Below are 115,026 nucleotides of genomic sequence, written 5' to 3'. Positions count from 1 at the left end.
ACTGCCGTTGGTGCGGCCTACGGTCTCCTCGCTGTCCAGGGCCCGACGGCGAATAGGAGCCGCACCACTGCGGCGGCTGTTCGAGATCCTCGCCGGGCCCGTCGCCCACCTCGGGCAGCCCGGTTCGTTCTATCGAGGGCTTCGGACCGTGGCCGTGGACGGCACCTTGCTGCACGTGCCCGACGAGAAGGCGCTCACCTGGCGCTATCCCAAGCGAGCGGGCGAAACCATGGAGTTCGGCTACCCGCTGCTGCGACTCGTAGTCCTGGTCGAGTGCGGCACCCGTGCCGTGCTGGCTGCTGCTTTCGGCCCCGAGAGCGACGGCGAACTCACCTACACGACACGCCTGTTGAAAGCACTGGACCGCTCGATGCTCCTGCTGGCCGACGCCGGCTTCGACGCCAACGAGTTCGCCCGGGACGTCCAGGCCACCGGAGCCCAGTTCCTGGTGCGCTCCTCCGCCCGCCGCATCCCCACCCCCTTCCGGCACCTGGGCGACGGCTCCTACCTCGCCCGGATCGGCTACGGAGTCCTGCCCGTCCTGCTGAGCGTCCGCGTCATCGAGGCGTCCGTCACCGCAACCCTGGCCGACGGCACCGTCCGCACCCAGCAGTGGCGCCTGCTCACCAGCCTCCTCGACCCGGCCGCCCACCCAGCCGCCGCTCTCGTGGATCTCTACCACGAGCGGTGGCAGTCGGAGACGACGTATTTCTCGATCAAGGCGACCATGCTGGACGGCCGTGTCCTGCGCTCCCGCAGTCTGACCGGCCTTGACCAAGAGGTCTACGCCCTGCTCACCACCTACCAGGCCCTGATCCGCGCCGCCGCCGACACCGCCTGCACCCGGCCCGGCCTGGACATGGACCGCATCAGCTTCACCGTCCTGCAAACCACCGCCGGCGACACCGTCACCACCGCGACCGGAATCCTGCCCCCGGCCGGACCCGCCGACCTCGTCGGCACCATCGGCAGGGCCGCCCTCGAGTCCCTGCACCCCGCCCGCCACCGACACCGCGTCAAGGCCCGCACCCGCAAGAACCCCACCAGCAAGTACGGACCGAACGCCGGACAACACCCCACGACCAGCCAGAACTACACCATCCACACCGTCATCACGTGCTTCGAGCACGGACTTGCGAACCGCTCACGGAAGTAAACGCAACGGTGTTGGTGTGTGCGTCGTTCACGGTCCTGTTCCCGCCCCGGGTCCTGCGCGGTCGCGGCGCTCGCCTCGGGTGGCTGCGGAACAGAGCAGAACAAGCCGCTCTTCCGAAGAGGCGTTTGATGCTGCTGTAACACCACACTGACAGAGAGCCTGCTGGTACGGGGCATGATGTGCCCGGCGGATATACGCCGTGGCCGTTTCCCGCCACGGCGGTGTGTGCGGCGTTGTGCGATCACCACTCCGGGGAGGGTCCGAGGATGCTGGCGGCGATAGGTCTCGACGAGAGACAGGAAGCGGCCTACCGCACACTGGTCGCGGCGGGCGCGGCGGAGCTCTCCGATCTCGCGCGCCGGCTGGCGCTCCCCGAGGCGGACACCGAGCGTGCCCTGCGCCGGCTGGAGCAGCAGGGGCTGGTGGCGCAGTCCTCGTCGCGGGCGGGCCGCTGGGTCGCGGCGCCGCCCGGGGTGGCGCTGGGTGCGCTGCTGACGCAGCAGCGGCACGAGCTGGAGCGGGCGGAGCTGGCGTCGGCGCTGCTGGCCGAGGAGTACCGGGCGGAGGCGGGTGTGCCCGCGGTGCACGACCTGGTGGAGGTGGTGACGGGTGCGAGTGCCGTGGCCCATCGCTTCCACCAGCTGCAGCTGGGCGCCACCTCGGAGGTCTGCGCGCTGGTCACGGGCAAGCCGGTCGCGGTCACCGGGATGGAGAACGAGTCCGAGGAACGGGCGACGCTGCGCGGGGTGTCCTACCGGGTGGTCGTCGAGCGGGACGTGTTGTCGCTGCCGTCCGGGATCGTCGAGCTGTCGGCGGCGCTGAGCCGCGACGAGCAGTGCCGGGTGATCGACCGGGTGCCGACGAAGCTGGTGGTCGCCGACGCGTCCCTGGCCCTGGTGCCGCTGACCGGCCGGGGGGCGGAGCCCTCCGCGCTGGTCGTCCACGCCAGTGGGCTGCTGGAGTCGCTGATGGGACTCTTCGAGGCCGTGTGGCGGGATTCGATGCCGCTGCGGCTGGGCGGGAACGGCATCCGGGAGGAGGACGGTCCGGGGCCGGATCCGACCGATCTGGAGATCCTTTCACTGCTGCTGGCGGGGCTGACCGACGCGAGCGTGGCGAAACAGCTGGAGCTGGGGCTGCGGACGGTACAGCGGCGGGTGAAGGGGCTGATGGAACTGACGGGCGTCTCGACCCGGCTGCAGCTGGGCTGGCATGCGTACGAACGCGGCTGGGTGGCCCGGGCCCCGCGCTGACCCGCCCCCCTTTCCCGGCCCTTGACCGTCGGCGCCCCTTGACCCGGCTCCGGGCCGTCCCCCGCCCGGCGTCGGCGGGCGGGACCGGGCGCGGTCCGGCAGGCTGGTCGAATGAGTGTGTGGCAGCTCGTTGCCGTCGGGGCGGTGATGCTGCTCGGCCTGGTCGGCGTACTGGTGCCGGGCGTCCCGGGCCAGGCGATCGTCTGGGCGGCGGTGCTGTGGTGGGCGTTGACGGACACGTCGCCGGTCGCCTGGGGCGTGCTGATCGGCGCGACCTGCCTGCTGCTGCTGAACCAGGCGCTGAAGGCGCTGCTGCCCTCGCGCCGACCGCGTGAGACGGGGGCCCCTGCCAAGACGTTGATGCTGGGCGGCATCGCCGCGATCGCCGGCTTCTTCGTGGTCCCGGTGGTGGGCGGGATCCTGGGCTACGTGGGCGCGATCTACGGCGCCGAGCGGCTGCGGCTGGGCAGCCGCGGGGCGGGCTGGACCTCGTTGAAGTCGGTGATGCGGGCGACCGGCTACTCCGTGCTCCTGGAGCTCTTCTGCTGCCTGCTGGTGGCGGGGTCCTGGCTGGGCGCCGTGATCTGGGGCTGACGGAGGGCTGCCGGACCGGCCCCGGGCGCGTGGCTCACCGCCCCACCGGGTCCGTGACGCCACCGGCATCCGCGAGCTCCAGATGGCGGGCGGCGTACGAGCGCCAGGGCCGCAGGCGGTCGGCGCCCGGCGTCCCGTACGGATCCACGTCGGGATCCCCCAGCGCCCGCATCCGGATCAGCGCGGCGGTCCGCGGTCCGATCCCGGGCAGCCTCAGCAGTGCCTGCTCCGCCTCGTCCCGGTCGGCCCCGGCGTCCAGCCTCACCGTGCCGTCGGCCAGTGCGCCCGCCAGCCCCCGCAGTACGGGATCGTCGGCGCCGGCCAGCACGCCCGGCTCCGGAAAGACATGGGTGAGCCCGCCGCACGGCACGTCCAGGACCTTCCCGTACCGCTCCACCAGCCCGGCGGCGGCCTCCCTGCCCACCAGAGCGCGTACGGCGCACTCCTCCGGGTCCGCCGCGCCCGGCGAACGCAGCCCGGGGGTCGCCGCGACCAGTGGTGCCAGGTGCGGGTCCGCGCCCAGCGCCTCGTCGACGGCGTACGGGTCGGCGTCCAGATCGAGGAGGCGGCGCAGGCGCTGCACGGCGGTCGTCAGGTCGCGCAGGTCCGTGAGGTCGATCCGGGCCTCCAGCCACGGCCCCGGGGAGGCCTCGTCGACGGAGACGACGCCCGTGCCGTAGGGCAGCCGCAGGGTCCGCCGGTAGGTACGGGCCCCTGGGACGCCAAGGGTCTCCTCGGTCCGGGCCACCGTCTCGGCCGCGAGGAGGTCGAATACCTCACGGGCGGCGTACGGGCCCCGGTGGGCGAGCCGGAGCGGAATCCCTGCCCTGCGCCCTTCGCGCACCCCGGCTCCCAGGCCCGTCGCGGCCTCGGCGCGCAGGGCGCTGGGTGTGCGGGCGTAGATCTGCCGGATCGTGTCATTGAACTGGCGCACACTGGCGAATCCGGACGCGAAGGCGATCTCGGTTACCGGCAGGTCCGTGGTCTGCAGCAGGACCCGCGCGGTGTGGGAACGCTGGGCGCGCGCGAGGGCGACCGGTCCGGCGCCCAGCTCCGCGGTGAGCTGGCGCTGCACCTGGCGGGCGCTGTAGCCGAGCCGGCCGGCCAGGCCCGGGACGCCTTCGCGGTCGACGACACCGTCGCCGATCATCCGCATGGCCCGTCCGACGACATCGGCGCGGATGTTCCAGTCGGCGGAGCCGGGCACGGCGTCCGGGCGGCAGCGTCTGCACGCCCGGAAGCCGTTGCCCTGCGCCGCCGCCGCGGTGGGGTAGAACCGCACGTTCTTCCGTTTGGGGGTGACGGCGGGGCAGCTCGGCCGGCAGTAGATGCCGGTGGTCGCGACGGCGAAGAAGAACTCTCCGTCGAAGCGCGCGTCGCGGCTGCTCACCGCCTCGTACCTGGTCCGTTCGTCCGTCACAGGTCCAGTGTGCGCCACCCCCAGGGCCCGCACTCGCGGTTTTCGGACGTGGAGTCCGGGCCCTGGTGCGGCTGCCGCGCCCGGTTGCGGCTACCGCGTCCGGCCCTGCTTGATCGCCATGGCCGCCCGTCCCTCCGTGCTCCTGCGCTTCCATTCGCGCAGGGTCTCCGAGCGCAGCCGGGCATCGGTCTTCGCCGCGATGCGGTGGTTCTCCCGGAGCAGTTTGCGATAGCTGTCCAGGCGCCGCTCGGGCAGTGTCCCGTCCTCGACGGCTTCGAGGACGGCGCATCCGGGCTCCGCCTCGTGGGCACAGTCGTGGAACCGGCACTGCCGCGCCAGGTCCTCGATCTCGGAGAAGACCTGGCCGACGCCCGCCTCCGCGTCCCAGAGGCCGACCCCGCGCAGTCCGGGGGTGTCGATCAGCGTGCCGCCGCCGGGCAGCACGAGGAGGTTGCGCGTCGTGGTGGTGTGCCGGCCCTTGCCGTCCACGTCACGCGCGGCCCGCACGTCCATCACGTCCTCGCCGAGCAGGGTGTTGGCGAGGGTCGACTTGCCCGCGCCGGACAGCCCGAGCAGCACGCTCGTACCGCCCGAGACGATGGCGGCGAACACATCGGTCCCCTCTCCGGTGGCGGAGCTGACGGGCAGCACCTGCACCCCGGGGGCGATGCGTCCGATGTCGTCGACCAGATGGGACAGCGTGGTCACGTCGGGGACCAGATCGGCCTTGGTGAGCAGGACGAGCGGGTGTGCCTCGTACCTGTCGGCCTGCGAACCGTCGCCGAGCAGCGCGGCCCCGGCGGTGCTGGACATGGCCAGCGCGAGGAAGCGCTCCAGGCGCCCGAGGTCCAGCTCGACGGCGAGCGAGACGCAGATGACGACGTGATCGATGTTGGTGGCGAGCACCTGCCCCTCGGAGCGCTGCGAGGACGTCGAGCGTACGAAGGCGGTGCGCCGGGGTAGGAGCGTACGGACGAACTGCGGGTCGCCGTCGGGATCGACGGCCACCCAGTCGCCAGTGCAGACGATCCGCATCGGATCGCGCGGCACGACGAACGCGGTGTCCGCCCTGAGGGTGCCGTCCGGGGTGACCACGTCGCACTGCCCGCGGTCCACCCGCACCACGCGGCCGGGCAGGAGACCCTGCTCGGCGTACGGGGCGAAGGCGGCAGCCCAGTCGTCGTCCCAGCCGTACGGGGCCAGCGGGTGCGACGAGGAGGTACGAAGAATGGGGAAAGACAAGGGAAACCCTTCACAAGGGTGGCCCCGGCAACGCGCGTTCGAGCGCGCGGAAGGAAAGTCGGATTCAGCCGGCGGCCACAGGGGTGGGAACGATGTTCTTCGTGTGGGCAGCGCCCATCGCAACGACAGTCATCAATGTCCTCACCTCCTGGTTCCTCGAACTCCGCCCACCCTAGCCCGGGGTCGCCCGGCAGCGTCAACAGGTTTTCCGCACGTGACTGTACTCCCGTGGTTTTCGCCGTGGTTGGTGGGAGTTATCCCTCGATCAGGTGATACGCATACACATCGGCCGGTCTCGGACCGTTAGTGTGCCGGACATGACCTCACCCCAGACCGCCACCGGCACGTTCACGCAGGCCCGGTTGGGCACCCAGATCCTCCTCGGCTGGAGCGGCGAGAACCACGCGACCGGGCGTGACGTCGCTTTCCTCCTCACCTACGCGCTCGGCGACGGGCAGGACGGTCCGGAGGCCGGCGAGCGGGCGATGCGCGCGGCTCTCGAACGCAGCGGGCTGCGGGTGGGCGGCGAGACGCTGGACGCCACGGAGAGGCCCAACCTTCCGGTGAAGCTCCTCATCCAGGCCGGCCAGGCCGTCCTGACGATGCCGCACTTCAAGGCGCAGTACACCGTCCCGCGCGAGTGGCTCGCGGTGGCACAGGCCGAGGGCCGGGTGCACGGCATGTTCGCCACGCGTCCGTGGCCGGCGGCCGTTCCCGGGCAGCCCGTCAGCGAGGAACTGCTGCGGTCCTTCGTGGGCGACCCGGAGGTCATCGGCACCGCAGCCCACTGCCTCCTGCCGGTACGTAGCCTGGCCTGACCACCCCGCGCCACGCGTGACGACGCCCACCACCCCCGTGGAGTGGTGGGCATCGTCGTACACGGGGCCGTGCGGGCGGTCCGGGACCGCCCGCACATGACCGTGGTGTCAGTTGTTGCCCAGGCCGTTGCCCGAGATCACCGGGATGTCGTTCAGGATGTGCGACAGCGGCTCGTCACCCTTGGCCTGGGTGGAGTTGTCCGCGCACTGCTGGTTCTGCGGGTTGGACAGGACGTTGACGTCCTGGACCGCGACCGCGGCGAGGACGCCGACGAGCGCACCCGCGTTGGCCTTCGCGGGCAGGCCGACGCAGAGCTTGTTCAGCGAGCCCTGGACCAGGCTGAGCTGCGGGCTCTGGTCGCCGAGCGTGGCGCTGTTGCCGTACTCCGACTCGGCGCCGTTGCCGTTGATCGTCGTCGTGCCGTGGTCGTTGCCGATCGCCATCGCCGCGGGAGCCGCGGCGGCGGACAGACCGAGCAGGGACACAGCCACAGTCGCGCCGGCCATCATCTTCTTCATCACGCTTCACCTTTCGGAGCGTCCCGTTGTGGAACGTACTGACTAACCCCAAGCGGATGATTCAGTTCCGCTACTGCACTCAAACGGGTTCAATCCGGTGCGGGGTCGACGCCGCCGCCCCTCAGGCGTCCGCCGTACGCGCCGCCGGGACGAAGGCACTCCCCGCGTCGCGTACGGGGCCTTCGGAGACCGGGTGTTGCGGGTGTGGTGCGACCTCACGCCGGGACGTCTCGTGCCGGGACGCCTCGCACCATTCGGCGAGCAGCCTGTCGTAGACGGGCGTGGCACCTTCCGGCCGTCGGTCGTGGCCGGGCGCGTGGTGACTGTCGTACTGGTCCATGAGGGCCACCTACCCGACGGGGCGGCCCGCGTCGGCCGCGACCGGGGCAACCGGCCTAATTCACGCACTATCGGGCTACCCGCCCTGAGGACCGGTGGCGGCCCCGGGACCCGGGCAGACCGGAGGGGCCGGTCCGTCCGGGCTTCCGAAGAACGGCTGCCGCGCGGACGGACCGGCCCCTCAGATCATCAACCGCGGAGAGGCGGGGCGGGAGTTGTCGACGGTCAGCGGTTGCCCGCACCGTTGCCCGAGAGGATCGGGATGTCGTCCAGGATGTGCGACAGCGCCTCGTCACCCTTGGCCTGGGTGGAGTTCTCGGTGCACTGCTGGTTCTGCGGCGAGGACAGGATGTTGACGTCCTGGACCGCGATCGGGATGAACCCGATGAGCGAACCGATGTTGGCCTTGGCCGGGAGCGCGATGCAGGGCTTGTTGAACGATCCCTGGATGAGCCCGATCTGCGGGCTCATGTCGCCGTGTGTGCTGCTGTTGCCGTACGACTGCACGGCGCCGTTGCCGTTGACGGACGTGGTGCCCTGGTCGTTGCCGATCGCCATGGCCGAGGGGGCCGCAGCGGCGGAAACGCCGACGACGGAGGCAGCGACTGCCGCCGACGCCAGAATCTTCTTCATCATGGAACTAGCCCTTCTGGTTTCTCTGTTGCCCGCCTGTCCGGAGCATTCTGAACAACTCGCTCCGGCGGGTCAGGTTGCGCCATTTCACTCGAACGGTGATTTCTCGTCCGGGTCACCGCGGAATTACGCGGACATGCGCAACGGGAATGGTGTGCGTCGGGGAGGAACGCGTCCGAGGACGGCTCAGCCGCCGAGCGGCAGCCCGCCCATGAGCGGGCCCGCCTTCCGGGCCACCCCGGTCGCCCCGTCCGCCGGCTTGCCGACCGTGCCGTCCTCCTGGACCGCTCCGACGGTCTCGCCGACCGCGTCCACCGCAGGGCCCACCACCTGGTCCGCGACCTGCGGTGTGGTCGAGGTGAGCTCGTTCACGCCACTGGTGAGGCTGAAGTGAGGGGCCGTGGCGGTGGTAACGGCGAAGGCGGGAGCGGCCGTTCCGAGAGCGGCCACGGAACCGACGACGAGGGCGGCAGTCTTCGCATACTTCACTTTCGGGTTCCCTTCTGGAGCGGCGTCTGTTTCGGTCGCTTCCTCGCACCGCACAAGTCTTCTTTACCTGTGACTTCCGCCGCTTTCGTCCGGGATAACGAGCGGGCCGCGGACGGGCAACTGCGCACGGCGTGATTTCTCGGTACGCACGGGAAGGCCCCGGAACGCGGAAGTGCGTTCCGGGGCCTTCCCCTGACGAGCCACCGGGGCCCGTCGGGGAACACCTCAGTGGTTGATGCAGGTGTTGCCGAACGCCGGGTTGAGCAGACCGATGACGTTCACGGTGTTGCCGCAGACGTTGACCGGGATGTGGATCGGAACCTGTACGACGTTGCCGGACAGGACGCCCGGGGAGTGGGCGGCGACGGCCCCGGCGCCGGAGTCGGCCATGGCCGGCGCGGCGGCACCCAGCGCCATGAGGGTTCCGGCGGCGACGGCGGCAACCTTGGTGTACTTCACTTTCGTCCCTTTCTGCAGCGGAGCCCTGAGCGGTCACGTCTCTCGTGCCGCCCGAGCGCTGTGGAGAATGCGCTCGTGGCTCCGGTTCCGTAATCCGTAACGATTGGCGGGCGGCATCGAAACTCTATGGAAGAAGTTTCCTGAAAAACCCCCCGAATGACTCAGGTCCGGGCCGCACGATGGAGGAATGTCGGCGGCCCGGACCAGTCCTTGGGGCTTGATCAGCGGTTGCCGGCACCGTTGCCGGAGAGCACCGGGATGTCGGAAAGGATGTGCGACAGCGCCTCGTCACCCTTGGCCTGGGTCGAGTTGTCGGTGCACTGCTGGTTCTGCGGGCTGGAGAGGACGTTGATGTCCTGGACCGCGATCGGGATGAACCCGATGAGCGAACCGACGTTGGCCTTGAGCGGCAGGCCGACACAGGGCTTGTTGAGTGAGCCCTGGACCAGGCTGAGCTGCGGGCTCTGGTCACCCTTGGTGACGCTGTTGCCGTACTCCGACTCGGCACCGTTGCCGTTGATCGACGTCGTGCCCGTGTCGTCGCCGATCGCCATGGCGGTCGTCGCCGAGAGACCGAGGATGGAGGCGGCGACGGCACCCGTAGCCAGAACCTTCTTGATCACGATTAACCCTTCTCGTACCGATTGCCCCGCGGCGGAGCACCCTGATCAACTCGGCACCGGGCGTTTGGTTCTGTCCGTTCACCCGAATGCCAGCACTCCCGCGACGACGCGAACACGCGTACGTAACTCTTCCGGGTGGTTACAGAATTTCCACCGGCCTTCAAGTTTCCCACGCAAGTGCGTCGTCGTTATGGAGTCGTCCGCGTACATGGAACGACTTTCCATCAGGGCCACCGCCCACGCGAATTTCCGGAGAAGGGCTAGTAATGCGACAGGTTCTGAATAAAAGCATGATCGTCATGGCGGCGGCATCGGGCATCCTGGGTGTGGCCGGCGGTTACGCCCACGCCGACGCCTCGGCCGACGGCGTTGCCGCCAACTCGCCCGGCGTCGGTTCGGGCAACGCCGTGCAGGTCCCGGTTCACGTGCCGGTCAACCTCTGCGGCAACACCGTCAATGTGATCGCCCTGCTGAACCCGGCCTTCGGCAACACCTGCGCGAACGTCGACTCCGGCAAGGGCCATCACGGCGGCGGTTCCGGTGCGAGCGCGGAGGGCGCCGCCACCGGCTCGCCTGGCGTACTGTCGGGCAACCTGGCCCAGGTGCCCCTCGACATCCCGGTGAACGCCTGCGGTAACGGCGTCGACGTCGTCGGTGCGCTGAACCCGGCCTTCGGCAACACCTGCGTCAACGACAGCGACGGCGGGCACCACCACCCGCCGGTCGAGCCCCCGGTCGTGGAGCCGCCCGTCGTGGAGCCGCCCGCCGTCGAGCCGCCCGTCGACGAGCCCCCGGCCGAGGAGCCGCCGACGGCCAAGCCTCCGGTCGACGAGCCCCCGGTGGACGTCCCGCCGGGCAACCCCGGCCCGAACACCCCCGACACGCAGCTGGCCCAGACCGGTGCGGGGGAGATCGGTCTGGCCGCCGGCGCGAGCGCGGCTCTGCTGCTCGGCGGCGCAGTGCTGATGCGCCGTACCCGCGGTTCGCGCAACTAGTCGCGGTACATACGGAGAGGGCCGCCCGGCAGCACCTGAAGCTGCCGGGCGGCCCTCCCTTCGCGTACTGGGCGCGGGACAGGCCCGCGGTCCAGGTACGCCGCGATCGTGGCCGTCTCCGCCGCGTCCAGCCGGCGCATCGGCGGGCTCATCACGTTCGTCGCGATGACGCCGCGCAGCATCAGGGCCGTCGTGAAGGCGCCCAGGCCCGCCGCGGTGGCGACGCCGTGCCCGGGACGGCCGCGCCGACGATGTCGAACGGGTCCACGAGCCGGTCCTGTTCGGACTTCGCGGCGGCCCAGTCGCCCTGTACGGCGGCCTCGTGCAGCCGTACGTAGCCGTGCGGGTCGACGTTGCCCAGGCCGGGCACCGAACCGCCGGCCCCGCTCAGCATCATCGCGTCGACGACCAGCTCATGGCCGGTGAGTACGGCGAACCCCGGGATTTCGCGGGCGCCGATGACCAGCCGGCGGAACGAACCGTCGTCCCCGCTGGAGTCCTTGACCCCGGCAAGCACGCCGTCCGCGGCGAGCGGCAGGAGCAGTTCCGGGTCGAGCTTGGTGTGGACGCAGACCGTCGTACGCGAGGACCGGGACGTCGACGGCGTCGGCGATGTCCCGGAAGTGGCGGTCGAGTTCGGTGGCGTGGGTGCGCGTGCAGAAGGGTGCGGTGACCACCACCGCGTCGGCACGGAGGGCTGCCGCGGCGCGGCCCCGCTCGATGGCACGGTTGGTGGTGGTCTCGATGGCTCCGACCAGCACCGGCACCTGGCCGCCCGACGCGGCGGTGATCACCTTGACCTCGTCCTGCTGACTTGGTGTCAGGTAGGCGGTCCCGCCGGAACTGCCGAGAGCGAAGAGGCCGCTGACATCCCCGTCGCGTAGGTGGCCGAAGACGCGCTCCAGGGAGGGGCGCGGCATTCCTTCGGGAGGAGCCCCAGGAGGTCCTGGCCCCGGTAGAGGATCTCGCCGCTGACCTCGGCGTCGCGGGCGAGGAGGCCCATGACGGCGAGGCTGGTGACGGACTTGCCGCAGCCGGACTTGCCGACCAGGCCGGGCGTCTCGTCCTCGTGGACGGTGAAGTTCAGCGAGTCGACGACGGGGATGTCGCCGCAGCGGTCGGGGAAACGGATCGCCAGGTCGCGTACGACGAGGCAGAAGGCGCACGCGCTGACACTGCTGGCCTCGCCGGCCTTCGTCTACCCGGTCTTCGCCGTGGACGACAACCTGCTGCTGCTCGGCTGTCTGCTGTTCCTGCTGCAGGCCACCAGCTTCGGCATCTCCGGGCTGCTGCCGCGGTACGTCGGCGGCCACTTCCCGACCGAGAGCCGCGGCGCCGCGCTGGGCTTCACGTACAACGTGGGGGCGCTCGGCGGCGCCGTCGCTCCGGTCCTCGGCGCCCATCTGGCGTCCGGCATGGACCTGGGGCAGGCGCCGGCGGTGCTGACCTTCGCGGGGACGGTGATCGTGGTCGTGCTCGTCGGCTTCGACGTGCCGGCCCGGCTGAACCGGCTGACGGACCCGGACGGCCCCCGGGACCATCTGGCCGCGCCGTCCGATTCGGCCGGCACCGGGACCTCATTGCGGAAGGACCGGGTGGGCCAGGACCTGCCTGAGGCCAACGCCCGGAACCGGGACGACGGAGGGGGTGCGTACCCGGGTACGCACCCCCTCCGTCGTCCCGCACGCCGTTCGAGGCCGTCAGGGACACGAGCGCGTCAGGGATAGAAGTGCGTCAGCGACTCCGCGACACAGGCCGGCTTCCGCGAACCTTCGAGCTCCAAGGTGAACGCCCGGGTCATCTGCACCCCGCCCCGCGCGACCTCCGTGACCCCGGTGACGGCCGCGTGCAGGCGTACGCGGCTGCCGACGGGGACGGGTGCCGGGTATCTGACCCGGTTGACCCCGTAGTTGAGCGCGCGTCCCACGCCGCTGACCTGGAGCAGTTCGCCGAACATCGGGATGCCCCAGCTCAGGACCATGTAGCCGTGGGCGATGGTGCGCCCGTACGGGCCGTCCGCGGCGCGTACGACGTCGGTGTGGATCCACTGGTGGTCCCCGGAGACGTACGCGTACGTGTCGATGAGCTCCTGGGTGATCTCCTTCCAGTCGGAGTGCCCGAGGTCGCGTCCGCCGAGGGCGAGGATCTCCGGGATGCCGTGCACGGTCAGGGGCATGGGGCGGTGCTCCGTTCTGCTCGCGGGCGGGGTCAGGCGGTGACGGGGGCGGCGCGCGGGGCGGTGACCGGCTCGGCGGCCTGCTCGTCGTGGTTGGGGCGCTTGAGCAGCAGGAGCATGCAGCCCAGGGTGAGCACCACCTGGAAGACGGCGTACGCGATGACGGCGGTGATCGAGCCCGTCCGGTTGAGCAGGAACTGGCCGATGATCGGGGTCGTCCCGCCGAGCAGGGTGCCGCACAGCTGGTAGCAGAGCGAGATGCCGGTGTAGCGCAGACGGGCGGGGAAGCGGCTGGCGAGCATGCCGGCGAGGGCCGCGTAGTAGAGGCAGTGCGGGATGGTGGCGACGGCGACGCCGAGCATCGCGAGGCCGTAGTCCCCGGTGCTGATGAGGATGAACATCAGCGGCATCAGGATCAGCTCGGGCACGAGCATCACGGTCACCGCGCGGGACCAGCTCTTCATCCGGGTGGCGATGACGGCGCCGAAGGGCTGGACGAGGACCTGGGTGATGTTGGCGACGAGGATGATCGTCAGGAACGAGCTGCGGTCGAAGTCGAGTGACGTGGTGGCCCAGGACAGGGCGAACGTCGACTTGAAGTACGTCGCCGACAGGCCGATCGTGCAGGCGCCGATACCGAGGACGATCAGCATGGGGTGGCTGCGCAGGACCTCGGTCAGCGGGAGCTTGACGACTTCCTTCTTCTCGATGAGCTTGGCCATGGCCGGGGACTCGGAGACCTTCAGCCGGACCAGGAGCCCCACGATGACGAGGGCGGCGGAGGCGAGGAAGGGCACCCGCCAGCCCCAGGAGACGAAGGCCTCGTCGGGCAGCTGGCTGATGGCGAGGAAGCTCAGGGTGGAGAGGGTGTTGCCGACGGGTGAGCCCTGCTGGGCGAACGCCCCGTACAGCACTGACTTGCCCTTGGGGGCGTGCTCGGAGGCGATCAGGACGGAGCCGCCCCACTCCCCGCCGAGGCCGATGCCCTGGATCATGCGGATGCAGACCAGCAGGATCGGGGCCGCGATGCCGATGGAGGCGTAGCCCGGGAGCAGGCCGATCGCGGTGGTGGAGATGCCCATCATCAGCAGTGTGATGACGAGGGTCTTCTTGCGTCCGAGACGGTCGCCGTAGTGGCCGAAGACGATGCCGCCGATCGGGCGGGCGAGGAAGCCGACCCAGAAGGTGGCGAAGGCGACCAGGGTGCCTATGGGGCCTTCGAGTTCGGGGAAGAAGACCTTGTCGAAGACGAGCGCTGCCGCGGTTCCGTAGATGTAGAAGTCGAACCACTCGATGGTGGAGCCGATGAAGGCTCCGAACCCCGCGCGGTTGGCGGCTCTCGTCTTCTCGCGTGCGGTTGCGGTGGACGCACTCATGGGTGGCTCCCGGAAACATGGTTGATCAAGCGGATGAGGGCATGGCGGACCGAGGCGTCGTCCGAGACGCGCGGGGTCACACTGAGGAAGGGGACGGAACAGAGGGGGACGGAACAGAGGGGGACGGGGTGTGAGGCGGGGAGGGTCAGGCGGTGACGCGCTCGAAGACCGCGGCGAGGCCCTGGCCCCCGCCGATGCACATGGTCTCCAGGCCGTAGCGGACCTCGCTGCGGTGCATCTCGCGGCTGAGCGTGGCGAGGATGCGGGCACCGGTCGCGCCGACGGGGTGGCCGAGCGAGACCCCGGATCCGTTGACGTTGATCCGCTGCTCGTGGTCCTTCTCGCCCAGGCCCAGTTCCCGGGTGCAGGCCAGGACCTGGGCGGCGAAGGCCTCGTTGATCTCGATCAGGTCGAGGTCGGCGAGGGTGAGCCCGGCCCGGCCGAGAGCCGCGTGGGTGGCGGGTACGGGGCCGAGGCCCATGGTGGCGGCGGGGACGCCGGCCCGGGCGAAGGAGACGAGCCGGACGAGCGGGGTGAGTCCGAGCCGTTCCGCGGTGGCGGCGCTGGTGACGAGGCAGGCGGCGGCCGCGTCGTTCTGACCGCTGGCGTTGCCCGCGGTGACGGTCGCCTCCGGGTCGGACTTGCCCATGATGGGGCGCAGCGCGGCGAGTTGCTCGGCGGTCGTGTCGGGACGGGGGTGCTCGTCGGCGGTGACGACCGTCTCGCCCTTGCGCGTACGTACGGTGACCGGGACGGTCTCCGCCGCGTAGCGCCCCTCCTGCGCGGCGCGGGCGGCGCGGGCCTGCGAGCGCAGGGCCAGGGCGTCCTGGTCGGCGCGGCTGACGGAGTAGGCGCGGCGCAGGTTCTCCGCGGTCTCGATCATGCCGCCGGGTACGGGGTGGTTGACGCCGCCCGCGGTGACCCGGCCACGGGCCAGCGAGTCGTGGAGCTGGAGGCCGGGGCCCTTGATGCCCCACCGGCCGTCGTGCGTGTAGTAGGGGGCGGCGCTCATGACGTCGACGCCTCCCGCGATGACGACGTCACTGAATCCGGCCCGGATCTGCATGGCGGCGTCGAGGACGGCCTGGAGGCCGGAGCCGCAGCGCCGGTCGATCTGGATGCCGGTGACGGAGTCGGGGAGTCCGGCGTCCAGGGCGGCGACACGGCCGATGGCCGGGGCCTCGGAGGTGGGGTAGGCGTGGCCGAGGATCACCTCGTCGACCCGGTCGGGGTCGATTCCCGTGCGGGCGACGACCTCGGCGATGACGCGTGCGGCGAGCGCGGCGGGCGTCTGCTGGGCGAAGGCTCCGCCGAAACGCCCGATGGGGGTGCGCAGCGGTTCGCAGATGACGACATCGATCTGGTCGGGCACGGCGGGACACCTTTCGGCGGTTCGGGTGTGTGGGGTGACCTTCGCACTCGATGACTGAGTCGGTCCAATATCGAGTTCACCGGTCTTCAAGACGCTGTGCGTCTCAATCAGGCTCCGGGGGTGGGCAGGGCCTCCTCGGCGACCGCGAGCACCGCGCGGAGGGCCGGGGACGGGTTGTCCGTACGCCAGGCCAGCGCGGCCTGCCGCCGGATGGGCGGGCCCGCGAGGGGCCGGTAGACCAGCCCGTTCTGCTGGATGTGGCGGACGGAGGAGACGGTGAGAGTGACGCCGACGCCGGCGGCGACGAGGGCCAGGATCGTGTACGAGTCGGGGGCCTCCTGCACCACGCGCGGATTGAATCCGGTGGCCTCGCAGGCGTCCACCATCGCGTCGCGCACGGTGGATCCGGCGTTGGCGGGGAAGGAGACGAAGGGTTCGTCGGCGAGGATCCCGATCGGAATGCTCTCCAGCGTGGCCAGCCGGTGGTCGGAGGGCAGCGCGCACAGCAGTTCCTCCTCGTCGATCACCCGGTGGGCCACGCCCGGCTGGGTCACGGGGAGCCGGACGAACCCCAGGTCGAGGGAGCCGTCGGCGACCCGGGACAGGGCGACGTTGGCGTACGTCTGCCCCTTCATGACCAGCTCCAGGGCGGGGTGCGCCGCCCGGACGGCCCGGGTCAGCTGGGGCAGCGTCTCGTGGCTGGAGGCACCGGCGAAGCCGATCGTGACCCGGCCGTACTCCCCGCGTCCGGCGGCCTTGGCGGCCCGTACCGCCGTGTCGAGGTCCTCCAGGACCGTCCGTACGGGGTCGAGGAAGGACTCGCCCGCGCTCGTGAGCCGCACCGAGCGGGTGTTGCGTTCGAAGAGCTGGACGCCGAGCTCCTTCTCCAGCTGCCTGATCTGCTGGCTGAGCGGCGGCTGGGCCATCTGCAGCCGCTTGGCGGCACGGCCGAAGTGCAGTTCCTCGGCCACAGCGGTGAACGCGGCCAGATGACGCAGCTCCATACGACTGTCCATTCATTAATCAGCGGTCTGGATGAGACCTTAATTTGGTATTGGACAGCAATCAATAGCCGCTGACACGGTGGTGCGGACCAGCACACACCTCGCCGAGGAGCACCGTGGAACGGACGGATACGGCCGACGGGCCCAGCAAAGTCATGTCGATGAAGGAGGCCGTCGCGGCGTTCGTGCACGACGGCGCCACCGTCAGCCTGGAGGGCTTCACCCATCTCGTCCCGACCGCCGCCGGGCACGAGATCATCCGCCAGGGGCGCCGGGACCTCACGGTCGTCCGGATGACGGCGGACATCGTGGTGGACCAGATGCTCGCCGCGGGCTGCGTCTCGCGGCTGGTCTCCTCCTTCGTGGGCAACTCCTCCGCCGGTTCGCTCGGTGAGCTCCGGCGCAGGATCGAGCGCGCGGACCCTGAGCCGCTCGCCTTCGAGGAGTACAGCCACTACGGGATGGTCTGCCGCTACCTCGCCGGTTCGCAGCGGCTGCCGTTCTATCCGCTGCGCAGCTACGGCGGCAGCGATCTGCCGTCCGTCAACAGCGCCCTGCGCAAGGTGACGTCGCCCTATCCGGGCCCGGACGGCGGGCCGGAGCAGATCTACGTCGTACCGCCGGTGAACCCGGATGTGACGATCATCCACGCACAGCGGGCCGACCGCCGGGGCAACACCCAGATCTGGGGGCTCACGGGCATCCAGGCGGAGGCGGTGTACGCCGCGGACAAGGCGATCGTCGTCGTGGAGGAGATCGTCGGGGACGAGGTGGTCCGCTCGGACCCCAACCGCACGCTCGTCCCCTCCCACGCCGTCGACGCCGTCGTGGTGTGCCCGCGCGGCGCGCACCCGTCCTTCGCGCAGGGCTACTACGACCGCGACAACGACTTCTACCGGGCCTGGTCGCACATCAGCAAGGACCCGGAGCGGCTGCGGGCGTGGCTGGCGGAGTGGGTGTACGGAACGGCCGACCACGCCGAGTACGTCGCCCGGCAGGGCGAGGAGTTCTGGGCGGGCCTCGCGGTCGGCGAGGCGCTGAGCGAGCCGGTGAACTACGGACGGCGGCTGTGAGCGCGGGCCGCGAGGCCACGGACCCCGGAATCACCGACCACGACAAGGAGCGGGCCATGACGACCACCACCACCACGGACCGGCCGGACACCGTCACGTCCTCGGAGCTGCTGTCCGTCGTCGCCTCCCGGGAACTGGCCGCGCGCCGCACGGTGTTCGCCGGGATCGGGCTGCCGACGCTCGCCACCGAGCTGGCCCATCTGACGGTCGCCCCGCAGATCGAGGTGGTGTACGAGTCCGGGGTCTGCGGCGCGCACCCCTCGCACCTGCCGGAGACCATCGCCGACGCCGTGCTCATCTCGGGCGCGGAGGCCGTGCTGTCCATGCCGGCGCTGTTCGGCTGTGTGCTGCAGGGCGGCCACATCGACGTGGGCTTCCTGGGCGCCGCGCAGATCGACCGGTGGGGCAGTCTGAACACCTCCGTGATCGGCGACTGGGAGAGCCCTCAGGTGCGGCTGCCCGGATCGGGCGGCGGTATCGAGGTGATGGCCAACTCCCGTGAGGTCTTCGTGGTGATGCGCCGTCACAATCCGCGCTCCTTCCCGGAGTCGCTGGACTTCTGCACGACTCCGGGCCCGGACCGCGCGCTCGCGGAGGGCATCCGGCCGCTGGGTGCCGGCGTCACCCGGGTCATCACGGAGCTGGGCATCCTGGCCCGCGCGGGCGTCGGCGAGGAGCTGCGGCTGATCGCCGTGCACCCGGGTGTGACGGTCGAGCAGGTCCGGGAGGCGACCGGCTGGGAGCTGAAGGTGTCGGACGAGGTCGGGACGGTACCGCCGCCGACCGATGCGGAGATGCGGCTCCTGCGGGAGGACGTCGACCCCGGTCGCGTCTATCTTCGCTGAGGACACTCCACCGATCCCGGAGAGCACTCCGCCGATCCCCACCCCCGAGAGGACCGTAACTGCCATGCGTATCAGGATCGTCGGCGCCGGAGCCATGGGCCGCGGTATCGCCCAGTGGGCGGCGGCCGGCGGACACACCGTCGAGCTGTGCGACGTCCGGCCGGAGGCGGTGACAGCGGCCGTCGGCTTCGTACGGTCCATGCTGGAGCGCGCGGTGGACAAGGGGCGGATGTCCGCCGGGGACCGGGACGCGGCCCTGGAGCGGCTGGTCCCGCTGGAGGACCCGTGGGCGCCGGGCCCGGACGTCGAGCTGGTCGTCGAGGCCGTGCGGGAGGACCTGGACACCAAGGCGGAGGTGTTCGGGAAGCTGGAGCAGGCGCTGCCGGCCTCCGCCGTCTTCGCGACCAACACCTCGTCCCTGTCGGTGACCGCGATCGCGGCCACGCTGGCGGACCCGTCGCGGCTGGCGGGGCTGCACTTCTTCAACCCCGTACCGCTGATGAGGATCGTCGAGGTCGTGCCGGGTGCCGCGACGCGTCCGGAGATCCCGCCGGCCCTCACCGCGCTGGTCGAGAGCTGCGGCCACCGCGCGGTCACCGTCGCCGACACCCCGGGCTTCCTGGTCAACCACGCCGGACGCGGTCTGGTGACCGAGGCGCTGGCCCTGCTGGAGGAGTCGGTGACCGACCCCGCCGGCATCGACCGCATCGCCCGGGACGTGCTGGGGCTGCGGATGGGCCCGTTCGAGCTGATGGACCTCACCGGGCTCGACGTGACGGCGGCGGTGATCGATTCCATCTGGCAGGGCTTCCGCCACGAGGACCGGCTCCGTCCCTCGTACCTGACCCCGAACCGGGTGACCGCGGGACTGCACGGGCGCAAGACCGGGCGGGGCTGGTTCGCGTACGGCGCCGGGGCCCCGTCACCGGCGGCCGAGCCTCCGGTGACCGGTGACGCGGACCGGCCGCTGTTCGTGGCCGGCCCCGAGGTCTCCGGCTCCGCCGCGCTCCGCGAGGTCCTCGCCGCCGCGGGGGCCTCCGTCGAGACCGGCGCCGAGCCATCGGCCGGCGCGATCGTGCTGGTGCCGGTCTGGGGGACCACCGTGGCTTCGGCCGTGGCCTCGCTGGGGCTGCCCGCCGGGCGCACCTTCGGTGTGGACCCGCTGCCCGCGGCGGGGCGCCGCCGGGTGCTCGCGGTGACACCCGCCGCCGACCCGGCCGCCGCGCGGGACGCACGCGCGGTGCTGGCCCGCGCGGCGGACGGCGAGGAGCCGTACGCCGTGTCCGTGGTCCGGGACACGGCGGGCTCGGTGGCACAGCGGCTGCTCTCCTCGGTGGTGTCGGTCGCCGCGTCGATCGCGGAGCGCTCGCTCGCCGCCCCGGCGGACATCGACCTGGCGGTGACGACCGGGCTCGGCTACCCGGTGGGGCCGCTGGCCTGGGGTGACCGGATCGGCGCCGCCCGGATGCTGGAGCTGCAGCGGTCCCTGCACGCCACGACCGGCGACCCGCGCCACCGCCCGACCCGCTGGCTGATGGAACGGGCCCAGCTGGGCCTGGAGCTGACGGACCCGGGCACCTCGCCGGAGGCGTGCGTGGACCCGGGCACCTCGCCGGACGCCCGCGTGGGCCTGTGAGACAGGGTGCGGCGGGCGGCCCTGACCGCTGCCCGCCGCACCCGCACGGATGACCGTTCCGTACAAGACGGCGTGGGGCCGCCCGCTTAGGTTCGGACCATGACTCCACGACTCGACGCGATCTCCGTCACCACCGCCGACCTGGCCGTTTCGCTAGCCTTCTACCGCCGGCTCGGGCTCGACATCCCGGCCGGCGCCGAATCCGCACCCCATGTCGAGGTGACCCTCCCGGGCGGGCAGCGGCTGCTGTGGGACACCGAGGACGTCGTCCGCTCCTTCGACCCCGGCTGGACCCCTGCGGCGAAGGGCGGCGAGCGGCTCGGCCTCGCGTTCCTCTGCGACGGCCCGGCGGAGGTCGACTCGGTGTACGCGGAGCTGACCGCGGCCGGTCACGAGGGCCACCTCGAACCCTGGGACGCCGTCTGGGGGCAGCGTTACGCGGTCGTCCTGGACCCCGACGGCTGCGCGGTGTCGCTCTTCGCGCCGAGCGCACCCGGCACACCGGACGCACCGGACGCCTCCTGACCCAGTCCGGCCAGATAGCCGCCGAGGGTCGTACCGGTCAGGTTCCGCACCTCACGGGCCAGGTGGGCCTGGTCGGTGCAGCCCGCGGCGTGCGCGGCCTCGGCGTAGGGCGTCCCGGCCCGTACGAGGGCCAGGGCCCGCTGCAGCCGCAGGATCCTGGCCAGCGTCCTGGGCCCGTAGCCGAACGCGGCCAGCGAGCGGCGGTGCAGCTGGCGGGTACCGAGACCGGCGGCACGGGCGGTGGCGGCGACGGAGTGTCCCCGCTCCAGCCGGCCGGCGACGGACACCATGAGCGGGTCCGGCGGTTCCGTGCCGGCCGCCCTGCTCAGGACGACACCCTCCAGCGCGGCGGCCGGGTCGTCGGCCTCCGCCATCCGCTCGGTGAGCCTGCGGACCTCCGCGCCCCGCCAGAGCGTGTCGAGGGTGACCCGCCGGTCGCGGAGTTCGTACGCCGGTACGCCGAGGAGTGCGGGCGCCGTGCCGGGGGCGAACCTGATGCCCGCGCAGAGCCCGTCGCCGGTGTCCGCCACCTGGACGGCGTGGGTGTCCGGTCCCGCGACGAGCAGCCGGCCGGCCGCCCAGACCAGGTCCATACAGCCGTCGGGCAGCACCGGCCGCCCGGGGCCGCGTGGCCCGTGCCAGGTCCAGGCGAGCGCACCGCTCCACGCGGTCGCCCGCTCGGTGTACCGCCCGCTCATGACCGCGAGGCCGGGGAGCGTCGCACAGCTACCGGCCTTCCTGGTCCCCGGTGGTCCTCCCGGATATCCCGAGGTCCTTGGCGTCCTTCGCGTCCCGCGCGTCCTTCGTGTCCCGGGAGTCCTTCGTGTTCTTCGTGTTCTGGCCCGCGTGCAGCCGGGACTTCACGTCGTCCGGGGGCAGGAAACGCGACCAGCGCTCCGGGAATTCGGACGGCATGCAGATGTCCTCCTCGTCGTCCGCGTAGGCGTCCCAGTGCGCGGTCTGGGCCCGGGCGACGAGTTCCGCGGCCTGCGCCGCGCGCACCCGCTCCGTGGCCGCTCGCGCCGCGGCCGTGGCCAGGGACGGCCACACATGGTCGATCGCGGCGTTCACCGCGGCACCGACGAGCACGGCGAAAGCGGAGATACCTATCCAGAGCAGGACAGCGATGGGCGCGGCCAACGAACCGTAGATCGTGGGACCTTCGACCGTGCTGGTGAGGTAGATCCGGAGCAGGAAGCTGCCCATCACCCACATCGCGAGTGCCACGAGCGCCCCGGGGACGTCCTCCAGCCACGGCGAACGGACGGGCACGGACACGTGGTAGAGCGTCGTCAGGAACGCGATGGACAGCAGTATGACCAACGGCCAGTACAGGACGGCGAGTACCTCGGTGCCCCACGGGACGAACTCCACCACCCGGTCGGGACCGACCACCAGCAGCGGCAGCACCACCGCCCCCAGCAGCAGCGCGACCACGTACAGCAGGAAGGCGACCAGCCGGGTCTTGACGATGCCGCGGTGTCCGTCGAGCCCGTACATCACGGTGATGGTGTCGATGAAGACGTTCACCGCGCGGGACCCCGACCAGAGGGCGATCGCGAAGCCGATGGAGATGACGTCGGGGCGCGCCCCGTTGGTGACGTCGTCCATCAGCGGACGGGCGATGTCGTTGACGCCCCGCTCGGACAGCACCGTCTGCACGGCGCCCAGGATGTTGCGCTCGATGGAGGCGACCGTGGTGGTGGCCGTCCAGTCGTCGACGTAGCCGAGCAGACCGATCAGGCCGAGCAGCAGCGGGGGCAGGGACAGCAGCGTGAAGAACGCCGCCTCGGCCGCGAGGCCCAGGATGCGGTACTCGATGCACGAGTTGACCGTGTCCTTGAGCAACTGCCACGCCATCTGGCGCTTGGACACGTTGCGGTAGAGGACTCGAGCCCGGTGGAGCCGACCCGGTGGGCGCTCGGGTGTTTCTTTTGCTGCCTGCACCTCCTTACCGTATCGGCATGGCAGCAACCACCCACACAGTGACCAACCAGGTCCCGCCGCTGGTCGGCTATGACGTCTTCGCCGCCGACCGCGCCCTGTCGGAGGCCGTCGAACGGCATCTGGAGCCCGGAATCCTCACCGAGGCGCGCGGGGAACTCGGGGCGCTCGGCCTCTCCGCGGGCTCCGCGCAGGCCCAGACGTGGGGTGCGCAGGCGAACGAGAACCCGCCGAAGCTGCGTACCCACGACCGGTACGGGAACCGCATCGACGAAGTCGAGTTCCATCCGGCCTGGCACCGGCTGCTGGGGCACGCGGTCTCGGCGGGTCTGACCGACGCCTGGGGCAGGCCGGGCGGGCATGTCCGGCGGGCGGCAGGTTTCCTGGTCTGGACGCAGGCCGAGGCGGGCCACGGCTGCCCGCTGTCGATGACCCACGCGGCCGTCCCGGCCCTGCGGACCGATCCGGCGCTGGCCGCCGAATGGGAGCCGCTGCTGACCTCGCACGTGTACGAGGAAGGGCTACGGCCCGCCGCGGGGAAGGCCGGTGTGCTCTTCGGGATGGGCATGACGGAGAAGCAGGGCGGCACCGATGTGCGTGCCAACACCACCCGGGCCGAGGCGCTCGCCGCCGACGGGGAGTATCTGCTCACCGGCCACAAGTGGTTCTGCTCGGCACCCATGTCCGACGGGTTCCTGGTGCTGGCCCAGGCACCGGGCGGGCTGAGCTGCTTCCTCGTCCCGCGTGTCCTGCCCGACGGCGCCCGTAACGTGTTCGCGGTCCAGCGGCTCAAGGACAAGCTGGGCAACAGGTCCAACGCCTCCGCCGAGGTCGAGTTCGACGGGACCTGGGCCCGCCGGGTCGGCGAGGAGGGGCGCGGGGTGCGCACCATCATCGAGATGGTTGCGGCGACCCGGCTGGACTGCGTGGTCGGTTCGGCGGCCCTGATGCGGCAGGCGGTGGCGCAGGCGATCCATCACACCGCGTACCGCAGCGCGTTCGGCGGGCTGCTGATCGAGAAGCCGCTGATGCGCAACGTGCTGGCCGATCTGGCCCTGGAGTCGGAGGCGGCGACGACGCTCGCGCTGCGGCTGGCCGCCGCCTACGACGCGGACACGGAGGCGGAGCGCGCCTTCCTGCGGATCGCGGTCCCGACCGCCAAGTACTGGGTGACGAAGCGGTGCGGCGCGGTGGTCGGCGAGGCCCTGGAGTGCCTCGGCGGCAACGGGTACGTGGAGGAGTCCGGGATGCCCCGGCTGCTGCGCGAGGCCCCGCTCAACTCGATCTGGGAGGGCTCGGGCAACGTACAGGCGCTCGATGTGCTGCGGGCCCTGCAGCGTGAGCCGCAGGCGCTCGACGCCTTCCTGCGGGAGGTGGGGAAGGCGCGCGGTGCCGATCACCGGCTCGACGCGGCGATCAAGGACCTGCTGACCGAGCTGGCGGATCTGGACGCGGTCGAGGCGCGGGCCCGGCGGCTGGTGGAGCGGATGGCGCTCGTGCTGCAGGGCTCGCTGCTGCTGCGCTGGGCGCCGCCCGAGGTGGCGGACGCGTTCTGCGCCTCACGGCTGGGCGGGGACTGGGGTTCCGCCTTCGGGACGCTGCCGCACAGCCTGGACCTGGCCTCGGTCGTGGAGCGGGCGCGGGCCCAGGAGCGGTAGTCCGCCGGCGGGGAAACGACGGAGGGTGGTGCTGCGCCGACACGGCACCACCCTCCACGCTTCTGCACCACCGCGCGGCGGGGTCGAGGACTCCGCGTACGGCGTCCGGACATCCTCGTACGGTCCGCGCCCCGCCACCAGAGTTGCAAAGGGTTGCAACCATTGTGTGGAGTGCCGGGTAGCGGGACCCTCGGCACGGGAGGATGGGTCTCCGGGTGCGGTGCCCCGTTCCGGATCGGGCCCACGTTCCATTGGGGGAATCCGTCATGGAAACAAACCCCGTCGCGGCGCCGCGACCGGCGGCCGGACCGTATGCGGCGGTGACGACGCGCCTGGTCCACCGGGCCCGGGAGGCCAGGCTCGCGGGTGAGCGCGCGGCGGCCGGACCGCGCGCGGAGATCGACGCGTCCTGGGACCGGGTGCTGCGCAGCGGTGTCGATCCCGAGCGGTCGGCGGAGGGCAGGCTGCTGGGGACGGACGAGATCGAGCACCGGCGCAGGAGCACGCCCCTCGGCGAGGTGATGCCGCTGCTGCGGGACGGGCTGGCCGGCATCGCGGACACGGTGCAGCAGATCATGGTCGTCACCGACGACGAGGGCCGGGTGCTGTGGCGCCAGGGCAACACGGCCGTGATGCACCGGGCCAAGGACATCCGTCTGGAGGAAGGTGCCGCCTGGGCGGAGTCGGCGACGGGCACCAACGCCATCGGTACCGCGCTCGCCATCCGTGCCCCCATCCAGGTCCACTCGGCCGAGCACTTCGTCCGCACCCTGCACAGCTGGACCTGCGCGGCGGCGCCGGTGCGCGATCCGCGCGACGGCCGGCTGATGGGCGTCCTCGACATGAGCGGTCCGGCGTCCACCTTCCATCCCACGACGCTGGCCCTGGTCGGCTCGGTCGCCGCGCTCGCGGAGAGCGAGCTGCGGAACCGGCACCTGAGGGCGATCGAGCGGCTGAGGTCGGTGGCGGCCCCGATCCTGTGCCGGCTGGGCGGCCGGGCCCTGGCGGTGGACCGCCACGGCTGGCCGGCCGCGGTCAGCGGGATGCCGCCCGTGGACCGGCTGCCGCTGCCGAAGGCGATGCGGCCGGGCCGGGTGTGGCTGGCGTCGCTCGGGATGTGCCGGGTGGAACCGTTGCCGGGCGGCTGGCTGGTGCAGGTCGCGGACGGCTCACCGGACGGGCCGCCCCGGCGGGTGGTGCTCGACCTGAGCCGCGAGCGGAGGCTCACCGTCCATGTGGCGGGGCCGGTGGGTACCGTCTCGCGGCAGCTGTCGCCGCGTCACGCGGAGCTGCTGTACGCGCTGGCCCTGCACCGGGAGGGGCGGACCGCGGCGGAGCTGGCCCAGGACCTCTTCGGCGACCCGACCAGGACGGTGACGGTGCGGGCCGAGATCTCGCGGATACGGCGCCATCTCGCGGAGGTGCTCGCGCACCGCCCGTACCGCTTCGGCGAGGACGTGGAGGTGGAGGTGATCCACCCGGAGCTGCCGGCCGACCTGCTGCCCCGCTCGACGGCTCCGGTGGTGGTCAGGACACGTACGTCGGTGGGCCCGGCCTGAGCCCGCCCGGATTGGGCGGCGGGCGGGCGGCATGATTTTCTGGCGCCATGAGCAACCCCCTGCACCCCTCCGGTCCCCCGTGTCCGACCGCTCCGGCCTCCCCCGCGCCCGCCTGTGCCGCCGCCGGGGACCTCGTCCCCGGGGCTCCCGCTTCCGGGGCTCCCACCTCCGAGGTGACGATCTGGTCCCTGGAGCAGACGTCGCCCGCCGATCTGCGCGCCGCGGCCGCTCCCCCGGCCGGGGTGCGGATCGTACGGTCCGGGACGCCGCTGCCCGAGTTCAGCCGGTTCCTCTACACCGCGGTCGGCGGCGACGTCAGCTGGACCGACCGGCTGGGCCTGACGTACACCCAGTGGCAGGAGATCCTGGAGCGGCCGGGCGGCGAGACCTGGGTGGCGTACGAGCACGGGACGCCCGCCGGATTCATCGAGCTCGACTCGCAGGAGGGCGGCGTGGTCGAGATCGCCTACTTCGGGCTGATCCCGGCCTTCCGCGGCCGCCGGATCGGCGGCCATCTGCTGTCGTACGGAGTGGCGCGCGCCTGGGACCTCGCCGAGCGCCATCCCGCGCGGATGCCCACCGAGCGGGTGTGGGTGCACACCTGCTCCGACGACGGCCCGCACGCCATGGACAACTACCTGCGCCGCGGTTTCCGGCTCTTCGACACGCGCACCGAGCGGGAGCCGGACACGGTCCACCCGGGCCCCTGGCCCGGTGCCTACGGCGAGTCCTCATACTGACGGAAGCGCCTCGTCGGCGGTCCGGATGTGGCGGACACCACAGCGTCTCACATTTCGGGACCATCTCGTCCACATAATGGATCGTGGTGGACTGGCCCAAGATTCGCGTGACACGCTTCCGTCATGTCTGGAACTGGAATTGCCTTGGTGAGTCGGCGGCACGTCGACCTCGGCCGCATGTCCAGCGCCATCTGTCCGGCCCGCCGATAGTCCCCGGCACCGCCGAGAAACCAGATCTCCCGTACCACCCTGCGCACCGCCGCGCCTCACGCGAGTGTGCAGTTCAAAGCCGCCCTCCTGCAGTCCCGAAGGACGTATTTGCCATGGCCGCCAACCCTGAACAGCCTGCTACCGCCACGCCCCGCCGTAAGGCCGGCCGGCACCGTGGCGAAGGTCAGTGGGCCATGGGTCACTTCACCCCTCTCAACGGGAACGAGCAGTTCAAGAAGGACGACGACAGTCTCAACGTGCGGACACGCATCGAGACGATCTACTCCAAGCGCGGCTTCGACTCCATCGACCCGAACGACCTGCGCGGCCGTATGCGCTGGTGGGGCCTCTACACGCAGCGCCGGGCCGGTATCGACGGCGGCAAGACCGCGGTGCTGGAGCCCGAGGAGCTCGAGGACTCGTACTTCATGCTGCGGGTGCGGATCGACGGCGGAAGGCTGACGACCGCGCAGCTGCGGGTGATCGGTGAGATCTCCGAGCAGTACGCGCGGGGTACCGCCGACATCACCGACCGGCAGAACGTCCAGATGCACTGGATCCGCATCGAGGACGTGCCGGCGATCTGGGAGAAGCTGGAGGCCGTCGGGCTCTCCACGACCGAGGCGTGCGGCGACTGCCCGCGTGTGATCATCGGTTCGCCCGTGGCGGGCATCGCCGCGGACGAGATCATCGACGGCACGCCGGCGGTGGACGAGATCCACGAGCGGTACATCGGCAGCCCGGAGTTCTCCAACCTGCCGCGCAAGTTCAAGACGGCGATCTCGGGCTCCCCCGTCCAGGACGTGGTGCACGAGATCAACGACATCGCCTTCGTGGGCGTCGACCACCCCGAGCACGGCCCCGGTTTCGACGTCTGGGTCGGCGGCGGTCTGTCCACGAACCCGCGGCTGGCCGAACGCCTGGGCACCTGGGTCCCGCTGGACGAGGTCCCCGACGTGTGGGCCGGAGTGGTCGGCATCTTCCGCGACTACGGCTACCGCAGGCTCCGTACCCGCGCCCGTCTGAAGTTCCTGATGGCCGACTGGGGTCCCGCCAAGTTCCGCCAGGTGCTGGAGGACGAGTACCTCAAGCGCCCGCTGCTGGACGGCCCCGCCCCCGCCGAGCCCTCCTCCCGCTGGCGTGACCACATCGGCGTCCACGAGCAGCAGGACGGCCGCTTCTACGTCGGCTTCGCACCGCGCGTCGGCCGGGTGGACGGCTCCACCCTGGCCAAGATCGCGGAGCTGGCCGAGGCGCACGGCTCGGGCCGGGTACGCACCACCGTCGAGCAGAAGATGATCATCCTCGACGTGGAGCCGGACCAGGTCGAGTCCCTGTCCGCCGGTCTGGAGGCCCTGGACTTCCAGGTGAAGCCGTCCACGTTCCGACGCGGCACGATGGCCTGCACCGGCATCGAGTTCTGCAAGCTGGCGATCGTCGAGACGAAGGCGCGCGGAGCCGCGCTGATCGACGAACTGGAGCGCCGCCTGCCGGACTTCGAGGAACCGCTCACCATCAACATCAACGGCTGCCCCAACGCCTGCGCCCGCATCCAGACCGCGGACATCGGTCTCAAGGGGCAGCTGATGCTGGACGCCGAGGGCAACCAGGTCGAGGGCTACCAGGTGCACCTCGGCGGTGCGCTCGGTCTGGAGGCCGGCTTCGGCCGCAAGGTCCGCGGCCTGAAGGTCACCTCGGCCGAACTCCCCGACTACGTCGAGCGGGTGCTCGGCCGGTTCCAGGAGGAGCGCGAGGACGACGAGCGCTTCGCCACCTGGGCGGCCCGCGCCAGCGCGGAGTCCCTGTCATGAGCGGGCGGGCCGCGCCGTTCTACTGCCCGTACTGCGGCGACGAGGACCTGCGCCCGCACGAGGCCGGGCACGGCGCCTGGGAATGTGCTTCCTGCAACCGCGCGTTCCAGCTGAAGTTCCTGGGCCTGCTGGCCCACGGACTCCGGCGCGACGACGTGGAAGGCGAGGGGACATGACGGACACGCTGCAGGCGGACGGGCTCACCGACGAGGCCCTGAGGGAGCTGGCCGAGCGGGCGGGGCACGAGCTGGAGGACGCCTCCGCGCTCGACATCCTGAAGTGGGCGACCGACACCTTCGGCCCGAAGTTCTGTGTCACCTCCTCGATGGAGGACGCGGTCGTCGCGCACCTCGCCGCCCGTGTCGCCCCGGGGGTGGACGTGGTGTTCCTCGACACCGGCTACCACTTCGAGGAGACGATCGGCACCCGGGACGCGGTGGACGCGGTGATGGACGTCAACGTCATCACGCTGACCCCGCGCCGGACGGTGGCCGAACAGGACGCCGAGCACGGGCCGAAGCTGCACGACCGCGACCCCGACCTGTGCTGTGCGCTGCGCAAGGTCAAGCCGCTGGAGGAGGGCCTGACCGCGTACGGCGCCTGGGCGACCGGCCTGCGCCGCGACGAGTCCCGGACCCGGGCGAACACCCCGGTGGTCGGCTGGGACGAGACGCGCCGCAAGGTCAAGGTCTCCCCGATCGCCCGCTGGACCCAGGACGACGTGGACGCGTACGTCGCCGAACACGGCGTACTGACCAACCCGCTGCTGATGGACGGTTACACCTCCGTCGGCTGCGCGCCCTGCACCCGTCGGGTGCTGGAGGGCGAGGACGCACGGGCCGGACGCTGGGCCGGGCGCGGGAAGACCGAATGCGGACTGCACGGCTGATGACGACTGATCAGGAGATATCGATGAGCGTGACGGAGACGGGAGCAACCGTCTGGCTCACCGGTCTGCCGAGCGCGGGCAAGACCACCATCGCCTACGAACTGGCGGGCCGGCTGCGTGGCGAGGGCCACCGCGTCGAGGTCCTGGACGGTGACGAGATCCGGGAGTTCCTCTCCGCGGGCCTCGGCTTCTCCCGCGAGGACCGGCACACCAACGTGGCCCGGATCGGCTTCGTCGCCGGGCTGCTGGCCGCCAACGGCGTGAAGGTCCTCGTGCCGGTCATCGCGCCGTACGCCGACAGCCGTGACGCGGTGCGCAAGCGGCATCTGGCCGAGGGCACCGCGTATCTGGAGGTGCATGTCGCGACTCCCGTCGAGGTGTGTTCCGTACGCGATGTGAAGGGGCTGTACGCCAAGCAGGCGGCGGGCGAGATCAGTGGTCTCACCGGGGTCGACGACCCCTACGAGGCACCCGAGTCGCCGGATCTGCGGATCGAATCGCACCAGCAGACCGTGCAGGAGTCCGCAGCGGCGCTCAACGCGCTGCTCATCGAGAGGGGCCTGGCGTGAGCACCGTCGCCACCGTGCCGGAAGGCACCGTCCACCCGTACGCGCTCAGCCACCTCGACTCCCTGGAGTCCGAGGCGGTGCACATCTTCCGTGAGGTCGCGGGAGAGTTCGAACGGCCGGTGATCCTTTTCTCCGGCGGCAAGGACTCGATCCTGATGCTGCACCTGGCGCTGAAGGCGTTCGCGCCGGCGCCGATACCCTTCACGCTGCTGCACGTCGACACCGGGCACAACTTCCCCGAGGTCCTCGAATACCGCGACCGGACGGTGAAGGAGCACGGGCTGCGCCTGCACGTCGCCTCCGTCCAGGAGTACATCGACGCGGGCAAGCTCCGCGAGCGCCCCGACGGCACCCGCAACCCGCTGCAGACGGTCCCGCTCACCGAGGCCATCCAGCAGCACCGCTTCGACGCCGTGTTCGGCGGCGGACGTCGCGACGAGGAGAAGGCGCGGGCCAAGGAGCGCGTCTTCTCGCTGCGCGACGAGTTCTCCCAGTGGGACCCCCGCCGCCAGCGCCCCGAGCTGTGGCAGCTCTACAACGGCCGGCACGCCCCGGGCGAACACGTCCGCGTCTTCCCGATCTCCAACTGGACCGAGCTGGACGTCTGGCAGTACATCGAGCGCGAGGGCATCAAGCTCCCGGAGATCTACTTCGCCCACGAGCGCGAGGTCTTCAACCGCTCCGGCATGTGGCTCACCGCGGGCGAATGGGGCGGCCCCAAGGACCACGAGAAGGTCGAGACCCGCCAGGTCCGCTACCGCACGGTCGGTGACATGTCCTGCACCGGTGCCGTCGACTCCGACGCCACCACGCTGGACGACGTGATCACCGAGATCGCCGCCTCCCGGCTCACCGAGCGGGGCGCCACCCGGGCCGACGACAAGATGTCCGAGGCCGCGATGGAAGACCGCAAGCGCGAGGGGTACTTCTAAGATGACCACCACTGTCGAGCAGCTGTCCACCACCACCCTGCTGCGGTTCGCCACGGCCGGGTCGGTCGACGACGGCAAGTCCACCCTCGTCGGGCGTCTCCTGCACGACTCCAAGTCGGTCCTCACCGACCAGCTGGAAGCCGTCGCGCTGGCCTCCGCCAACCGTGGCCAGGAGGCGCCGGACCTGGCGCTGCTGACCGACGGGCTGCGGGCCGAGCGCGAGCAGGGCATCACCATCGACGTGGCCTACCGCTACTTCGCCACGCCCCGCCGCCGGTTCATCCTGGCCGACACCCCGGGCCATGTGCAGTACACCCGGAACATGGTCACCGGCGCCTCCACCGCCGAGCTCGCCGTCGTCCTGGTCGACGCCCGCAACGGCGTCGTCGAGCAGACCCGCAGGCACGCCGCCGTGGCCGCGCTCCTGCGCGTCCCGCACGTCGTGCTCGCCGTGAACAAGATGGACCTCGTGGAGTACGCGGAGCCCGTCTTCGCCAGGATCGCCGAGGAGTTCACCGCGTACGCCGCCTCTCTGGGCGTCCCCGAGATCACCGCGATCCCCATCTCGGCGCTGGTCGGCGACAACGTCGTGGAGCCGTCCGAGCACATGGACTGGTACGGCGGCCCGACGGTGCTGGAGCACCTGGAGTCCGTGCCGGTCAGCCACGACCTGACCGAGTGCCCGGCGCGCTTCCCCATCCAGTACGTGATCCGCCCGCAGACCACCGAGCACCCCGACTACCGGGGTTACGCCGGGCAGATCGCCTCCGGCGTGCTGCGGGTCGGCGAGAACGTCACGGTGCTGCCCTCGGGCCGTACGTCGACGATCGCCGGGATCGACTCGCTGGGTGAGAGCGTCGGCATCGCCTGGGCACCGCAGTCCGTGACGCTGCGACTCGCCGACGACCTGGACATCTCGCGCGGTGACCTGATCGCGCCCGCCGCCGACGCCCCGGACACCACCCGGGACGTCGAGGCGACCGTCTGCCACGTCGCCGACCGGCCGCTCACCGTGGGCCAGCGGGTGCTGCTCAAGCACACCACCCGCACGGTCAAGGCGATCGTCAAGGACATCCCCTCGCGGCTCACGCTGGACGACCTGTCCCAGCACCCCGCGCCGGGGCAGCTCGTCGCCAACGACATCGGCCGCGTCGTGGTCCGTACCGCCGAGCCGCTCGCGCTCGACGCCTACGCGGCCTCCCGGGGCACCGGTTCGTTCCTGCTGATCGACCCGGCCGACGGGACGACCCTGACGGCCGGCATGGCGGGCGCCTCGTTCGCCGCCGTCACGGCCGAGGACACCACGGCCGCCGGCACGGCCGCAGAGGACGCGGAGTGGGACTTCTGATGGGTATCGACTTCTTCTCGACCTTCGCGAAAGAGGGCGGCCGTGTCGGCAGCGGCGCCCTCGGCAGCGGCCAGGGCGGGGTCGGGCGATGTGCGTGATGACGTACGCGCACTGCCTGCGCGCCCGCTCGCACCAACCGCACCACCAGTTGAGACGAAGACCTGCCGACCACCCGGCCGCGCCCCCTGGCTTCAGAGGGACGTGAGCACCGGGCCACCGAGAGGAAAGCCTCCCGTGTCTGCCCCCCGTACCACCGTTCGCCGCAGCATCGCCGCTGCCGCCGCTCTGCCGTTGCTCGCCGTGGCGCTCACCGCCTGCGGCTACGGCTCCGAGGCGAAGGACGACGACGCCAAGACGTCGAACGTCTCCGCCGGCGGAAAGAAGCTCTCGGCGGACAGCGTGAAGATCGGTTACTTCCCGAACCTCACGCACGCCACCGCCCTGGTCGGTATCCAGGAAGGCCTCATCGCCAAGGAACTGGGCGGAACCACGGTCAAGCCCTCGACGTTCAACGCCGGGCCCTCCGAGATCGAGGCGCTCAACGCGGGATCGATCGACATCGGCTTCATCGGCCCCTCCCCCTCGATCAACGGCTTCACCAAGTCCCAGGGCAAGAACCTGCGGATCATCAGCGGTTCGGCGTCCGGCGGAGTGAAGCTGGTCGTCAACCCGAAGAAGATCAAGACTCTGGACGACCTCAAGGGCAAGAAGATCGCCACCCCGCAGCTGGGCAACACCCAGGACGTGGCGTTCCTCAACTGGATCTCCGAGAAGGGCTGGAAGGTCGACGCCCAGAGCGGCAAGGGCGACGTCTCCGTGGTCCGCTCCGACAACAAGGTGACGCCGGACGCCTACAAGTCGGGTTCCCTGGACGGCGCCTGGGTCCCGGAGCCGACCGCGTCCAAGCTGGTCGCCGAGGGCGGGAAGGTCCTGCTCGACGAGTCGACGCTGTGGCCCGCCGACAAGTTCGTGATCACGAACATCATCGTGTCGCAGAAGTTCCTCTCCGAGCACCCGGACGTCGTCGAGGCGGTCCTGCGCGGCACGGTGAACACCAACAAGTGGATCAACGCCAACCCTGACGAGGCGAAGGCGTCGGCCAACGCCGCGCTCAAGGAGCTGAGCGGCAAGGAGCTGCCCGCCGAGGTCCTCGACCCGGCGTGGGAGTCCATCCAGATCACCGATGACCCGCTGGCCGCGACGCTCCAGTCGCAGGCGGACCACGCGGTCAAGGCCGGTCTCCTGGAGAAGCCCGACCTCAACGGCATCTACGACCTGAAGCCGCTGAACAAGATCCTCAAGGCCGAGGGCCGGCCCGAGGTCGCCGACGCCTCTCTCGGCGTCAAGTAACCCACCCGGTCCGTAATCGGATTCCCAGGATTCCCAGGAGGTGACGACCATGGCGACCAACACGCTCGCCAAGGCCGAGGACCGTACCGTGGTCGAGCACGCCGCTCGCATCACACACGTATCCAAGTCCTTCGCCGGACCCACGGGGCAGCAGCTCGTCCTGGACGACATCACGCTCGATGTCGCTCCGGGCGAGTTCGTCACCCTCCTGGGAGCTTCCGGGTGCGGTAAGTCGACGCTGCTCAACCTGGTGGCCGGACTCGACCGCCCGACCGCGGGGTCCATCGAGACCCCCGGCGGGCGGCCGGCCCTGATGTTCCAGGAGCACGCCCTGTTCCCGTGGCTGACCGCGGGCAAGAACATCGAACTGGCCCTGCGGCTGCGCGGGGTACCCAAGTCGGACCGCCGTACGGAGGCGGAGCGGCTGCTCGAACTCGTGCGCCTGGGCGGGTCGTACGGGAAGCGGGTGCACGAGCTCTCGGGCGGCATGCGGCAGCGGGTGGCGATGGCCCGTGCGCTCGCCCAGGACAGCCAGCTGCTGCTGATGGACGAGCCGTTCGCGGCGCTCGACGCCATCACCCGCGATGTGCTGCACGACGAGCTGACCCGGATCTGGCGCGAGACGAACGCCTCGGTCCTCTTCGTCACCCACAACGTGCGCGAGGCGGTGCGGCTCGCGCAGCGCGTCATCCTGCTCTCGTCGCGGCCCGGCCGGATCGCCCGGGAGTGGAAGGTCGACATCGAGCAGCCGCGCCGCATCGAGGACACCGCCGTGGCGGAGCTGTCCGTCGAGATCACAGAACAACTGCGTGGGGAGATCCGCCGTCATGGCCAGCACTGACACCAAGTCCGACGATCTGGCCGGGCTGGAAGCCGGGCTGGACGCGCTGGACGCCGTCCAGGTGCGGCGGACCCCGGCCCGTGAGGTCCTGCTGAACAAGGTCCTGCCGCCGATCGTGGCGGTGGTCCTGGTCGTCCTGGTCTGGCAGGTGCTGGTCTGGGCGAAGGTCACCGAGGACTACAAGCTGCCGCCGCCCTCCGCGGTGTGGAACAGCGTCGCCGACATGTGGGCGCAGGGGACGCTGCTGGAGGTCGTCTGGACCAGTGTGTCGCGTGGTCTGCTCGGCTTCCTGATGGCCGTCGCCATCGGCACCCCGCTGGGTCTGCTGGTGGCGCGGGTGAAGCTGGTCCGCGCGGCGATCGGCCCGATCCTGTCCGGGCTGCAGTCCCTGCCGTCGGTGGCCTGGGTGGCGCCGGCCGTGATCTGGCTGGGGCTCAACGACTCGATGATGTACGCGGTGATCCTGCTGGGCGCCGTCCCGTCCGTGGCCAACGGACTGGTCTCCGGTGTCGACCAGGTGCCGCCGCTGTTCCTGCGGGCGGGCCGCACGCTCGGTGCGACCGGGCTCCGCGGGACCTGGCACATCGTCCTGCCTGCCGCTCTGCCGGGTTATCTGGCGGGTCTCAAGCAGGGCTGGGCGTTCTCCTGGCGCTCGCTGATGGCCGCGGAGATCATCGCGTCCTCGCCCGATCTGGGGCTGGGACTCGGCCAGTTGCTGGAGAACGGCCGGAACAACTTCGACATGCCGGGGATCTTCCTGGCGATCCTGCTCATCCTGTTCGTCGGTATCGCGATCGACCTGCTGATCTTCAGTCCGCTGGAGCGGCGGGTGCTGCGCGGTCGCGGTCTCCTGGTCAAGAGCTGAGTCGCCATGTCCGCTCCCGTCCTCCTCGTCATCGCCCACGGCAGCCGCGATCCGCGGCACGCGTCGACCGTGCACGCGCTCACCGCGCGGGTGCGGTCGCTGCGGCCCGGGCTGCGCGTGGAAACGGGCTTCCTGGAGTTCAACGCCCCTTCCGTGCCCAGGCTGCTGGAACGCCTGGCCGCGGAGGGGGTGGGTGAGGTCGTCGCGCTCCCCCTGTTGCTGACCCGGGCCTTCCACGCCAAGTCCGACATCCCGTCGGTTCTGCGGGAGGCCCGGACCCGGCTGCCGAGGCTGGCCGTCCGGCAGGCCGAGGTGCTGGGCCCGTCGCCGCTGTTGAACGCGGCGCTGGAGCAGCGGCTGTACGAGGCCGGGGTCACCCCCGGCGACAAGGGCTCGACCGGGCTGGTCCTGGCATCGGCGGGCTCCACGGACCCGGAGGCGATCGCAGTGATCGCTGAAATCGCGCGGGAGCTGCGGCACACCGGTTGGTGCGCCGTGCGGCCTGCGTTCGCCTCCGCATCTCTTCCCCGCACCGCCGATGTGGTGCGGGCCCTGCGGGCCGACGGCGTACGGCGGGTGGCGGTGGCCCCGTACGTCATCGCGCCCGGGAGGCTGCCCGACCGGATCGCCGAGGGCGCGGCGGAGGCCGATGTGCTGTCCGGCGTCCTGGGCCCGTCCCCGTACCTCGCCCGGCTGCTGCTGGACCGGTACGACGAGGCGCGCGTCCCGGCGGCCGGGCTGCGGTCGCTCAGCGCGTGACGGGCGGCCGGCCCGTGTCGAGCCGGCCCGTGCGGGTGCGCTTCAGCTCGAAGAAGTCGCTGTGGCCGGCCAGGACGCGGAAACTGTCGAAGAGCAGTGCCGCCTCCTCCCCGCGCGGGGAGGAGTTGAGGACCGGACCGAACCACACGGTGCCGTCGACGTGGATCGTGGGCGTGCCGACGTAGGAGTCCGCCGCGGGGTCCTTGCCCCGGTCGTGGCTGCGGCGCACCGCGCCGTCGTACGTCTCCGAGTGCGCGGCCGCGGCGAGGTCCGCGGGCAGTCCCAGTTCGGCCAGGGACTCGGCGGTGACGGTGTCGTAGTCCTCGTCGCCCTGCTGGTGGATGCGGGTGCCCAGGGCGGTGTAGAAGTCGCGGAGGATGCCGGGCCCGTGCTCCTGTGCCGCAGCGGCGGCGACGCGTACCGGACCGATCGACTTGTCGACCAGCTCGCGGTACCAGGCGGGGAGTTCGTTGCCCTCGTTGTGCAGGAACAGGCTCATGACGTGGAAGCGGAGCTCGATGTCGCGCAGCCGCTCGACCTCCAGCATCCAGCGGGAGGCGATCCAGGCGAACGGGCAGGCGGGGTCGAAGTAGAAGTCGACGGCCGTCCTGCTCGCCGCGGGGGCTTCGTGGGTGCTCATGGCAGGAGCCTAGGGATCCGCCCGCCTGCTCTTCTGGTCCAATCACCCGCTGCTCGGGCGGGCCATTCCGGAACCCTCGGGGGAAGGGGGTGAGGCGTACACGGCAACGGGCCGCGCTCGGGGAGCGCGGCCCGTCGGGGGTGAGCCGGGTCGTGGCGTGGTGCCCTGCCTCCGGAGTGTCCGGAGGTCTGTCCGGGGTTTAGAAGACGCTGACGCCGTAGGCGTTCAGCGCCTCGACGACGGGCTGGAAGAACGTGGTACCGCCGGAGGAGCAGTTGCCGCTGCCGCCCGAGGTGAGGCCCAGCGCCGTGCTGCCGGCGAAGAGCGAGCCGCCGCTGTCGCCGGGCTCGGCGCAGACGTTGGTCTGGATCATGCCGTAGACGACGTCGCCGCCGCCGTAGTTCACCGTCGCGTTGAGACCGGTGACGGTCCCGCTGTGCACGCCGGTGGTGGAGCCGCTGCGCTTCACGGCCTGGCCCACCGAGGGGTTGGCGGCCGAGGTGATGTCCTGGTAGCTGCCGTTGTAGAGGTAGACCCGGCCGTCCGCGTTGGCGGAGTTGGAGTGCCGGATGAGCCCGTAGTCATTGGTGGGGAAGCTGGTTCCGGCACGCGAACCGAGGGACGAGGTCTGCCCCGAGTTGGTGTACCAGGTGCTGCTGATCTCGGTGCAGTGACCGGCGGTCAGCACGTAGTACGTGCTGCCGCTGCGGACGTTGAAGCCGAGGGAACAGCGGCCGCCGCCGCTGGCGTAGATGGCCTGGCCGCCGGCGATCAGCTTGTTGAAGGTGCCCGGGGTGTGCTTGAGGTCGATCTTCGCACCGGAGTCGGTGACCGACTTCTTGATGGTGGCGATCTCGGTGGCGGAGACCGTGCTGTCGACGGTCACGACGACCTTGCCGGTGCTCGCCTCGGTGTACCAGGCGGTACCGGCGATGTCGGCGCCGCGCACGGCGGAGCTGGCGTCGGCGAGTTCGGCCTTCGTCACCGTGGTGTCCGGCACGGCCTGGGCGACCGCGGTCGGGGCCGCAAGCGCGACGGCGGTGACCAGACCGGAGGTCACGGCGATGAGCCGTGCACGTCTGGAGATGGAGCCGAGGGGGGCGAGGCGCTTGAAGGTCACAGGATCCTCCGTCGATGGGGGGAATCACGGTCCGCTGGGTAGGCGGGCCGGGGGCGTACGGCTGTCCGCAACCAGTGGGTTCTGGTCGTGGACCTGCCAACCGCACCCCCGAATCCTTGACTTCACTTGATCCGGTGGCAAGGTCGGCTTCCGGACCGCGGCGGAGAGCGGACAGTGGACTCCGATACGCGACCGGGTGAGCTCCGAACACCGGTGTCCGCTCACCGAACAAACACCGGCGGCGAATTGCAGCAAACCGCGAAGGGCGGCCGGGACCTCGGGTCATAGCGCCGGGCGTCGCTATCACACACACCGCCACCGCCCGGGAACCGGCCGCGCACGGCCCGGACCGGGCCCCGTGGGAGCGCGCCCATTCCGCCGACTTCCCGCTGAATTGCCCGGGCCCACCGGATGGCCGGAATCCGTCCTTCCGGCGAGAACCGGCCTGTTAGGGGGCCCGGATCGGCCCGGATCAGACCGGGTCCGCGCTCTTGCGCACGCGCCGGGGCATGTGCAACGCCCCGACGCGCCCCCGCACAGGGGCCTCCGGCCGTATACGGGCCCAGGCGTGCACCCGTTCGCCGACGTCTTTCAGACCTCGGCGAACGGGTCGTCGATGAACGGCGTCCCCTGGTGGAAGTAGAGCAGCCAGCCGCTCCCGGTCAGCCGCCAGAGCGAACTGCGGTGGGAGCGCAGCCCCTTGGACTCCGTGTCGAAGGTGAGGTGGACCAGGTCGGCGGCGAGCCGCTCCCCCCGCATCCGGAACGCGGTCAGCGGGCCCGGCCGCGGCGCGTCGGCGGCGGTGAGCGCGCCGATGATGGCGTCCCGGTCCCAGATCCGGCCACTGGTGCCGATCTCGCGGAAGTCGGGGTGGAGCATCGTGGCCAGCAGGTCCGCCGAGGCCCGTACCACCGGGTCGAGGAGCCGGAGCTCCGCCTCGATGGCTGCCGCCACGGCGGGCGAGGGCTCAGTCACGCGTCATCTCCACAAGTTCGGCCACGGTGTTCCAGTTACGGGAGGTCCCCACGAGGCCGCGGTTGAGGGCGGGCCGCGCGAGGGCCTCGGCCAGTTTGGAGCGGCCGAGTCCGTCGGGGGCGTACAGATAGAGGGCACGGTCACCGAGCCGGAATTCCTCGGGCCGGAAGGCGGCGGCGTCGACCGGCGCGAAGCGGCCGGCGTCGACGGGCCCGTCGAAGAAGGTGACGTGCAGTTGCCTGCCCTCGAGTTCGGCGGCCGGGAACGGGCACGCGTCGGCCAGTGCCGCGAGGTACCCTCCCGTGCGGACCAGACAGTCGACGGGGAATCCGAACCGGTCCTCGACGGCCCGTTCCAGCTCGGCGGCCAGGGAGTTCTCGTCACCCGACGCGCTGCCGAACACGGCGTTCCCGCTCTGCAGGTACGTGGCGACGCCTTCGTACCCCAGCTCACCCAGCAGCGTCCGGAGTTCCGCCATGGGGACTTTTCGGTGGCCGCCGACGTTGATCCCGCGCAGCAGCGCCGCATACCTCGTACTCATGCCCCCACCCTAGGACGGTCTTCCCGCGGTCCTGACCGCCGCGCCCCGTGGGGGAGGGCGCGGCGGCCTGCGCACCTGCTACTCGACGATCTTGAGGAGCTTGTTCGCCGTGCCCTCGGTCGCGTTGGAGATCGCGTCCGGGGTGGCCCCGTCCGTGAGCGCCGTGGCGACCTCGTTTGGCGTGGCGTCCGGGTGCCCGCCGAGGTAGACGGCGGCGGCACCGACGACGTGCGGGGTCGCCATGGACGTACCGGAGATGGTGTTCGTGCCGTCGTCGCTGTCGTTCCAGGTCGACGTGATGTCCGAGCCCGGGGCGTAGATGTCCACGACCGAGCCGTAGTTGGAGAACGACGACTGCTCGTCGTCCTCCGTGGACGAGGCGACCGTGATGGCGTCGGGGACGCGGGAGGGCGAGCCCTCGCCGGCGTCGCTCGACTCGTTGCCCGCGGCCACCGCGAAGGTGACACCGGAGGCGATCGCCTTCTCGACCGCGGCGTCGAGGGCCGGGTCGGCGCCCCCGCCCAGGCTCATGTTGGCGACGGACGGGCCCTCGTGGTTGGCGGTGACCCAGTCGATGCCCGCGACGACCTGCTCGGTGGTGCCCGAGCCCGAGTCGTCCAGGACACGGACGGCCACGATCTTCGCCTGCTTGGCGACACCGTGGGCCGCACCGGCGATGGTCCCGGCCACGTGGGTGCCGTGTCCGTTGCCGTCGTCTGCGTCGTCGTCGTTGTCCACGGCGTCGAAGCCCGAGGTGGCCCGGCCCTCGAAGTCGGTGTGGGTGACGCGGACACCGGTGTCGATCACGTACGCGGTGACACCGTCGCCCGCCGCGTCCGGGTAGGTGTACGCACTGTCACCCGCGGTCTCGGTCTGGTCGATCCGGTCCAGACCCCAGGACGGCGGGTTCTCCTGGGTGGCGCTGATGTGGAACTTCTTGTTCTGGACGACCTTGGAGACGGCCGGGTCGGCCGCGAGCCGCTTGGCCTCGGTCTCCGAAAGCCCGCTGGCGGAGAAGCCGTTGATGGCGGAGCTGTAGTTCCGCTTGAGCTTGCCGCCGTACTCCTTGGCCAGTTCGGCCTTGTCCGTCTTACCGTCCAGCATCACGATGTAGCTGCCGGAGACGGCCGTGGCCGCGTCGGCGCCGTAGACGGTGCCCATGGCGGGAGCCGGGGCGGCTCCGGCGAGCGAGGTGTTGAGCAGGGTGACACCGGCCGCGGCCGCCACTGCGGTTATCGCGGCGGTCAGCTTGATCCGGCGTGCGCGCTTGTGAATTGCCATGAAGAGGGATCTCCTCGTCATTCTTTGTGGGGGGATTGACTCCCGGCCGGAAATTCTCCGGGGGTTGACTCGAAACCCTGCTCGATTGACGCGCCCAGATCAAGACCTTCATGTACCCGTCACGCAGTCACCAGGTTCCCTCCATAAGAAACCGAACCACTCCCGATCAAGTCGGACAGGCCCTCGCAACGTGCGGTACATGTAAGGGGCTTGTACCGATGGGGCGGCGACCGGGCCGGCCGGCCGGACCCGCGGCGCCGCCGGCCGTGCGGTCCTCAGGCCGGCAGTTCGGCCTCGACGAGGTCGGCCGCGCGCTGCGTGCCGCCCTCTCCCGCCATCCGCTCCCGCAGCCGCTCCAGCCGGGCGGCGACCTCCGGGTCGTCCACCAGGGCGAGGACCGCGGCACGCAGGGACGCCGCGTCGGCCTCCTCCTTCGGCAGGTGCCTGGCCACACCGAGCGCCTGGAGCGTGTCCGCGTTGCCGAACTGGTCCACGGCCTGCGGAACGGCGACCATCGGGGTGCCGGTGGCGAGCCCTTCCTGACTGCCGCCCGCGCCCGCGTGGGTGATGAAGGCGTCCGCCTGCTTCAGCACGGACAGCTGGGGCACCCAGGAGTGCACCTCGACATTGGCCGGTACGTCCCCGAGCTCGGACGGGTCGACGTGAGCGCCGATCTGGAGCACCATGTGCCAGCCGGGCAGGTCACCGAACGCCCCGACGCACTCGCGGTAGAAGCCGGGTTCGTTGGTGAACGACGATCCGAGCGAGACCAGGAGCACCTTCCCGGCGTCCGCCGGGCGCTTCCACTCCCCCTGGTCGGCGCGCTCGCCCTGGCAGGCGCCGACGAAGGTGTAGACGCTCCTGTCCACCCGGTCGGCGTTCGGCTGGAGTGCCTCGGGGATCAGGACGAGGGCCCTGCGCGGGCGGGCGACGAAGTCGTCCGGGGGCACGTCGCCCAGGCCGTTGTCCGTGAGCCATTCCTCGAAGCGGGCGTAGTACGCCCGGCCCCGCTCGGTCTGCTTGAGCTCGGCGGTGGCCGGCTCGCCGACCTCCTCCTCGTACCCCTCCCACGGGACGAGGTTGGGCCACAGCGAGACGGCGGGGACGCCCCAGCGGTGCGCGAGCACGCGGGCAGGGTAGGAGGTGATGTCGTGCAGGACGAGGTCGGGCTCGTCACCCTCGAAGGCTTTCGCGAGCCGGGGCAGGGCCTGGATCGCGTCGGCGAGGAACGGCTCGATGTTGTCGATGAGTTCGGTTCCCCAGTCCTCCGGGTTGTCCTCGGTGGGCAGCACGGAGGTGTAGATCACCGGCTCGGCACCGGCGGCGGCGACCCTCTCGGCGAAGGAGGCCGGGATCGCGTAACTGACGCGGTGTCCACGGGCGACGAGCTCCCGGATCACTTCGAGGCTCGGGTTCACGTGCCCGTGGGCGGCGATGGAGAACATGGCGACATGGGCGCGCGGGGTGGCTGTCATCCCGCCACCGTAAGCGAGACGAGACGTCTCGTGCAATCTATTTGGCCTGCCTGCTCAGCGCTGGTAGCGGGCCAGCACCCGGTTCCCGTCGTCCACCAGGCGTTTTCTCAGCTCCTCGGTGCCGATCGCCCCGCTGTAGTACTCCTGGAGCGCGGGCGTGGCGACCTTGTCCTTCCATTCGGGATATCCGCGGACCGACTGCGCCGGCGCGGGACGCAGGTCGCGGGCGAGCGCGGTGCCGGTCGCCCAGCCGTTCTCCGCGGTGTGCAGCGCCGGGTCGGCCAGCGCCGCCGTGCCGGTCGGCAGCATCCAGTCGCCGCGGGCCAGGCGCACCATGTTCGCCGGACGCAGCAGGAAGTCGATGAACCGCACCGCCTCCTCCTTGTGCGGGCTGTCCTCGGCGACCGAGAGGGTCTGCGGGCTCACCCCCTGGGCGAGTCCGTCGCTGCCGGCCGGTGCGGGCAGGACTGTCCATCCGAAGCCCTCGGGGGCCTGTTCCACGACCTGCTGGCGGTAGGAGAAGCCGAGCGGGACCATCGCGTACCTGCCGCCGAAGAAGCCGGGCAGGGTGTCCGATCCGCTCATGCCCAGGGCGGTGCGGGCAGCGCTTCGGTCGGAGTTGACCTGGTCGCGGACGGTGCCGGGCATGACCCCGTCGCCCTCGTCGAAGCGGATGGTCACCTTGCCGTCGGCGTCGCGGTGGAAGAGCCGGCCGCCGGCGGAGAGGCCCAGGTTGAGGGTGACCGAGACCGGTTCCTTGAGCGGCCAGGCCACTCCGGATCTCCCCTCACCCGTCAGTTCCTCGGTCACACGGCGGAATTCCCGCCAGGTCCACGGCTCCTCGGGGGTCGGCACGCGCACGCCGGACTCCTCGATGATCTCGGTGTTGGCGATCAGCACCCGGGGTTCCTGGAGGAACGGAACACCGTAGATCCCGTCGCCGAAGGTGGTGGTCCGCCAGGACTGCTGCGGGATGTCCTGCGTGAGCCGGTCCGGCAGGAGGGTGCGCAGGTCCGCGAGGTAGCCGCCGTACGCGAAGTCCGCGAGGTCGTCGGAGGCGTCGTGGATGACGTCGGGGGCCTCGCCGCCTTCGAAGGAGGTGAGCAGCTGGTCGTGGACGTTGTCCCAGCTGCCCTGGACGTAGTCCACCTGGATGCCGGGGTGGGTGGCGTTCCACTCCTTCACCAGCTGCTTGTTGGCGTCGACGGACTCCTTCTGCCAGGCCAGCGACTGGAAGCTGAGCCGGATGGTGCCGTCGGCGTCCCTGCCGTCCTCCCCGCCGCCCGAGCAGCCGGTGAGCAGCAGGGCCAGCACGGTGGCGGCGGTGACGGCGGCGCGGAACGCGGGCCGGCGCATCAGTGCTTCACCGCCCCGGCGGTGAGACCGCCCGTGATGCGTTTCTGGATGACCGCGAAGAGGACGAGCGAGGGAAGCGTGGCGAGGAACGCGGCGGCGGCGAGCGGTCCGAGGTCGGCCACGCCCTCCGCGCCGAGGAAGTGGGTGAGTACGACCGGCAAGGTCTGCTTCTCCGGTGTCTTGAGCAGGACGAGTGCGAAGAAGAACTCGTTCCATGCGGTGATGAACGCGAAGAGTGCGGTGGCGACGATCCCGGGGGCGAGCAGAGGTGCGGTGACCGAGACGAGGATCCGCACCTTCCCGGCCCCGTCGACCGCCGCCGCCTCCTCCAGCTCCGGCGGCACGGCCCGCACGTATCCGGCGAGCATCCACAGGGCGAACGGCAGCGACCACACCACGTAGACCATGACCAGCCCCCACAGGGAGTTGATCAGGTGGAGGTTCTTGAGGACCAGGAAGAGCGGGATGATCACCAGGACGAAGGGGAACGCCTGGCTGACCACGACCCAGCCGGTCGTGGCCGTGGACAGCCTGCCGCGGTGACGGGCCGTCACATAGGCCATGGGGGTGGCGATGACGACGGCTATCACCGCCGCGCACAGTGCGGCGGTGAGTGAGTTGGCGGCGGCCCTGAGCAGCGGCTGCTCGTCGAAGGCCTGCCTGAAGTTGTCGAGGGTCGGCTGGTCGGGGATCCAGGTGGGGTGCAGTGATCCCAGCTCGCGGGCGGGCTTGAAGGCGGTGGAGATCAGCCACAGGAACGGGAACGCCAGGAAGACGAGGTAGCACAGCAGCGCGGCGTACTGTCCCGCGCGCGCGGATCCTCCGGTACGCGGACTCATGCGTCGTCGCCTCCCCTGAGCCGGCCGACCAGGTAGAAGGCGAGGATCACGGAGATCACCGCGACCATCACACAGCCCATCGCGGCGGCGTAGCCGAACTGTCCGTAGCGGAACGCCTCTTCGTAGGCGAAGAGCATGGGCAGTCTGGTGCGGCCGCCCGGCCCTCCGCCGGTCAGGACGTAGACCAGGGCGAAGGAGTTGAAGTTCCAGATGAAGTTGAGCGCGCTGATGGCCAGTGCCACGGGTCTGATGGCGGGCCAGGTGACGGTACGGAAGCGGCGCCAGGCCCCGGCGCCGTCGAGGGCCGCCGCCTCGTGGAGTTCCTGCGGGGTGTTCTGCAGTCCGGCGAGGAGCGCCACGGTGGTCTGCGGCATGCCGGCCCAGATGCCCACGACGATCACGGCGGGCAGGGCGGTGGCGAGGCCGGTCAGCCAGTCCCGCCCGTCACCGAGTCCGAGGTCGCGGATCGTCTCGTTGAGGATGCCCGCGTCGGGGTTGTAGACCAGGCGCCACATGATGCCGACGACGACCTCGGGCATGGCCCAGGGGATGATCGCCAGGGCCCGCGCCGCCCAGCGCATCCGCAGGTTCGCGTCGAGCAGGAGGGCGAGGCCGAGCGCCAGCACGAACTGCGGGACCGTGACACCGACCGCCCACAGCAGGCCGATCCGGAAGGAGTCCCAGAACAGGGTGTCGTGCAGCAGGTCCTGGAAGTTGAGTGCGCCGACGAACTGGGTGGAGCGGGTGCGGCCCGACTGCGCGTCGGTGAAGGCCAGTGCGATGCCGTAGAGCAGGGGGCCGACGCTCAGGATCAGGATCGGTATGAGCGCGGGGAGGACCAGGAACCAGGCGGCGCCGTCCCGTCCGCGCCGTTCGCCGCGATGTGGTGGAGCCTTGTGCCCGGACCGCGCCCTTACGGTCGCCGATGTCATGAATTCGACCCCCTGCATCATTGGATCGGTTTCACACCCGTACGGCCGCCCGAGCGGTCCCCGTCATCGTGCTGACGGGGGATCCGTTCGTCAAGACGGCCTGCCCGGATGAGAAAATCGGGGCCATGGACGACAAGCGTGCGCGTGAGGTACTGACCGCCGCCGGGCTGCCCGGCGGCGCGGAGCTGCTCGCTCTGGGCGAGAACGCGGTGTTCGCCGTCGGCGGCCTGGTGGTCAAGGTCGGCCGGGATGCCACGGCGTACCCGGAACTCCGGGAGCGGGCGGAGCGCGAGGTGGCCGTCGCCGAGTGGCTCGCCGCCTCCGGTGTGCCCGCCGTACGGGCCGCCGAGCCCCGGGCCCGGCTGGCCGAGGGGCATCCGGTGACCCTGTGGCACCGGCTTCCCGAGGCCGTGCGCCCGACCGAGCCGCGCGATCTGGCCCCGCTCCTCACCCAGGTGCACGCCCTGCCCGCCCCGGAGGGCTTCACACTGCCGCGCCGCGAGCTGCTCGGCGGTGTCGAGCGCTGGCTGCGGCTCGCGGGCGACGCGATCGATCCGGCCGACGCCGACTACCTGCGCGGCCGGCGCGACGGCTTCGCGAAGGCCGCGGCAGCCCTGGCCCCGCACCTTCCGCCCGGCCCCATCCACGGCGACGCCCTCCCCCGCAACGTCCACGTCGGCCCCGACGGACCCGTACTGGTCGACCTGGAGACCTTCTCGGCCGATCTGCGCGAGCACGACCTGGTGGTCCTCGCCCTCTCCCGCGACCGCTACGGCCTGCCGGCCGGGGCGTACGACGCCTTCACCGCGGCCTACGGCTGGGACGTGCGCGCGTGGGAGGGCTGCGCCGTGCTGCGCGGAGCCCGCGAGACGGCGAGCTGCGCCTGGGTCTCCCAGCACGCCCCGGCCAACCCGAAGGCACTGGCGGAATTCCGCCGCCGCGTGGCGTCACTGCGCGAGGACGACCCCGAGGTCCGCTGGTACCCCTTCTGAGGGCGCGGGGTACGGCGTTCCGCCGGGCACGGGCCTCGCCCGGCCGTCCCCGGCGGATGGTGACACACGGCACGTATGCTGCCGACTACTCGTCCCCGACCCCCAGCGAATGGAAACAGCCATGCCCATATCCCGCCTGTCCACAGCGGCTTGGAGCCTCGCGGCGATGACCGCCGGCGCGCTCCTCACCGGCTGCTCGGGTTCGGTCTCGATCGGGAACACCGACCCGGAACTGTCCGCGGACAAGCTGGCCACCACCGTCGGGAAGAAGCTCGCCGCCACGACGGGCCAGCCGGTGCCGGACGTCACGTGCCCCGAGGACCTCGCCGGGAAGGTCGGCACGACCACCCGCTGCACGCTCACCGCGGGCGACGGCAGCACCGTGGGCGTGACGGTCACCGTCACCTCCGTCGACGGCAGCCAGATCAACTTCGACATCAAGGCCGACGACACCGCTTCCCCGGCCCCGAGCTGACGCACCGGCCCGGTCACGGCCTCCGGGGGACCAGGGGCCAGGCCGGCTCGACGACGGCGGCCGGGTCGGCCGTGCGCCGGAGATATGCCTGCAGGGAGACGGACTGCTCGGCCGCCGCGCGCACCTGGAGGTCGTGCAGGTCGGACAGCGGCATCACCCCGAACGTCTCGTACTTCTCGCCCATGCGCCGCACCACCCGGGCAGCCGCCACGGCGTCCGCCCGCGCGTCGTGCGCGTCGTCGAGCGTCACGCCGTAGTGGGCGCACAGCGCGTGCAGGGCCCGCCTGCCCTTGCGGTACTTGTCGACGTGCTTGTCCATCACCAGCGGGTCGATGACCGGCAGGGGCGCGCCCCCGAGCCGCTCGCCGAGCGGCTCGATGCCGTACCGCCGGCACTCGCGGTCGAGCAGGGACAGGTCGTACCGGGCGTTCATCACCACGAGGGGCGTGCCGGAGACCATCCCCTCGGCCACGGCCGCGGTGATCTCGTCGATCGCGGTGGCGGGCGAGGCGCCGTGCCTGCGGGCGCGTTCCGTCGAGATGCCGTGGATCGCCGACGCCTGTTCCGGTATCACCACACCGGGATCGAGCAGCCAGGTCCGCTCCCGCGCGACCGACCCGTCCGGGTCCAGCCGGACCACGGCCGCCGTGACGATGCGGTCGGTCTCGATGTCGGTGCCCGTGGTCTCCAGGTCGAAGGCCGCGAGCGGCCCGCTGATCCAGGTCATCGCAGCGTCTCCGTCCCGGCGTGGGCCGCGGCCGGCGGGCGGGTGCCCGCAGCCTCCCGGACCCCTCCGGCCGACGGCTCGCCGCCTGTGGCCTCCCGGACGAACCCCACCGGGTGTTCCCCGTACCGGCTCATCGGCATACCTCCTCCTGTGGTGCTCTCCCCCATGTGACGACCACCTTCGCACGGGCCACTGACAACCCGGTGGAGAGCGTCGGGAGGCAGGGTCAGGAGACCGGCCGGGAGTCCGTCCACACCGACTCGAACTCCTCGCGGTACGTCTCGAAGAGGCCGTGCTCGCTGTCCTGCCCCGCCCGGACCACCGCGCGCCCGCCGCCCCGCAGCACCAGCACGGGTGCCTCCATGCCGCGGGCCCGCCGCAGGTAGGGCTGGACGACCCCGACCGCGTCCGGACCGTCGCCGTCCACCAGGTAGGCCGTGAAGCGCGGTGTCTCGTCGAAGACGTGGATCTGGAAGGCGCCGGGGTCACGGAGCTTGGAGCGGACGCGGCGCATGTGGAGGATGTTCATCTCCACGGAACGGCTCAGCTCGCCCTTCTTGAGGCCCAGTTCCCGCTCCCTGCGCTTGACCGCGCTGCTCGCCGGGTTGATGAACAGCAGCCGCACCCGGCAGCCCGACTCGGCGAGCCGGACCAGCCTGCGCCCCGAGAAGTTCTGTGTGAGGAGATTGAGCCCTATGCCGATCGCGTCCAGCCGGCGCGCACCGCCGAACAGGTCCTCGGCGGGCAGCTGGCGCTGCAGCCTCACCCGGTCGGGGTGGACGGAGACCACGTCCGCGTACCGGTCGCCGACCAGCTCCTCCACCGCGTCCACGGGCAGCCGGTCGGCGGACGGGACCGCCGCCCCGCTGCCGAGGATCTCCAGGAGCCGCGCCGAGGCACGCTCCGCCTGTGCCAGGACCGCCTCGTTGAGCGCGCGGTTGCGGGAGACGACGTTGCGCGCCACCTCCAGCTCGTCCAGCGCGAGCTCCACCTCGCGGCGGTCGTCGAAGTACGGCTCGAAGCACGGCCAGTGCTGGACCATCAGCTCGCGCAGCTGCGGCAGCGTGAGGAAGCTGAGGACGTTGTCGTCGGCCGGGTCGAGCAGATAGCCCTTACGGCGCGAGACCTCCCGGACGGCGACGGCGCGCTGCACCCATTCCTGCCCGGCGGGTCCGGCGGCGGCAACCACCCAGTCCTCGCCGTGGACCGGCTCGTAGATCGGCCGGATCACGGCGGAGACCACGGCGCGCAGCCGTTGTTCCACCAGATTCAGCCAGATGTAGGCCCGCCCGGCGCGCTGCGCCCGGGTGCGGACCTCGTTCCAGGCGTCCGCTCCCCAGTCCAGCTCCACGCCGATCTCCATGGGCTGCGCGAGGGAGACCGCCCCCGGCGGGGCATCGGTCGATTCCCCCTCGTGACCTGCGTCACCTGGGGGCAGCTCGAACCCTCCCGAGCTCACCCGTGTACCGCCTTCCGCTCCCCCACCAACGATCAAGGAAGGGTACTCCGGGAGCGGGAGCCGGTGCAGCAGGATGCACAGGCTCCTTACTCAACTCCCGTATCGCGCAGGCTTGTTCCTTGCGACGAGATCGGGTGGAGTGAGCTGATTCATAGCGTTTGGACACCCTCTCGCATGCCGCATACCGGACGAGGGGGTGCATCTGTCCTCCACACCCCCTCTCCGGGCGACACCGGCGTGCACGAAGTTGACCGGCGCGTCACGGCCGCGCCGACGGGACCCGGCCGCACCGGCCGACGTACTAGGTACGGGCCCATCTTTCGGGGAGTATCGGGTCAATAACCCCCGCACCCGGATCAGAAGTGGAAGAGTCCTATCTATGCAGGTCTGGCCGGGACAGGCGTATCCCCTCGGCGCCACGTACGACGGCGCCGGGACCAACTTCGCGGTCTTCTCGGAGGCCGCCGACCGAATCGAGTTGTGCCTGCTGCACGACGACGGTTCAGAAACGGCGGTGGAGCTCCGCGAGACCGATGCCTTCGTCCGCCACGCCTACCTGCCCGGGGTGATGCCGGGTCAGCGGTACGGCTTCCGGGTGCACGGCCCGTACGAGCCGCAGCACGGGCAGCGGTGCAACTCGGCGAAGCTGCTCCTCGATCCGTACGCGCGTGCGATCTCCGGGCAGATCCGGTGGGGCGAGGAGGTGTACGGCTACCCGTTCGGCCGGCCGGACGCACGCAACGACCTGGACTCGGCACCGCACACCATGAGCTCGGTGGTGATCAATCCGTACTTCGACTGGGGCGACGACCGCCGTCCGCGTACGGACTACCACCGCACGGTGATCTACGAGGCCCATGTGAAGGGCCTGACGATGCTTCACCCGGGTCTGCCCGAGGAGCTGCGCGGTACGTACGCCGGGCTGGCACACCCCGAGATCATCGCCCACCTCACGGAGCTGGGTGTCACGGCGATCGAGCTGATGCCGGTGCACCAGTTCGTCCAGGACCACCGTCTCGCCGACGCGGGCCTCGCCAACTACTGGGGCTACAACACCATCGGTTTCTTCGCCCCGCACAACGCGTACGCGTCCTGGGGCGACCGCGGCGAACAGGTGCTGGAGTTCAAGCAGGCCGTGAAGGCCCTGCACCAGGCGGGCATCGAGGTGATCCTCGACGTGGTCTACAACCACACGGCCGAGGGCAACCACCTGGGGCCGACGCTCTCCTTCCGCGGGCTCGACAACGCCTCGTACTACCGGCTGGCGGACGACCAGCGGTACTACATGGACACCACGGGCACCGGGAACTCCCTGCTCATGCGGTCGCCGCACGTCCTGCAGCTGATCATGGACTCGCTGCGGTACTGGGTGACCGAGATGCATGTGGACGGCTTCCGCTTCGATCTGGCGGCGACGCTCGCGCGGCAGTTCCACGAGGTCGACCGGCTGTCGTCGTTCTTCGACCTGGTGCAGCAGGACCCGGTGGTGAGCCAGGTGAAGCTGATCGCCGAGCCGTGGGACGTGGGCGAGGGCGGCTACCAGGTGGGGAACTTCCCGCCGCTGTGGACCGAGTGGAACGGCAAGTACCGGGACACGGTGCGCGACCTGTGGCGGGGCGAGCCCCGGACGCTGGCGGAGTTCGCCGGGCGGCTCACGGGATCCTCCGACCTCTACCAGGACGACGGCCGGCGCCCGCTGGCCTCGATCAACTTCACCACCTGCCACGACGGCTTCACGCTGCACGACCTGGTCTCGTACAACGACAAGCGCAACGACGCCAACGGCGAGGGCAACAGGGACGGCGAGAGCCACAACCGCTCCTGGAACTGCGGTGCGGAGGGGGAGACCGAGGACAAGGAGGTGCTGGAGCTGCGCAGCCGTCAGATGCGCAACTTCATCGCCACGCTGATGCTCTCCCAGGGCGTGCCCATGCTGAGCCACGGCGACGAGTTCGCCCGGACCCAGCGGGGCAACAACAACGGGTACTGCCAGGACAACGAGCTCTCCTGGGTCCACTGGCCCGATCCGGTCGCGACCCACGACCCGGAGGCCGAGGGCGCGGAGGGCGGCGGTTGTGACCGGAGCCTGCTGGAGTTCACCCGGGCGATGGTCTGGCTGCGCCGTGACCACCCGGTCTTCCGGCGCAGGCGCTTCTTCCACGGCCGCCCGGTGGAGGGCACCCACGACGAGCTCTCCGACATCGCCTGGTTCACCCCCAGGGGTGAGGAGATGACGCAGCGGGACTGGCAGGCCGCGCACGCCAAGGCGATGACGGTCTTCCTGAACGGGCACGCGATCTCGGAACCGGGGCCGCGCGGCGAGCGGATCTCCGACGACTCGTTCCTCCTGATGTTCAACGCGGGCGCCGAGACCCTGGTGTTCACGGTCCCGGTGAACCACGGGCGGCGGTGGCAGGTCGTCGTGGACACGGCGATCCCGGACGGAGTACCGCCGAGTGCGGGCCCGAAGGTGTCGGCGGGCGACCGGGTGACCCTGGTCGGGCGCAGCCTGACGGTGCTCCAGCGCCCGGCGTAGGCGCCGGACCCGAGGTACCCGGCAGGCTCTTGGGCCGAACGGGTCAACGGGGCGGCGCAGGTGCCCCGGTGACCCGTTCGGTGACACAGAAGCCGTCAGTGTGGGTACGTACGTCCCCATGACGCCCACCGCCACGTACCGGCTGCAGCTCCAGCCGGACTTCCCGTTCGCCGCCGCGGCGGACACCGTGCCGTATCTCGCCGAGCTCGGCGTCTCCCATCTGCACCTGTCCCCCGTCCTGGAGGCCGTGCCGGGCTCCGGGCACGGCTACGACGTCGTCGACCACAGCCGGGTGCGGGCCGAGCTGGGCGGCGAGGAGGGGCTGCGGCTGCTCTCCGTCACGGCCCGGGCGCACGGCCTCGGGCTGGTCCTGGACCTGGTGCCCAACCACATGGCCGCCGCGCCCCGGCACAACCTGCCGCTGTGGGAGGTACTGCGCGAGGGGCCGGAGTCCCCGTACGCCCGGTGGTTCGACATCGACTGGGAGGCGGGGGGCGGCAGGGTGCTGCTGCCGGTGCTCGCGGGGCGGATCGGTGAGGAGCTCGGCCGCTTCGAGGTCGGTGCCCGGGACGACGGTTCGCCGGTGCTGCGCTACGGCGACCTGGAGTTCCCGCTGCGCGAGGGCACGGCGGGCCTGCCGTTGCCGGAGCTTCTCGACGCCCAGCACTACCGGCTCGGCTGGTGGCGCCTGGCCCGTACGGAGCTGAACTACCGGCGGTTCTTCACCGTCTCCGATCTGATCGGGGTCCGGGTGGAGCACCTGGAGGTCTTCGCCGCCACCCACGACAAGGTCCTCGGGCTGATCATCGAGGGTGTCGCGGACGGTCTCCGCATCGACCATCCGGACGGGCTGGCGGACCCCGCCGGGTATCTGGAGCGGCTGGCTGCGGCCACCGACGGGCGGTGGACCGTGGTCGAGAAGATCCTCACCGGCTCCGAGGTGCTGCCGGCCGGCTGGGCGGTCGCGGGGACGACCGGGTACGACGCGCTGCACCGGATCGACGGGCTGTTCACCGATCCGATGGGCGCGGCGGACCTGCTCGGCCGGTACCGGGACTTCGCGGGCCCGCCCGGGGACCGGGGCGGCTACTGGACGGCGACGGTCCGCCGGGCGGCGTACCGTGTGGTCACCCATGAGCTGGCCGCCGAGACCGACTGGCTGACCCGTCTCGCCGTCCGGGCCTGTGCCGGGGACCCCGCGCTGCGGGACCACGCGCCGTGGGCGCTGCGCACGGCGGTGCGCGAGCTGCTGGTCCGGGTCCCGGTCTACCGTCCGTACGTCACCGTGGGCGGCCCGCTCACGGAGATCGCGGAGTCGGCGCTGCCGCCCGAGGCGGTGCGGGACGCCAAGGCGGTGTTCTCGGTGCCGGAGGAGGCGTCGGCCGTCGACGTGGTGCGGGGGCTGGCGCTGGGCCTGCTCGGTGAGGGGCCGGAGCACGCGGCGTTCTGCGCCCGGTTCGCGCAGACGGCGTCCGCGCTGCACGCCAAGTCGGTGGAGGACACGGCGTTCTACCGTTACGTCCCGCTGATCTCGGCGGCGGAGGTGGGCGGCGATCCGGGGCAGCCGGCGGTGAGCCCGGAGGAGTTCCATGCCTTCTGCGCACGGATCGCCCGTGACTGGCCGGCCACCGGCACGGTGCTGACCACGCACGACACCAAGCGCAGCGGGGACGTGCGGGCCAGGATCGCGGTGCTGTCCGAGTGCCCCGAGCGGTGGTCCTCCCTGGTGGCGCAACTGACCCGGGCGACGTCCGCCGCCGCCCCGGATCCCCAACTGGCTTGGCAGGCCTGGCAGTCGGCGTACGGCTGCGCGGGCCTGCCGGCCGGGGAGATGGCGGGCCGGCTGGAGCCGGCCCTGCTGAAGGCCGCGCGCGAGGCGGGCCTGTTCACCAGCTGGACCGAGCGGGATCCGGCGTACGAGCGGGCGGTGACGGACTTCGTGGCGGCCGGTCCCGGAAGTGACGCGGGCGAGGCACGGACGACGCTGACCCGGTTCGCGGAGACGCTCACCCCGTTCGTGCGGGCCAATGTGCTGGGGGCCGCGCTGGTGCACCTGACGATGCCGGGCGTGCCCGATCTGTACCAGGGCACGGAGCGGGAGTACATCGCGCTGGTCGACCCGGACAACCGGCGTCCCTTCGCCCGGCCCGCCGGGGGGCGCGACGAGAAGGCGGACCTCACGGCTGCGGCGCTGCGCCTGCGGCGGGAGCGTCCGGAGGTGTTCGGCGAGTCGGGGACGTACGCCCCGCTGGCCGCCCGGGGCCGTGCGGCCGCCCATTGTGTGGCGTTCTGCCGGTCGGGCGAGGCGGTCACCGCGGTGACCCGGCTGTCGCTGCGGCTCACCGAGGAGGGCGGCTGGGGCGATACGGAGCTGACGCTGCCGGACGAGGGTCCGTGGCGGGATCTCCTGTCCCCGGGGCGGGGGTTCACCGGGCGGGCGGTCGCGGTGGCGGAGCTCTTCGCGCAGCGGCCGGTGGCGCTGCTCGTGAGGGCGGCGGGAGGAGCGGGCACGGACCACGGGTGAGCCGCCCGGCAGCCGGGGACGCCAGGCCCCGGGGACCGTTCAGGCCGGGGGCACCGGCAGGGGTGCGGAGAGCCGGAAGGTCATCCGGCCGAAGCTGACCTGGTCGCCGTCGCGGACCGCGGCGGCGCCGATGACCCGCTGGCCGTTGACGCAGGTGCCGTTGGTCGAGCCGAGGTCGCGCAGGATCCACCGGCTGCCGTGCGCGGTCAGCTCGGCGTGCAGCCGGGACACCGTCTCGTGGCTGAGCCGCAGTCCGTTGCCCGGGTCGCGGCCGATGCGCAGCGGGTGCGGTCCGGGCACGGGCAGCAGGAGTTTGGGAAGCCGTTCGGACTGCCAGGCCCTGCGCACCCCCGCGGGAAAGGCGGAGACACCGCCCACCGCGCGGTGCAGCCGGCGGGACCAGCGTCCCCGGCTCTCCAGGTCGGAGGTGAGCGCCGCCAGCTCCTCGGAGCGCCGGGCCGTCAGGGCCAGTTCCATACGCCGCAGGAACGTGTCGTGGGAGAGCTTTCCCTGCGCCGCGCCGTCTCTGAGCACGCCGAGGACACGGTCGCGCTGGGCGTCGGACAGCCGCGCGGGATACGTGTGGGACTCGAAGGAGGACGTCACAGTGCGATTGTCGGCCCGACAGGCCCGGGGTGTCCAGAAGAACTCCTCTTTCGTCCCTCCTGACCTGCGCGGCAGCACATAATTCCGGGCGGCCAAACGCTCTGCGTTGTTAGGGTCGCCCGCTGTCGGCCCTTGCCGGCGCCTATGGCACCCAGGAGCCTTTGTGACCCCTGCACCACCGGAACTGACCGTCCGTCCGCTCACCGGAGCGGACGAGCTGGGTCTCTTCTGCCGTCTTTCCTACGTCCTGGACCACGAGCTCGAGGACGATCTCGCCACCGGCCGCCGTCGCCCCGAGTGGATGTGGGTGGCGCTGCTCGGCGACCGGGTCGTGGCCCGTATCGCCTGGTGGACGGGCCGGGAAGGCTCCGCACCGCAGCTGCTGGACTTCTTCGACCTGGACGACACGCTGCCGGAGCCGGAGCGCGGCGCGATCGGGCTGCGACTGCTGGAGACTGCGAGCGCCACGGTCCTGCCCGCCGGGTCAAAGCGGCCCGAGTACGGCCGGTACCTCCCACCCGACTGGCGTGAGGACCCTGCGGCGCGCGAGGTCGTCGAGGCCCGGATGCGGGTGATGGAGGCGAACGGCGCCCGGCTGCTCGTCGAGCGGCTGCGCCTGGAGTGGCGTGCGGGCACACCCGTGCCGGAGGACTCGGGCCGGCTGGTGTTCCGTCCGGTCACCGGCCGTGAGGACCTGGTCGCGCTGATGACCCCGGTGATGGAGGGCACCCTGGACGCGCACGGCCAGGCGGACCTCGCGTCGGGGCTGACCGCCCGCGAGGCGGCGGAGAAGCAGTACGACGAGGAGTTCGCGGACCTGTCGACCCCTCAGGAATGGTGGCGGATCGCGGAACTGCCGAACGGGGTGCCGGTCGGATTCGTCGTCCCCGCGCGCAACAACTACCACCCGATGATCGCGTACATCGGGGTGCTGCCCGTGCACCGGGGCAACGGTTACATCGACGACATCCTCACCGAGGGCACCCGGGTGCTCGCCGCGCAGGGCGTCGAGCGGATCAGGGCCGCGACGGATCTGGGCAACGTCCCGATGGCGAAGTCGTTCGCACGCCTGGGATACGTCAACTTCGAGCGCTCGTTCGACATGGTGTGGGACTGAACCACGTACGCCGGAGCCGGCCGGCCCGCTCGAAGGCGGGCGGACCGGCCGGCTCCGTACGTCACGGGATCGGGCCCGCTGCGGCCCGGTCAGTAGCAGTTGCGGATCTTCCACACCGGGGACCAGCCGTAGCCCTGGATGGACTCCCCGACCGGCACGCTTCTCAGGACGTTGCCGGACTGTCCGTAGAACTTCGCCGTCGCGCGGCTGCCGGTCTGCCGGTTCGCGTAGCCTCCGGTGTCCTCCCAGTTCGAGAGCGCGTAGGTGTTGCAGTTGTAGAACTTGAACACCTTGTACTTGCCGACCGTCGGGTCCCGTACGCGGGCGCACAGGTTGCCGGTGGGGCAGGTGTAGCCCGGACCCGAGGTGCAGAAGAAGTCCGCGGCCGGAGAGACCGCCGCCGCGCTCGGGGCGGCGGGAGCCGGGGCGGCGGCTGCGGGAACCAGGCCGGCGGTGAGCAGGGCGGCCGTGGTGGTGGCCGCGGCGAGAACGGTGCGTGTGCGCATGTGGATTCCCCCTGGAATGTGAGCTGTTGTGCTTCTCGCAGCAGGATGCGATGGCGCGGGCGCCACGTGCGCGTGGTTTTGGCTCCGGCCAAATCGTCGGCCGACGACATCCGGAACCAGTGTCAGAGACCCTCGACGAGGCGTCGGCCCAGGGGGTCGCGGTGTGCAGTGCGCGCTTGCCGTCGCGCCGGGACACGACGAGTCCGCCCTCCCTCAGGACGGCGAGCTGCTGGCTGACTCTCGGCAGGGACACCCCTGTCGCCTCGGCGAGTTCGGAGGTGGTGGGGCAGGGCGAGCACGGCCGCCTCGTACAGGAGTGCCGCGCGGGTGGCCCCAGCAGACGGTCCAGCGACGCCGTGGGGGCGGCGGGGGCCGGGAGGACCTTGTCGACCGGGTGGACGAGGACCGGCCGCGGCCCGTCGTCGGCCAGGGTCACGGGGCGCCGCCAGCAGAAGTACGAGGGGACCAGCAGCAGGCCGCGGCCCCGTAGGTGCAGATCGCGCTCGACCGGGTAGTCGACCGTCAGCACGGGCGGCTCCCACACCGCCGTCGGCCGCAGACTGTTCAGGAGCGCCCGCGTCCCGCCGTCCACGAGGGCGCGGGTGCGCAGGGCCAGGTCAGCCGCCGCGGCCGCGACGATGCGGTTCCACAGGGGCGCGATGAACTCCCGGTGGTAGGTGCGGAGGTTGTCGCCCAGCGCGGCCAGCGCGGCGGTGTCGCCGCGTGCCAGCTCGGCGCCCGCCCACGGCCGTCCCCTGCCCGCCGTCAACAGGGTCAGCTCGTCACGCAGTCGGCGTCGTGGCGTCGCGAGCACCCGGTCGATGCCCGCCCGGAGATCGGCGGGACCCCCTTCTCGGCGGGCGGGGTGAGGAAGTCCGGGAAGTAGGCGGCGCGCGGCACCAGACTGCACAGCGCCGACGCCGCCTCCCGGGCCGTCCCGCCCCGGTGCACCAGTTCACGGGCCGTCCGCCGCCACGGGTCGAAGGCGACGGCGCCCTCCCGCGCCTGCAGGCGGCACAGGCTGCACACGATCTCCCAGAGCGGGTCCGGGCGGCGCGCGATACGCACGCCTTCCAGATCACTACCGGTGAAATGGATACGCAGCATGACTTTCCCCCCGTAGGCCATGAAAGCTCAACGAAAAACCATGCCAGGGCGTGACGCCCCGGACAAAGGCGTTCGCCTCCGGGTGCGCCGGGCGGTGCTCCTTCCGGCCCGAGGTAATTCGGTGGACGGCCGGATCCGGAGGTCGTAGGGTCGGTGCGACAGCCAGGCCCCGGACCCGGAAGGAGGCGAGAGAGATGCGTTCCGCATGGTTCCCGCGCTCCCGTTCCGTCCGCAGGGCGGTGTCGGACTCGGTCTGACCGGGAGCGCCACGCTTCTTGTCACGAGTCCCGGAGGACACATCCATGACCGATACGGTCATTCGCGCGCTCACCCAGAGCGACGCACATCTTTTTGATTCCCTGCAGGACCCCTGCCTGGTCGGCCGCGGCGCGTTCGGCCACCGCTACGCCACCGTGCGGGACGGCGGTGAGTACCGCCCCGAGTGGACCTGGGTCGCGCTGCGCGACGGCGTCGTCGTCGCCAGGGCCGCCTGGTGGGGCGGGCCCGAGGACACCGAGCCCGTGCTGTTCAACTACTTCGACTTCGCCCCGGGCGAGGACGCGGCCGGGGCCGAACTGCTGCGCCGGGCGCCGTGGTCCGTCGAGTACGAGCTGATCGTGCCGGCCGGCTGGCGGGAGCTGCCCGAGGTGCGGGCCGCCGCCGCGGCCCGGGTCGCCGCGGCGGAGGCGGCCGGCCTGGAGCTGCTGGTCGAGCGCTACCGCTACGAGTGGACGCCCGCGGACGGTCTGCCCGAACGGCCCGGCCGGCTGGTCTTCCGGCCGGAGCCGGACGACGAGGTGATCCTGGAGGTCCTGCGCCGGGTCCATTCCGTGACGCTGGACGCCCATGCCCGGCGGGCCGTCGAGGGGGGCGGTCTGGAGCAGGCCGCCCGGGAGGAGCTCGACTTTTTCCGCTGGTGCCCCTCGCCGCGCTCCTGGTGGCAGCTGGCGTACACCCCGGACGGCGCCCTCGCCGGGATCCACGTGCCCGCCCGGAATCCGGGCGGGCCGTGCATCGGCTTCATCGGGGTCGTCCCGGAGGCCCGTGGTCACGGCTACGGCTACGACCTGCTGATCGAGAGCACGCACTTCCTGGCGGAGCGGGGCGCGACCTCGATCGCGGGTGCGACCGATCGGGGCAACACGCCGATGGCCGTCGCGTTCGCCCGGGCCGGTCACCGCATCGTGCAGGAGCGCGTCCACCTGGTGTGAGGGGGTGAGCGCCCGTCAGTCCGTGCCGCCGGTGCGCTGGGCGCGGATCACGTCGCGGTACCAGGCGTACGAGTCCTTGGGGGTGCGCCGCAGGGTCTCGTAGTCGATGTGGACGAGGCCGAAGCGCTTGCTGGCGCCTTCGGTCCACTCCACGTTGTCGGTGAGTGACCAGGTGAAGTAGCCGCGCACGTCGACGCCCGCGTCGATGGCCGTCCGCAGTGCCGCCAGGTGTCCTTCCAGGAAGGCGATGCGGCGGCCGTCGGCGACGGGTTCGTCGACCGCGCAGCCGTTCTCCGTGATGTAGACGGGCGGCAGCCGGTCACCGAAGCGGTCCTTCAGCCCGACGAGCGTCTCCGAGAGGCCCTCGGGGACGACGGGCCAGCCGAAGTCGGTCGTCTCGTAGCCCTCGATCTCCCTTATCCCGAAGGGGAGTTCGGAGGGCATCGTGTATCCGGAGAAGGAGCCGAGGGCTTCGGGCCTCGGCGCGCCGACGAGGGTGGGGTTGTAGTAGTTGACGCCGTACCAGTCGAGCGGGGTGGAGATCACCTTGAGGTCGTCCTCGACCGGTCCCGGCATCAGTGCGGCGAAGCCCTCGTCGGGGTAGCGGCCGGTCAGGACCGGGTCGGCGAACAGCCAGTTGGTCAGGAGGTCGTAGAGCTCCGCGCCCTGCCGGTCCTCCTCGGTGTCCCCGGCCGTCCAGACGGGGCTGTGGGAGAGCGCCATGCCGATGTTGTCGGCGCCGGCGGCACGCAGTGCCCGCACGGCCAGTCCGTGGGCGAGCAGCTGGTGGTGGGCTGCGGGCAGCGCGTCGAAGAGGAGGGTGCGGCCCGGTGCGTGCTCGCCGAGCGCGTAGCCGAGCATCGTCACCTCGGCCGGTTCGTTGATGGTGATCCACATGGGCACCCGGTCGGCGAGGCGCTCCGCGACGATGCCCGCGTACTCGGCGAAGCGGTAGGCGGTGTCCCGGTTGAGCCAGCCGCCCGCCTCGTCCAGCGGGAGCGGGGTGTCCCAGTGGTAGAGGGTGGGGGCCGGTGTGATGCCGTGGGCGCAGAGTTCGTCGACGAGCCGGTCGTAGAAGTCCAGTCCGGCGGGGTTGAGCGCGCCGCTGCCGCCGGGGACGACCCGGGGCCAGCTGACGGAGAAGCGGAAGGCGTCCGCCCCGAGTCCGGCGAGCAGGGCGACGTCCTCGCGGTAGTGCTCGTGGAAGCCGGTGCCCCGGGTGGTGTCGGTGCCGTCCTTGATCCGGCCCGGCTGTGCGGCGAAGGCGTCCCAGCCGGAGAGCCCCTTACCGTCGGCGTCGAACGCCCCTTCGGTCTGGAAGGCGGAGGCGGAGGCTCCCCAGAGGAAACCGGGTGGGAAGGTCGGCACGGTCATCCAGGACTCCAGCAGCCGTAAGAGGGACCTTGGATTACTGCCCGGGTTCGCTACGTATGAGCAGAACCCTGTAGGGCAATGATCAGGACCAGACCCTAATCGCCAGTAACGGGCCGCTCCAGTCCTCGGGGCCCCGAGTGCGACTTCCGCCGGGCACGGGCCCGTTGCCGGGCTTCCGGTTCATGGACGAGGAGTGGTGGATGCAGTTCGAGGTGTGGGCGCCGGAGGCCGATTCGGCCGTGCTGCGGACGGCGGGCGGGCACCGGCCGATGGTGCGCGATCCGCTGCGGGAGGGCTGGTGGACGGCCGAGGCGGAGGCAGCAGACGGTGACCGCTACGGCTTCGCGCTCGACGGCGGACCCGTGCTCCCCGACCCGCGTTCGCGCCGCCAGCCGGACGGTCCCGACGGCGAGAGCGCGGTCGTGGACCAGACGGCGTACGCCTGGCGCAACGCGTGGACGGGGCGTGGACTGCCGGGTGCCGTCCTGTACGAGCTGCACATCGGTACGTTCACGGACGCGGGCACCTTCGACGCCGCGGCCGGACGCCTCGGGCACCTCGTCGAGCTCGGCATCACCCATGTGTCGCTGATGCCCGTCTGCCCCTTCCCCGGCACCCACGGGTGGGGGTACGAAGGGGTGTCGCTGTGGGCCGTGCACGAACCGTACGGTGGTCCGGCGGGCCTGAAGCGCTTCGTCGACACCGCGCACGGGCTGGGTCTCGCGGTCGTCCTGGACGTGGTCCACAACCACCTCGGCCCGTCCGGAAACCACCTCCCGGCCTTCGGCCCGTACTTCACGGACACGCATCACACCCCCTGGGGACCGGCGGTCAACCTCGACGCCCCCGGATCGGACGAGGTGCGCGCCTACCTCCTGGGCAGCGCGCTCGCCTGGCTGCGGGACTACCGGCTGGACGGGCTGCGCCTGGACGCCGTCCACGCACTGGCCGACAGCCGGGCGCTCACCTTCCTGGAGGAGCTCTCCACGTGCGTCGACGCCCTCGCGGCGGAGGTGGGCCGCCCGCTCCCCCTGATCGCCGAGTCCGACCTCTGCGACCCGCGCACGACCACACCGCGCGAGGAGGGCGGCCTCGGGCTGCACGCCCAGTGGAACGACGACTTCCACCACTGCCTGCACACCGCGCTGACCGGTGAGTCCCAGGGCTACTACGCCGACTTCGCCGTCGCCCCGCTGGCCGCCCTGGCCAAGACCGTGACCGGCGGGTTCTTCCACGACGGGACGTACTCCGCCTTCCGGGGCCGTACGCACGGCCGTCCCGTCGACGTCACCCGCACCCCGGCCCACCGCTTCGTCGGGTACGCCCAGACCCACGACCAGATCGGCAACCGGGCGCTCGGCGACCGGCTCGCCGCCGGCCTCTCCCCCGGGCTCCAGGCCTGCGCGGCGGCCCTCGTGCTCACCGGTCCCTTCACCCCGATGCTCTTCATGGGCGAGGAGTGGGGCGCCCGTACCCCGTGGCAGTTCTTCACCGATCACACCGACCCGGCGCTCGCCCGGGCCGTACGCGAGGGCAGGCGGCGGGAGTTCGCGGCGCACGGCTGGGCGGAGGAGGACATCCCCGACCCGCAGGACCCGCGCACCCGGGCCCGTTCCTGTCTCGACTGGAGCGAGCCCGCGCGCGAGCCGCACGCCCGCCTCCAGGCCTGGTACCGCGAGCTGATCACGCTGCGCCGGGCCATGCCCGACCTCTCGGACCCCGATCTGGCCTCGGTCAGGACGGCGTTCGACGAGGAGGCCCGCTGGCTGGCGTTCCGCAGGGGCGATCTGCGGATCGCGGTCAACCTGTCGGGGAGGCCGGCCACCATCGCGCTGGGCGGCGGCCGGCACCGCACCGGCGGGGGCCGGGTGCTGGCGGCCTGGGATCCGGTGGACGCACCGGACGGCGACGGGCTGCTGCACCTGCCGCCGGAGTCGTGCGTGGTACTGGCCGACGGCTGAGTAGGACCGGCCGTTCCAAGTCCCTTGCCTTCGGGTGCACTTCAACTCGTAGCTTCACCACTGAGCAACGGGAACAAGCGAAGGAGACCCGATGAAGCAGCGATTCCTCGGCCGTTCGGGGCTGCGCGTCGGCGAGCTCTGCCTGGGGGCCATGACCTTCGGCCAGGACACCGACGAGGCGAGCGCCCACCGGATCCTGGACACCTTCACGGAGGCGGGCGGAACGTTCGTCGACACCGCGGACGTGTACCACCGCGGCGCCTCCGAGGAGATCGTCGGCCGCTGGCTCAAGGGCCGCCGGCGGGACGATCTGGTCGTCGCCACGAAGGTGTTCGGGACGATGGGCGAGGCGCCCAACGCGGGCGGGCTGAGCCGGAAGCACATCGTGTCGGCCGTGGAGGCGAGCCTGCGGCGGCTCGGCACGGAGTACATCGACCTCTACCAGACGCATGTGTGGGACGCCACGACGCCCGTCGAGGAGACCCTCTCGACGCTCGACACGCTGGTGACGTCGGGGAAGGTGCGCTACCTCGGCGCGAGCAACCTCTCCGCCTCCCAGCTCCAGCGCGCGCAGGACCTGGCCGGGCGGAACGGCTGGGAGCGCTGTGTGAGCCTCCAGCCGCTCTACAACCTGCTGGCCCGCGAGCTGGAGTGGGAGCTCGTCCCGGTGAGTCTGGCGGAGGGCGTCGGCATCATCCCCTGGAGCCCGCTCCAGGGCGGCTGGCTGACCGGTAAGTACCGGCGGGGCATGACGGCCGCGGCGCCGGGCACCCGTGAGGCCCGCTACCAGGAGGAGCTGGGCCGTGAGGCCTGGCGTGAGCGGGACAACGAGGAGACCTGGCGGGTCGTCGACTCCCTGGTCGCGGTGGCCGAGGAGGCGGAGCGCACCCCCGCGCAGGTGGCGCTGCGCTGGCTCCTGGGCCGCCCCGGGGTGACCGCGCCGATCGTCGGGGCCCGCACGGTCGAGCAGCTGACCGACAATCTGGGCGCGGTGGGCTGGGAACTGACGCAGGAACAGCTGGCGCGCCTGGACGAGGCGAGTGCGCGCCCGCTGCCCTACCCGTACGACGTCCTGCACCGCTTCCGTGACCGCGAGCCGCGGGACTGAGGGTCCGCCGCCCTCGGTGACCGCGGGCCGCGGGACCGACGGGCCCCGCTAGTCCACGATCGCCATCTCGCGCGACGTGGTGTTCAGCCGCCGGCCGCCGTCCTCGGTGACCGTGACGATGTCCTCGATGCGGACGCCGAAGCGGCCCGGGAGATAGATACCGGGCTCCACCGAGAAACACATCCCGGGCACGAGCGGCTGCTCCTCACCCTCGATCATGTAGGGCGGTTCGTGGGTGGTGACGCCGATGCCGTGTCCGGTGCGGTGGATGAAGCGCTCGCCGTAGCCGAACTCGGTGATCACGGCGCGCGCCGCCCGGTCGATGTCCTGGCAGGCCACCCCGGGCCGCACCGCACGGAAGCCCGCCTCCTGCGCCTCCCGTACGACGTCGTGCACCCGCTGCTCCTCGGCGGTGGGTTCGCCGACGTGGACCGTACGGGAGGTGTCCGAGCCGTAACCGTGCTTCAGGCCGCCGAAGTCGAGGACGACCATGTCGCCCCGCTCGATGGTCCGGTCACCGGCCTCGTGGTGCGGACTCGCACCGTTCGGGCCGGAGCCGACCACGGTGAAGTCGACCTGCGAGTGGCCGAACTCCCTCAGGAGGGCGGCCAGATCGGCGGCGACCTCGGTCTCCCTGCGGCCGGAGAAACGGACTTTGACGATTTCTTCGTACGTGGCGTCGGCCGCGGCACCCGCCGCCGTGAGCCGCTCCAGCTCGGCCGCGTCCTTGACGGCACGCAGCATCGGCAGGGCGGCGGTGAGCGAGGCGTAGGAGGTGTCCGGGAGGCGCTGCTGCAGCGCGAGCAGGTGCAGCGCCCAGGTGTTGTCGCTGACCCCGAACCGTCCCTCGCCGTCGAGCAGTCCGGCGGTCAGGGCGTACGGATCCGAGGCGTCGCTCCAGTCGCTCAGGGTGAGGGCGCGGGCTCCGGTCGCGCGTTCGGCGTCCGGGGCCTCCAGGGCCGGGACGACGAGGACGGGGTCGTGGCCGGCCCGCAGGACGAGGAGGGTGAGGCGCTCGGTGTCCGCGGTCGGCCGGTAGCCGGTGAGGTGGACCAGGTCGGGGCCCGGAGCCACGAGGACGCCCGCGAGCCCCGCGGCCTCGGCCGATTCGGCCGCGCGGACCATCCGGGCCCGGTAGTCGTCGGCGGTGAAGGGTACGGGCTGGCCGGGGCTGGGCATGTGGACCTCCTGGCGGGGCGACGTGGCACACAGCATCCTGCCCGTACGGTCCGCCGGGCGCGACCAGGCTCAGGGCATGTCGCCGACCCGTACGACGAGATCGGCCCGGTCACGGCCGCGCTCGACCAGCCGGGCGTTGGGTTCGTCGGAGACGGCGACCCAGCGCTCGGCCTGCGGACGTGGCTTGCCGAACCGCACATGGCGTTCCACGAGCCTGCGCACCCGCAGGCCCGGATCGGGGTCGAGGAACCACACCTCGTCGAGCAGTCCGCGCACCGCCGCCCACGGTTCCTCGTCCAGGAGGAGGTAGTTGCCCTCGGTCACGACGAGCGGGATGCCGCCGGGGACGGGCACGGCCCCGGCGATCGGCTCCTCCAGGCTCCGGTCGAACGCGGGCGCGTACACCGGACCGGGTCCCTCGGGTTCCGCAGCCGCCGGAGCAGGGCCACGTATCCGGCGGCGTCGAAGGTGTCCGGGGCGCCCTTGCGGCCGGCCCGGCCGAGGCGGTCCAGCTCGGCACCTGCCAGGTGGAAACCGTCCATCGGGACGAGGACCGCGCGTCCCTCCAGGGAGTCGACGAGCCGGGCGACCAGAGTGGACTTCCCGGCTCCGGGCGCTCCCGCGATGCCGAGGACGTGGCGGGTGCCGGGGACGGCGAAGCGGCGGGCGCGGGCCGTCAGCTCGGCGAGGTCGGTCGTGTCCATGCAGGGCATTGTCCCCGGCGCGCACCGGACGGCGTTAGTGTGGCGCCGAGCAGTGTTACGTATAACTAGTCTGTGCCGGACGCGTCGTCGTCCCCTCCCCGTGCCGAAGGATCACCATGTCCCGCATCGCCCTGGTCACCCTGGTCGTCCACGACTACGACGAGGCCCTCTCCTTCTATACGGACGCCCTCGGGTTCGAGCTGGTGGAGGACACCGACCGGGGTGACGGTTCACGCTGGGTCGTCGTGCGTCCGCGCGGCACGGGGGGCACGGGTCTGCTGCTGGCCCGGGCCAAGGACGCGGCCCAGTCCGGGAGCGTCGGGGCGCAGACGGGCGGCCGGGTCGGGTTCTTCCTGCACACGGAGGACTTCGCGGGCGACCACGAGCGGATGCGGGCCGCGGGGGTGCGCTTCCTGGAGGAGCCGAGGCACGAGGTGTACGGCTCGGTCGCGGTCTTCGAGGACCTGTACGGCAACCGGTGGGACCTGCTTCAGCCCGCCTGAGTCACCCCGCTCTTCCCGAACGGCACCGGGCCTTGCCATGATCGCCGCATGGCAGCAGAGGGCACGGCTCCGGTGTACGAGGCGCGGTACGGCATGGACCGCAGGAATGTGGGGGTCCTGGCCGTGTCCGCCCTCTTCACCGTGATCCTGGTGCTGGGTGACTTCACGCCGGTCCAACGGGTCCTGGGGCTCGTCCTGTTCGGCGGCGGCGGCGTGCTCATGGCTTTCACGGCCATGAGCCGCAGGGTGGCGTTCCGGGTGGACGGGACCGGGGTGCTGCTCGGCGGGTCGCCCGCGCGTCACCTGGCGACCACGGCCCATGTCCCCTGGGAGGACATCACGGCCGTCGTCCTCTGGCAGCAGCATTCGGCCGAGGGCATCCCCTGGGTGGGGGTCGCCCGCCGCCCGGACGCGGGCCCGCTGCCGGGCCCCGGCCAGGGCCGGGCGGCCCGGGCCACGATGCGGGCCCTGGCACCGGGTGTCCCCGCCGACGTGGCCCTGGCCTCACGGGCCGTCAGCGGCTGGCACCTCGACCGGGACGCGCTGGCCGCCGCGGTCGCGTACTTCGCCCCGGGCGTCCAGGTGGTCGACGCGGGGTGAGGCGTGCGCCCGGTAGGGCCGACAGACCCTTGCTTCCGGCCGCACGCGGTTCAGGGCGCGGCCCCTACGCCGGTCCGGCTGCCGCCGCCAGCGCGTCCAGCACCGGCTTGATCAGCGGGTGCCCCTCGGCGCCCTGACGTACCGCGGCGAACACCCGCCGGGTCGGGGCGCTGCCCTCCACCGGTCGTACGACGACACCCCCGAGCTCCGTGCCGCGTAGCGCCGAGCGGGGCACCAACGCGACCCCGGCGCCCGCGCCGGCCAGTGCGACCACCGCGTGGAAGTCGTCCGACGAGTGCTCCAGGCGGGGTACGAATCCGGCGTACTCGCAGGCCAGGACGACCACGTCGTGGCAGGGGTTGCCGGGGTACGGGCCGATCCACGGGTCCCCGGCGAGGTCGGCGACGGCGACGTGTTCCTGGCCGGCGAGGCGGTGGCCGACCGGCAGCACCGCGTCGAAGGGCTCGGAGTACAGCGGCACCCGGGTCAGCCGCCGGTCGTCGTCACCGGGCGCGCCACGGTATTCGACGGCGACCGCGACATCCACCTGCCGGTCCAGCACCATGGGCACGCTCGCGTCGCCCTCGGCGTCCTGCACCCGGACCCGGATGCCGGGGGCGGTGCGGGTCAGTTCGGCGATGGCGGGGGCGAGGACGAGGCCGATGCCGGTGGCGAACGCGGCGACGGTGACCGTCCCCGCGACGCCCGCGTCGTAGTCGGCGAGTTCCGCCTCGGCCCGCTCCAGCTGGGCGAGCACCAGGTTGGCGTGGGTCAGCAGGATCTCCCCCGCCGCAGTGAGCCGGGCGCCCCGCGCACCGCGCTCGACCAGCCGGTGGCCGGTCTCCTGCTCCAGGGCGGCGAGCTGCTGGGAGACCGCGGAGGGAGTGAGGTAGAGCGCGGCGGCTGCCGCGGTCACCGTGCGGTGGTCCGCCACCGCACGGAGAATGCGCAGCCGCCGTGCATCGATCATGCGCTCATTGTCCCAGGTCGGCGGAGACCGGCGACTACTCCCCCAGGGCGACCCGCGCGTCGACGAACGCGTTCACGGCGCGGTTGACGTCGTCGGTGGAGTGCGCGGCGGAGAGCTGGACGCGGATGCGCGCGGCACCCTGCGGGACGACGGGGTACGAGAACCCGATCACGTACACACCGCGCTCCAGGAGCAGCTCCGCCATCCGGCCTGCCTTCGCCGCGTCCCCGATCATGACGGGGGCGATGGCGTGGTCACCGGGCAGGATGTCGAAGCCCTCCTCAGTCATCCGGGAGCGGAAGAGCGCGGTGTTGGCGTTGAGCCGCTCGCGCAGGTCGCCCGCGGCTTCGAGCAGGTCGATGACCTTGAGGGAGGCGGCGGCGATGACCGGGGCGAGCGAGTTGGAGAAGAGGTACGGGCGCGAGCGCTGGCGCAGCAGTGCGACGATCTCGGCGCGCGCCGCGACGTAGCCGCCGGACGCGCCGCCCAGTGCCTTGCCGAGCGTGCCGGTGATGATGTCGACGCGGTCCATGACGCCGTGCAGCTCGGGGGTGCCCCGGCCGCCGGGGCCGACGAAGCCGACGGCGTGCGAGTCGTCGACCATGACCATGGCGTCGTAGCGGTCGGCCAGGTCGCAGATCTCCGCGAGCGGCGCGACGTAGCCGTCCATGGAGAAGACGCCGTCGGTGACGACGAGCCGCCGGCGGGCCCCGGAGGCCTCCTTGAGCTGCTGCTCCAGGTCGGCCATGTCGCGGTTGGCGTAGCGGTGGCGCTTCGCCTTGGAGAGGCGGATGCCGTCGATGATGGAGGCGTGGTTGAGGGCGTCGGAGATCACCGCGTCCTCGGGGCCGAGGAGGGTCTCGAAGACTCCGCCGTTGGCGTCGAAGCAGGAGGAGTAGAGGATCGTGTCCTCCTGGCCGAGGAAGGCCGAGAGCCGCTGCTCCAGCTCCTTGTGGACCTCCTGGGTGCCGCAGATGAAGCGCACGGACGCGAGGCCGTAGCCCCAGCGGTCGAGTGCCTCATGAGCGGCGGCGACGACTTCGGGGTGGTCGGCGAGGCCCAGGTAGTTGTTGGCGCAGAAGTTGAGGACCTCACCGGCGCGGCCTCCGGAGGTGACGCCGACGGTGGCGGACTGCGGGGTGCCGATGACCCGCTCGGGCTTCTGGAGTCCGGCGTCGCGGATCTCGTCGAGGGTGGTGCGCAGGTCGTCGCGTACGGAGTCGAACATGAAGGATGTCTCCCAGGTGGTTACGGGCCGGGGGTACGGGGTGCGGGTCAGGCGGACCAGTCGAGCAGGACCTTGCCACCGAGGCCGCTCGCGGCGTCGTCGAACGCGGCCTCGAAGTCGCGGTATCCGTACCGTCCGGTGATCACGGGGGCGAGGTCGAGGCCGCCCTCCAGCAGTACGGACATGGCGTACCACGTCTCGTACATCTCACGGCCGTAGATGCCCTTGATCGTGAGCATCGAGGTCACGACGCGCGACCAGTCGACGGGGAATTCGCCGGCCGGGAGTCCGAGCATCGCGATCCGGCCGCCGTGCGTCATGTTCGCGATCATGTCCCGCATCGCCTCGGGGCGGCCGGACATCTCCAGGCCGATGTCGAAGCCCTCGCGCAGGCCGAGGTGGCGCTGGCCGTCGGCGATGGTCTCCTTGCCGACGTTCAGGGCGAGGCTGACGCCGACCTTCCTGGCCAGCTCCAGGCGGGCCTCGCTGACGTCGGTGATGACGACGCTGCGGGCGCCGGCGTGACGGGCGACGGCGGCGGCCATGATGCCGATCGGTCCCGCGCCGGTGATCAGCACGTCCTCGCCGACCAGCGGGAACGACAGCGCGGTGTGCACGGCGTTGCCGAACGGGTCGAAGATCGCGGCGACGTCGAGGTCGACCTGGTCCCGGTGCACCCAGACGTTGGAGGCGGGCAGTGCCAGGTATTCGGCGAACGCCCCGTCCCGGCCGACGCCGAGTCCGAGGGTGGAGCGGCAGAGGTGGCGCCGTCCGGCGAGGCAGTTGCGGCACTTCCCGCAGACCAGGTGGCCCTCGCCGCTGACCAGGTCGCCGACCTTGATGTCGACGACGTCGGAGCCGAGGTCGGCGACCTCGCCGACGAATTCGTGGCCGAGGACGAGCGGGGTGCGCACGGCCTGCCGCGCCCAGCCGTCGTAGTCACGGATGTGGAGGTCGGTGCCGCAGATTCCGGTGCGCAGGACCTTGATCAGGACGTCTGCGGGGCCGATCTCGGGCTCCGGCACGTCCGTCAGCCAGAGTCCCGGCTCGGCCTTCTGCTTCACGAGTGCCTTCACGGCTGCGGCTCCCTGTACCTGGTCCTGGTGAATACCCCGGGCCGGGGGCATGCCGAAGGCGGCCTGCGGCCCGGGGTGACTGGGGGTACGGCGGACGGGGCGGCTCGGATCGGCTCCGCGCACGGCCCACTGGTCCTTTCCGCCGTCACGGAGACTGTGCCGCACCCCGGCCCTCCAGGTCCATCGAGGATTTCTTAAGCGCTGCCGTAGATCTTCTTCAGACCTTCGCGTACGGCCCCAGCCAGCGGGCCCTGCCGTCCTCGATCCGGTAGAGGAACATCCCCGTTTCGCTCCGCACCAGGCGGGGGCCGTGGAAGGCGATGCGCCGGCTGATGCCCTGGTGGTCGAGCAGGAGAAGCCGCTGGGCGACGCCGCCCCGCTCCGCGTCCGTCGCGCTGGTCGTCTCGGCGGCGCGGGCGATCAGGCCGACCGCGTCGTACGCCTCGGCGGACCAGCGGCCGGGCGGGGCGTCGAACCGGGCACGGTGGGCCACGGTGAACGCCTTCGCGGCCGGGGCGGCCGAAGGGTCGGTGTAGGCCTCCGAGAACACCCACCCCTCTCCGGCGTCCCCGGCGTCCCGGAGGAAGGCGGGAGCCAGGACGGGGCCGGTGGACAGCGGCGTCCCGGTGAATCCGGCGTCGGCCAGGGCGCGGGCGCAGCGGGCGCCCCGGGTGGGCAGCCCGCCCGCGTAGACGACGGTGTCCGCGCGGGCGGAGACGGCCGACCGGGCGGCGGGGCCGAAGCCGTCGTCAGCCTTGACGGTGTGCACGGTGACGGTGGCTCCGGTCAGGGCGACATCGCGGAACACGTCCGTGATCGGCCAGCTGCCCGCCGGGTCGGCGCCGTCCTCGATGACGTGGATCCGCCGGGCCGGCCTGACGTGGACGACGTAGTGGATCAGGCCCGTGGGGAGCGCTTCGTCGAGCGGCCGGATCACACACACGGACTGGGAGGTTTCCAGGTCGGTGAAGGTGCCGGCCGCGACGACGACCGCGGCGAGGCGGCTCTCGCCGTAGCGGGTGACGACTGCGCCGGGCGTGCGGTCCGTGGTGGGGCCCACGACGGCCAGTACCTTCGGGTCCGCGGACAGCCGGCCGGCGACCCGGAGGGCGCCTTCGGTGGTCCCCGTGTCGTCCTCGGTGCGCAGGGCCAGCCGGAAGGGCGCGTCGGTACGGGCGTTGTGGGCCGCGACGGCGAGCTGGGCGCCCCGCTGATGGGCGAGGCCGGTGGCTCTGCCGGGTCCGCTCATGTCGGCGTGCAGGCCGATGGTGTGCGTGGGCCGGGGGCCGGATGCCGGCGACCGGCCGCCGGACGCGTCCTCACGCCGGCCTGCCAGCCACGCGGCGGTGCCGCCGCCGCTCAGCAGGACGGCCCCGGCGGCTCCCGCGACGAGCACGCGGCGCCGGGAGGGCTGCCGCGCGGGCGCCGGGTCGACGACCGTGGGGAGGGGTTCGGGGTCCGGCAGGGTGAGCGCGGCGGAGGAGCGTTCGGCGATCAGCGCGGGGAGTCCGGGCACCGACCACGCCGTCTCCCCCGGGTCCGCGAGCCGCTCCGCGGCCTGTGCGGCGGTGGGGCGGTCCGCCGGGTCCTTGGCCAGGCAGGCCGTGACCGTGCCGAGCAGTTCGCCGGGCAGGCCGTCCAGGTCCGGGTCCTCGTGAACGGTCCGGAAGAGGACCCCCGCCGCCACGCCCTGCCCGAAGGGGCGGTGTCCGGTCGCCGCGTACACGAGGACGCAGCCGAGCGAGAAGACGTCCCCGGCGGGTCCCGACTCTCCCGCCGACGCCTGTTCGGGGGCCAGGAAGCCGGGTGTGCCGATGACCGCGCCGGTCGCGGTGAGGGCGGTGGCGCCGTCGTGGCGTGCGATGCCGAAGTCGATGAGCCGTGGCCCGTCGAGCGCCAGGAGCACGTTGCCGGGCTTGACGTCGCGGTGGACGAGACCCGCCTCGTGCACCGCCGCGAGGGCCACGGCCAGCCGGGCGCCGAGGGCCCGCACGGTGCTGACCGGCAACGGCCCCTGCACATCGACCGCTTCGGCGAGCGAGGGACCCGGTACGAATTTGGTGGCCAGCCAGGGCTCACGGGCCTCGGTGTCCGCGCCGGTCACGGGGACCACCCAGGGTCCGGCGATCCGCCGGGCCACCTCGGCCTCGCGCCGGAAACGTGCGCGGAATCCGGGGTCGGCGGCGTGCTCGGCGCGGATCACCTTCAGGGCGGCCAGTTCGCCGCCGGGCGAACGTGCCAGGTACACGACGCCCATGCCGCCCGCCCCGAGCCGGACCAGCGTGCGGTACTCACCGACGGCCCGGGGATCCTCGGAGGTGAGCGGCCGCACGTCAGCTCCCGGCCTTCGGCGCCGGGCCGACGAAGCGGTAGCGGCCGTTCTCGACCCGGTACAGATACGCGTCCTTGCCCACGAGGATCTGCTTCTCGTCGAAGGCGTACGTCCGGGAGATCCCCTTGTACGTCGACCTGGCGATCCGTGCCACGAGTGCGGTCCGTGAGGGCCGTTCCGGAAAGGCCCCGAGGGCGTCGATGACGAGCCCGGCCACGTCGAAGGCCTCGGCGGCCCAGTGTGCGGGCGCGGAGCCGAAGCTCCTGCGGTGCGCGGCGGCGAACTCCTTCGCGGCGGGTGCGGTCGCGTCGGTGTACGGGGCGGTGAACTCCCATCCGGTGGCCGCGTCGCCCGCCTCCTCGATGAACCCGGGGCCCATGGCCGTGTGCATGGCCATCCGGGGCCCTTCGAACGGGGTGGCCGCGAGTGCCTGTGCGGTGCGCGCGGCACCGGCCTCGTCCCCGGCGTAGAAGAGGGCGTCGCTCTTGTTCGCGAGCATGTCGGCGATGACCGGGCCCAGATCCCGCGCGCCGGCCGGCACAACCCTCGGATAGGTGGTCCCGGTGGTGAGGACCGGGGTCAGGAGGTTGGCCCCGTAGCCCCCCGTGTAGGCGGCCAGTCCTCCGGCACGGTCGAGCAGCACGCCGAGGCGTTCGACGTCGGGCCGCAGCACGAGCCTGGTGATGATCGGCTGGGTCAGGACGACGTACGAAGGGGACGCCTGGAAGAAGGACTTCTTGGACCGGGGGGCATAGGCGATCGCCAGTGAGGACACCGTGATCAGGGGCAGCATCGCCTCGTCGTAGACGCTCAGGACGGCGCCGGTCTCCGCGTCGCCGGTCGGACCGATGACGGCGAGCACGTCACGGTCGCGGGCGAACTCCTCGGCGGCCTTCACCGCCCGCGCGGGATCGCCCCGGTCGTCGAGCACCTTGAGCTGAAGCGTGTAGGGCTTGTCCTTACGGGAGTTGAAGCGCTCGACCGCGACGCGCGCCCCACGCTCCTGAGCCTTGCCCGCCGCCTTCCGTGCCCCGGACAGATCGGCCTGCACCCCGATGATCCAGGCCCGTTCGCCGGACTTCGCCCCGCCGGCGCCCTCGTCGTCGCGCAGCGCCTCCCAGGCGGCGAAGGCGCCGCCGCCCGCCACGACGACCGCCCCGGCGGCCGCCAGCGAGAGGAACCGGCGTCTGCCCGGCGGTCCGGGCGCGGGCTCGTCGGCGATGGTGGGCTCGATGCCGGGCAGGGCGAGCATCGCGGCGGACCGGTCCGCGATCAGCCGTACGACGTCCTCGGGCAGCCACTCGACGGACCCGGGCGAGGCGTCCTCGACGATGCGCTCGTCCAACTGCCGCGCTGTCGGCCGGTCGGCGGGGTTCTTGACCAGGCAGTCGGCGAGCAGGGCGCGCAGTTCGGCGTCGTCGATCCCGTCGAGGTCGGGTTCGTCGTGCACGGTGCGGTACAGCAACGCGTCCACGGCCCCGCTGCCGTAGGGCGGCCGGCCGGTGGCGGCGTACGCGAGGAGACAGCCGAGGGAGAACACGTCGCTCGCGGGCCCGGGCACCGTACCGCCCCCGGAGGCCTGCTCCGGCGACAGGAAGCCGGGGGTTCCGACGACGAGATCGGTGGCGGTGAGCGCGGTGGCGTCGCCCGCCCGCGCGATCCCGAAGTCGATGAGCCGGGGGCCGTCGGCGGTGAGCAGGACGTTGCCGGGCTTGACGTCCCGGTGGACGAGTCCGGCCGTGTGTACGGCGGTCAGGGCACGGGAGAGCAGCCTCGCGAGGACCCGCACGCTGCGGAGGGGCATCGGGCCGCAACGGGCGACCGCCTCGGCGAGTGAGGGGCCGGGGACGAACGCGGTGGCCAGCCAGGGGCGTTCGCCCTCGGTCTCGGCATCGATGACCGCGACGGCCCAGGGGCTGCGGACCTTGCGTGCCGCCTCGACCTCGCGGCGGAACCGGGTCCGGAATTCGTCGTCCCCGGCGTACTCCGGGAGGATCACCTTGATCGCGGCGGTCGCTCCCGCGTCCGTACGGCCGAGGTAGACCACCCCCATGCCGCCGGCGCCGAGGCGTCCGAGCAGCCGGTGGGCGCCGATGCGTGCGGGGTCGGTGGGCCGGAGCTCGTCCATCGGGTGTCCTCAGCTCTGCTTCTCGACGGCGGACTCGATCCGCACCAGCATGGTGCTCAGTCCCTGGATCACCAGGCCGGAGATCTCCTCCTCGGTGCGCCCCTCGGCGCCCCTGCCCGTCGCGGCCACGGTGAACTGCAGGCTCTGCGCCTGCTGCCAGAAGTACGCGTGCGGGCCGCCCAGCGCGGTGCTGGAGTACTCCCCGGACTCGGTCAGCGAGTCCTCCGACGTGGACTGTCCGCCCTCCCCGCCCATCAGCGCGCCCGAGATCATCGAGCCGATCCGCTCACCCTGCTGCAGTTGCTGGGTGGGGCAGCGCATCGTCTCCTCGATCGACTCGGCCATCTCCCACCGCGCGTCGTCACGGGTGCGGTGGACGGTGACGACCGCCGAGAGCCGCACGGGCCCCCTGCCCTGCGCGGCGGGCACCTCGAAGGACCGGGTGAGGGTGGCGAGGACGTTGCTCGCGGGCTTCTCCTGGTGCCAGGCGCAGTCGCTGCCGAGGACCGGCCAGGTGGCCGGATCGCTTTCGTACGGGCTGCGCTTCACCACTCCCGGGCCGAAGCTCTCGGGGTCCGCGATGACCCGGCCGATGAGGTCGAGCGCGGCCTCCCGGTCCTTGGGGAGCCTGGTGGGATCGGCATCGAGGACCGGGGTGGGGGTCGGGGACGCCGTGTCCTTGCCCGGTACCGCTGTCGAGGCGTCCGCTCTCCTGGCGGCAGAGGTGCTGTCGTCCCCGCTCGAACAGGCCGCCAGGAGTGCCAGCGGGGCCAGAATCGGAATGCCGTACCGGTGTAACGGCCTTAACTGCCTCACGAGTTGATGTCCCCCATCTTCGAGTCCCCCATCTCCGAAGTCCCCGTCTCCAGGACGCCGCTCAGATCATAGGAGCAGCCGTCCGCCCCGCACGAAGATCCGGCGAACTGTTGCGCCGGTGCGACAAGCGGGACACGGGTGTGACGAAACGGGTTCCGCGCGCTCAGGGGCGGGGCCAGGGGCGCCCGTCGAGGTTCTCGATGTCGGTGTTGAAGCGCTTGAGGTACGCGGCGAAGGCGGCGACCTCCTCCGGGTCCCACGCGGCCAGGACCTTCTCCAGACCGTGGACGTTCGCGGACCGCTCGGCGTCGAGGCTGCGCCCGCCCTCATCGGTGATGCGGAACTTGCGGGCGATCCCGCCGTCGGGGTCCGGGATGCGCTCGACGAGCCCGGCGCGCAGCATGGCGGCGGTCTGCCTGTTCAGGGTGGAGGCGTCCAGCCCGAAGGCGTCGCTGAGCTGCCCGATGGACATCGGGCCCTCCATCCGGATGCGGCTGAGCAGGGTGTAGGCGCTGCGGTCCAGGTTCTGGTTGTTCCGCCTCAGCCGGGGTGCGCTCAGCTGCACGTGCCGCCCGAGCAGCATGGTCTCGAACTCGATCAAGTGCGTGGGCTTGTCCATGGTCCTTCTCTCGACCGCCTTCACCGTGCGCCGGGTCTCTCAACTGCAGATATACCATCACGGCGAAATGCCCCGCGTCAGCCTCCCGGTCACGCGGGCGCACCCGGGCGCCGAGAACCGGCCGGCGGCGGCCCACAGAACATTTATGTATTTTGACATAGGTATCTCGGCATACCTACACTGGGGGACATGCCCCACTCCACCGCGCCCTCCCAGGACGTCGACCGCGTAGCCTCCGCGCTCGTGGCCGTCCTGCCTGTGCTGCAGCGGAGCCTTGAGCGGCATGTCGGCCGCGAGTTCCCGCATCCGCGGCTCCCGGAGGGGCAGCTCGCCCTGCTGTTCCTCGTCGAGGAACATGAGGGCATCACGGTCCGGGAGTCCGCCGAGGCACTGCTGATGAAGCCGAACAACGTCAGCGCCCTCGTCTCCCAGCTCACCGAGTCGGGGCTGCTGGAGCGCAGGCGGGACACGGCCGACAAGCGGGTCGCCCACCTGTACACCACGGCCACCGCCCGGGAACGGCTCGCCGAGGCGCGGCTGCTCCAGGAAGGCCATGTGGCGGGCGCCCTGCACACCCTCACCGACGGCGAGCTCGATGCCCTCGGTGCGGCTCTGGGTGCGCTGACGTCGCTGAGCGGGCGGCTCCGCACCCCCGCCGGCTGACACCCCCTCGCCGTCCGGTCAGGGGCCCGCGTCCTCACGAGGACCCGGGCCCCTGACCGCTGCCGGTCCACGTCCCCGCGGCCGGGCGCCCCCGCGTACTGACGCGACACGCCTTCTCCGCACCCCCGAAGTACGTACACAGACAAGGCGTTTCCATGTCCTCCACGACCGTGGACAAGTCCCCCCTGCCCTCGGAAGCTCCTCCGGACGCCCCGACGGGCAGGCGCGCGAACCCCTGGCTGACGCTGATCGCCGTCGCCATCGGCCTCTTCATGGTCAACCTCGACGGCTCGGTGGTCTCGATCGCCAACCCGGAGATCGGCCGGCAGCTGAACGCGTCCACCGCCGACCTGCAGTGGGTCACCAACTCGTATCTGATCGCGATGGCCGCGTTCCTGATCCTGGGCGGCAAGCTCGGCGACCGGGTCGGACGGCGCACGTTCTATCTGATCGGCACCGCCGGATTCACCGTGGCGTCGGTCGCGATCGCCCTGTCCGGTTCGATCGAGGGCGTCATCACCTTCAGAGCCCTGCAGGGCCTCTTCGGGGCGCTCCTGATCCCGAACACGCTCGGTCTGCTGCGCGCGGTCTTCCCGCCGCGGAAGTTCGGCATGGCGGTGGGCCTGTGGGCCATGGTCGCGTCCTGCTCCACGGCGCTCGGTCCGATCGTCGGCGGACTCCTCGTCGAACACGTCAACTGGGAGTCCGTCTTCCTGATCAACGCGCCGATCGGTGTGGTCGCGCTCGCCTTCAGCGCCTTCGTCCTGCCGAAGAGCAAGGACTCCACGGGCCACCACCGCTTCGACGTACCCGGCGTGGTCCTGCTCGCCGTCGGACTCGTCTCGCTCGTCTTCGGCGTGGTCAAGGGCGAGACCTGGGGATGGACGTCCGTCGGCACCCTGGGCGCGCTCGCCGGGGGGCTGGTCGTCCTGGCCGCCTTCTGCTGGTACGAGACCCGTGTCCAGCACCCGCTGCTGCCGATGCGGCTGTTCCGCAGTCCTGCCCTGACCATCGGCACGCTCGTCACCGCGATCAACTTCTTCGTGCTGCTCGGCGTGATCTTCTTCCTGATGATGTACCTGCAGAACGTGCGCGGTTTCACCCCCGTCGAGGCCGGTGTCCGCACCCTGCCGCTGAGCCTGGCCACGGTGGTCGCGTCCCCGCTCGGGGCCGCACTGACCCAGCGCTACGGCCCGCGTCTGACCATGCCGCTCGGCATGCTCCTCCAGGCGGCGGCCTCCGTCTGGATCCTCACCTGGGACGCGGACTCCTCGTACGCCGCCCTGTGGCCGCCGTTCCTCGCGATCGGTCTGGGCGTCGGCATGGTGATGTCCGCGTCCTCCGACGCGATCGTCGGCAACGCCCCCAAGAGGGACGGCGGCGTCGCGGGCGGTCTGCAGGCCACCGCCCTGCAGATCGGCGGCGCGCTCGGCACGTCCGTGCTGGTCTCCCTGATCAGCGGCAAGGTGGGCTCCACCCTCACCGGTGAGCTGACCTCCGCCGGTGTCCCGGCACAGACGGCCGCCGGTCTGGCGGAGGCCAAGGACGCCGTGGCGATGGGTGTCTCACCGGTCTCCGGCGACATGCCCGCCCAGCTGAGGGCAGCCGTCGTCGAGGGCAGCGGCAACGCGTTCATGAACGGGGTGCACAGTGCGGTGATCGTCACCGCGGTCCTCTGTGTCGTGGGCGCGCTCCTGGCCGGGTTCGGCCTTCGGCGCGGCGCCGGACCGGTCGACGCCGGGCACTGACACTCCCGGTGGTTCCCGGCCGCGATGCGTGGACCGGCGCGAGGGCGTCGGCCCGCGCATCCGCGCTCGGCGCGGGGATGGTTCAGGCTTCCTGGGGCGCGGGCTCCTTGCTCGTGGCCCCGGCCGTCCTCGCGGAACCGGACGTGAGGATCGGGGCCGTCAGGCAGGCGACGACACAGAAGGCCACCGGCAGGAAGAAGGTGAGGTTCAGCGGCATGAAGTGGGTCATCGGCCCGATCACCGCGGGGCCCGCCAGGATGCCGATGTAGCCGAGGCCCGCCACGCGCGAGACGTTCGTGCCCGCGGCGGCCGGATCGATGTGGCCCGCGGCGCTGAAGAGCTGCGGGATGGTGCCGGACAGACCGGCACCGAAGACCGTCCAGCCGATCAGGGCCACCGGGATCGTGGGCGAGAGCGCGGCCAGGACGAGTCCGGCGGCCGCCGCTCCGGAGCCGTAGCGGAGGATCGCCACCGGGCCGAAGCGCGCGGCGAACCGGTCGGCGAGCAGACGGCCGACGGTCATGGCGGTGGCGAAGGCGCCGTACGCGAAGGCAGCGGTCGACGGGGAGGCGTCGAGCACGTCCTTGAGGTGCAGGGCGCTCCAGTCGCCGGCCACGCCTTCGGAGAGCATCAGCATGAGGGCGAGCGCCGCCATGATCCAGATGCGGCGCGGTACGGGGCGCCTGGCGGACTTCGGACCGGCGTCACCCTCGGCACCGGTGCCGGCCGGGGCCGCTTCCGGGGGCATGAGCGCCGGCACGGTGGCCAGGGTGACGACGAGGCTGAGCGCGGCCATGGCGGTGAGCGTGACCGCGGGGCTCCAGTCCCGGCCGAGGGTGAAGGCGCCGACGAGTGCCGCGAAGACCCCGCCGATGGAGAACATGGCGTGGAACGCCGACATCACGGGCCGGCCGTAGCCCCGTTCGACCTGCACGGCGTGGGCGTTCATCGCGACGTCCAGGCATCCGGTCGTGCAGCCCAGCGCGAAGAGCGCGGCGCCCAGGGTCCACGGGCCGGTGGCCAGGCCGGGCAGGACGAGGGCGGCGCAGGACAGCGCGGAACTGACCGGTACGACCTTGCGGGCGCCGAAGCGGTCACTGAGCGGGCCGATCAGCTGCATCCCCGCGAAGGCCCCGCCGCCCAGGAGCAGGAGGAGCCAGCCGAGGACGGCGTGGCTGATATTCACCCGCTGCTCGATGGTGGGGATGTGGACGATCCACATGCCCAGGACGAAGCCGCAGAGGGTGAAGTAGACGAAGGTGGCCAGTCGGCCGACCCGCAGAGATCTTTCCATGCGCGCCAACCTAACAAACAGATTTTCTGAGCGTAACTTTGTTTTACGCACACTTCTGGTGTTCACTTTGCTCCATGGCGAGCGCAGACCGACTGAAGCAGATCACGCACGCGGTCCTGGAGACGGGCCGCAGAACAGTCGCGGAGCTGGCCGCGCTCACCGGTGCCTCGGAGATGACGATCCGCCGTGATCTGGAGACGCTGGCCGGTCAGGGTGTCCTGGAGCGGTACCGGGGCGGGGCGCGGAGCCTGGTGCTGCGCGGCGAGGAACCTCCTTTCGCCCTGCGGGCCCGGGAGGGCCTGGAGACCAAGCGGCGCATCGCGGCCGAAGTGGCCTCGCTGATCACGGACGGTGAGTCGGTGGTCGTCGACAGCGGCACCACCTGCCTGGAGGTGGCCCACGCCCTCGCCCACCGCCGGCTGACCGTGATGCCGCTGTCCCTGCACGCCGCCAACGCCCTGACCGGGGAGACCGGGTTGACCCTGCTGCTGCCCGGTGGCCGGCCGCGCCCCGGCGAGCTCGCGCTGACCGGACCGCTGACCGAGGCCTCCCTGGCCTCACTGCGCTTCGACACCGCGGTGATCGGCTGCTGCGGACTGACCGCCGCCGACGGGCTGACCGCCTACGACCTGGAGGACACGGCGGTCAAGCGGGCCGCGATCGCGTCCTCCCGCCGTGTCGTCGCCGTGGCCGACGCCGCGAAGCTGTCCCGCACCGCCCTCGCCCTCGTCACCCCGGCCCCCGGGCTGCACACGGTCGTGACGGACACGGCGGCTCCCGGCGACGAGGTGGAGGCACTGCGCGCGCTGGGTGTGGACGTACGGGTGGTGTGAGTGCCCGACCGCGGCCTCGGATGCGCGGGCGCGGGTTGCAGGTGTGCGCAGGCGCGTATGACTGCCCGACCGCGGCCTCGGATGCGCGGGCGCGTACAAGTGCCTGCCCCGGTTCCAGATTTGCGGGCGCGCTCAGGAGGTCTTCAGCAGGAACGCCCTGATCGCCTCACTCAGCCGCTGCGGCTGGTCCTCCGGGATCAGGGTGTAGCTGTCGGCGATCTCCACCAGCTCGCCGCGGGGCAGCAGCTCGGCCAGCGCACGCCCGTGGGCGAGCGGCATGACCTTGTCCTCGGTGGCCCAGACGACGAGTGCGGGGCGGTCGAATTCCCGCAGCGCCTCGGCCCATCCGAGGAGTTCCTCCTCGGGCGGCACCCCGAGTACGTACGCCCTGAGGTCCCGGCGGATCGCGGCGGAGGTCCACAGGGGCCGGAACCAGCTGTCCATCACCTCGGGCGGCACCGGGCGTTTGCTCATCCACCCCCAGGTGACGGGGAGTCTGCGCATCGGCTTCAGCTTCAGCAGGGCGAAGGCGAGCCGGAGGCCGCCGGGCAGCTTCGCCGAGGCGTACAGGTTGCGGCCGGGCAGGCCGGGCGGGAAGTTGCCGAACGCCTCGCAGGACGTGATCACCAGCCTGCCGATCCGCTGGTCCCGCCCGTCCGCGACGAGGGCCTGCGCCCCACCCCAGTCGTTCATGACCAGCGTGACGTCCCGCAGGTCCAGCGCCTCCAGGAACTCCGCCACCAGCCGGGCGACTCCAGGGACCGTCAGATCGGCGTCCGGGCGCATCGGCCGGCGGTGGGAGCCCAACGGCAGCGTGGGCACGACGCACCGGAAGCCGGAGCGCAGCTCGCCGACCACGTGGCGCCAGAGCGAACCGTTCATCGCGACGCCGTGCAGCAGCACCACCACGGGCCCGTCGCCACCCGTGTCCTCGTACTCCACCACTCCCGCGGACAGCAGCACATCGGTCATACCGGCCAACCTAGACCCGCGTCGCCGCCCGGGCACGGCGGCACGGCTCAGGACGACAACGAGAGCGTGCGGCCCGGGCCTTGATAGCGTCGCCCGAGCGACTACGGACCGCTCCCTCGCGGAGTTGTGACCGCGGTGGGCCCGGACGGACGTGGCATGGATAAGGACCTACGCATGAGCCTCGCGCAGTTGCACTACACCTCCGGTACGGCCGGGGACGGGGAGCCCGGCGGCCGGTTCACCGCCGTCGACCCCGCGATACCCGGTCCGGTCCGCGCCGAGGCCGGACCGCTGCTCGCCTACGAGGCTCCGGCGGGCACTCCCGGGCGCCTCACCGACACCGAACTCCGCGCGCTGCCCGTCGCGTTCAGCTTCACCGCGCTCTCCGACGGCAGCCATCTGCTCAGTCGTACGGTCGCCGCCGGTACGGGTGGCTTCCACGCGCACGCCGTCCATCTCCCGGCGGGCACGCCGCCGCCCGGGCAGGCGCTCCCGGTCGCCGCGTGGGGGGCCGCTGGGTGGCTCTCCACGACGCCGGACCGTGCGCTGCCCGACCCGCTGACCTCGCTGTCCGCGTCCCACAGCCTCTCGCGCGGTCTGTCCCGCGAAGGGCTGGGCGACTTCGCCGTGTCCCGCAGCCCGTGGCTGGCCGCCGTCCTGAGCGATCTGCGCCGGGTGAGTGAGGACGGGTCCGCACCGCCGGTCGTGCTCGTGGAACGGCAGAGCGCGGATGTGGCCCGGTGGGTCGCCCTGGCCACCGCCGTACTGCCCCGGGAGCACGCCGAGCGGCTGACCTTCACCACGTACACCCGGCATCCGGGGACCATGTCGCACCAGGTCCTGGGCGTCCTTCCGCAGGACGCGCCCGACGCGCGCGACCCCCGCTTCCGGGTGCACGCCGCCACGGGGCCGCGCCCCGCCGGGACGGTGGACGACGCCTGGGCGGGAACCGCCGCGCGCATCTGGCGCAGCCGGGCCCCGGAGCTGTTCCGGGACGCGGCCGAGCTGCCGGGCGAACCCTTCGCCGCCGGTCCGCTCGCCGTGACGGCGCTGGGTGCGGGCATCGCGCTCGGGTCGAACGAGCGTGCCGCGGCGGCGGACTGGGCGGCCGGCCGGCCGTACGCGCTGGACGAGAAGCGGACGCAGCAGCTGACCGAGGCGCTCACGGCGCCCGCCGACGACCGTACGCCCGCCGAATGCGCCGCGGCGCTGCGGCTGCTCACAGCCCTCGACGGCCGCTGCCCGGCCGCGGTCACGGCTCCGCTGGCCGCGCTGTTGGTGACGGAGGCGGTGCGGGGTGGCGACGTCACGCTCGAACCCCCGGCGCGTTCGGCGTTCGCCGAACCCGCCGGGGAACGCGCGGCCGCGGCGCTGGTCGAGGAGCTCGGGGACGAACTGCTGGCCGAACTCGCCGCCGGGGTGCCCCGGGGTGTGGCCAGGACGGTGCAGTTGCTGCGGATCGTGCGGCTGCTCGACGTGGACTGCGAGGAACTGCTGCCCGGGGTCGTGCACCGGCTGGCCCGTGCGCTGCTCGACGACCCGGAGACCGGCGGGTGCCGCGCGCTGCTCGACCTGCTGGACGAGCAGTTCGACGTACGTACGGCACTGCTGGGCGAGCTGGACCGGCTCGCTCCGGACGACCCGGCGGGGACGGAGCGGCTGCTGGGCCAGGTGGCGCTGCCGTTCACCGGGACGCAGGCGCTGCCGCATCTGCGGATGTGCGCGGAGGCGCCCGGGGCCAAGGCGCGCGGGGCGGACCGGGTGATGGTCCTGCACACGGTGCTGCGGGCCGCGGGCATGTCCCCGTTCGCCGAGCCGCTGGTGCTGCGCACGGCCGTGGGCCTGGTGTGGGGCGAGGACACCCCCACGGCGGGAGAGGCCCGTTCGCTGCTGGGCGAGACCACGTCCGACGCCCACCGGACGGCCGGCACCTGGGCGCGCCTGGTGGATGCCGCGCTCGGCGCCCCCTTCGAGGACGAGGACGCCCCGGAACTCGCCCACGACCTGCTGCGCAGCTTCCCCCAGGAGATCGGCGCCCGGGTGCGCGCCTCCCTGCTGCTGCTGGAATTCGCCCGCGATGTGCGCTCCGGCGCGACGGAGCCCGGCTGGACGGAACGGGCCCGCTCCCTGCGCGCCCTCGCCGAACCGGTCGAGCCCCTGGTCCTGGAGCACGCCTACGGCGCCCTGGCCCGACGGCTGCTAGCCCCCGACCGCCCCGAGGCGGAGCTGTACGCATTCGTACACAGCAACGACGAGGACCTGATCGCGGCTTACGGCCGGGTCGCCCACCGCGAGGAGATCCTGACCCGGCTGCGGGACGAACCCTCGTACGTGGCGGACTGCTTCACCGTATGGACCGCCCACCCGCACGCGGGCGACACCTGGACCCGGACCCGCACCACCCTGCTCGACGAGGTCCTGCGCCCCGCGGTGCGCACCCTGTCCCCGGAAGGTGTCACGGCGGTGGAGGCGGCCGTCGAACGCGGCGGAAGCAGCCGCACCCTCGACGCCTTCCGTACGTGGAACCGGCCGTCCCGCTCGATCGGACGCCTCGGCAAGCGGATCGTGGGGCGGGTGCGCAGGGGGTGACGACAGGGAGTAGTTGCATGTGCGCACGACGGCAATGCCGACTCGGTTAGGCTGTCGCGCGGCCGGGCACGACCACCCGGTCACCTGCGGAACCTTCGGGGGAACGAAGTGAAGTTCGATGATGTCGTCAACGCGCCCGTCGGCAAGCTCAAGTCCGCCGCCGACGACTGGTCGGACATGGTCACCAGGCTGGAACAGCTCGCCGATGACGCCCGGACCGGCCTGAAGGTCAAATCGGACAAGGCCGAATGGGAGGGCGTCAACGCGGGCGTCACCAAGGCCTTCATCACGAAGACCGCCAAGGAATTCGAGGACGCGGCGGCGGAGGCCAAGGGTATAAAACTGCTGCTCGCCGATGCACACACCTCTTTCAAGGCGGCCAAGGACGCGCTCGTCACCATCAGGGACGTTGAGGGGCCCGGGGCCGGCATCGTGGTGAGCGCCGCCGGCAAGGTGTCGCCCCGGTACGACCTGAAGGACGACGCGGGGGCGCGCAACGACCCCGACTACCCGGAGGCCCTTCGTAAGCAGAAGGCCGCGGTGATCGCCTGGCAGAAGCGCGTCGACCGGCTCGTCGAGGACTGCTCCGACGCCGACGAATCCCTGAATCGGGCCCTGATGGCAAACGTCAAGGACAGCAAGGACTTCAGCGCACCCACGTACAAGAGCCTCGACGCGGAGCAGGTGGCCCGCGCGGCCGACCTGATGAAGAAGGTCACGGGTGAGGGCGGCACCGCTCGCAACGTGGAGGCGCTGAAAGACCTCGAAGACATCATCGACGACAACCGCGACGACCCCGAGTTCGCCACCGGCTTCTACCGGAAACTGGGAGCCGAAGGGACGCTCGAGGCCTACACGAAGATGTCACTGGACTCGACGGCGCTCGGCCCGGCCGGCCAGGACCGGGTGAACATGGTCCGCAACATGCAGAGCGACATGGGCGCGATGCTCGGCCTCGCGACGCAGACATCGACGCCGAACCATCTGGACGCCACCTGGACCACGCAGCTCATGAAGGCGGGCCGTAAGGAGGTCGACGTGTCGGGCTTCGCGGGCGTCGGCACCCAGGTGTACGGCTACCAGGCCCTGGGGTCGCTCCTCAGGGAGGGCACGTACGACAAGGACTTCCTCACCACGGTCGGCCGCGACATGGTGGCGATGGACAAGAAGAACCCGGAGATCTGGGCCCAGAGCCTTCCGTACGACCAGAAGATGGCCATCAACCTCGACGAGACCGGCGGCAAGGGCTTCAACCCGATGACCGGCCTCATGGAGGCGATGAGCAAGAACCCCGCGGCGTCCACGGAGTTCTTCAACGAGCAAATCCGCGAGGACACCAACAAGGACGGCATCGTGACGCTGTCGGACGCCGAGATCAAGGGCAAGGACGCGCAGGGCGTGGTCGACTACATGCTCGACAGGAAGCCGACGGACGACTGGTACGACACGGCCGTCGGCGGGGAGTTCACCCCCGGCCAGACGGCCATGGGCAACGCCCTCGAAGCGGCGGTCACCGGCCGCGTACCGGGCGACGACGACGCGCCCCCGGTCTCGCACTCCAAGGCCATGGGCGATGTGATGGAGAAGGTCGTCGAGAAGATCGGCACGAACCCCGAACTGGTGACGGCGAAGCCCGGCGACCCGCCCGGCCCGCTCAACGGGCTCTCCCAGCAGTTCGGCAACATGGCCGCCGAGTACATGCCGGACCTGCAGGCCACGGCGGAGAACGGCGCGGGCCAGATCAAGCCGTTCGGAGAACTGGCGGAATTCGAGAAGTCCCAGATGGCAGGATTCCTCGGGGCCGTGGCCCAGGACCCCCAGGCCTACGGCGCGATCACGAACGCACAGCAGGCTTATACGACGGCGTTGGTGCATGACGTGTTCCAGCACCCCGAGAATCACGGAGACACCGGCCTGGCCGTGCAGAATGCCGTTTATCCAGGAGGGGAGATCGCGGGCATGATGACCGAGGCGAAAGCCCAGGCCGTTCACGATACCGCCACTCACAAGGCGGAAGAATACGTCAAGGGCGTGGAGGACAACGCGAAGTGGACCAACCGAATTATTTCCGCCGCCGGCGCAAAGTACGTTGAAATGATTCCACTGGGTGGTGACGTGGCGGGATGGATACAGGAAGACGTCACCGCTTCCGTGATGGAGAGCGCTAAGTCCGACGACTCGGAAGCACGCCGCGATTCGGGGACAGCCTACGCTCAGGCCGAAGGCGCAGCCAAGGACGCAGCCGCCGCCGCCGTGGAATCGGGGGCAAAGGGGTCTGGCCTTACAAGCGAGGAGATCAACGAATACAAGGGGGCGGCCTCCACGCATACAAGCTCGGCGCATTCGACTGGCCGCGATCTCGTAGCCAGCTCACGCCACGAGGGAAGCTGATCATGTGCTCGATCAGAAACATGACCACAGCGGCCGTGGCCCCGGTGCTCCTTGTCGCAGCCTTGACGTCCTGCTCGAATGACGAGACGAAGGCCGCTCCGGAAATCCCCGAGCGAATCTGTTGGGGCGCCTTCGCCGGCGATGACGTCACACCTCTCCTGGGTACAGGCGATGAGGCCACCCTCCGCACGGACCCCGCGTTCGAGCTGCCCAAGGACCGGGACAAGGTGAGCTGCTCGCTCAGCATCGACGGCAACCCGGGATTCTCGGCGTCCGCAGACCTGTGGGACTACGAGAAGAACATCGACTGGACAACCTACGAGCAGGAAGGCACCTCGAGGCTCGACGTGGGAGATAAGGGCCGCATCTGGCCTTCCGGGTCCGCAACGTATTTCGAATGCGAATCCCCGAAATCCCCATCCGGACCGGGCCGTTACGTCGCCCTCAGTCTTTTTGTCCACGACTCACCGGATCAGAAGAAAGTACGTCGCGCCCTGCCGAAACTACTGAAGCAATTCATGACGTTCGCACAGCGGGAACTCGACTGCCGGTGATCAGTGAACAGGATCGGGAACAGCTCGACGATACTGATGCTCGCCACCCTCACCGGCTGTTCCGAAGGTGAGACCAAAGCCGTCCCGGAGCTGCCCGAGCGACTCTGCTGGGGCGCCTTGCCGCCAGGTCCGTCTCGCCGCCTTCGCGCAGCGTGAGCTGAAATGCGCATGACCCGTGACGCGGCCCGCCCGATGCACGGCGGCCCCCTCCGCAGGAAAAGGGCCGCCGCACACCGGCTCAGACGTTCGGCACCTTGAGTCTGTCCCAGCTGGCCTTGCCCGGGATGCCGTCCGCGCCGGTTCCCGAGTAGCCCAGCTTGCGCTGCCACGCGGCGTACGACTTGCGGTCGGCCTCGGACCAGTCCGGGCCGGGGCCGACCTCGTACTTGCCGCAGCCCTCGGCCACCAGTCTCTTCCCCATCGCCGTGATGACGGCGCTGCGCCGGCCGGCCCGGAAGAACGCGGCTCCGGGGAACGGCTCGTACTTCGCCGGGGGTTTGGGGGCGGGCGGCTTCGTCGGGCCGTCCGGATCGCCTGCGAGGCGTGTCTTGACCCTGCCGCGCATCGAGTCCATCGTGAAGCCGCGCGGGTCGATCTTTCCCGGCTGCCACTCCTTGTGGCCGATCACCGAGCGTTGGTTCCAGCCGTGGGCCCTGCAGATCGCGGCGGCCGCCTTCTCGATGGCCTCCAGCTGGGCGGCCGGCCACGGGTCCTTGCCGTCACCGAGGTTGACGCACTCGAAGCCGTAGAAGGAGCGGTTGCCGTCGGTGTTGGCCTCGTTGTCGGCGGGCAGTGCCGTTTCGTTGATCACCGCGCGCAGGACGTCGTCGTCGCCGAGCCCGGCGTGGTTGGCCCGGCCGTGGCCGACCAGGTGGACCGAGCCGTCCTTGGCGATCACTCCGTGGCACAGCGGGCCCGGCAGGCTCGAATGGCCGTTGTAGCAGAGGTCCACGGAGCTCTGCGTGCCCGAAGTGACGGTGTGATGGATCATCACCCCGTGCACGGGGCCCCAGGAGCCCTTGTGGTTGCGGTTGTGTGTGCGCCAGCTCCGGTGCTCGACGACCTGCAGGCCCTCGTCCCGCAGGGCCTTGAGCAGTCGGTCGGCGGACAGGGGCGTTGCCATCGTGGTGCTCCTTTACCCAGGTGGTACGTCAGTTCTCGGGCTGTCCTTCGTCGTCCTGCCCCGCCGTCCGGCCGTCCGAACCGGCGGCCGCGCTTTCCGTAGCCTCCGCTTCCGCTTCGGCCTCCGCCTCCGCGGCGAGCGCCTGCTCGTCGGCCGCGGGGATGACGGCGGCCAGGGGTGCGAACGTCATGCGCAGATCCGCGACGGATCCCTCCCCCAGCACCCAGGCCAGCGGTGCGTAGTGGACCCTGATGCCCTTCGGGGACCGCAGGAGCGGGCGGCGGGCGGCGTCCGTCGGCCACTCGACACCGCCCGTCGCGGTGCGGGCCGGGACGGTCCAGTAGTCACCGGACCGGTAGGTCCTGCCCGGCTCGAAGTACACGAGTACGCCGTCCTCCAGCGGCAGCCAGCCGCCCTCCTCGATCCGGACCGCCCCGCCCCGCAGCTTCGCCGCGGACTGCCTCGGACGGCCCGTTCCGCCCGCGTGCCGGGATCCGGACCGCTGGTCCCAGCGCCGCAGGAACGGGTGGAGTTCCGGGCGTCGCCCGACCGAGGGGTGCGGCTCGTCGGAGAGGCGTACGCGCCGTCCCGGCAGGTCGATCTCCTCGACCCGCAGCAGCGGCAGCGGTTCGCCCCTGCTGGTGTAGCCGGTGTCCACGAACTCCACCTGGTCGCCGACGTCCAGGCCGAGCTTGTCGTCGTTGCCGAGCGATGCCAACTCCACCCAGGTCCCGTCGAGTCCGTCCACCGGGAGTGTCACGGAGCCGTTCTCCCGGGACCACTTGAAGGTGGCGTCCTTCGCCGGGCCGCCCTGGTGGATCTCCACGCGGTACATCTGGTTCTCCGGGCCCCGGTAGCGGGCGTCCGGCTCCACCAGGCAGGGGGCGTCGTCCGCGTGCTCGGGCCGCTCGCCGCGTGCCGCCATCCGCGCGGTGGGCGCCTGTGCCGCCGTCCATCGCGCGAACGCCTCGCGGACCTGGTCCTTCGTCGCCCCGTCCTCCAGCTCCAACTGCGTGCCGGGCAGCGGCAGCACCTGCCAGACGGTCCTGATCCGGGCCGCCGTGTCGGGCATCGCCGGCCCGAGCGCCACCTCGCGCAGCAGCGGGTCCTCGGCCGCGGTCACCGAGCGCTCCCACACCTTGAGGCAGGCGAGGTACGGGAACTGGGTGGGCAGCCGGTCGCCGGGGCGCTCCGGGTCCCGGTGGCCGTCCGGCTGGTCCCAGTAGGTCCAGGTCGCCGGGGTTTCCGTATCGTCGGCGGCGTCCTCATCGGCCGGTACGCCCGGTTCCGGGCGGGTCGCGTCCAGCAGGATCCCGTCGACGTAGTAGCGGCCGCCGCCCAGCGAGAGGTCGTCGAGCTCCCGGCTGCCGCCCAGGAACCCCACCTCGAATCCGGTCGCGCCGAGCGGGCCGCCGTGCTGCCCGATCAGGTCGGCGGTGGTGGTCCGGGCCCGGTGCAGCTGGATCGCGGCCTGTTCGTTGGCGTCGGCGTCCAGCTGGACCCGGCCCTGTTGGGCGAGGACCGCCGCGTAGTGCCGGTCCGGCCGGAAGGTGTCGCGGGAGAGATCTGCGTGCATGGGAAGGGGTCCCCCTCGGAGGTACGTCTGTCGGAAGAGATCGGGGCGGGCGGGGTCGGCTCGGGACAGCGGGCGGTCAGGTCACGGTGAAGATCCCGGCGTCCGTTCCTGCCGGGGTGTACTCGGCGAGCCGGGCCCGCAGGCTGTCCTCGCGCTGCGGTTCGTACAGCTGGTGGAAGACCCCCATCTCGGAGCCGTCGTCGGCACCTCGCCGGATCTGCCACGGTCCGCCGTCGGCGAGCCGCCCGTACGCCGGGGTGCCGTACCGCTCGCTGCTGAACAGCGGGCGCACCTGCCCGGCCAGGTCGGCGCCCGCGAGGTCCGGCCGGCAGCGGTGACGGCGCGGGGTGCGGGAGCCGGGCGGTACGTAGGAGTACCGCAGGCAGCCGATTCCGCGCCGGGCCACCCGCAGCCGCCCCGTGAAAACGCTGTTCTCGGCGATCCGCACCGCGTGGGTGTGGATCTCGCCGATGACCGTGGTGCGGTGCGCGTGCAGCACGGCGTGCGCGTGGCGGCAGTCCGGGGCGGACAGGGCCGGCAGGTCGTGGCCGGTGGCGTCCAGGATGCTGTCGCGGATGTGGATCGGCAGCGGATCGGTGCTCACCTCGTCGCCGATCACCTCGATGGTGCCGAGGATGCTGCGGTCGATGGACACGCAGGCGGTGGTCCGGTCCAGGACCAGGCTCGGTTCCTCGGGCGAGTGCGGCTCGCAGTCGGTCTCCAGCGACCAGCCCGGCACCAGCGTGCAGTGCCGCAGCACGACCGCGCCGACGGGTCCGCTGACATGGAGCCCGCGTCCGGTGACCAGCAGTCCGTCCAGGACGATCCGGGGAGCGTCGCCCTTGTCCTGCGGGTCCTCCTGCGCCCGGATGTTGAGCGCGTCGGGGCGGTTGCTGTACCAGTCGAGCAGCCGGATCACCGGGCGGCAGCCCTCGGCCGCCCGCAGCTCCAGCCGGTCGCCGCGGCCGAGGTCGAAGTCGAGCTGCTCCTGGTAGGCGCCGCTGTGGGTGATCTCGATGATGCCCTCGGCACCGCAGTGCCCGGACCGCCGGTCGGTGCGCCACTGCTCGTACGCGTCCATGATCCGCTGATGGGCCTGGCGGGGGCCCACGCGGTAGATCCGGGCGGCGGGCGAGGTGACGCGCTCGCGCGGGTACTCGCCGCCGCCGGTGTCGTCGCCGAAGGCGTGGTGGTAGGTGACCCAGACCCCCTGCCGGGGTGCGGAGCGGGACCCGAAGGCGATCCGGCCCAGCACCGGGTCGACGGCCACCTGGCCGAGCTTGGGGCGGTAGCGCCAGCCGGTCAGGTCGGCCACGACGATGTCCGACATCGGTACGGGCTCGTCCTGCCCGTCACGCCAGACCGTGAAGCTCTTGCCGGGACCGTAGTGGTCGGCGAGCCGGTCCGCGAGCTGCCGCCTGCTGATGGACGCGGGCACGTGGTCGACGGTCGCGATGTGTGTGGCGGAGGGTTCGGGCACGGGTCGGGTGACCAGCCCGGTGTCGTTGCCCAGGATCGAGAACGTGTACAGGCTGCGGGCACGGTCGATGCAGTACGCCGGTGCCCGGCTCACCCGGTAGGGCTTGAGCCGCCACACGAACAGGCCCACCCCGGCGGGGGAATGGCCGCCCTGCCGCCGCGGCGACGCGGCCCTGCGTACGTCGACGGACCGGGCCAGCTCGTCGAACGGGCCGCCCGCCAGGTCGAGTCGGGCGCCGTCGCGTACGTCGGCCGTCCTGCCGCGCGACCTCCTGCGTACGTCGCCGGCCGCCGTCCCCGTCCCGTACAGCCTGACCGGCTGTTCGTGGGAGACCAGCCGGGAGAACTCCACGGCCCTGGCCGGCCATCCGGCGACCTCCTGGGCCAGCTCCTCCAGCAGGGCGAGGGTCCCCTTGCGGCGACGGTTCGCGACGGTGGCCGCGACGTCGCGGCGCGGGGCGAGCGCCTCGGCCAGCCGGGAGCGGGCCTCCCCGTCGCCCGGGCCGCCGAGTCCGGCCGTCAGGACCCGCTCGTACCCGGGTAGCGGGCGGTAGCCCACGAGGTCGCCGAGGTAGGGCAGCACCCAGGGCGCCGCCGTCTCCACGAACAGGTCCTCGTAACTCTGGTCGACGCCGTCACGCACCCGGTCGACCTGTTCGGCGATGACCGCGAGCAGGGCCCGCAGCGGCTCCCCGCCCTCCTCGTCCCGCAACCGGTGCCACTGCGGGAGCAGCTCCGCGAGCCCGTCGGGTTCCCTGCTCATGTGGCGCTCCCTTCCTGGGTGTTCATGCGGTGACCTCCGTGAGAGTCAGCGTGTCGGGGACGTCCGGTGACAGCAGGGCGAGCTGTGCGGGCCGGATGCCGCGGAAGACGCACACCGCGCGGCCCTTCGCCAGGCGCCGGGTGTCGGTGATGTCCGGGTTGAGGCGCAGCAGTTCGGTGAGGGTGATGCCGTACCGGGCGGCGACCGAGGTGAGCGTCCGGCCGTCCTGGTCGGTGACCCGGTGCACGTCCTCGTCGTACGTGGCGAGCCGCGCCGGGACGGTGGTGCGCGGTTCGGCGAGCGTGTCCGCGAGGCCGGGCAGACCGTCGGGGGTGAGGGAGGCCGGCACTCCGCCGAAGACGTCCACGTCCACGTGGTCGACACCGGGTACGGAGTGGGCCGTCGCGAGTACGTCCGACAGATGCGCGGGGCTGCCCAGCTCGCGCCGGGAGCTGCCGAACCGGGTCAGCAGGGCCCGGCGCAGGTGCGGTTCGACGATCTGCCAGCTGTGGTCGGGGGCCACCTTCACCTTCGCCGCGAGGACGAGCAGCAGCAGTTCGCGAACCTGCACGCGTACGGGCAGCCGGGAGTCGCCGTACCGGGCGAGCGAGGAGCGCAGTGCGGTGAGCACGTCGGAGTCCTCGGCGATCGGGATGTCCTGGACCCCGGAGACGGTGACGTGCAGCATCCGCCGCCTGCCGTCGAAGAGTTCGCGGGCCGCCGCCCGTCCGATCCCGGCCCGGGAGCGGGCGAAGTCCTCGTAGTCGGCGACCGACACGAGCCGGTCGAGGGCGGACACGGCGAGCGGGATCGCGGTCCGGGTCCGGCCGGGGCCGTCCGCGTCGGCGCCGCCCGTCGCGGGCTGGGGGTTGGTGACCCCGGTGACGCCCAGCGGACGGGTCACGGCCTGGGTGATGCGGTCGGCCCGGACGTTGGCGGCCCTGCCGGTGCCGAAGCGGTAGCGGGCCCGGACGTTCTCGTGGCCGGTGGGCAGCCGGGCGCCGTGCACCCCGTCGCCGAAGGTCACCGTCGTCCGGCCGCCCGCGGATCCGCAGACGTAGACCCGCTCGCGCGGGCCGCGCCCGGCGAGGCTGTCGACCCGGTGCCAGAGCAGCCCGTCGACGCGGACGTCGAGTGCCGGGGTCGCGCCCAGCGGGTTGTCGGCGGGCAGCCAGGTCAGCGGTGCCTGCCAGAGCGCGAACGTCTGGTTGGCGAGGTCCGCGTCCCCGTTGCCGATCGCCTCCTCCCGGCTCTCGCCGTGTCCGGCCGCGACGACGTTGCCGCGTACGCGTACGGTGGCGCGGCGGTAGCGGTGGACCAGGTCCGTCGTCAGGGTCAGCCTCGTGTGGACGTGGTCGCCGGGCAGCAGCGGGTCGAGCACCTGCTCGACGCCGGCGACCGTCACCAGTTCGGTGGCCGGGGCGGCGGGTACGTCGGTGCGTTCCCCGGACACGACCAGCCGCCGTCCCGGGCGCAGCCCGTCGTACAGCTCGGCCAGTTCCAGTTCGTTGCCGTGGACGTCCTCGGCGAGGGGTTCGTCGGCGAGCCGCAGGGCCTGTCCGCCGGCGTGCACGGTGGCGTCGCGGATGGTGGAGAGCAGTACGTCGTGCTCGTCGAGCCAGGGGTCGGCCAGGGTCAGCTCCGTACCCCGGCCGGTGATGCCGAAGTCGGTGTACACGGCGGTGCGCAGGGAGGTGACCCTGGTGGTGACGAACCTGAGCGCGGGGTCACCCGGAATGCCGTCCGGTCCTTCGGCACCCTTGCGGGGGCGCTCGATGGCGACCCAGCTGCCGACCGTGACCGAGTCCTGGACCGAGTCCAGGGCGATCACCCGCCGGTTCGCGGGCTCCGGCACCGTGGCGATGCCGATCACCACGTTCGCGGGTTCGCTGCCGACGGTGTAGCGCACGGTCAGTTCGTGGCCCTCGTGTCTGATCTGCTCGTGGTCGCCGGGCGCGAGGTGCCAGCTCCTCGGCTCGCCGTTGTGCACGGCGACGTGGATACGGCCGTCGTCCGCGGGCCGGGACACGAACAGTGTCCGCTCGGGCAGGCCGTCGAGGAGCTGGGCGGTGACGCCGGGCTCCTGCGAGTCGGCGGGGCGCCTGTTCAGCCAGCTCAGATCGTGGTCCTGGGCGGTCCGGGTCATGACCGCGACCCGGCCGGGCCCGAGGTCGAACGTGGCCTCCGACGGCAGGTTCTCCGAGTGCTGGACGGACGAGCCCGTCTCGGTGTGCTGGAATTCGGCACGCACCGGAACCCTGCCCGCCGTGTCGAACACGACGCGCATCGTCGTGAGGGCGGAGCCGGTCAGCGGCCAGTCCGCCTGCCTGATCACCCGGCCGCGTTCGTCCTGCACCGGCCTCAGCGGGGCCATCGCCCCGAACGGGGCGGCCGTCACCCGCATCGCCTGCACCTCGTGCAGGAGCGACGGCGCGGTGGGGGCGGACCGCCGCCACGCCGGGTAGAGCCCGTCGGCGATCCGCGGGTCGAGCGCCGCCAGGAGCCGTGCGCCCAGATCGGAGCCCGGGGCCCCGGGTGTCGTACCGGCGTGCGCCGGTGCCTGCCTGTTGCGGGACGGGCGCACGACCTCGCTGCGGAGTGCGGGGAGCACCGCGCCGAGCGCCTGCAACGCGGCGGACGCCGGCGCGGCGGCGGTGCGGGGTGTCCTGTGCGCGCCGGCGTGCGATGTCTCGGGGGCCGGCCGGGAGGGCTCCAGGTCGGCCGCCTGCGCGATCACCTCGCCGGTCATCGCCTCCAACTGCTCGAACCAGGCGGCGACATCGGCGTGCGCACGGGCGACGATCTGTGCCTCGGCCAGCCGCTCGTGCGGTTCCGCCAGCCGTGCCGCGAGGGCTGCGGGTGAGGTGACGGTGTCCAGGTCGGCCCGCAGCGGGGCGAGCACCTGGGCGTCGAAGTCGGCGATGAACCGGCTGACCGGCCGGGGGTTGGGGTTGTCGGGCGTGGGTCCGCCGTCCTCGACCGCCCGTTCGTCCTCGGTGATCCACTCGCGGAGCAGCTCCAGCAGTTCGCCCAGGGACGGCGGGGCGGACTGCTGGAGCCCAATCCCTGTCACGTCGTCCTCGCGGTCGACCCGGAGCCGGGCCACGGTGCGGAGCAGCCGCTGCCCCGGGGTGCCTTCGCCGTCCTGGCCCTTGAGGACGAACAGCAGCCGGTCCCCGGTCTGCAGGCCGGTCGTGGTGCCCGCCACCTGGATCTCGGAGCGCCGGCTCAGGTCCCGCTCGGTCAGCAGCGCGGGCCTGCGCCGGCGCACGGCGAGCTCGTTCCACGAGGCGCGGGCGGTGAGGTCCGCCTCCGTCTCGAAGACCTGCGACTCCTCTTCGGAGGTGAGCGGAACGCTGTTGCTGCGCGCCCCTCGCGGGACGACCACCTCCACGTCGACGCCCCGCGGGTCCCTGTCCAGGGTGTACGCGAGATGGGTGTCGGCGGCGATGCCCGGCCTCGGACGGTGCCCCACCAGCCGTCCGAGCAGCGCCAGCGAGCGGTGCTCGTTCGCGGTGCGTACGTACGCCTCGTCCATGATCCGTTCGGAGTGGAACGTCAGCAGGTCGCCGACGACTGCCCAGGAGTCCAGCAGTCCGATCGCCGGATCGTCCGGGGTCCGCACCGTCAGCCCGCGCAGCGCCGGGTACGCCGGGGAGGCGAGCCGGTCCACCATGGCCGCCAGGAAGGATCCGTAGTCCCCGACCCGGTAGTCGAGCGCGGTGCGGCCCGGTGGGTTGTACAGGGCCTCGGGGGCCCGGCTTTCGTCGTGTCCACCGCAGCCGCAGCCGCAGTTGCCCGCGCCGCTCATCGGGTGCCTCCGGCGATCTCGATGGTGAGCCGCCCGTTGTCCGGGCGGTCCGGGTCGTTGTCGCAGCGTGCGACCTCCAGCGCGCCGAGCCGCAGCACGCCCGTCTCCAGTGCCGTACCGTCCCCGTCGGCGTCGTCGAAGAGCCGGCGCAACCGGGTCACGGTCACGCTCTCCACCCCGCGCACTCCGGCCGCGGCGGCGACCAGCCGGCTGAGCCGCACCGGTTCGCCGAACACCAGGGCGTCGGGATGGAAGAAGCCGAGCCGCCCGTCGTGCAGCCGCCCGCTGCCCAGCAGCCGGTACAGCTCGGCGAGGATCTGCCCGTGCTGGTGCCCGGGGGCCGCGCACACCGACAGGGCGATGTCCAGCGGTACGTCGTTCGCGGGGCCGACCACCAGGTCGTGTCCGATCCGCCGGTAGCGCTCCAGCGCGTACGCCACCGAGTCGAGCAGCTCGGGTTCCGGATCCCCGGTCCCCAGTGTGTCGACGGCGACATGGGCCTCCTGCACACTGCCCGTCCAGCGGATCTCGGCCGCCGCCCGCTGCACCCCGGGAAGTGCGGAGGCCAGGGCCGCGTAGTCCTCGGCGGTCACCGCGCGCTGCACGGTGCGCTTCAGGTCGAGTGGTGCCAACTGCCGTACCTGTTCGAGTGGTTCGGGTTCCGTCCCGCCGACCGCGGGCAGCGGATTGCGTACCCCGGCGACCGGCAGCGGCACCCCGGCGTCCGCTGCTCCCTCGGTGTCCCCGTCGTGCCGGAGCACCAGATGGTTGACGGCCTCGGCGCCCACGTTGCCCGCCGTGCCGCCGCCGAGCCGGTAGTGCAGCTCCAGCCGGGCTCCCGGGCGGGGCCGGGCGCCGTGCCGCCCGTCGCCGAAGCGCAGCGCGATCCGCCCGTCGTCCTCCAGCTCACCGACGAAGTGCCGGTCGCGGTGACCGGCCGCGAGCAGGTCCCGCCGCGCGGTCCACACCGCGTCGCCGTCCACGGCCGTCACGGCGGGCAGCGCGGCCCGCGGGTCCTGGACGAGGGCGGCGGCGGGACCCCGCAGCACGGGCTCGTCCGGATGCAGTCCGGCCGCGTGGCCGGGGCCCCAGCTCTGCGCGATCTCCCAGGCGATGCCCGCGTCGAGCACCGCGCCCGCCCGGGCGCGGGCCGTCAGCACCTGGAGCCTGCGCAGCTTCGGGGCCAGCAACCGGTCGGCGCGGTGCAGCAGTTCACGCAGCGCGCGCACGGGGTGGAGGTGCAGCTCCAGGTGTTCCAGGGCCCGCAGCCCGAAGAGCACGGTCAGCTCGTCGATCTCCGCCTCGGTCAGCCCGTCGTGGTCACGGGCGCTGCGCCACAGCTCCACCAGCCGCTCGCGGACCCGCCCGGGCACGGCGGCCAGCCGGTCGGCCTGCCCGGCCGCCACGTGCTCGGGCAGCGGGAAGGGTGCCGCCTGGACGACGGGTGAGCGCTGGAGCACCGGCCTGAAACGCGGCCTGATGCCCGGGTAGGTCACCTGCGCGAGGAGCGTCGCCAGCGCCTCGGCCTGCTCGTACGCCGTACCGGGGACGACCTTCTCGCGCCGTCGCCCCGCGAGCTCCAGGCCGATCCCGGCGCGTGTCACCTGGTCGTCGCCGATCCGCTCGGACAGTTCCCGCACCTGTTCGGCGGTGAGCAGCCGTCCGTGCCGCGTCTGTTCCAGGCGTTCGCCCAGGAGGCGGGCTGCCGCGTTGCCCCCGTCGACGTCCTCGCAGCCGAAGCCGGGCGGTTCGCAGGAGCCGGGGACCGCGGGGTCCGGGGGTACGGTCACCGTCTCCGGAAGTGCCCCGCCGAACGTCAGCGACCTGCCGTGGTCGACGAGCACCACATTGCCCCGGGCGACGCTCACGTCCGCGACCGGTGCGCAGTCGGGCCCGCCGCGCGTCGACAGGCACACGGGGAGGGCCAGTGCGTCCTGGCGGGCCCAGGTGACCTCAAGCACCGGCTGGTCGGCCAGCTTGTCCACGCCCGGGGTGACCGAGGTCAGCCGTACCGCCTGCCGGTGTGCGGGATCCGCGTCGCCCGGCGTGCCCGAACGCGCCCCGCGCACTTCCTCGAACAGCAGCAGATCGCCGGGCGCCAGGGCCAGCGACCGCGTCGTGCGTTTCCTGTCGGTCCACCCGTCCCGCAGCGTCGCGGACGTCACACCCTTCGGCAGGGCGCACACCTCGTCGCCCCAGGTCCAGAAGCGGATCATGTTGTGCGCAGGGCGCAGTTCGGCCGGCTCGGTGTCCACCACCGGTTCGAACACCTCGACCGCACCCCGCTCGGCCAGCACCGCCAGGTCGCCGTCCTCGACGACGGTGCCGGTCTCGGGCGCGCGGAGTCCCGGCGTACGGACGTCGACCGCCGCGAAGCGGAACGTACCCGGCAGCAGCGTCAGCCGTTTCGTCACCTCGACGGTGACCAGGGCCCGCGCGTTGCATCCGTCGTGCATCGGGTAGTCGATCAGCCGTACGTGCCGGCGCACCGACACCCGCCTGCGGGCGGTGTCGAGGTACGCCTCCGTCGCGACCGCGTCCTGCTGGTAGCTGATCCGGTCGGCGGTGTGCGCCAGCAGTTCGACGAGGGTGACACCGAGGTCGGCCGGGTTGCGCTCCACCCAGTCGGGCGTGGTCAGCGCGAGCCTGTCCAGGAGGAGCCGGCGCACGGAGTCGAAGTCGCGCGCCGTGTAGTCGATGACGGGTGCCTCCACCCGGGGGCCGGGGTCGCGGCCCGCCGTGCCGTCCACGCAGTCGAAGGGTGTGGGGCGGTCCGGCCGGAAGCCGAACTCCGCCCGGAAGTACCGCTGGTCGAAGCCGGGGAACGGTTCGGTGCCCGGCCGGCCGTACGGATCGGCCTCCACCACCGACAGCCGGTAGCGCGAGGTGTCGCCGGTGCGGTCGACCGTCACCAGCAGCCGGTCGTCGAGCTCCGGGTCCTCCTCCCGCTCCACGGTCACCTCGACCGCCTCGATGCCGGTGACACGACGGCCGCCGTCGACACGGATGTTCTCCGGGCACAGCCCGTGCGGGGCCTTGCCGAGGAACGTCACCGTGAGGGTCAGCCCGTCGTCGCCCACCTCCACCGCGTCCACACCGTGGAACCGCGCCGCGCGGACCTTGCCGCGCCTGCCGTCCGTCCGGCAGGCCACCTCCCTGTCCGTGCCGCTCATGCGGGCCCGCTCCCTTCGAAGACCTCGTCGCGCCGGCTCCCGGTGGAGCGCACCACGTAGCGCAGGTACACCCGGACGGCGTTCTCCTCGCTCACCACGTCCAGGGATTCCACATCGATCAGCTCGCCCAGCCAGCGCTGCAGCGAGGCCTGCACGGAGAGCTCCAGCGCCGAGGCCAGCTCCGGGCTGTTCGGCGTGAACACCAGGTCCAGCAGGCCGCAGCCGAAGTCGGGCCGCATCAGTCGTTCGCCGGGGCTGGTGAACAGCAACTGCTCCACCAGGTCCCGCACGTGCTCGTCGTACGGGGCGTGCGCCGTCCGGCCGCGCCGGTCGCTGCGGAACGGGAACGCCAGGTCACTGCGTACGGTCCTCATCGGCAGGTCGCCCCCCGCCGGGCCGCGTGCACGACCGGTGGCCCCTGCGGCACGAGCGCGGCGCTGAAACACTGTGCCGCGGTGGTGTGCAGCAGGACGGGTACGCCGTCGACGCGCACACCGTCCGCGTGCGGGCTCCACCGGACGGTGGCGCACGGGTGCGGCACCCCGTCGACGGTGTGCGGGCACCCGGCCACCACGAAGGCGTCGGAGGCGGTGTGCACGGGCAGTCCGTCCAGGCGCACGGCCGCGTGCGCGGAGGCGACGGAGGCCCGGCCGCCGTGCGGGCAGTGGAGGGTCGCGGCGGCGCTGACGATGGTCCCTGGGCTGGTGGACAAGTCTTCTCTCCCCGTTGTCTGTTGCTGCTTCACTGCTTCTTGGCCACGATCAGCCGGCCGTCGTTGATGTTGACCTCGCCGCCGGCCAGCACGACCGACGCACCCTGCCCGTCGGCGATCGTCACGCCCTTCTCGTCCACCTGGATGTACGCCCCGGTCGCGGCCTGCAGACGGATTCCGTTCCCGCCGTCCGGTACGTCGCCCATGACGAACTTGTGCCGGTCGGAGGTCTGGATCACCACGTTCTGGTGAGCGGGTCCTCCGGTCAGCGCGTCGGGCGGCAGTTCGGACGCGTCGCCGTACCAACAGCCGGTCCAGATGGGGAAGCTGACGTCTCCCTGCTCGAACTCCACCCACACGCCGGCCCCTTCGGCGGGCACGGCGTACTGCCCCGACTGCGGTCCCGTGAACGGCAGGCAGGGCATGGCCCAGGTGGACGTCTCGTCACCCAGGACGTCGGGCACCTTGACCGTGACGCGGCCGGTCCTCAGCGGATCGTCGTTGCTCACCACCCGTCCCCGGAACTTGCCGAGAAACCGGTTGTTGTTCGGTCCTGCAGCCATGCGTAGTTCTCCTGGTCCGCTTCCGCTGTCGCGGCCGCTACGGTCGTACGGTGCCGCTCCGGGCGATGAGGCCCTCGCGCGAGAGCGTGAAGTTCTGCTGGTACGAGCCGGGCCTGAGGGTGTGGGTGACGGACTTGACGAAGTAGTCGCCGTCGTACGTCACCCCGGCGCCACGGACCCCGACCAGCTCCCGCGGCCGGAGGATGTACCCGTGCCGGTTCACGTCCAGCGACCCGGACCCCGAGATGGCGTCGGCGGACAGCGCGGCCCGCGCCAGCAGCTCGGCCTGCGCCTGCGCCGACTCCTTCTTCGCCGTGCCGGACAGCGTGCGCCGCTTGAGCGCGGGGGTGGCGCGGCGGCCGAGCGGGGGGCGCAGCGGCCCGATGTCGGGCTGCGGCAGGAGCCGGCTGTCCCGGGTGGCCGGGTCCTGCACCCGGGCCTGCGGTTCCTCCCTGGCCGTCCCGTCGTACGCGAACGTCAGCTGGTCCACGGTCGAGTTGACGTCCATGTTCACGTTGAGCGCGTGCTGCCGCTGTCCGATGCGGGCCTCCGGGCCCCAGACGGCCGTGGAGCGGCCGGGACGGGGTCCTGGTTCGAGGTAGAACGTGTAGCCGTTGGCCCGGGCGAGCTCGTTGACGTAGCTCAGGTCGGTGCCCGACTGGTAGTCGACCCTCAGCTGTTCGCGGGGCGGCTGCTCGATCTGCTCCTGGAAGACGCGGGCCTCGATGCCGTAGTCGGCGTACTTGGCGAGGATGCGGGCGACGCGTCCGGAGGGCCGCAGGTTCGGGTACCGGTCGGTGCGTTCCTCCAGGTCCATGAGGAGGGTCAGGTCCTCACCGGTCACCGTGAGGGTGGAGTGCCCGGGCTGATTGCTCGCGCCGACCTCCTGCCGCACGATCAGTCCGTCGAGCAGCACCCAGGCCGTGCCCTTCACGCTCACGGAGAGGATCACCCGGGTCTTCGGGTCGAAGAAGCCCTCGGGCAGCAGCCGCCGGGACAGCGCGCCCTGTTTGGTGAGGTCGAACGCGATCTGGAACCCGCTGCGTTCGCCCGCGGTGGCGGTGATCTGGGCGGACAGGAGTGCTTCGGTGACCTCGGGCGGAACGGGCCGGGTCAGCCGGGGCCCCGCCTCCAGCGTGACGTGGATGGGCCCGTTCCCGACGGGCAGGTCAGACATACCGCGCCCCCGTCCCCGGGAATCCGCCGGCGTGCGGGACGGCGACGGTGCGGCCGGGCTCCTCGGTCAGCTCGTGCGGGTCCAGCACCGGGTTGGCGTCGGCGATCTGCCACCACTGCCCCGGGTCGCCGAAGTACCGCTGCGCGAGCAGGTCCGGCCGGTCTCCACTGCTGACGGTGTGCGGGGCGCTTTCCCGAGCCGCCTCGTCCAGCGCCGGCAGCAACCGCCGCTTCGTGTACCGCACCTCGGTCCCGTCGGCCATCCGGTGCACACCGATCTCGGCGTCGTGGTACCGGCTGGAGCGGGGGTAGGGGTGGACGCCGGGCACGGCGTCCAGCGCGTTCTCGTACGGTTCGATCCCGGCCATGTCCTTCAGCCCCTTCCCATGACGGTGTTGCCCCCGGCCAGCCCCAGCGAGGCGAGCCCACCACCGCGCGCGGCCCTGGCCAGCTGCTCCTTCTGCGCGAGGTGCGCCATGTACAGATCGGCCCCGCGGTGCCCGGCGGGCAGATCGCTGACGCTGAGCACCTTCATGCCGATGCTGAGACTCGCCCGGATCGGATTGAGGTTCACGTCGAACGCCGACTCGTTGATGGACAGTTCGGTGAGCCGCACGGGCATGACCCGTTTGCTGCCCCAGGTGAAGAGGGTGAGCGGCATCTCGATCGGGCTGATCTCGATGGTCCCCTTCTTCGCCAGCCGGCTCGCCTCGCGCAACTGGGCGGTGGTCGGGTGCACCAGCATTTCGAGGGTGGCCAGCTCGGGGTGGATCCCATCGGGAGCGGCGACCTCGAACTGGTCGGTGGCGTCGATCTCGGCGGTGAACTTCCAGGTCTCCTGGGCAGGCCCCTTGAGCCGGAGGGCCTCGTTACGGTCCCCGCTCCCACTGCCCCCTCCCCCGGAGTCCCCGCTCCCGCCGGCGGACTGGGGGGCGAGGCTGCGTTCCAGGGTGTCGGGGTTGAACTGGAGGACGATGATGCGCTGGGGGGTGCCGCGTTCGGGGTCCACTACGACTATGCCGGAGCGGATGGGCTTGGGGATGTCGGCGTAGCGGGTCACAGGCGCTCCTCAAGACGGCGTTCCAGGTCCTCGTATCCGTGCTGAGGGAAGTATTGAGGAAAGACCTGAAGCATCCTCTTCATGCCGTTGGCCACGTGATAGAAGTCTGGATTCTCCAATGACACGTCCGTGAACAGGTACTGCCACCCGTGTGTCCCCTTGGTCAGACTCAGAGCTTCCAGATAGCCGAGATAGTCCACGTCCATCTGCAAAGCCCCGGCACGGGCATCCCACACCCAGATCCCCAGAGGATTCGCCGCCTGCTCGAGTCGCACGACGGAAAACAGGCCGGTGCCACTGCGGGGATTGCTGTCTATCTTTCTGAACTCCGCAAAAAGTCGCCGCTCCTCCTCGGAAGAACCTTCCCAGGTGAGCGGCGGCGCCGGTTCAAATATGGTGCGGCAGAAGTTCGGGACGCTGAACTCCCCGGTCAGCTCTCCGTGCGCAGCAAAGCCGCGCCAGCGGCTGGCGATCTTCCGGAAACGAGGAGCTTCTTCGGCGATCCTCAAACCGGACCCGACCCGGGCCAGTGCGGGCACCCGAGCGGCGTCCTCCAGCATCTCTGCTGCGATATATGACGCGGACACCCCCTCGTCGCCCTCCGCCTCGCTCAGCACTGATACCTCATCCATCGAAACCGAAATCTCAGGACATTCCCGCAGTGCGACAAAAGCCTCCAGAAGGCGTTCCTCGGAATAATTCGGGGAACTGATCTGCATTCCTTCGACGTCCTTCATTCATTACCTCTCTCGTGCCAGACTGATGCGACCCGATTTAATTCCTTCAATGACGGCGACTATGCGTCGTTCCGCATCACTGAACTTGGACCCGCCATTCTTCGATCTTTCATGCTTCATGATGGCCAGTCGTATCTCCACGGGCCACCGGAAGGGCTGTACTCCTCGAGCCTTGACCAGCGCGTCCACGAAGGCGTCAGTCTCTCTGAGCATTCGTCGAATCCTGCCATGGTCGTCAAGATTGAGGTAGAGCTTTCGCTCCTTCTCCGGCACCGGTAGGGTTTCCTGAGTTCTAAGGGTTCTGGATGACTTCTGAGGATCGGGTTTCCAACGGCGATTGACACGGTCTTCTTCGTATCGCCCCCACGCCGATTCAATGAAGGTGGGGAATCCATCGGGTACCGGCGGAACATGGAAGCCGACTTGGACCTTGTACCAGATCATCTCTTCCCGGTCCGTGTGGGCGAGATGGAGCGCATCCTTCGCGTTCTGTTCAACGCCGTGCAGAAACGGGATATTGACTCCGGGGCCACTGGCAGGTACAAGATTTCCCCCGTTGGCCGGACCGCCTATGGCATCTGGAAGCAAGTGCATTCTCACCCAGTAGTCACTGGAGTTGTCGTTGAGGCCATTGTCCTGGATGTATTTCCAGCCGATCGGTTGATCGTCAGGTGCCGCGTCGGCCGGGGTTCCTCTGCTGGACTTGTTGAGATGTGTCGCGGTGAAGTTGTCGGCTCGGGCGCCTCCGTAGAGTGCAGACGGAATGTGTGGCTCCGGCTTCGGCACTGGGTGCGGGCGCTGCTTCATAGCAGCCGCCAGCCGTGCCAGTTCGCTGCGCAGTGCACGGTAGGCCGGCAGCTGTTTGGCGGCGCGAAGTGACTGCTGCTTCCTGAGGACAACGCGTGACGACAGCCGTCCTTGGAGTGTTTCCGCCGTGGCATAGCTCTGTTCGGCCTGCTCGATCGCAGCCAACTGCACACGCTTGTCGGCAGATTCCTCAAGCTTGGCTGCCTCGCGCTTCCAGTCACCGAGGAAGCCGGGGACCCTGGCCGGAGTGCTGTGCACCCGTAGGTCCGCGGAAGGCCCCTTGCCGTGGAATCTGAGTGTGTGCATTTCGCCGTCGTCGGCACGGTACGTCTTCGTGGGCAATTCCAGCTCGCGCCGCGAATTGTCGCCCTCTTTCTTGTCCCTACGCCTTCCGCGAAGCCGATCCTTGATACGCCGCCACAGTTCCTTCAGGCGGCGCGCGAAGTTCTTCAGCTTGTTGAGCAGGTTCCGGGCCTTGGCCCCGAGGCGGCGCAGCGCGTTGCGTATCTTCGCCAGGGCGTTCTTGACCGCGTTGCGGACGCGGCTCAGTGCGCTCGGCTTCTTGGGCTTCCGGTCGGGCGTGGGCTTGCGTTTCTGGCCGGGGGCATCCTTGTTGGAGCGCTTGCCGTCCTTGGGCGGCTTGCGCAGGTCCGGGCGTTTGTCGTCGGGCTTCTTCTTGCCCGGGCGCTCGGTGTCCGGGCCCTTGCCTCCCGGGCGCCTCGCGTCGGGGCGGTCCTTGCCCGGCTTCGGGCGCAAGGCGCGGCCGGCCGCGTTCGCGTGGCGGCCGTCCCTGCGGCGGTCGTCGTCGTCCCGCTTGTCCTTGGTTTTCGTGGGCTTCGTCTCGGGCTTGCGCCCGGGGGTGGGTACAGGGTCGGGCCGGTTCGGCTTCGAGGGCTGGGGTGCCTTCGGGGCCGGGCTGTCCTGGTGAGCTGCGTCCTTCTTCGGGTCGGGGCCCTTGTCGGAGTCCGGGTCCTTCTTGCCGAGCTTCGCCGCCTTGCCGCGCAGTGCCTTCGCCACCTTGCCCAGGTACTTGCCCACGCCGCTCACCAGCCACTGGTAGATCAGCTCGAGGAGCGCGACCACACCCGAGGCCACCGCCTTCGCGAACGGCAGGGCGCCGCTTCCGCTCTTGACGGCCTTGAGGAACGTCATGAACATCCCGAACGCGCGCAGGATCGAGCCCAGCGCGTCGTACGCCGTCTTCAGCGCGTCGATGATCGCCATGACCCAGCCCGCACCGGGGATCAGCTTCGCGACGACCTTCGTGACGATCAACTCGCCGATGATCATCGGAAGTTGGGGGACCGCCGCGTCCCAGGCCATCTTGGCCATGTCTTCCTTGGACGTGCCCCCCTTCACCAGCCGGTTGAACATCTCCATCGGAATGCCGATGAGCTGCTGCACCTTCTGGTTGAACCACTCCTTCACCGCGGCCTTGATCTCCGTGAAGAGGTGCTCCTTGGCTCCGGTGACCGCCGCGTCCTTCGCCTTGCCGATCCAGCCGCCCGGGTCGCTGAGAATGTCCGTCGCGATCGCCGCCCACTCGCCCAGGCCCTTGAGGATCGCCGCGCCGAGCTCCATGGCCTTGACCGTCACGGTCTCCGCGAGTTCGACCGCGGCGAGCATTCCCTTCTCCATGAGGTCCAGGCCGGCCAGGAGCATGTCGCCGAACGCGTCGATCAGCTTGCCCGCGATCGCCTTGAGCTTGTCCGCTACCTGGTTGACCTTCTTGACTGCCGCGTCACGCAGACCGTTGATGGACTTGCGCCACTTGTCCCGCAGTGCGGGATAGTCCTTGAGCAGTTCGTCACCGAGGCTGATGAGGGCGTCGGCGAAGTCGTTGATCTGCTGGATGACCCACTTACGGGCCTCGTCGATGAAGGCGAAGACCTGCTTCTTGAACTCCTCGATGACTCCCTTGACCAGGTTGCGGGCCTTCTCGAAGACGTCCTTGATGGCCTTCTTCAACTTGGTGAACTGGTCCTTGATCCAGTCGAGGCCCTTCTCGAACCAGTTCCGGGAGTCCTTCTTCCCGTCGTCGCGCTTCTGGGTGGCTTCCTTCTCGGCCCCGGTCCGCCCGTCGTCGATCTTCTTCTGGTCATCCTTGGTCCGCTGATCGACATCCTGGTCGGTCTTGTCCTGCTTCTCCTTGATGTCCTTGCGGGCCTTGGTTAGCTGCTTGCCCTTCTTTCCGTCCACTTCGGTGAGCTTCTCGTCCTGCTCCTTGCGCCAACCGGTGCGGGAGCGGGCTATGTCGGTGCGGCCCTGGTTGCGCGCGTTCGTCTGTTCCTTGGTGCTGGTGTCGACCTCTTGCCTGACGTCGCGCTGGTACTGACGGCGGTCCCGTTTGGCCTTGGTCTCCTTCTCCCGGTGCGCCCCCGTCATTTCCTGCCGCGCCTGCCCGAAGGCCTGCTTGATCTGCGGGCCCTGTTCGTGCTCTGCGACTGCCGACACCGCCTCCAACGGCAGGCCCGCTCCGGGGGCGCCTGCCGGGCCGCCCTCCCCGCCGCGCTGCCGCTTGCCGCCGCCGATACGCGCGGTCAGGGTCTCCCTCGGTACATCCGGGTAGATCTGGTCCTCGCCCATCGGGCGGGCCGCGTCCTCCCGACCCGAGGTGTGCAGCTCGGCGCCCTTGTCGTCGAGCTGCTTCGCCTGCTTGTCGGTCCGCTCCGGGTCGGAGTCGTCCTTGAGGGGCAGTTTGGGCGCGTCTCCGACCTTGGCGCCCTGCAACCCCTTGTCCGTGCTCGGCACCTTGTCGATCGAGCCGGTGAGCTTGTCGAGGGGCAGCAGCTTGGAGAGGAGCTTCTTGCCGAGCCCCATCAGCAGCGCTTTGCCGATGTCCCACCAGCCCGGTTCCTCCGTGTCCGCACCGGGGAGTTCGCCGCTCGGCGCCTTCTCACCCTTGATCTCCGGAGTGGTGCCCTGCGCTGCCTCGGTCTTCCCGACGCTCTGCGAGGTGTACGTGCCCGGAGCCGACGGCTTCGGGCCGCCCCGTACGGTCGTGGGCGAACCGACGGGCCGCTCCATCGTGGGCGGCGCATCCTTCAGACTCCCGCGCTCCCCGGAGACCGAGCGGCCGACCGCAGCGTTGACGCCCTTCAGCGTGGTCAGCGCCAGATGGGGCTGGAGGCCTGACGCGGACGCGAGGCCGGCCTCGGGGGTGGCACCCGCGACGTTCGGTGCCGATGCCGCCTTCTTCGGCTTCGCGGCGGCCCTGCCACCGCCGCCGCCACCGCCGGAGCTCCCGCCGCTCCTGGCCCGCGGTGCCGCCTTGACAGTGACGGGCTTGCTGTCGTCGGACCGTTCGGGCTCGTGCTTCGGCGGCGCCTCCGTCCGGGGAACGGCAGAAGCGACCTCCGCCGCCGGTGGTACGACGCTGGTGTCGCCGCCCGCCCCGGGAGCAGGGGCGGGGGCGGCAGCCGGGGCTGCGGCGGTCAGCGGCGTCGCGGCGACCGCGGGCTTCGCGGGTGCGCCCGTGGCGCCCGAACCCCCGCCGCCCGCCGTGGGGTTCGCCTGCCCCCGTGCATCCTCGGCGGCCTTGGCCAGTTTGCCCGGGGCGGCACCGTCACCGGAGGACGCGCCCTCGCCGCCGCCCTGCTCCTCCCCGGAGCGCTCGTTCGCCCGACGTGTCTCGGATGCCAGGTCGCGGTCCTCGGCCTCCGCTTCGGGATCCGCCTCGCCCGACGAGGCATCACGCGCCGCCCCGGGACGGCCCGCCGCGTCGCTGTCCGGTTCGGGACCCATCTCCTGTTCGAGGGGGCTCTCCGACGCGGAGTCCCCCTCCGCGTCGAGATCCTCGCTCTCCTCCTCGAGTGCCGCTGCCAACGCCTCCGTGTCCACGGCGGGCATGCGCGGCGCGGGCTGCGGGCTGCCCGCACCCCGTTCCGAGCCCGGAGCGGACGCGTTCGATGTGGCCTCTTCGAGGTCACCGGGCCCCGAGACGTCCTGCCCGGGCGCCGGGGCGGGCTCGGCCGCGTCCTGCTCCGCCTCCGTGACGAGGGCCTCCAGCTCGGCAAGCGCCTCGGCCTCGCCGCCCTCGTCGACGCCCAGCGGCTCGTCGTCCGGGTCCTGGTCGGACTCGGGAGGCGCGTCCTGCCGGGCTGAGTGACGGGTGTCGTCGCGCTCCGCGGCGCTCTTGTCCACGGGCGTCGGCCGCACGGCTCCGGCCGGCCGGGCCGACGGCTCCTTGCGCTTCCCCGCGTCCGGTCGGGGCTGCGCCGAGGTGGGTGTCTGCTGCGGCTCGACCTGCCGGCCCTCGCCCTGCCCACCGCCCGCCGCGCCCTTGTCCCCGGCCCCGTCAGGGCTCTGCTCGGCGCCGGTGGACTTCCCCTCCACCTGGAGCGGTTGCGCCCCGGCCGACTCCTGCTTGCCCTGCTCCGCCTGCGGGGGAGCACCCGACGGCGCGGTGCTGTCCGCACCTGCCTCGGTCTCCTGCGCCCCTTCGGACGCACCGCTGTCCGCCCCCGGATCCTCGGCCTTGCGCCGCTGCGCCTCCCGTATCCGCTCGTCCTCCAGCTCCTCAGCGCCGTCGAGCCGGGCGCGCCACGCCTCCTCCTCGGACTCCTGGTCCCAGGTGATCTCCTCGATCGCGTCGGGGACCACATGCGGGGCGAGCGAGACCGACACCTCCAACGGCAGCGGCGTCTGGTCCATTTCGTCGATCAGGTCGATGAGCCGGTCGTGGGCCGGCGTGGGCAGCCGCGCCTCCAGCGCGTCGAGGACCGTGTCCTGGAGCTCCACGGGCATCCGCGCCAGCTGGAGCCGTACCCTCCCCGAGGCGTCCGCCGGGTCCCCGCGCAGCGAGCGCAGCACACCGTTGACCAGGCGGTCGACGACGGTCTCCGGGTCCATGCGTTCGGCACGCAGCCGGTCCGCGTCCACGGTCGCGTACCGCAGCCAGCCGGGCGTCGACTGCCCTTCCTCGACCCGGGTTTCGGGCTCTCCCTCCCGTACGGCCTCCTGCGCCGCCGACTCCGCCTCGCGCTCCATCGCCTGCTGCGGCAGGCTCACCGCGCCCAGGTCCCGGCCCGCGCGCAGCGCGCCGAGACCGTGCGGGTTCTGCACCGTGTGCAGCAACTCGTGGGCCAGCAGCCGCTGACCGTCAAGCGTGCCGGGACGGTACGCACCCTCCCGGAAGAAGATGTCCTGGCCGACCGCCACCGCGTCGGCACCCAGCATCTCGGTGAGCGTGCCCGCGTCCCGGTCGGTGTGCAGCCGTACCCGGCTGAAGTCGTGGCCGAGCTGCTCCTCCAGCTCCCGCCGTACGCTCAGGTCGAGCGGCTGGCCCGCGCCGCTGACGATGTTCTTCGGCTCGGGCGCGCGGGTCGCGGCACGCTCCTTGCGCTTGCGGCGCTTGCCGGCCTGGTCCGACCGTGTCTCCTGCGCGTGGGACGTACTCATCGCGTCACCTCACCCCCGCCGGAAAGGCCCGTGTGCACCGCGCGCGCCAGCTCCTGGCCGAGACGCCGCGCGGAGACGGTCGCGGGCAACGGGGGCAGCCCCGCCAGGGCGTCCAGCGCCTGCCCGCCGTCGGCCGCGAGCGGCACGCCCCGTTCCCGTACGAGCCGGCCCAACTCCGCCTGGAAGGCCTCCGACACGCGTTCCGGGTCCACCGTGCCGAACCCGTCGAGGACCAGCTCGCCGATGTCCACCCGTACGGTGCGCTGCTGTTCGTTCAGACCCATCCGTGCACCTCCGCCGGTGTCAGGGAACGGTCGAGCTTCAGGTACTCGGTACGGGCGGCCTCCAGCATGTGGCGCATCTGGAGCCGGTCGCCCTCCTCCGCCGCGAGGAACGCGCCGGACAGCGCGATGTTGCGGATGGAGCCGCCCGCCACGGTCAGGCGCGCCAGCAGGGCCGGGTCGACGCCCTTCGTCGGCGCACGCGCGGGCAGGACCCGGCGCCAGATCTCGGCGCGCTCGCTCTCGCCCGGGAACGGGAAGTCGACGACGAAACGGATCCGGCGCATGAACGCCGTGTCCAGTGCCTGCTTCATGTTCGTCGTGAGGATCGCCAGTCCCCGGTACGCCTCCATCCGCATCAGCAGGTAGCTGACCTCGAGGTTGGCGTAGCGGTCGTGGGAGTCCTTGACCTCGCTGCGCTTGCCGAACAGGGCGTCGGCCTCGTCGAAGAGCAGCAGCGCCCCGCCCTGCTCGGCGGCGTCGAAGACCTTGCGGAGGTTCTTCTCGGTCTCACCGATGTACTTGCTGACCACCTGGGAGAGGTCGATGACGAACAGGTCCAGGCCCAGTTCCTTGGCCATCACCTCGGCGGCGAGGGTCTTGCCGGTGCCGGAGCCGCCCGCGAAGAGCGCGGTGACGCCCAGCCCACGGCGCAGCGTCCCGGCGAAGCCCCACTCCTCGTACACGGTCGGCCGCTGCCGCACATGCGCGGTGATCTCACGCAGCACCCTCAACTGCCGCTCGGCGAGCACCAGATCGCCCCAGGCGGCCTGCGGCTCGATCCGGCGGCCGAGCTCGTCCATGCCCATCCTGGCCTCGGCGAGACCCGCCTGCCAGGCCAGTCCGGTCGCGTCCAGCTCGTCCTCACCGGGCAGGTCCCTGGCCACGGACGCTCCCGCCGAGCGGACCAGATGGGGCGGCAGCGAGAACTGGGCCACGAGGTCACGCAGGTCGCCCTCCGACACCTCGGGCACGTCGGCGAACGCGTCGGTCCACACCCCGAGCTGTTCGTCCGCGTCCAGCGGCGGGACGACGACGCGCTCGCCGCGGGGGCGTGCCGTCCGCCGCGGATCGGAGCTCGACACGACCAGCGGTACGGCCGCGCTCTCGACGAACGCGTCGGTGGCCGCGCTCTGTTCACGGTCCAGGTCACCGGTCTCCACCAGCAGCGCGGCGGGCAGCAGCACCGCCTCGCGCTGCCACAGGCGGGCCAGCAGGTCGCGTAGGTCCGGGGCGGTGGGAAGGTCGGCGGCCGACATCTCGTAAAGGCCGAGCCCCGAGCGGCGGGCCGCGACCGCGGCGATGTCCGTGCGGGTGCGGGGATCGCCGCCGACCAGCTCGACCCGGAGCGGTGCACCGCGCCCCGCCCCCGCCCACCCGGCCGCGACCCGGCCTGCCGCCAGGTCGTGGGAGGCGGGCAGCGAGTCCGGTGCGGTGATCCGGCGCAGCAGGCCGTGCAGCCGTGCGTCGAGGTAGGGGGAGCCGACCAGGAAGTGCAGGATCCGCTCGTCGAGCCGGAGCCGGGAGGTGGTCAGCCGGGTGTCGTCGTCGAGTTCGACGATGCGCCAGCGCCGCAGCGGGGCGACGGGCGTGAGGGCGCTCCAGTGCGGATCGTCGAGCGCGGCGAGGGAGAGCGAGAAGGTGGGGTACGTACGCTCCGGAACCCCGCAGGCCGCGGCGCAGCGGGCGGCCGTGGTGGGGTCCAGCTCGGCCGCCGCGGCGAGCAGGACGATCTCGCGCTCGAACGGGCTGAGGCCGAAGCAGGCGACCAGGGCGTCGAGGGCCGCGGGACCGGCGGGCGCGGCCAGGGCGCTACCGGGGGTTTCAGCCGTGCCGGCGGACCGGGCGACGGCATCCGTACCCAGGTCGCCGCCGCTCCGTGCGGCCCCGGCCGGGCCCGGGTCGTGTGCCGTGCGCCCGGCGTGGGTGTCGACGCGGGCGAGCACGGCGTGGACGGCCGCCAGGAGCGCCCGCCCCTGCGCCGCCGCGTCGCGGCCCTCGTCCCGGCCGGCCTCCGCGCCCGTGTCCGTGCCCATGTATTCACCCCCCGTGTTCCGCACTGCGGCTCAGCCCTTGTCGTCCGGCGTCGGTGTGTCGCTCGTGGTCGCCCTGCGGGGGCGCGGCGGAGCGGTTCGCTTGGCCGCGGCCTTGGTGGGCTTGGCTGGTGCCTTGGCCGTCTTCCTCGCCGGGGCCTTCTTCGCCGGGGCCTCCTTCGTGGGGGCCTCCTTCGTGGGGGCCTCCTTCGTGGGGGCGGCCGAAGCGACAGGTACCGGCGAAGCCTCGACGACCCCGGCATCCCCGTCCGACTTGTCCGCCCCGGGCGGCACCGGTGCCCCCGGCGCCGCGAACGGCACGACCCGTACCGTGCGTTGCTCCACGGGCTTCGCCGGTACGGGCTTCTCGCGGCCCTCGATCACCACCAGCGACGCCTGGTAGGCCACCGACAGGGTGTACGGGGTCTGGTGCAGCATTCCCCAGAGCTTGGACGTCTCGTCGACGTCCATGACCGTCGGCGTGAAGCGGACCTTCTGCAGCGAGTCGGCCAGGTCGCTGCCTGCCAGATGCGGTCGCTCGGCGGCCAGTTCGATCAGTTCCCGGGGCAGTACGGGAATCTCGTGCAGGGTGCGGATCACGCAGCCCAGCAGCCGCTGCCCGACCAGCTCCGTCTCCTCCCCGTACGCGCTGATCACGTAGTGGAGGTCCAGCGGTGCGGCCGCCCGGTTGCGCAGGGTGCCGTCGGCGGCGCGCGTCGGCAGGTCGTTGTTGCGCATCGCGGGGTTCGGGGTCACCTGGTAGAGGAACACCGTGACGGTCGGCTCGCTCGGTGGCTCCGACGGCGGCTTACGGGTCTCCACCTTGACCGCGATGTCCATCTCGGGTCCCAGGTTGCTCTCGATGAGCAGGGCGAGCGCCTGCGTGACCGTGGCGACGGCGAGTGCGTTGCTCATGTCGTCAGTCCCTCTTCCCGCCGCGCGACAGGTAGTCGTCCAGCGTCAGTACGGGGGCGGGCCGGCCGGCGGGCTGTGCGGGGCGCCCGGCCGGTGAGGCGTTCGCCCCGGGCGGCGGCGCCGCGCTGACCTCCAGCCGGCCGATCCGTACGTGCACGACGCGTTCGGCCGGGCGCGGGGCGCGCCGCCCCACCGGTCCGGGGGCCGCGCCCCGCGCGGCGGCGGCGTCGGAGCCGCGCGGCACGGGGAGCGCCGCCGCACGTGCCGGTGCGGCGGCAGCCTGTGCCGGTACGGCCGTCACCACGGGCACCGACGCCGGGTCGTCCGGCGCGGACGGCCGCCCCCGGCGTGCCGCACGTACGCCTTCCGTCCCACCGGGCCGGGCCTTCGGCGACGGAGCCGGCGGTCCCGGCAGGGGTGCCGGGACCGCTGCCGCGGGCCGGACCTGCGGTCCCGGTTCACCGGGCTGCGGAGCCCGCTCGGTACGCACCACGGTGTGCCGCTCGGTGTGGACCTCCCGGACCGGCCGGGGCACTTCCGTGGCGGCCCCCGGGGCGGAGGGAAGCAGCGCGGCCGGTTCGTCCGGCTCGGGCGGGCCGGACCGCAGTGCCTCGGCCCGTTCGAACGGGCCGGAGAGCCGGGGCCGCACCCGGACGCGGGCGCTGTCGGCCGCGGCCACCGGCGTGTACCGGGCGAGCAGCCGGTCGAAGTAGTCAGCCATCGGTACACAGCTCCAGGTAGTAGCGGCGCCGGAGAGGGCTGAGCGCCAGGATGTGCGGCTCGCTCCACCCGTAGGCGGTGGCGAGCAGATGGACGTCGAGGAGCAGGTCCCGCGCCCAGTTGTCCAGTTCGGTCCAGAGGTAGGAGGTGATGTCCAGGTCGGCCCGGGTGGCCTCGCCGCATTCCGGGCACGCCACGTTCAGCGTCACTTCGGCCGTCGGGTCCGCCTCGGCGGCCTTCTCGGCTACGAGCCGCTCCACCCGTTCGGGCAGCAGGGCGGCCAGTCGTTCCGCGGCGACGGGCTCTCCGCCGCGCAGTGCCCGCACCGTGCAGCCCGTCACCAGCCGCCGGCGCGCCCCGTCGGGCGAGCCGGCCGCACCGGCTGCCGCGAGGTCGGCGACGGTGGGCAGCCGGAAATCGACCACCCAGTCGTCCTCCGCCACGCGCAGCAGCCGGTCCCCGGCGGCCGGACGGACACCCAGCGCACCGGCGTCGAGGTCGAATTCCATGGCCTCGCCGCAGCTGCCGCACTCGATCCGCACCTGCATCAGCTCGCCGAAGAGCGACCGGCGCAGCGCGAACAGATCCGCCTCCCGCTCGCCGACCGGCACCGACAGCAATGCGTCGGTGCCGGTCCCCGGGCGGGCCGTCCGGTGCAGCAGCAGTGATTTCTCCGCTGCTCCCAGAGGCAGCCCGGTCTCCCAGGCGGCCAGGAGTTCGGCGGGCCCCACCGGGGCCGTCCCTGGTGTCACGACGACGTTCAGGCCGGGTGGGTGAACGACGGCTCGACGGGTTCCGGGATCTCGTAGTCGCGTTCCCAGCCCTCGCACTCCAGCTTCACGCTCTGGATGGCGACGGCGTTGGCGTTCGCGTCGAGTTCGCCGACGACCTGGTATTCGCTGACCCAGGCACGGTAGAGCTTGTGCGAGACGGCCACCTGTCCGGCCTCGTTGAGCACCTGGATGATGATGTCCTTGCGGAAGTCCCGGAGCGAGACCTCCGAGCCGAGCCCGGCGCCCACCTGCCAGACCTTGTTGGCCCAGCGGTCGAATTCGGGATCATGGGTGACACCGCGTTCGAGTGTGACGCCCTCGAACTCGGATCGGCCCGGCGATTTGCGCGGCGAGCTGGGATCACCGCCGTGGCGGTGTTTGACCACCTCGGTGGTGCGCTTCAGTGGACTGATCTTGCTGATGCCCGCGACCGTTCGACCGTCCCAGAGGACCAGGAACTTGAAATTCTTGTAGGGGTCGAAGCGATGGGCGTTTATCTGGAACTCAGCCATCGGTTTCCTTCGTGTTCCTTTTCCTTGACTACGGGTCGCCGGCTACGAGAGGTCGAACTGCCCGGCGAACTGCTGGATCTTGACGATCACGAACTCCGCGGGCTTGACCGGGGCGATACCGATCACGACGTTGACCACTCCGCGTTCGATGTCGGCGTCGGTAGTGGTGTCCTTGTCGCACTTCACGAAGTACGCCTCGCGCGGTGTGCCGCCCTTGAACGCGCCCTGCCGGAACAGGTCGTTGAGGTAGGCCGACGCCTTGAGCCGGATCTGCTGCCACAACTGCTCGTCGTTGGGTTCGAAGACGACCCACTGCAGACCGCGGTAGAGGCTCTCCTCGACGTGCAGCGCGAGCCTGCGCACCGGCACGTACTTCCACTCGCTGTCGAGCGCGTCCGCGCCCTCCAGCGTGCGGGCGCCCCAGACCAGCGGCCCCACCACCGGGAAGGTGCGCAGGCAGTTCACGCCCAGCGGGTTGAGCAGCCCGTTCTCCCGGTCGGTCAGCCTGACCGTCAGGGACCGGACGCCGGCGAGGCGCGCCTCGGTGCCGGCCGGTGCCTTCCACACCCCGCGCTCGCCGTCGGTGCGGGCGATGACCCCGGCGACGGCACCGGACGGCGGGAAGGAGCGCAGCCGCCCGGTCAGCGGGTCGGTCAGCCGCAGATGCGGGAAGTACAGTCCCGCGTGGTTGCTACGTACGGGCTCGAACGCGCCGATCCCGGCCCGCGCGGCGTCGACGCTGCCCCAGGTCGAGGGCGAGTCGACGAGCAGGAAGATCCGCCGCTCCTGGCAGAGCTGCTCGGCCGCCGAGAGGACGGTGACCATGTCCTCCGTGGACTCGTACGCCGACAGCTCCGGCAGCGCCAGCAGGTTGACGTCGTCCACGTCGCGCAGCGCCTGGAGGCCGGTCTTGCTCCCCTCGCTGCCGATGAGGTCGCGCGGGCCGGGCGGGTCGCCGTCCTTGCCGCCCTCCAGCGGGAAGACGGGCGGGTTGACGGAGGCCTCGAGTCCCAGGTCGTTGGCGCACTCGCCGACGAAGCGGACGACGTCGTCCGGGTCGACGGACCCGGCGACGACCTGGAGCCGCCTGCCGAAGGCGGTGACCTCTGACCCGGCGAAGGCGTGCCTGCCGGGGGCGTCGGGCAGCGCGCGCAGCTTGCGCTCCAGCAGGAGGGCCAGCTCGGTGACGTTGCTCGGCGGTTCGCCGTCACGGTCGGGTTCGAAGAGTGTGAACTCGCGCTCCGCGTCGCCGATCTTGACCTTCAGCTCGACCTCCAGGCCGGGCAGGTCCGCCGCGAACGGCTTGGAGACCGTGCCGGACGGGTCGGG

At 71.6% G+C, this 115,026-nt stretch carries 98 protein-coding genes and 4 pseudogenes (2 of these 102 cut by a window edge); 40 read left to right on the top strand and 62 right to left on the bottom strand.

Going from position 1 to position 115,026, the window contains the following annotated elements:
- The 3 genes from OG524_RS29970 to OG524_RS29960 all read left to right on the top strand — a co-directional run.
- On the top strand, positions 1–1,156 hold the 3' portion of the coding sequence (locus OG524_RS29970; RefSeq protein WP_405808851.1) for an IS4 family transposase. 254 nt of this gene lie to the left of the window's left edge; only the last 1,156 of its 1,410 coding nucleotides appear in the window; the start codon falls outside the window, past its left edge; the stop codon is at positions 1,154–1,156.
- 266 nt (positions 1,157–1,422) lie between these two features.
- Complete coding sequence (locus OG524_RS29965) at positions 1,423–2,409, top strand: helix-turn-helix domain-containing protein (RefSeq protein WP_405812010.1); 987 nt, start codon at positions 1,423–1,425, stop codon at positions 2,407–2,409.
- 111 nt (positions 2,410–2,520) lie between these two features.
- Complete coding sequence (locus tag OG524_RS29960) at positions 2,521–3,003, top strand: DUF456 domain-containing protein (protein WP_405387594.1); 483 nt, start codon at positions 2,521–2,523, stop codon at positions 3,001–3,003.
- Between the two features lie 34 nt (positions 3,004–3,037).
- On the opposite strand, the gene OG524_RS29955 is transcribed toward OG524_RS29960, so the two are convergent.
- Together OG524_RS29955 and rsgA are read right to left on the bottom strand one after the other, a co-directional pair.
- Complete coding sequence (locus OG524_RS29955; protein ID WP_405387595.1) at positions 3,038–4,423, bottom strand: DNA-3-methyladenine glycosylase 2 family protein; 1,386 nt, start codon at positions 4,421–4,423, stop codon at positions 3,038–3,040.
- 90 nt (positions 4,424–4,513) lie between these two features.
- Complete coding sequence (rsgA, locus tag OG524_RS29950) at positions 4,514–5,665, bottom strand: ribosome small subunit-dependent GTPase A (RefSeq protein WP_405812009.1); 1,152 nt, start codon at positions 5,663–5,665, stop codon at positions 4,514–4,516.
- 317 nt (positions 5,666–5,982) lie between these two features.
- Here rsgA and OG524_RS29945 point away from each other — a divergent pair, with 317 nt between their 5' ends.
- Entirely contained in the window at positions 5,983–6,483 is a 501-nt protein-coding gene (locus OG524_RS29945; protein ID WP_405812008.1) for a DUF5949 family protein, read from the top strand.
- Between the two features lie 108 nt (positions 6,484–6,591).
- Here the strand turns inward: OG524_RS29945 and OG524_RS29940 are convergent, their stop codons facing one another.
- The 6 genes from OG524_RS29940 to OG524_RS29915 all read right to left on the bottom strand — a co-directional run bounded on the left by OG524_RS29940 (position 6,592) and on the right by OG524_RS29915 (position 9,545).
- Positions 6,592–7,002 carry a rodlin gene (locus OG524_RS29940; RefSeq protein ID WP_405387598.1) on the bottom strand — a complete coding sequence of 137 codons (411 nt, stop codon included), beginning with the start codon at positions 7,000–7,002 and terminating at the stop codon, positions 6,592–6,594.
- Between the two features lie 121 nt (positions 7,003–7,123).
- Entirely contained in the window at positions 7,124–7,342 is a 219-nt protein-coding gene (locus OG524_RS29935) for a hypothetical protein (RefSeq protein ID WP_405812007.1), read from the bottom strand.
- A 224-nt stretch (positions 7,343–7,566) separates the two neighbouring features.
- A complete protein-coding gene (locus OG524_RS29930; protein ID WP_405812006.1) occupies positions 7,567–7,977 on the bottom strand; it encodes a rodlin in 411 nt (136 codons plus the stop codon).
- A gap of 183 nt (positions 7,978–8,160) precedes the next feature.
- Positions 8,161–8,463, bottom strand: a complete 303-nt coding sequence (locus OG524_RS29925; protein ID WP_405387601.1) for a hypothetical protein — start codon at positions 8,461–8,463, stop codon at positions 8,161–8,163.
- Positions 8,464–8,688: 225 nt separating this feature from the next.
- The gene (locus tag OG524_RS29920; protein WP_405387602.1) at positions 8,689–8,922 is read right to left on the bottom strand and encodes a chaplin; all 234 of its coding nucleotides are present in this window, start codon (positions 8,920–8,922) and stop codon (positions 8,689–8,691) included.
- A 221-nt stretch (positions 8,923–9,143) separates the two neighbouring features.
- A complete protein-coding gene (locus tag OG524_RS29915; protein ID WP_405387603.1) occupies positions 9,144–9,545 on the bottom strand; it encodes a rodlin in 402 nt (133 codons plus the stop codon).
- 266 nt (positions 9,546–9,811) lie between these two features.
- Between OG524_RS29915 and OG524_RS29910 the strand changes: the two genes are divergently transcribed.
- Complete coding sequence (locus OG524_RS29910) at positions 9,812–10,540, top strand: chaplin (protein ID WP_405387604.1); 729 nt, start codon at positions 9,812–9,814, stop codon at positions 10,538–10,540.
- Between the two features lie 71 nt (positions 10,541–10,611).
- On the opposite strand, the pseudogene OG524_RS29905 reads toward OG524_RS29910, so the two are convergent.
- Together OG524_RS29905 and OG524_RS29900 are read right to left on the bottom strand one after the other, a co-directional pair.
- Positions 10,612–11,460, bottom strand: a pseudogene (locus OG524_RS29905) (dihydrodipicolinate synthase family protein); the annotation flags it as partial.
- Positions 11,403–11,693, bottom strand: a pseudogene (locus OG524_RS29900) (ATP-binding cassette domain-containing protein); the annotation flags it as partial. The pseudogenes OG524_RS29900 and OG524_RS29905, both read right to left, overlap by 58 nt.
- A 1-nt stretch (position 11,694) precedes the next feature.
- Between OG524_RS29900 and OG524_RS29895 the strand changes: the two are divergent.
- Positions 11,695–12,093 (top strand): annotated as a pseudogene (locus tag OG524_RS29895) (MFS transporter); the annotation flags it as partial.
- 164 nt (positions 12,094–12,257) lie between these two features.
- Here OG524_RS29895 and OG524_RS29890 read toward each other — a convergent pair.
- The 4 genes from OG524_RS29890 to OG524_RS29875 all read right to left on the bottom strand — a co-directional run bounded on the left by OG524_RS29890 (position 12,258) and on the right by OG524_RS29875 (position 16,468).
- The gene (locus OG524_RS29890; RefSeq protein ID WP_405812005.1) at positions 12,258–12,716 is read right to left on the bottom strand and encodes a MaoC family dehydratase; all 459 of its coding nucleotides are present in this window, start codon (positions 12,714–12,716) and stop codon (positions 12,258–12,260) included.
- Positions 12,717–12,748: 32 nt separating this feature from the next.
- The gene (locus OG524_RS29885) at positions 12,749–14,092 is read right to left on the bottom strand and encodes an MFS transporter (protein WP_405387608.1); all 1,344 of its coding nucleotides are present in this window, start codon (positions 14,090–14,092) and stop codon (positions 12,749–12,751) included.
- Positions 14,093–14,237: 145 nt separating this feature from the next.
- Positions 14,238–15,464 carry an acetyl-CoA C-acetyltransferase gene (locus OG524_RS29880; RefSeq protein WP_405387609.1) on the bottom strand — a complete coding sequence of 409 codons (1,227 nt, stop codon included), beginning with the start codon at positions 15,462–15,464 and terminating at the stop codon, positions 14,238–14,240.
- 107 nt (positions 15,465–15,571) lie between these two features.
- Positions 15,572–16,468, bottom strand: a complete 897-nt coding sequence (locus OG524_RS29875; RefSeq protein ID WP_405387610.1) for a LysR family transcriptional regulator — start codon at positions 16,466–16,468, stop codon at positions 15,572–15,574.
- A gap of 155 nt (positions 16,469–16,623) precedes the next feature.
- On the opposite strand from OG524_RS29875, the gene OG524_RS29870 reads away from it, so the two are divergent.
- The 4 genes from OG524_RS29870 to OG524_RS29855 all read left to right on the top strand — a co-directional run bounded on the left by OG524_RS29870 (position 16,624) and on the right by OG524_RS29855 (position 20,547).
- Complete coding sequence (locus tag OG524_RS29870; protein WP_405393048.1) at positions 16,624–17,541, top strand: CoA transferase subunit A; 918 nt, start codon at positions 16,624–16,626, stop codon at positions 17,539–17,541.
- A 56-nt stretch (positions 17,542–17,597) separates the two neighbouring features.
- Positions 17,598–18,386 carry a CoA-transferase subunit beta gene (locus OG524_RS29865; RefSeq protein WP_405812518.1) on the top strand — a complete coding sequence of 263 codons (789 nt, stop codon included), beginning with the start codon at positions 17,598–17,600 and terminating at the stop codon, positions 18,384–18,386.
- A 64-nt stretch (positions 18,387–18,450) separates the two neighbouring features.
- Positions 18,451–20,022: a 3-hydroxyacyl-CoA dehydrogenase gene (locus tag OG524_RS29860; RefSeq protein WP_405812004.1), complete on the top strand. Its 1,572-nt coding sequence runs from the start codon at positions 18,451–18,453 to the stop codon at positions 20,020–20,022.
- 99 nt (positions 20,023–20,121) lie between these two features.
- A complete protein-coding gene (locus OG524_RS29855; RefSeq protein ID WP_405812003.1) occupies positions 20,122–20,547 on the top strand; it encodes a VOC family protein in 426 nt (141 codons plus the stop codon).
- On the opposite strand, the gene OG524_RS29850 is transcribed toward OG524_RS29855, so the two are convergent.
- Together OG524_RS29850 and OG524_RS29845 are read right to left on the bottom strand one after the other, a co-directional pair.
- Positions 20,457–21,245: a DUF6597 domain-containing transcriptional factor gene (locus tag OG524_RS29850; RefSeq protein WP_405387612.1), complete on the bottom strand. Its 789-nt coding sequence runs from the start codon at positions 21,243–21,245 to the stop codon at positions 20,457–20,459. The genes OG524_RS29855 and OG524_RS29850 overlap by 91 nt on opposite strands.
- A 28-nt stretch (positions 21,246–21,273) precedes the next feature.
- Positions 21,274–22,494, bottom strand: a complete 1,221-nt coding sequence (locus tag OG524_RS29845; RefSeq protein ID WP_405387613.1) for a YihY/virulence factor BrkB family protein — start codon at positions 22,492–22,494, stop codon at positions 21,274–21,276.
- A 17-nt stretch (positions 22,495–22,511) separates the two neighbouring features.
- Between OG524_RS29845 and OG524_RS29840 the strand changes: the two genes are divergently transcribed.
- From OG524_RS29840 to OG524_RS29775, 14 genes are all read left to right on the top strand, one after another.
- The gene (locus OG524_RS29840) at positions 22,512–24,149 is read left to right on the top strand and encodes an acyl-CoA dehydrogenase family protein (RefSeq protein WP_405387614.1); all 1,638 of its coding nucleotides are present in this window, start codon (positions 22,512–22,514) and stop codon (positions 24,147–24,149) included.
- Between the two features lie 266 nt (positions 24,150–24,415).
- Positions 24,416–25,708 (top strand): GAF domain-containing protein, encoded by a 1,293-nt coding sequence (locus tag OG524_RS29835; protein WP_405387615.1) that lies wholly within the window; start codon positions 24,416–24,418, stop codon positions 25,706–25,708.
- 47 nt (positions 25,709–25,755) lie between these two features.
- Positions 25,756–26,448, top strand: a complete 693-nt coding sequence (locus OG524_RS29830) for a GNAT family N-acetyltransferase (protein WP_405812002.1) — start codon at positions 25,756–25,758, stop codon at positions 26,446–26,448.
- A 123-nt stretch (positions 26,449–26,571) separates the two neighbouring features.
- The gene (locus tag OG524_RS29825) at positions 26,572–26,658 is read left to right on the top strand and encodes a putative leader peptide (RefSeq protein ID WP_384498101.1); all 87 of its coding nucleotides are present in this window, start codon (positions 26,572–26,574) and stop codon (positions 26,656–26,658) included.
- A 113-nt stretch (positions 26,659–26,771) separates the two neighbouring features.
- A complete protein-coding gene (locus tag OG524_RS29820) occupies positions 26,772–28,469 on the top strand; it encodes a nitrite/sulfite reductase (protein ID WP_405387617.1) in 1,698 nt (565 codons plus the stop codon).
- Complete coding sequence (locus tag OG524_RS29815) at positions 28,466–28,645, top strand: hypothetical protein (protein ID WP_405387618.1); 180 nt, start codon at positions 28,466–28,468, stop codon at positions 28,643–28,645. The genes OG524_RS29820 and OG524_RS29815 overlap by 4 nt, the downstream gene beginning before the upstream one ends.
- Positions 28,642–29,358 (top strand): phosphoadenylyl-sulfate reductase, encoded by a 717-nt coding sequence (locus OG524_RS29810; RefSeq protein WP_405812001.1) that lies wholly within the window; start codon positions 28,642–28,644, stop codon positions 29,356–29,358. Before OG524_RS29815 ends, OG524_RS29810 begins: the two co-directional genes overlap by 4 nt.
- Positions 29,358–29,927: an adenylyl-sulfate kinase gene (gene cysC / locus OG524_RS29805; protein ID WP_384498067.1), complete on the top strand. Its 570-nt coding sequence runs from the start codon at positions 29,358–29,360 to the stop codon at positions 29,925–29,927. The genes OG524_RS29810 and cysC overlap by 1 nt, the downstream gene beginning before the upstream one ends.
- On the top strand, positions 29,924–30,859 hold the full coding sequence (gene cysD, locus OG524_RS29800; protein WP_405387620.1) for a sulfate adenylyltransferase subunit CysD: 936 nt from the start codon (positions 29,924–29,926) through the stop codon (positions 30,857–30,859). The genes cysC and cysD overlap by 4 nt, the downstream gene beginning before the upstream one ends.
- A 1-nt stretch (position 30,860) precedes the next feature.
- Positions 30,861–32,207: a sulfate adenylyltransferase subunit 1 gene (locus OG524_RS29795; protein ID WP_405387621.1), complete on the top strand. Its 1,347-nt coding sequence runs from the start codon at positions 30,861–30,863 to the stop codon at positions 32,205–32,207.
- Between the two features lie 234 nt (positions 32,208–32,441).
- Positions 32,442–33,557, top strand: coding sequence for an aliphatic sulfonate ABC transporter substrate-binding protein (locus OG524_RS29790; protein WP_405387622.1), 1,116 nt, complete (start codon positions 32,442–32,444; stop codon positions 33,555–33,557).
- 49 nt (positions 33,558–33,606) lie between these two features.
- Positions 33,607–34,398, top strand: a complete 792-nt coding sequence (locus tag OG524_RS29785) for an ABC transporter ATP-binding protein (protein WP_405387623.1) — start codon at positions 33,607–33,609, stop codon at positions 34,396–34,398.
- A complete protein-coding gene (locus OG524_RS29780) occupies positions 34,385–35,263 on the top strand; it encodes an ABC transporter permease (protein ID WP_405387624.1) in 879 nt (292 codons plus the stop codon). The genes OG524_RS29785 and OG524_RS29780 overlap by 14 nt, the downstream gene beginning before the upstream one ends.
- Before the next feature lie 6 nt (positions 35,264–35,269).
- Positions 35,270–36,022, top strand: coding sequence for a sirohydrochlorin chelatase (locus OG524_RS29775; protein WP_405387625.1), 753 nt, complete (start codon positions 35,270–35,272; stop codon positions 36,020–36,022).
- Here the strand turns inward: OG524_RS29775 and OG524_RS29770 are convergent.
- The 9 genes from OG524_RS29770 to OG524_RS29730 form a co-directional block, all read right to left on the bottom strand.
- On the bottom strand, positions 36,012–36,662 hold the full coding sequence (locus OG524_RS29770; RefSeq protein WP_405387626.1) for a DsbA family protein: 651 nt from the start codon (positions 36,660–36,662) through the stop codon (positions 36,012–36,014). The two genes, OG524_RS29775 and OG524_RS29770, sit on opposite strands and share 11 nt — an antisense overlap.
- Positions 36,663–36,861: 199 nt before the next feature.
- Complete coding sequence (locus tag OG524_RS29765) at positions 36,862–37,782, bottom strand: S1 family peptidase (RefSeq protein WP_405387627.1); 921 nt, start codon at positions 37,780–37,782, stop codon at positions 36,862–36,864.
- A gap of 591 nt (positions 37,783–38,373) precedes the next feature.
- Complete coding sequence (locus OG524_RS29760; protein WP_405387628.1) at positions 38,374–38,757, bottom strand: DUF4440 domain-containing protein; 384 nt, start codon at positions 38,755–38,757, stop codon at positions 38,374–38,376.
- On the bottom strand, positions 38,750–39,298 hold the full coding sequence (locus tag OG524_RS29755) for a DUF1697 domain-containing protein (RefSeq protein WP_405387629.1): 549 nt from the start codon (positions 39,296–39,298) through the stop codon (positions 38,750–38,752). Before OG524_RS29755 ends, OG524_RS29760 begins: the two co-directional genes overlap by 8 nt.
- A 78-nt stretch (positions 39,299–39,376) precedes the next feature.
- The gene (locus OG524_RS29750; RefSeq protein ID WP_405812000.1) at positions 39,377–40,579 is read right to left on the bottom strand and encodes a S8 family peptidase; all 1,203 of its coding nucleotides are present in this window, start codon (positions 40,577–40,579) and stop codon (positions 39,377–39,379) included.
- 275 nt (positions 40,580–40,854) lie between these two features.
- The gene (gene mgt / locus OG524_RS29745) at positions 40,855–42,054 is read right to left on the bottom strand and encodes a macrolide-inactivating glycosyltransferase (protein WP_405811999.1); all 1,200 of its coding nucleotides are present in this window, start codon (positions 42,052–42,054) and stop codon (positions 40,855–40,857) included.
- 54 nt (positions 42,055–42,108) lie between these two features.
- Complete coding sequence (locus OG524_RS29740; RefSeq protein WP_405811998.1) at positions 42,109–43,410, bottom strand: ABC transporter substrate-binding protein; 1,302 nt, start codon at positions 43,408–43,410, stop codon at positions 42,109–42,111.
- Complete coding sequence (locus tag OG524_RS29735; RefSeq protein WP_405387633.1) at positions 43,410–44,249, bottom strand: carbohydrate ABC transporter permease; 840 nt, start codon at positions 44,247–44,249, stop codon at positions 43,410–43,412. Before OG524_RS29735 ends, OG524_RS29740 begins: the two co-directional genes overlap by 1 nt.
- On the bottom strand, positions 44,246–45,181 hold the full coding sequence (locus tag OG524_RS29730; RefSeq protein WP_405387634.1) for a carbohydrate ABC transporter permease: 936 nt from the start codon (positions 45,179–45,181) through the stop codon (positions 44,246–44,248). Before OG524_RS29730 ends, OG524_RS29735 begins: the two co-directional genes overlap by 4 nt.
- Positions 45,182–45,306: 125 nt before the next feature.
- On the opposite strand from OG524_RS29730, the gene OG524_RS29725 reads away from it, so the two are divergent.
- Complete coding sequence (locus tag OG524_RS29725; protein WP_405811997.1) at positions 45,307–46,173, top strand: phosphotransferase enzyme family protein; 867 nt, start codon at positions 45,307–45,309, stop codon at positions 46,171–46,173.
- A gap of 121 nt (positions 46,174–46,294) precedes the next feature.
- A complete protein-coding gene (locus OG524_RS29720; protein ID WP_405387636.1) occupies positions 46,295–46,648 on the top strand; it encodes a DUF4333 domain-containing protein in 354 nt (117 codons plus the stop codon).
- A gap of 13 nt (positions 46,649–46,661) precedes the next feature.
- On the opposite strand, the gene OG524_RS29715 is transcribed toward OG524_RS29720, so the two are convergent.
- A complete protein-coding gene (locus OG524_RS29715; protein WP_405387637.1) occupies positions 46,662–47,375 on the bottom strand; it encodes a 3'-5' exonuclease in 714 nt (237 codons plus the stop codon).
- 226 nt (positions 47,376–47,601) lie between these two features.
- Entirely contained in the window at positions 47,602–48,834 is a 1,233-nt protein-coding gene (locus OG524_RS29710) for an SAV2148 family HEPN domain-containing protein (RefSeq protein WP_361889167.1), read from the bottom strand.
- 379 nt (positions 48,835–49,213) lie between these two features.
- Between OG524_RS29710 and glgX the strand changes: the two genes are divergently transcribed.
- On the top strand, positions 49,214–51,370 hold the full coding sequence (glgX, locus tag OG524_RS29705) for a glycogen debranching protein GlgX (RefSeq protein ID WP_405811996.1): 2,157 nt from the start codon (positions 49,214–49,216) through the stop codon (positions 51,368–51,370).
- A gap of 118 nt (positions 51,371–51,488) precedes the next feature.
- Complete coding sequence (gene treY, locus OG524_RS29700; protein ID WP_405811995.1) at positions 51,489–53,894, top strand: malto-oligosyltrehalose synthase; 2,406 nt, start codon at positions 51,489–51,491, stop codon at positions 53,892–53,894.
- Between the two features lie 39 nt (positions 53,895–53,933).
- Here treY and OG524_RS29695 read toward each other — a convergent pair whose 3' ends face one another.
- Positions 53,934–54,500 (bottom strand): FHA domain-containing protein, encoded by a 567-nt coding sequence (locus OG524_RS29695; protein WP_405387641.1) that lies wholly within the window; start codon positions 54,498–54,500, stop codon positions 53,934–53,936.
- 163 nt (positions 54,501–54,663) lie between these two features.
- On the opposite strand from OG524_RS29695, the gene OG524_RS29690 reads away from it, so the two are divergent.
- Positions 54,664–55,617 (top strand): GNAT family N-acetyltransferase, encoded by a 954-nt coding sequence (locus OG524_RS29690; protein ID WP_405387642.1) that lies wholly within the window; start codon positions 54,664–54,666, stop codon positions 55,615–55,617.
- A gap of 89 nt (positions 55,618–55,706) precedes the next feature.
- Here OG524_RS29690 and OG524_RS29685 read toward each other — a convergent pair whose 3' ends face one another.
- Both OG524_RS29685 and OG524_RS29680 read right to left on the bottom strand, forming a co-directional pair.
- On the bottom strand, positions 55,707–56,123 hold the full coding sequence (locus OG524_RS29685) for a hypothetical protein (protein ID WP_405387643.1): 417 nt from the start codon (positions 56,121–56,123) through the stop codon (positions 55,707–55,709).
- Positions 56,124–56,897: 774 nt separating this feature from the next.
- A complete protein-coding gene (locus OG524_RS29680) occupies positions 56,898–57,230 on the bottom strand; it encodes a hypothetical protein (RefSeq protein ID WP_405387644.1) in 333 nt (110 codons plus the stop codon).
- Positions 57,231–57,532: 302 nt separating this feature from the next.
- Here OG524_RS29680 and OG524_RS29675 point away from each other — a divergent pair, with 302 nt between their 5' ends.
- Entirely contained in the window at positions 57,533–58,441 is a 909-nt protein-coding gene (locus OG524_RS29675; RefSeq protein ID WP_405387645.1) for a GNAT family N-acetyltransferase, read from the top strand.
- Positions 58,442–58,456: 15 nt separating this feature from the next.
- Here OG524_RS29675 and OG524_RS29670 read toward each other — a convergent pair whose 3' ends face one another.
- Positions 58,457–59,815 carry a GH1 family beta-glucosidase gene (locus tag OG524_RS29670; protein ID WP_405387646.1) on the bottom strand — a complete coding sequence of 453 codons (1,359 nt, stop codon included), beginning with the start codon at positions 59,813–59,815 and terminating at the stop codon, positions 58,457–58,459.
- Between the two features lie 200 nt (positions 59,816–60,015).
- Between OG524_RS29670 and treZ the strand changes: the two genes are divergently transcribed.
- The gene (gene treZ, locus OG524_RS29665) at positions 60,016–61,776 is read left to right on the top strand and encodes a malto-oligosyltrehalose trehalohydrolase (RefSeq protein ID WP_405811994.1); all 1,761 of its coding nucleotides are present in this window, start codon (positions 60,016–60,018) and stop codon (positions 61,774–61,776) included.
- Between the two features lie 91 nt (positions 61,777–61,867).
- Positions 61,868–62,884, top strand: coding sequence for an aldo/keto reductase (locus OG524_RS29660; protein WP_405811993.1), 1,017 nt, complete (start codon positions 61,868–61,870; stop codon positions 62,882–62,884).
- A 48-nt stretch (positions 62,885–62,932) separates the two neighbouring features.
- Here the strand turns inward: OG524_RS29660 and OG524_RS29655 are convergent, their stop codons facing one another.
- Positions 62,933–64,063 carry an aminopeptidase P family protein gene (locus tag OG524_RS29655; RefSeq protein ID WP_405387649.1) on the bottom strand — a complete coding sequence of 377 codons (1,131 nt, stop codon included), beginning with the start codon at positions 64,061–64,063 and terminating at the stop codon, positions 62,933–62,935.
- Positions 64,064–64,132: 69 nt separating this feature from the next.
- Positions 64,133–64,776 (bottom strand): annotated as a pseudogene (locus tag OG524_RS29650) (nucleoside/nucleotide kinase family protein).
- 107 nt (positions 64,777–64,883) lie between these two features.
- On the opposite strand from OG524_RS29650, the gene OG524_RS29645 reads away from it, so the two are divergent.
- Entirely contained in the window at positions 64,884–65,270 is a 387-nt protein-coding gene (locus tag OG524_RS29645) for a VOC family protein (RefSeq protein ID WP_405387651.1), read from the top strand.
- 48 nt (positions 65,271–65,318) lie between these two features.
- Complete coding sequence (locus tag OG524_RS29640) at positions 65,319–65,870, top strand: hypothetical protein (RefSeq protein ID WP_405811992.1); 552 nt, start codon at positions 65,319–65,321, stop codon at positions 65,868–65,870.
- A 64-nt stretch (positions 65,871–65,934) separates the two neighbouring features.
- On the opposite strand, the gene OG524_RS29635 is transcribed toward OG524_RS29640, so the two are convergent.
- The 7 genes from OG524_RS29635 to OG524_RS29605 form a co-directional block, all read right to left on the bottom strand.
- Positions 65,935–66,840 carry a LysR family transcriptional regulator gene (locus tag OG524_RS29635; RefSeq protein ID WP_405387653.1) on the bottom strand — a complete coding sequence of 302 codons (906 nt, stop codon included), beginning with the start codon at positions 66,838–66,840 and terminating at the stop codon, positions 65,935–65,937.
- Between the two features lie 34 nt (positions 66,841–66,874).
- Positions 66,875–68,068, bottom strand: coding sequence for a glycine C-acetyltransferase (locus OG524_RS29630; RefSeq protein WP_405387654.1), 1,194 nt, complete (start codon positions 68,066–68,068; stop codon positions 66,875–66,877).
- Positions 68,069–68,115: 47 nt separating this feature from the next.
- The gene (gene tdh, locus OG524_RS29625) at positions 68,116–69,144 is read right to left on the bottom strand and encodes an L-threonine 3-dehydrogenase (protein WP_405387655.1); all 1,029 of its coding nucleotides are present in this window, start codon (positions 69,142–69,144) and stop codon (positions 68,116–68,118) included.
- 217 nt (positions 69,145–69,361) lie between these two features.
- Positions 69,362–71,476 carry a bifunctional serine/threonine-protein kinase/ABC transporter substrate-binding protein gene (locus OG524_RS29620; RefSeq protein WP_405387656.1) on the bottom strand — a complete coding sequence of 705 codons (2,115 nt, stop codon included), beginning with the start codon at positions 71,474–71,476 and terminating at the stop codon, positions 69,362–69,364.
- Position 71,477: 1 nt separating this feature from the next.
- On the bottom strand, positions 71,478–73,604 hold the full coding sequence (locus tag OG524_RS29615) for a bifunctional serine/threonine-protein kinase/ABC transporter substrate-binding protein (protein WP_405811991.1): 2,127 nt from the start codon (positions 73,602–73,604) through the stop codon (positions 71,478–71,480).
- A gap of 9 nt (positions 73,605–73,613) precedes the next feature.
- Positions 73,614–74,420, bottom strand: coding sequence for a hypothetical protein (locus OG524_RS29610; RefSeq protein ID WP_405387658.1), 807 nt, complete (start codon positions 74,418–74,420; stop codon positions 73,614–73,616).
- Positions 74,421–74,583: 163 nt separating this feature from the next.
- Positions 74,584–75,039, bottom strand: a complete 456-nt coding sequence (locus OG524_RS29605; RefSeq protein WP_405387659.1) for a MarR family winged helix-turn-helix transcriptional regulator — start codon at positions 75,037–75,039, stop codon at positions 74,584–74,586.
- A 189-nt stretch (positions 75,040–75,228) separates the two neighbouring features.
- Between OG524_RS29605 and OG524_RS29600 the strand changes: the two genes are divergently transcribed.
- Together OG524_RS29600 and OG524_RS29595 are read left to right on the top strand one after the other, a co-directional pair.
- Positions 75,229–75,702 carry a MarR family winged helix-turn-helix transcriptional regulator gene (locus OG524_RS29600; RefSeq protein WP_405387660.1) on the top strand — a complete coding sequence of 158 codons (474 nt, stop codon included), beginning with the start codon at positions 75,229–75,231 and terminating at the stop codon, positions 75,700–75,702.
- A 155-nt stretch (positions 75,703–75,857) separates the two neighbouring features.
- The gene (locus OG524_RS29595) at positions 75,858–77,450 is read left to right on the top strand and encodes an MFS transporter (RefSeq protein ID WP_405811990.1); all 1,593 of its coding nucleotides are present in this window, start codon (positions 75,858–75,860) and stop codon (positions 77,448–77,450) included.
- A gap of 82 nt (positions 77,451–77,532) precedes the next feature.
- On the opposite strand, the gene OG524_RS29590 is transcribed toward OG524_RS29595, so the two are convergent.
- Positions 77,533–78,744, bottom strand: a complete 1,212-nt coding sequence (locus OG524_RS29590) for an MFS transporter (RefSeq protein WP_405811989.1) — start codon at positions 78,742–78,744, stop codon at positions 77,533–77,535.
- 74 nt (positions 78,745–78,818) lie between these two features.
- Between OG524_RS29590 and OG524_RS29585 the strand changes: the two genes are divergently transcribed.
- The gene (locus OG524_RS29585) at positions 78,819–79,577 is read left to right on the top strand and encodes a DeoR/GlpR family DNA-binding transcription regulator (RefSeq protein ID WP_405387663.1); all 759 of its coding nucleotides are present in this window, start codon (positions 78,819–78,821) and stop codon (positions 79,575–79,577) included.
- A gap of 132 nt (positions 79,578–79,709) precedes the next feature.
- On the opposite strand, the gene OG524_RS29580 is transcribed toward OG524_RS29585, so the two are convergent.
- Positions 79,710–80,549 carry an alpha/beta fold hydrolase gene (locus OG524_RS29580; RefSeq protein WP_405387664.1) on the bottom strand — a complete coding sequence of 280 codons (840 nt, stop codon included), beginning with the start codon at positions 80,547–80,549 and terminating at the stop codon, positions 79,710–79,712.
- 174 nt (positions 80,550–80,723) lie between these two features.
- On the opposite strand from OG524_RS29580, the gene OG524_RS29575 reads away from it, so the two are divergent.
- The 3 genes from OG524_RS29575 (at position 80,724) to OG524_RS29565 (ending at position 86,083) form a co-directional block, all read left to right on the top strand.
- Positions 80,724–83,138 (top strand): GTPase-associated protein 1-related protein, encoded by a 2,415-nt coding sequence (locus OG524_RS29575; RefSeq protein ID WP_405811988.1) that lies wholly within the window; start codon positions 80,724–80,726, stop codon positions 83,136–83,138.
- A 108-nt stretch (positions 83,139–83,246) separates the two neighbouring features.
- The gene (locus tag OG524_RS29570) at positions 83,247–85,529 is read left to right on the top strand and encodes a hypothetical protein (protein ID WP_405811987.1); all 2,283 of its coding nucleotides are present in this window, start codon (positions 83,247–83,249) and stop codon (positions 85,527–85,529) included.
- A gap of 20 nt (positions 85,530–85,549) precedes the next feature.
- A complete protein-coding gene (locus OG524_RS29565) occupies positions 85,550–86,083 on the top strand; it encodes a hypothetical protein (RefSeq protein ID WP_405811986.1) in 534 nt (177 codons plus the stop codon).
- Between the two features lie 238 nt (positions 86,084–86,321).
- Here the strand turns inward: OG524_RS29565 and OG524_RS29560 are convergent, their stop codons facing one another.
- From OG524_RS29560 to OG524_RS29465, 20 genes are all read right to left on the bottom strand, one after another.
- The gene (locus tag OG524_RS29560; RefSeq protein WP_405387668.1) at positions 86,322–87,206 is read right to left on the bottom strand and encodes a peptidoglycan-binding protein; all 885 of its coding nucleotides are present in this window, start codon (positions 87,204–87,206) and stop codon (positions 86,322–86,324) included.
- A gap of 28 nt (positions 87,207–87,234) precedes the next feature.
- On the bottom strand, positions 87,235–88,782 hold the full coding sequence (locus OG524_RS29555) for a DUF6519 domain-containing protein (RefSeq protein ID WP_405387669.1): 1,548 nt from the start codon (positions 88,780–88,782) through the stop codon (positions 87,235–87,237).
- A gap of 76 nt (positions 88,783–88,858) precedes the next feature.
- Complete coding sequence (locus OG524_RS29550) at positions 88,859–91,024, bottom strand: hypothetical protein (RefSeq protein ID WP_405387670.1); 2,166 nt, start codon at positions 91,022–91,024, stop codon at positions 88,859–88,861.
- Between the two features lie 22 nt (positions 91,025–91,046).
- On the bottom strand, positions 91,047–94,835 hold the full coding sequence (locus tag OG524_RS29545) for a putative baseplate assembly protein (protein WP_405387671.1): 3,789 nt from the start codon (positions 94,833–94,835) through the stop codon (positions 91,047–91,049).
- Positions 94,832–98,008: a putative baseplate assembly protein gene (locus OG524_RS29540; RefSeq protein ID WP_405811985.1), complete on the bottom strand. Its 3,177-nt coding sequence runs from the start codon at positions 98,006–98,008 to the stop codon at positions 94,832–94,834. Before OG524_RS29540 ends, OG524_RS29545 begins: the two co-directional genes overlap by 4 nt.
- Positions 98,005–98,382, bottom strand: a complete 378-nt coding sequence (locus OG524_RS29535; protein WP_405811984.1) for a GPW/gp25 family protein — start codon at positions 98,380–98,382, stop codon at positions 98,005–98,007. Before OG524_RS29535 ends, OG524_RS29540 begins: the two co-directional genes overlap by 4 nt.
- On the bottom strand, positions 98,379–98,720 hold the full coding sequence (locus tag OG524_RS29530) for a hypothetical protein (protein ID WP_405387674.1): 342 nt from the start codon (positions 98,718–98,720) through the stop codon (positions 98,379–98,381). Before OG524_RS29530 ends, OG524_RS29535 begins: the two co-directional genes overlap by 4 nt.
- A gap of 29 nt (positions 98,721–98,749) precedes the next feature.
- On the bottom strand, positions 98,750–99,283 hold the full coding sequence (locus tag OG524_RS29525) for a phage baseplate assembly protein V (RefSeq protein WP_405387675.1): 534 nt from the start codon (positions 99,281–99,283) through the stop codon (positions 98,750–98,752).
- A gap of 37 nt (positions 99,284–99,320) precedes the next feature.
- A complete protein-coding gene (locus tag OG524_RS29520) occupies positions 99,321–100,460 on the bottom strand; it encodes a hypothetical protein (RefSeq protein WP_405811983.1) in 1,140 nt (379 codons plus the stop codon).
- The gene (locus OG524_RS29515) at positions 100,453–100,827 is read right to left on the bottom strand and encodes a LysM peptidoglycan-binding domain-containing protein (RefSeq protein WP_405811982.1); all 375 of its coding nucleotides are present in this window, start codon (positions 100,825–100,827) and stop codon (positions 100,453–100,455) included. Before OG524_RS29515 ends, OG524_RS29520 begins: the two co-directional genes overlap by 8 nt.
- A 5-nt stretch (positions 100,828–100,832) precedes the next feature.
- Positions 100,833–101,519, bottom strand: coding sequence for a hypothetical protein (locus tag OG524_RS29510; protein ID WP_405387678.1), 687 nt, complete (start codon positions 101,517–101,519; stop codon positions 100,833–100,835).
- Complete coding sequence (locus tag OG524_RS29505; RefSeq protein WP_405811981.1) at positions 101,516–102,256, bottom strand: hypothetical protein; 741 nt, start codon at positions 102,254–102,256, stop codon at positions 101,516–101,518. Before OG524_RS29505 ends, OG524_RS29510 begins: the two co-directional genes overlap by 4 nt.
- Before the next feature lie 3 nt (positions 102,257–102,259).
- On the bottom strand, positions 102,260–108,463 hold the full coding sequence (locus OG524_RS29500; RefSeq protein WP_405811980.1) for a DUF4157 domain-containing protein: 6,204 nt from the start codon (positions 108,461–108,463) through the stop codon (positions 102,260–102,262).
- Positions 108,460–108,747, bottom strand: a complete 288-nt coding sequence (locus OG524_RS29495; protein ID WP_405387681.1) for a hypothetical protein — start codon at positions 108,745–108,747, stop codon at positions 108,460–108,462. Before OG524_RS29495 ends, OG524_RS29500 begins: the two co-directional genes overlap by 4 nt.
- Positions 108,738–110,780: an ATP-binding protein gene (locus OG524_RS29490; RefSeq protein WP_405387682.1), complete on the bottom strand. Its 2,043-nt coding sequence runs from the start codon at positions 110,778–110,780 to the stop codon at positions 108,738–108,740. Before OG524_RS29490 ends, OG524_RS29495 begins: the two co-directional genes overlap by 10 nt.
- Positions 110,781–110,810: 30 nt before the next feature.
- Positions 110,811–111,692: a Pvc16 family protein gene (locus OG524_RS29485; RefSeq protein ID WP_405811979.1), complete on the bottom strand. Its 882-nt coding sequence runs from the start codon at positions 111,690–111,692 to the stop codon at positions 110,811–110,813.
- 4 nt (positions 111,693–111,696) lie between these two features.
- Positions 111,697–112,413 carry a hypothetical protein gene (locus tag OG524_RS29480; RefSeq protein WP_405811978.1) on the bottom strand — a complete coding sequence of 239 codons (717 nt, stop codon included), beginning with the start codon at positions 112,411–112,413 and terminating at the stop codon, positions 111,697–111,699.
- The gene (locus tag OG524_RS29475; RefSeq protein ID WP_405811977.1) at positions 112,406–113,164 is read right to left on the bottom strand and encodes a hypothetical protein; all 759 of its coding nucleotides are present in this window, start codon (positions 113,162–113,164) and stop codon (positions 112,406–112,408) included. Before OG524_RS29475 ends, OG524_RS29480 begins: the two co-directional genes overlap by 8 nt.
- Positions 113,165–113,172: 8 nt before the next feature.
- A complete protein-coding gene (locus OG524_RS29470; protein ID WP_069169413.1) occupies positions 113,173–113,697 on the bottom strand; it encodes a phage tail protein in 525 nt (174 codons plus the stop codon).
- A gap of 42 nt (positions 113,698–113,739) precedes the next feature.
- Positions 113,740–115,026 carry the 3' portion of a phage tail sheath family protein gene (locus OG524_RS29465; protein ID WP_405387686.1) on the bottom strand. Its footprint extends 564 nt past the window's final position, so 1,287 of the gene's 1,851 nt are visible here — the last part of the coding sequence; the start codon falls outside the window, past its right edge — the gene reads right to left on this strand; the stop codon is at positions 113,740–113,742.

The organism is Streptomyces sp. NBC_01520 (assembly GCF_045040375.1).
Taxonomy (GTDB): Bacteria; Actinomycetota; Actinomycetes; order Streptomycetales; family Streptomycetaceae; genus Streptomyces.
This window is presented reverse-complemented; position numbering and strand designations above follow the sequence as displayed.

Coding starts and splice junctions, on each gene's coding strand:
- OG524_RS29965 (WP_405812010.1), top strand. CDS start 1,423: ATGCTGGCGGCGATAGGTCTCGACGAGAGACAGGAAGCGGCCTACCGC.
- OG524_RS29960 (WP_405387594.1), top strand. CDS start 2,521: ATGAGTGTGTGGCAGCTCGTTGCCGTCGGGGCGGTGATGCTGCTCGGC.
- OG524_RS29945 (WP_405812008.1), top strand. CDS start 5,983: ATGACCTCACCCCAGACCGCCACCGGCACGTTCACGCAGGCCCGGTTG.
- OG524_RS29940 (WP_405387598.1), bottom strand. CDS start 7,002: ATGAAGAAGATGATGGCCGGCGCGACTGTGGCTGTGTCCCTGCTCGGT.
- OG524_RS29935 (WP_405812007.1), bottom strand. CDS start 7,342: ATGGACCAGTACGACAGTCACCACGCGCCCGGCCACGACCGACGGCCG.
- OG524_RS29930 (WP_405812006.1), bottom strand. CDS start 7,977: ATGATGAAGAAGATTCTGGCGTCGGCGGCAGTCGCTGCCTCCGTCGTC.
- OG524_RS29910 (WP_405387604.1), top strand. CDS start 9,812: ATGCGACAGGTTCTGAATAAAAGCATGATCGTCATGGCGGCGGCATCG.
- OG524_RS29890 (WP_405812005.1), bottom strand. CDS start 12,716: ATGCCCCTGACCGTGCACGGCATCCCGGAGATCCTCGCCCTCGGCGGA.
- OG524_RS29885 (WP_405387608.1), bottom strand. CDS start 14,092: ATGAGTGCGTCCACCGCAACCGCACGCGAGAAGACGAGAGCCGCCAAC.
- OG524_RS29875 (WP_405387610.1), bottom strand. CDS start 16,468: ATGGAGCTGCGTCATCTGGCCGCGTTCACCGCTGTGGCCGAGGAACTG.
- OG524_RS29870 (WP_405393048.1), top strand. CDS start 16,624: ATGTCGATGAAGGAGGCCGTCGCGGCGTTCGTGCACGACGGCGCCACC.
- OG524_RS29865 (WP_405812518.1), top strand. CDS start 17,598: ATGACGACCACCACCACCACGGACCGGCCGGACACCGTCACGTCCTCG.
- OG524_RS29860 (WP_405812004.1), top strand. CDS start 18,451: ATGCGTATCAGGATCGTCGGCGCCGGAGCCATGGGCCGCGGTATCGCC.
- OG524_RS29855 (WP_405812003.1), top strand. CDS start 20,122: ATGACTCCACGACTCGACGCGATCTCCGTCACCACCGCCGACCTGGCC.
- OG524_RS29850 (WP_405387612.1), bottom strand. CDS start 21,245: ATGAGCGGGCGGTACACCGAGCGGGCGACCGCGTGGAGCGGTGCGCTC.
- OG524_RS29840 (WP_405387614.1), top strand. CDS start 22,512: ATGGCAGCAACCACCCACACAGTGACCAACCAGGTCCCGCCGCTGGTC.
- OG524_RS29835 (WP_405387615.1), top strand. CDS start 24,416: ATGGAAACAAACCCCGTCGCGGCGCCGCGACCGGCGGCCGGACCGTAT.
- OG524_RS29830 (WP_405812002.1), top strand. CDS start 25,756: ATGAGCAACCCCCTGCACCCCTCCGGTCCCCCGTGTCCGACCGCTCCG.
- OG524_RS29825 (WP_384498101.1), top strand. CDS start 26,572: ATGTCTGGAACTGGAATTGCCTTGGTGAGTCGGCGGCACGTCGACCTC.
- OG524_RS29820 (WP_405387617.1), top strand. CDS start 26,772: ATGGCCGCCAACCCTGAACAGCCTGCTACCGCCACGCCCCGCCGTAAG.
- OG524_RS29815 (WP_405387618.1), top strand. CDS start 28,466: ATGAGCGGGCGGGCCGCGCCGTTCTACTGCCCGTACTGCGGCGACGAG.
- OG524_RS29810 (WP_405812001.1), top strand. CDS start 28,642: ATGACGGACACGCTGCAGGCGGACGGGCTCACCGACGAGGCCCTGAGG.
- cysC (WP_384498067.1), top strand. CDS start 29,358: ATGACGACTGATCAGGAGATATCGATGAGCGTGACGGAGACGGGAGCA.
- OG524_RS29795 (WP_405387621.1), top strand. CDS start 30,861: ATGACCACCACTGTCGAGCAGCTGTCCACCACCACCCTGCTGCGGTTC.
- OG524_RS29785 (WP_405387623.1), top strand. CDS start 33,607: ATGGCGACCAACACGCTCGCCAAGGCCGAGGACCGTACCGTGGTCGAG.
- OG524_RS29780 (WP_405387624.1), top strand. CDS start 34,385: ATGGCCAGCACTGACACCAAGTCCGACGATCTGGCCGGGCTGGAAGCC.
- OG524_RS29775 (WP_405387625.1), top strand. CDS start 35,270: ATGTCCGCTCCCGTCCTCCTCGTCATCGCCCACGGCAGCCGCGATCCG.
- OG524_RS29770 (WP_405387626.1), bottom strand. CDS start 36,662: ATGAGCACCCACGAAGCCCCCGCGGCGAGCAGGACGGCCGTCGACTTC.
- OG524_RS29755 (WP_405387629.1), bottom strand. CDS start 39,298: ATGAGTACGAGGTATGCGGCGCTGCTGCGCGGGATCAACGTCGGCGGC.
- OG524_RS29750 (WP_405812000.1), bottom strand. CDS start 40,579: ATGGCAATTCACAAGCGCGCACGCCGGATCAAGCTGACCGCCGCGATA.
- mgt (WP_405811999.1), bottom strand. CDS start 42,054: ATGACAGCCACCCCGCGCGCCCATGTCGCCATGTTCTCCATCGCCGCC.
- OG524_RS29740 (WP_405811998.1), bottom strand. CDS start 43,410: ATGCGCCGGCCCGCGTTCCGCGCCGCCGTCACCGCCGCCACCGTGCTG.
- OG524_RS29735 (WP_405387633.1), bottom strand. CDS start 44,249: ATGAGTCCGCGTACCGGAGGATCCGCGCGCGCGGGACAGTACGCCGCG.
- OG524_RS29730 (WP_405387634.1), bottom strand. CDS start 45,181: ATGACATCGGCGACCGTAAGGGCGCGGTCCGGGCACAAGGCTCCACCA.
- OG524_RS29725 (WP_405811997.1), top strand. CDS start 45,307: ATGGACGACAAGCGTGCGCGTGAGGTACTGACCGCCGCCGGGCTGCCC.
- OG524_RS29720 (WP_405387636.1), top strand. CDS start 46,295: ATGCCCATATCCCGCCTGTCCACAGCGGCTTGGAGCCTCGCGGCGATG.
- OG524_RS29715 (WP_405387637.1), bottom strand. CDS start 47,375: ATGACCTGGATCAGCGGGCCGCTCGCGGCCTTCGACCTGGAGACCACG.
- glgX (WP_405811996.1), top strand. CDS start 49,214: ATGCAGGTCTGGCCGGGACAGGCGTATCCCCTCGGCGCCACGTACGAC.
- treY (WP_405811995.1), top strand. CDS start 51,489: ATGACGCCCACCGCCACGTACCGGCTGCAGCTCCAGCCGGACTTCCCG.
- OG524_RS29685 (WP_405387643.1), bottom strand. CDS start 56,123: ATGCGCACACGCACCGTTCTCGCCGCGGCCACCACCACGGCCGCCCTG.
- OG524_RS29680 (WP_405387644.1), bottom strand. CDS start 57,230: ATGCTGCGTATCCATTTCACCGGTAGTGATCTGGAAGGCGTGCGTATC.
- OG524_RS29675 (WP_405387645.1), top strand. CDS start 57,533: ATGACCGATACGGTCATTCGCGCGCTCACCCAGAGCGACGCACATCTT.
- OG524_RS29670 (WP_405387646.1), bottom strand. CDS start 59,815: ATGACCGTGCCGACCTTCCCACCCGGTTTCCTCTGGGGAGCCTCCGCC.
- treZ (WP_405811994.1), top strand. CDS start 60,016: ATGCAGTTCGAGGTGTGGGCGCCGGAGGCCGATTCGGCCGTGCTGCGG.
- OG524_RS29660 (WP_405811993.1), top strand. CDS start 61,868: ATGAAGCAGCGATTCCTCGGCCGTTCGGGGCTGCGCGTCGGCGAGCTC.
- OG524_RS29655 (WP_405387649.1), bottom strand. CDS start 64,063: ATGCCCAGCCCCGGCCAGCCCGTACCCTTCACCGCCGACGACTACCGG.
- OG524_RS29645 (WP_405387651.1), top strand. CDS start 64,884: ATGTCCCGCATCGCCCTGGTCACCCTGGTCGTCCACGACTACGACGAG.
- OG524_RS29640 (WP_405811992.1), top strand. CDS start 65,319: ATGGCAGCAGAGGGCACGGCTCCGGTGTACGAGGCGCGGTACGGCATG.
- OG524_RS29635 (WP_405387653.1), bottom strand. CDS start 66,840: ATGATCGATGCACGGCGGCTGCGCATTCTCCGTGCGGTGGCGGACCAC.
- OG524_RS29630 (WP_405387654.1), bottom strand. CDS start 68,068: ATGTTCGACTCCGTACGCGACGACCTGCGCACCACCCTCGACGAGATC.
- OG524_RS29615 (WP_405811991.1), bottom strand. CDS start 73,604: ATGGACGAGCTCCGGCCCACCGACCCCGCACGCATCGGCGCCCACCGG.
- OG524_RS29605 (WP_405387659.1), bottom strand. CDS start 75,039: ATGGACAAGCCCACGCACTTGATCGAGTTCGAGACCATGCTGCTCGGG.
- OG524_RS29600 (WP_405387660.1), top strand. CDS start 75,229: ATGCCCCACTCCACCGCGCCCTCCCAGGACGTCGACCGCGTAGCCTCC.
- OG524_RS29595 (WP_405811990.1), top strand. CDS start 75,858: ATGTCCTCCACGACCGTGGACAAGTCCCCCCTGCCCTCGGAAGCTCCT.
- OG524_RS29590 (WP_405811989.1), bottom strand. CDS start 78,744: ATGGAAAGATCTCTGCGGGTCGGCCGACTGGCCACCTTCGTCTACTTC.
- OG524_RS29585 (WP_405387663.1), top strand. CDS start 78,819: ATGGCGAGCGCAGACCGACTGAAGCAGATCACGCACGCGGTCCTGGAG.
- OG524_RS29580 (WP_405387664.1), bottom strand. CDS start 80,549: ATGACCGATGTGCTGCTGTCCGCGGGAGTGGTGGAGTACGAGGACACG.
- OG524_RS29575 (WP_405811988.1), top strand. CDS start 80,724: ATGAGCCTCGCGCAGTTGCACTACACCTCCGGTACGGCCGGGGACGGG.
- OG524_RS29565 (WP_405811986.1), top strand. CDS start 85,550: ATGACCACAGCGGCCGTGGCCCCGGTGCTCCTTGTCGCAGCCTTGACG.
- OG524_RS29560 (WP_405387668.1), bottom strand. CDS start 87,206: ATGGCAACGCCCCTGTCCGCCGACCGACTGCTCAAGGCCCTGCGGGAC.
- OG524_RS29555 (WP_405387669.1), bottom strand. CDS start 88,782: ATGCACGCAGATCTCTCCCGCGACACCTTCCGGCCGGACCGGCACTAC.
- OG524_RS29550 (WP_405387670.1), bottom strand. CDS start 91,024: ATGAGCAGGGAACCCGACGGGCTCGCGGAGCTGCTCCCGCAGTGGCAC.
- OG524_RS29545 (WP_405387671.1), bottom strand. CDS start 94,835: ATGAGCGGCGCGGGCAACTGCGGCTGCGGCTGCGGTGGACACGACGAA.
- OG524_RS29540 (WP_405811985.1), bottom strand. CDS start 98,008: ATGAGCGGCACGGACAGGGAGGTGGCCTGCCGGACGGACGGCAGGCGC.
- OG524_RS29535 (WP_405811984.1), bottom strand. CDS start 98,382: ATGAGGACCGTACGCAGTGACCTGGCGTTCCCGTTCCGCAGCGACCGG.
- OG524_RS29525 (WP_405387675.1), bottom strand. CDS start 99,283: ATGGCTGCAGGACCGAACAACAACCGGTTTCTCGGCAAGTTCCGGGGA.
- OG524_RS29520 (WP_405811983.1), bottom strand. CDS start 100,460: ATGTCTGACCTGCCCGTCGGGAACGGGCCCATCCACGTCACGCTGGAG.
- OG524_RS29515 (WP_405811982.1), bottom strand. CDS start 100,827: ATGGCCGGGATCGAACCGTACGAGAACGCGCTGGACGCCGTGCCCGGC.
- OG524_RS29505 (WP_405811981.1), bottom strand. CDS start 102,256: ATGAAGGACGTCGAAGGAATGCAGATCAGTTCCCCGAATTATTCCGAG.
- OG524_RS29500 (WP_405811980.1), bottom strand. CDS start 108,463: ATGAGTACGTCCCACGCGCAGGAGACACGGTCGGACCAGGCCGGCAAG.
- OG524_RS29495 (WP_405387681.1), bottom strand. CDS start 108,747: ATGGGTCTGAACGAACAGCAGCGCACCGTACGGGTGGACATCGGCGAG.
- OG524_RS29490 (WP_405387682.1), bottom strand. CDS start 110,780: ATGGGCACGGACACGGGCGCGGAGGCCGGCCGGGACGAGGGCCGCGAC.
- OG524_RS29485 (WP_405811979.1), bottom strand. CDS start 111,692: ATGAGCAACGCACTCGCCGTCGCCACGGTCACGCAGGCGCTCGCCCTG.
- OG524_RS29480 (WP_405811978.1), bottom strand. CDS start 112,413: ATGGCTGACTACTTCGACCGGCTGCTCGCCCGGTACACGCCGGTGGCC.
- OG524_RS29470 (WP_069169413.1), bottom strand. CDS start 113,697: ATGGCTGAGTTCCAGATAAACGCCCATCGCTTCGACCCCTACAAGAAT.